The following is a 107,057-nucleotide window of genomic DNA, read 5'->3' as shown; positions in this document are numbered from 1 at the left end:
CTCGCCACGCGCGCGCCGAAGGCTCCCACTTCCCCATCGCCGCATCGAGCTGCGCCACCTCGTACGAGAAGCCGCGGCCGCTGCCGGCCTCGGCTTGCGCCAGCTGCAGCACCGTGTCGGCCTGCGCGGTATACCCATCCTCGATGAGCATCCGGGCGTACTCCTGGTACGGCGCCGGATCGTGCGGCGCATCGTGCCGCCACTGATCGAACGCGCGCTGCATCCCCGCGTGATCCCCCAGCGATCGATACGTACGCAGTTGCGCCGCGCGCAGCGCCGTGAGCCGCGGCGCGCGCGCAATCGCCGAATCGAGGATGGGGAGCAGCGAGTCCGATCGGCCGAGCTGCGCGTACACGCGCTCGAGTCCCAGCATCGCCGGCAAGGAATTCGGCGTCTGGGCGAGCGCCTGACGGTACGCCACTGCCGCCGAATCGTACTGATCGCGCGTCTCGAGGTCCTGTCCGCGGAGATACGCCGAGCCCACCGAATCCGGGTTCTGGGCGCGCACCCGGCCCGACGTTAGGCAAAGCGCGGCGAGGACCAGCGCTGCCGCGCTACGGCTGATCCGCATTGATCCGCTTGAAGTACTCGAGCACGGCGCGGCGTTCGTCCGGCGTCAGGCCACGGAGCTCGTTCCAGGTGGGCTCGCGGAATTTCTCCACCGTACGGCCGCTCGACACCGTGCCGGTCGTGATCGCGGTATCGACGCGCGCCGTCTCCGCCTGCCGCTTGCCCTGATCCTCGCGCTCGTTCTGCTCCAGCGTTAGGCCAGCGTCCAGCAGGCGGTGGAACAGCTGCTGCTGGCGTTGGAGCAGCGACGGATCCACGCGGCCGCGATCCAGCTGATCCGCGATCTGCCGCATCTCCTTGGCCAGCTCCGCTGCGCGCTGCTCGCCATTGCCGGCGTTGTCGACGCCGTTCGCAATCTCGCGCTGCCGCGCGGCCAACGCCCGCGCCTGCGCCATCATCTGCGCCGACGGCTCGGCGCCGGGCATGGGCATGAGCCCGGCCGACTGCGAGTTGAGCGCGCCCTGCTGTTTCGCCGCATTGCGCATCGCCTCGATCATCTCCGCAAACCCGGACGCCGATGATCCATTCGCCGCGCGTGCCCGGTCCTGCACCATGCTCGCCGCGGCGCGATTCAGCGCGTCCGCGGCGTCATCCATGTCCGACGCCATCTCCTGACCGGCACGCGCGCCGTCGGCCGAGCTGCGCGTTGCCGCTTGCACACGCTGGCTCGCGTCCGCCATCGCGCCCTGCGACTGCGCGGACACGTGCGCAGACTGTCGCGCGGCCTGGTCGAGCCGCTGCTGGATGCGTTGCACGCCCTGCTGCACCGCGCTCTGGTCCGCGCGCAATCCATCGGTCTGTCCACTGCGCGCGCGGTCGGCGAGCTGCTGTTGATCGCGCGCCAGTTGCATCGTTTCCTGGATCGAGCGATCGAGCTCGGACGTGACCTCATTCTTCCACTCCTGAATCTGCTGCTCGCGCGCATCCGCGAGCTGCTGCTGCACGGCGTCCATCTGTTGGGCCGCCTGACCGGCAGCGCTCGATCGTTGGGCGCGCGAGCCGCCGGATTGCTGGCCCTGCTGCGACTGCTGGCCTGGTTGCCCCTGCTGTCCTTGTTGGGCTTGCTGTCGTTGTTGCCCCTGTTGTCCTTGCTGCCCCTGCTGGCTCTGTTGTCCTTGCTGCTTCGCGCCCGGCCGTTGTTGGGCTTGATCGCTCTGCTGCGATTGCGACCCCGAGTCGCCGCGCTCGGGCGCGGCGCGCGCGACGGACGACGCAGACGAATCGGCGCGCTGCGGTGCGCCTTGCAACTTCTGCGGTCCCGACTGGGCCGAGTCCTGCCGCAAGCGCTTCTGTAAATCGCTGAGGTTCTGCGCCAGATCGCGCGAACGCTGGCTCAATTGCTGCGCCGTACGCGAGGCGGACGAGTCGCCGCGCGCGCCGCTCTGCTCGAGCGAATCGGCGAGCTGATGCTCGCCCTTCGCGATGTCGCGCGCCTCGTCGTGCAGCGTCTGCATCGAGCCTTCGAGCGCGGCGCGCTTGAGCATTTCCGCGCTTCGCTCGAGTTGTTCGCGCAGCTTCTGTTGGGCCTGGGCCAGGTTCTGCATGGCGCGCCGCGCCTGATCGGGCGACAGCTGCTGCGTCGCCTTGAGCACGTCGTCGAGCTGCTTCTGCAACTCGGGCGTGAGCGCGTCGCGCAGCATCTGTTGCGCGTCGTGCAGTTGCTGCGTGAGGGCGCTGTCCACCACGCCCGCGGCGCGGAGCTGCTGCTCGAGCTGTTGCGCGGTCTGTTGGGCCTGGCGGACGCGATCGGCGAGCTGCTGCTGCTCGCGGGCCAGCGCCTTCGCCTGCTCGGCGCTCTCGTACGACATGGCGCGCGGCGTCTGCGCGTCCCCGGCCGCGGAGGTTGCGTTAGGCTGTGACGACCCGGTGGATGGCGCCCGGTCGGCGCGCGACCGTGCCGCTTCGTCGGTCCGTTGGGCGAGGTCGCGCTCGTTGCGCGCGGCGGACGCCACTTCCGACGCGGTCGAATCCGCCAACGCGCGGGCGCGCTCCCGCTGCTCGGTGAGCGTCGGGACGCGCAGCACGATCTCGCGGCTGACGGTGGTCTGCCGCCACGGCGAGTTGTCGGTGGCGGCGGCGATGACGGACAGTGCGTCGCCGGGCCCGAGCTGCCGCGGCGCGAGATCGAGCGGCACGACGCCGGTCCACGCGGTCGCGTTAGGCGACGCGAGCTCCTGCGCCACCTGGGGCATCGACGTGCCGTCGGCCATGCGCCGCGTGGTGCGCAGCGTGATGTCGGCGAGCCCGTGGTCGTCCCCGGCCGTGAGCCGCAGCGCGACCTGCGCATCGGCGAGCACGATCGTGTCGCGCGCCGGCGCGACGATGTCGATGCGCGGCGCGGAATCGGCGACCACCTCGAGGTCCAGCGGCTGCGGCACGTCGGCGATGGCGCCGCGCTCGCCGGCGGCCGCCCAGGTCCAGTGGCCGCTCTCGTGCGCGACGAGGCGTCCGGCGAACGCGTGGCCATCCGGCCGCAGGCGCACCGTGTCCTTCTCGCGGGCGAGCGCGATCGCGTCGAGCATCGTGGATGCGCGTCCGCTGATCGCGAGCACGGTGCCGCGCGGCACACGGGCCGGCTCGCCGGTCGGGATGGTCTCGGTGGCGCGGCCGAGGTACGACGGGTAGATGGCGCGGATCGCGACGTCGCCGACGAATGGCCGGTCGGTGACGTGGACGACGAGCGTGTCGGTGCGGACGCGGCCGTCGGTGGCGACGATCGCGAGGTCGGCATCGAGCGGGCCTAACTCGGTGGCGGCCTCGCCGCCCGTGACGGGCAGGTCGAGCGTGCGCCAGGCGGAGCCGGTGGTGCGGACGTGGAGCTCGATGGCGACGCGGTCCTGCGCGCGGATGCGGAGCGGCATCTTGTCGCCGCGCATGATCTCGTGTGCGGCGTCCTCGATGACTAACGGAGGCAGGATGGTGCCGCGGAAGGCGCCGATGGGGTGGCGGATGGCGCGCCATCCGTCGGGCGCGGCGCCTCGCGCCGCGCCCAACACGGCCAGGCCGGCGACGGCGGCGAGGAGGGCGATCGCGCCACGGCGCAGCGCGGTGCGCTGCGCCGCGGGCGCGAGCGCCCCGCGGACACTGGCGAGGCGCGACCCCAGCGCCTCGGCCGCATGGCGGCCGAGGGCGCCGGCGTCGCGCACCTCGAGGGCCGCGCGCACCGACCCGCGCCGGAGCGAGCGCTCGCGCTCGATCGCCCGGGCGACGGCGTGCGACGACGCCGCGGCCCGCACCGCGCCGCGGGCCCACCAGCACGCGATGAGCGCCGCCACCACCGCCACGCCCCACGACGCCAGCGGCGCGCCCGGCCGCGTGATCCACCGCGCGCTGCCTAACGCAAGCGTGCTGGCCGCCAGCAGTACCGCCGCCGCCGCCACGCCAACGGCCACCCCCCGCGCCAGGATCGCGATGCCTAACCGCGACCGCTCGCGCCGCACCAGCCCCGTGACCGTCACGACACCGGCCGGCTGGTGACCGCGTACACGAACAGATTCACTCCCATGCGCAGCGCCGCTTCGTGCTTCGCCGGAGGATCGTGGTACACCGTCGTGTCCTCCCAGCCGTTCCCCAGATCGCACTGATAATCGTAGAACACCGCCAGCCGGTCGCCCAGGAAAATGCCCAACCCTTCCGCCGGCTTGCCGTCGTGCACGTGGATCTTGGGCAGCCCGCGCGGAAAATCGTACACGATGTGATAGATCGGATGCGACAACGGCACGTCGACCAGCGGCCGGTCGGGAAACACGCGCTTGATCTCCCGGCGGAAGCTCGCGTCCATGCCGTAGTTGTCGCTGAAGTGGATGAAGCCGCCGCGCTCCAGATACTCGCGCAGCCGCGCCACTTCGGCGTCGCTGAAATGAATGTTGCCGTGGCCGGTCACGTGGATGAACGGATAGTCCCACAACCGGTCATCCATCAGCGTGATGCGCGCTTCGGTGCGCTCGACCTTGAGCGACGTCCGCGTCCCGATCGCCTCGAGCAAGTTAGGCAGGCTCGACGGATTGGCGTACCAATCGCCGCCGCCGTCGTACTGCAGCCGCGCAATGGTCATGCGCAGGCCGTCCTCGGCGGCGGAAGACGCCGGCGCGGGGCGCGCCGCGCGCCCCGCGCCTAACGAGACGAGACCGGCACACAGGATGAAGGCAATGCGTCGCATCGGCATGCACCACTCACGGCAACTGGTCAGACGCGCGCGCTACTCCGGCTCGTGCGCCAGCCGGTACGCCGCGTTGCGGGCAAGCCCGTGCTCTTCCACCAAGGCACGCGCCACATCACGGGCGCTCGCCCCGCCCTCTCGCAACACGCGCGCCCGCTCGCGCGCCGCGCCCTCATCGGGTGACGACGGAGCACGCCCCGCGAGCACGATCACCACTTCGCCCCGGGGCGGCGCATCCGCGTAGTACCGCGCCAGCTCCGCTACCGTTCCCCGGCGCGTCTCCTCGAACTGCTTCGTCAGCTCCCGCGCCACCGCCGCCTCCCGCTCCCCCGCGCCATGACGCTCGAGCTCGGCCAATGTGTCGGCGACCCGCCCCGGCGCTTCGTACACCACGGCCGTGTGCGTCAACGAAGCAATGGCCTCGAGCGCGTCCGTGCGCTCATGCCCCTTTCGCGGAAGAAATCCAAAAAACGTGAAGCGATCGACACCCAATCCCGACGCGACCAGCGCCGCCAACAGCGCCGACGCGCCGGGCACCGGCACCACGTCGATGCCCGCGTCGATCGCCGCTCTCACCAACCGCGCACCCGGATCGGAAAGCAGCGGCGTACCAGCGTCGCTGATCAACGCGAACGACTCGCCGCCCGCGAGCCGGTCGAGAATGCGCGGCGTTTCTCGCGCCTCGTTGTGTTCGTGATACGACGCGAGCGATGTCTGGATCTCGTAGTGGTCCAGGAGGTGACGCGAGTGCCGGGTGTCCTCCGCCAGCACCGACGCGACCGATCGCAACACGTCCACCGCGCGCGCCGAAAAATCGCCGAGGTTCCCGATCGGCGTGCTCACCACGTACAGGCGTCCCGCAGACGACGTCACGACGATCGGGTGGCTGCTCGGAGAGTTGGTCCTGCGCCGGCCGCACGAACCAGCGCATGGTCATTTCAGTCTAAGCGCTGCGCAAACAAAAAGCCCGGTCCTGGAGGATTTCCAAGACCGGGCTCTCATGTCTGACTGCCGTTACGCGTTCAGCCCTGCTTCAGGGACGCGGTCTCCGACACGGCGTACTTCTGGAATTTCTCCGAGAGCCGCGCCTTCGGCACCGCACCGATGACGGTGTCCACCAACTTGCCGTTCTTGAAGAAGAGAATCGTCGGGATCGACCGGACGTTGAAGCGCATTGCCGTTTTCTGATTCGCGTCGACATCCAGCTTCGCGACCTTCGCCTTGCCCACGTACTCGACGGCTAGCTGATCGAGCATCGGAGCGATCGCGCGGCACGGGCCGCACCACGTCGCCCAGAAGTCGACGACCGCCAAGCCCTCGTGCTTCTCTATCTCGTCCTCGAACGTGGTATCCGTTACCGCCAATGCATTCGACATGCTGCCCTTGCCTCCGCCGTGTATTTTCGCCCGTCGCGAATCTACTGTGTAGTTTATCGTTGTGCACCCGCACCAACCACCGATGCCGTCTCCGACACCAGCTCACGCAGACCGAACGCGCATTGCTCACATTGGCATTGCCGTGAGCGCGCTCGATCAGATCCTTCCGTTCTATCGCGACATCCTCGGACTCGAGGAAGTCCCGCTCGATGACGCCGACGGCGCACGCATCGCCGGACTATCCGCCGGCGACTCTCTCGTCGAGCTGCTCGAAGCCGCCCGAAAAGATTCACCGATCGCCACGTTCGTGGCGCGCCGCGGACCCGGCATCCATCATATTTGCTTTGCCGTGCCGGACCTCGACGCTACGCTCGACCGCTGTCGAACGGCGGGGGTCCGGCTCATCGACGAAACGCCCCGCATCGGCGCCGAGGGGAAGAGAATTGCTTTCCTCCACCCCAGCGCGACTGGAGGCGTCCTTATCGAACTGACCGAATATTAAACGGGTGAACGGGCGGCAGCGTTCCCACCCGCAGCCATCACGAGGCGGCGCAGAGATCCTTGAGCGGCTGCAGCTCGACGTCCTGGATGAACCAGCGATCGCCACGTCCCTTCACGGCGGTGAACTTGGACTCGCGAGCCAGTCGGCCTTTCGTGAGCGTCACCGACAGCACGCGCGAGCCTTTCTCGCCGGAGACCTCGCTCATTACGGCGTACGAATCGTGTGTGACGTAGCACTCCATGATCAGCTCGCGCTTTTCGAGCTGTGAGTGATCCACGACGTCGCGCGCCGGTCCATCGTTGGTGCCCCAGATGAGCGCCATCGCCTTGAGATCCTGCGCGTGGGCGGCGGCAAGAAATTGCTGGACGGCCTGGCGGGGAGAATCCGCGCCGACGACGTTGGTCGAGACGCCGGTCGACGGCTGCTGTTGCGCGGCGCTGCTGCACGCCACGAGGAAAACGAGGACTGCTGCCAAGCGCTTCACGATGTGACTCCGAGTGAAAGTGGTGCGAACCAACGCCAACTAGTCAATGCGAGCGAATCATCAGCGGCTCTACATCAACGTCGACCACGTGGCGACGCTCCGGCAGGCACGCAAAACCGATGAACCGGATCCGATTGCGGCTGCCTTACTGTGCGAGGACGCGGGCGCAGAAGGAATCACGGCGCACCTTCGCGAGGACCGTCGCCACATCCATGACGACGACATCCGCGGTCTCGCCACAAACATCCGAACCGTCCTCAACCTCGAGATGGCACTCACCGACGAGATGCTCGGCGTCGCGACCGCGCTGCGGCCGTACCAGGTGACCCTCGTTCCCGAACGGCGACAGGAGGTGACCACCGAGGGCGGCCTCAATGTCGACCAGGATCCCAAGCGGCTGGCAGACGGCATTCTCAGACTGAAACGCGCCGGGCTGCGAACGAGTCTCTTCATCGATCCTGACCTGAACGCGGTAAAGCGCTCACACGAGTTGGGGGTGGACGCGATCGAGTTGCACACCGGCGCCTATGCGTTGGGCGGCGGCGAACAAGCGCTCGACGCCTTGAGACGTGCTTCGACCCGCGGCGCCGAGTTGGGTCTGGCCGTTCACGCCGGACATGGGTTGACGGTGCGGAATGTCGGTCCAGTCGCGGCGATCCCGGAGATAGAAGAACTGAACATCGGTCACTCGATCGTCAGTCGCGCGATCTTCGTCGGGATGGCGGAGTCGGTACGCGAGATGCGTTCGGCCATGCAAGCCGCGCGGTCGCGTTGACCTAAGTGCTCGATCGTCCCTAACTTGCTGCCCCCGGCATCTTCGCGATTGGAGCCTGCATGAGCTCGTCGGTTCGCGTCCTGGATTTCTTCGTCGTCGAAGCCACGGAGTACATCGATCAGATGGACGCGCTCGTCGGCGCTGCGCGCCCGGGGAGCGCGTCGCCGGATGTCGATGCGCTCGCGGCGGCGGCACATCGGCTTCGGGGCAGCGCGACCATGGCGCGCCAAACGGCGATCGCGGCGGTCGCGGCGGGGGTCGAACGGGTGGCGCGCGCACTGCGCGAGCGGCGGTTGGTCTGGGACGCGGCATCGAGCGCGGCGCTGGTGGCGGCGGTGGACGACCTGCGATTGCTGGTGCGGGGCGTGCGCAGCTGGAGCTCGCTCGAAGAGCAGCGGGCCCGCGCGCGCGGCGAGGAGCTGGCGCGGTTTGCGCCGCCGGGCGCAACGCCGCAGACGGCCGGCCGGACCGTTGCCTCGCGCAGCAACTTCCTCGGCGCCGAAACGCTCGAGTTGGCGCGTGCGCTCGATGCGCTCGGACCTGGGGCGAGTCCCGCGGTGATCGGGTCCGCAACGGAGCGAGTGCGTGCGCTGCGCGGCGTGGCCGACGTGCGGGACATGCCGCCATTGCCCGAAGTCATGGAGGCACTCGAGAACACGCTCAAGTCGATGGAGATTGCGGGCGCAGCGCGTTCATGCGGACCGAAAGAAGCCGCGTTGTTCGCCGCGGCGGCCGCCGTGCTGCGACGCGTGTCGCGCGATATCGCGGCGACCGGCCGGCCGGCGACGAGCATGGGTGAGATGGTGGCGTTCGAGTCGGCGCTGTCGGCGGTGGCGGACGAGAGCGGGCGCGCCGACCGGATCATCCCGATTGCCGAGCTCTTTCCCGGCGACGGCAGCTCGGGAGTGGTATCGGCGGCGACGCATCCGCCGACGACGCCGGCCGAGCGGTTCCGCCTCGAGGTGGTGAGTCTGGCCGAGCATCTGCGCGGGGTGGTGGCCGAGGCGCGCTCGCACGGCGGCGGCGACCAGCGGGACCGGCTGTCGCGCGATGTGCGCAACGCGGTTCGTGCGTTAGGCGCGACGGCGAACAGTTTTGGCGAAAAGCTGGTGGCCCGCTTCGCCGCCGAGTGGAGCACGCGGGCGTCGGCGCTGGAAGCGAGCGCGCTGGCGGCCGTGGACGCGGCGGCGGCGTTGTTCACCAACCCCGACCTGAGCGCGGCCGACATCGCCCGGGGGCTGGAGCGGTTAGGCAGCGGCGCCTCGCCGGTGCGGCCCACGCCCCTGGCATCGCCGGCGCAGCCGGCGCCGCCGCGGCCCCGACCGCCGGCCGCAGGCCCGGCGCCAGCCCCGGCTCCCGCCGCTCCGGCGCCCGCGGGCGCCATGCCTAACGCGGCGGCGCCGACGGCCGGTGCGGCGCGCGGCCGCGTCCGCACGCCGACGGGACCGGCGCTGCGCGCCCTGCTGCAGGACGGCCTGACGGGCCTGAGCACGCTCGAGACCACGCCGTTGAGCCAGCCCGCCGAGCTCCCCGACGCAGACGTGGTGCCGATCGAGTCCCTGCTCTACCGCGGACGCAGCGCGCTGGCGCGGGCGGCCGAGCTGCGGGAAGAGATTCGCAACCAGGGTGACGCGCCACCGCGCGACATCGTGCAGGAGTTGTTCGATCTGATCGACCTCGCGCTGGTCGAGTAGCAGGCGTGCTCGAGGATCACTGCCGGTGAAAATCGGATGGCGGAACGTGCTCGGCATCCTGCTGAGCATCGGCTTGCTCTATTGGGCGTTCCACGCGGTGGACTTCGGCCGCGTCGTGGAGCATCTGCGGAACGCGAATCTCTGGTATTTCGCGGGCGCGACGATCGCCGGGACGGCGATTTTCCCGCTGCGGGCGCGGCGGTGGCGGCCGATTCTGGCGAGCGTGGCGCCGGATCTTCCGTTAGGCATCCTGTGGCGCGCGACCGCCATCGGCATGATGGTGAACAACGTCGTGCCGGCCCGCGCCGGCGAGCTCGCCCGCGCCTACGCCCTCACGCAGGAGACCCCGCGGGTCGGGTTCTCGTCGTCGCTTGCATCGCTGGCGGTCGACCGCGTGTTCGACGCGTTCGTGGTCCTGATTCTGATGCTGGCGGCGATGCTCGACCCGGCCTTTCCGCGGCAGCACCTGGTCGCCGGCAAGCCGGTGGTGACGTGGATGGTGGGCGGCGGCGTCCTCGTCGCGATCGCCGTCTTCGTGCTGTACTTGGTGGTGTTTTTCCCCGATCGCGTGATTCGATTGTTCGAGCTGTTTTCTCGCCGGGTGGCGCCGCGGCTCGAACGGCGCGGCGTGGAGGCGCTCGCCTCGTTCGCCTCCGGGTTAGGCGTGTTGCGGCACCCGTGGCGCTTTCTGGAAGTGCTGTTCTGGGCGGTGCTGCACTGGCTGGTGAACGGCCTCGCGTTCTGGTTGGCGTTCCAAGCGGTGGGCATCGCGGCGCCGTTCAGCGCCGCGCTCCTGGTGCAGGGCTTGATCGCGATCGGCGTGTCGGTGCCGAGTGCGCCGGGATTCTTCGGCGTGTTCGAGTACGTTGGCCAGCAAGGCCTCGGCTTGTACGGCGTGGACGCCGCGCGGGCGACCAGTTGGGCGGTGGGATTTCACGTCCTGACGTACATCCCGATCACGCTCATCGGCATCTATTATTTCGCCCGGTTAGGCCTGCACTTCCGCGACCTGTCGCGCGCCAATGACGGCGACACGGCGGACGCGACGCGCGGCGAGGAAACGCCGGGGGCGGCGGCCGGCGAGCGCGCCGGATGAGCACGGCGGCACGGCTCGTCGCGCACGCGAAACTGAACCTGCTGCTCCACGTGTTCGACCGGCGGCCCGATGGCTACCACGAGATCGGCACGTGGTACGTGCGCCTTGCGTTAGGCGACGACGTCATGGTGCGCGTGGCGCCGGGCGGACGAACCATCGATTGCCGGGGCGCCGACGTCGGTCCGCCGGAGCGGAATCTCGCGCTGCGCGCCGCCGACGCGTACGCCGGGGCCGCGCGGTGGCCCAAAGGGTTCGCGATCGAGATCGAGAAGCGGATCCCGGTCGGCGGCGGGTTGGGCGGCGGAAGCGCCGATGCGGCCGCGGTGCTCCGGGCGCTGGACGCGCTCGCGCCGGCGCCGTTGGGCACCGCGCGGCTCGCGGCGATCGGCGCGCGGTTGGGCAGCGACATCCCGTACCTCGTGTCGACGCACCCGGTCGCCTTCGCCACCGGCCGCGGCGAGCTCCTTAAACCGATGCCGTCGTTAGGCGAAGCGCACGTCGCGCTCGTCTGTCCGCCGTTCGGCGTCGCCACCGCCCATGCGTACGCCTGGCTCGACGCCGATCGGGCGGCCGGCTGGCAGCCAACGCTGGCCGGCTACGGCAATTTCAGGGGATGGACGTCGTTTCCGCGCGATCCGAGCAACGACCTCGAGTCACCGGTGAGCCGTCGGCATCCCGAGATCGCGCGATACATCCAGGGATTGCGCGACGCGGGCGCGCAGAGCGCGGGCATGTCGGGTTCCGGTTCGACCGTGTTCGGTGTGTTCGACTCGGCGCCCGATGCCGCGTCGCTCGAGCGCAGCGTGAACGCGCCGGTCGTGCTCACGCAGACGCTCGCGCGCATCGATGCGGTGCATGTGATCGACTGATGCGCGGCTTGCGCGCTTGAGTCGATCACAGCAGTCGTGTAGGTTAGAACGGTTTGCTGCCCCCTCGTCCAATGGCAGGACATCGGACTTTGGATCCGAGAATGGTGGTTCGAATCCACCGGGGGCAATCCCTGCGCCGCCTTTCCCTTCCCGCCTAACTGTCGTGTTCTCAATGCGTTACCGCGCTGCGAGCGCGACGACGGCGCAGCGCGATCGGCGACTGGTGCGGAAACTGTACCGGAGGCCGCCGCAGACGCCGCCGCGACCTGCTCGGTATTGGCGCGCGCTGCGCGGCGGATCTCCGTGGCCTTCGGCCGATACTTCGCGTAGTCGCGGAACATGGTGCTCACGTCGGCGTGGCCCAGGTTCTCGGCGATGAGCGTCGGATCGTCGCCCGCCTGCAAATGCCGGATCGTGAAAGTGTGGCGACACTTGTGCGGCGCGTACCCCTCGGGGATCGGCACATTCTTCGCCCTGAGCGCCGCGCACGTCTCGCGGAAGAGCTCGCGTGTGTGGTACTCGCCGAGAGTGAACAGCAGGCCCAACGGGTGCACGTTGGCGGTGTTCACGTACGCCAGAACCACCGGCCAGAACTCCGGATCGATCACCGCCTGTCGATCGCGATACACGTTCTTCGAGCCGTGCGCGAATACGATGCGCTCGTCGGTGTTCAGGATGTCAATCGGCCGCATGGCGCGGATCGCCGGCAGCTCGAGGCCGCCACCTTCCGCGAGCGCCGCGAGTGCCTTCATGCGTGCGTCGGGCATCGCGTGCACGAGCCGCAGTACGTCCTCGATGCGCGCGATGTGGGGTTGCTCGCGCTTCACGCGCTTGGCCTTGCTCACGGTGTCCATGAGGCCCGCCGGCACGAGCCGCGCCTCGGCCAGATAGGCAAAAATAGCGGTGAATACTTCGTGATGGCGCCGGCGATTCGAGTTGCTCCCGGGCAGCGCCTCGAGCACGCCCTTGATGTGCACCGAGTCCGCGACGACCGACCGCATCGCCGGCCGGACACTGCCCTGCTCATCGAGCGGGAAGAGCGCTTCCGACCACCGCGGATACTTCCGCACCGACTCGCCACGGTGGCGCTGGGCGATCGTCTCGCGCCACTTGGTCACCGCCGGCGCCAGGTCCACGTCGTCGAGCCGCGCGCGGAGTTGGTCTAACGTGCCCGCGATGAAGTGGTCGTAGAGCGCCGCCGCGGTGCACCGGCCCGCGAGCACGCCGTCGATGAGATCCCAGCGCCGTTGCCCTTTGTCGCCGAGCACGGTGAACATGGACTCGATCGCCTCGGCCGTCCCGCGATCGCGCACGCGGGTCGAGACGTGCACGTATGCGCCGTCGCGCGTGCGAATCGTGAACCAGAACCGAGAGGACCCGCCCCTGAGATAGACCATGTGGGTCAGCCTGCTCGCTTGAGTCGCCCAACCTTGTGGTGATCGCGCCAAGCCGCGAGCTCGTCGGGGTCGAACGCGATGATCGGCTTCGTGCCCTTCGTCCCTTCCTCGACGCGGGCGGGCGGATACACAATGCACGGAACGACGCGCCGCGCAACCCACCGCTCGAGCGTGCGCGGCGAGACCCCGAAGAACGACGCGGCGCGCGGAAGGTCCCACGCGTCGGGGCCGTTAGACGCGGGCTCGTGAGCGGTGAGAGGCGGCGCGTCAGGCACGTGCCACCGCCTGCCCGAGCGAAAGCCCGCCGCGATGCACGCGCAGCGTGTACGGCAGCGCTTCGCGCTCGACGATGCGGCCGTTCTGCCAAGTTAAGTTGATGCGCTGGCCCTCACGGCCGCCGTACGACCGTGACTTCATGAGGCTCACGCCCATCGTGTTCGGCTCGAGCGCGGTGTGCGGTTCGCGATCGCCGCGACGTGCCGCCGCGATGAGATCCTTCCATGCGTCGAGATCGTCCGGGCCGGCACCCTCCGGCGGTCCTAACAGAGGCCGAAAGAGTCCGAGCATGCCACTTGCGACCTGGCGCTTGTGCCCGCCGTTGAGCACGTGATTGTCCCGCAGGGGCGCGTACTTCGAGAGCTGGTCATGCGTCGCGCGGAGCGCCTCCTGGTTCGCTTGGGACATGGCGATGATCAGCAGGTTGTGCTGTTGCGCGAGTTCGAGCGCGGCGCGGTTCACGGCGACGCTTTCTTCGTAAAACGATTTGCGTTGCCCCTGTGCCGTCCCCAGATGGTCGATGTGATCGATCACGAGCGCGTCCGCCCCGAAGTCCTTGGCGGCCCAAACTGCCTTGCGGAGGGAATCGACGGTCACGTCGCCCGCCGCCCCAATGAGCACACGAGAGCAGAACGGCTCTCGAATCTGAGCGTACACCTGTTCGGCGACACGTTCTCCGAGCTCCTTCCCATCCTCGCGCGCGTGGAAATCGCCACTGAGAATCATCCCGGGGTCGATGCCTAACGACAGGCAAGCCAAGTACGTGCGGAAGGTTTTTGGCTTCTGCTCGAGAGGCAGCACCGCGATCTTTCGACGAGCATCCGCCCAACGGAGGGTGCTCGACGCGATGAAGACGCTCTTGCCCATGCCGGAGAAGCCGACGACGTAGTGCAGTTGCCCGGGCGCCATGCCACCGTAGAGCGCATCGAGCGCCGCCCATGGCCACCGCAGGTACGACTCAGGGTGTCGCTCAAGATCGATCACCGCGTCCGCGATCTGTTCCGTGGCGTCCGCGGCGGGGTCCGGATGCACGCCACCCCAGTGGCACTCCTGCATCGGCACGCGGCACGCCGTGCACCAGTCTTGGAGCTCCGTGTTCGCGGTCATGCGCACACCTTGGCCGGGCCAGCGCGCGTCACCTGCTCGCCGAGTGGTGTCAGCTCCCCGTGACGCGCGAGCGGGCCGGCGTACTGCGCGTGGCGTTGCGCGAAATCGGTCAGTTTCGCGAAGCGCTCGCTGCCAGTCGCTCGCATGGCATCGAGATAATTCGCAAGCCGCACGCCGATCTCTTCACTCGTGATGCCGGCGCGCTTCAACGGTGCGAGGGCGTGCGCCGCTTCGCCGAACGGGAACGAACCGGGGCCGTTCCGTTTCTCCCATGCCACCGCCGCCGGGGTGAGCCATGTGTCATGCGTCGGGGCAGTAGCAGCGGCGCGCCGTTGGGGTCGCCGCTTTGGACTTCGGTGCGATGACGAACTCTCCACTCCTCCACTCCACACCACACCATGGGGGCCCTGTGTGGGGCCCTGTGTGGGGCCCTCCGATAGGCCCTCCGATAGGCCCTCAGATGGGCCCTCCGATGGCGGGTTAGGCGAAGTCACTTCGCGCGTCTCTTTGAGCGCGGCGCCGTCGTTGAACCACTCCGAGTAAGTGGCCCGGAATTCCGCAACCAGCGGCGAGCGTGGAAGCCCAGCGATCACTCGGTGTACGTGGGCACGGTGGGTTGTGTTCGTTGGCGCGAAGCTCGGCTCAAAGCGAAAGCCGTTCTTCAGCCACAACAGGCGGCCGTCGCGCTTGAGCCATCCGATCGCCGTGAGTTCAGTCAAGGCACGCTCGACCTCGTCGCGCGCCAACCCAGTCTCGACCTCGAGCTGCTCGCCGAACAGGACCCCGATGCCGAGCGCGCCCAGCGCGAGTTTCAACGTGACGAACATGAGCCGCGCTGAAGGCGTCAGGCTCTGATAGTCCTGGTCGTCAAGCAGGACCCTATGGAGCGGCCGGTACTCGCCGCGGTGATTGCTCATTCGACGAGCCCCTGCGCACCGTGCCGCTCCACGCCGCTCGACCGAGCTCCGATGACCTCACCGGCCCAGGCGAATGGATCGACCGCCGTGCCGTCCGTAGCATCGGCGGCGAGCCGCTTCACCGCGGCTAACGCGGCGTGATCTGCCTCCGCCTGCGACATCGCCAACAGCCACGCGAGCCTGCCGCTGCAGTCGCCTCTTGATTCCCGCCCATTGCGCTCGTACATTGTTCGTTACCAAGTGAAGTTTTTCTGCGGCCACCCGGGCTCGACCGGGTGGTCGTTTTGCATCATCGCCGCCTCCGTTGTGGATCGTCGTCGTCTCTGCGTGCTGCCGGCCACCGCCCGCGAGCGGGGCCGCACTTGCGTTAGGCTGCTTGGTTCGCCCTGAACTCGCTCGCCTTGTACTCGTCGATTGATGTGGCCAGTACGAACCACCGGCCGAAGCGCAGCTCCCCGACGATCTTGCCCGATTCGATCCGCCGCCGCAGTCGCTCGCGCGAAATTCCAAGGCGCCTGCAACCGTCAACGGCGGGGAGCCATGCAGGACACTCGGCAACTTGAGAACTCATTTTGATCCGCCCTGTGGATTGTTCTGAACTTTCGGCACGCTCGACGTGGGTATATGAACATGAATCCCGAGGTGCTTCGCAAGGCCGCCAGCGCACGAGTTCCACGAAGTTTGTTGACTGCTCGGTCAGTGTTGTCACACGGTTAGGCATATTTATGCCTAGCGAAACATTCTTGAGGGGACTCTGTAGAGCGCTGCCGCGAGGCACTATCAGTTTGCGGCGTCGGTTAGCTCGGCGAGCTCGATCTGCACCAAGTTGTCATCGAGCGACCGACTCTTGATTCTTGAGAAGGCGAGCGGGACGGCGTCCAACGTGCAACCGAATGTGATCTCGGTATGGGCGGAGTAGCCGTTCAGCATCTCACGAAGTTCGCCGACGGTGATTCGGCTTGCTTTCTCTCGGTCGGTTTGCTTGACGCTACCCACCAGCTTCTCGACGACAAAGGGCGCGAGCTGCTGTACTTCCAACAATTCGGCCAGCGCGGCCTCCGGCATCTCCGCCCACTCGTACGGCGCCTCGATGAGCGTCTCAACGCCGTTGCCGACGCCGTCGTCGTCGCGCGTGCAACGCAGCAGAGCGAAAGAAGGTCTGATCTCCTCGACAACCCACTCGCACCTGTCACGCCCGGTAATCCGCCGCGTATTTGACTCGGTCATTCGTTGCAGCCCTCGGGGCACTTCCACCATCCGCGCGGATACCGCCCGCCGTGCAGAACCGGTGGCTGCCACGCGTGACCGCAGGAAAGGCAGCGGTACCAGGCGCTGCTGTTCTCTACGTTGAGGGCTTCGATGCCGGATTTCGCAAGCGCGCCGGGCGTCATGGTCCCGACACGGGAGCGCCTCACTGGGAATGCGCCGGTAACGCTGCAACTTATTTCGTCGGGGTCAAGCATCGCGCTCTGCTTGCGGTCAAAGGGTCCGGAACAGCTAGCCAATCAGCGCGTTAAGGGATCTGTGGGTTGGGCCGATGGTAAGGCAGGCGAAAGGGCGCAATCTGATGTGTCGGGTCGGAGGACTTGCGGTGAAATCAGGTCGATGCCTATGTTGTTAGGCGCGCTGCATCCCATCGCACATCACACTGCAACCCGTGCCGAAGTAATGTGCGATCAATTGCTAACGGCCACAGTTAGAACTCAATAGTTGCTCTCTAACTGAAGCAACATGACATCTTCTCCGCTTATTCCGCGATTCCGACTAAGGGACACCTCATCATACTGACCTTCCGGTCTAGGAGGCGCGACTATGAGTCCATGCCGTCTGGTACTCGCTTGCACGGTTTTTCTGGGCTGCGGATTTGCTGAGCTAGGCTGCCACGGACTGGGTGGAAGCGGCGTTAACCAGGCTCCAGCGCCCGTTCAAGCTTCCGTTTCATCTCGCGGTCCAAATTGGGTCATCTCGCTAGGGGCGTGTCGCGGTGACCTCAGCTCTAAGGAGCCTTGCCTCGGCGCGATTACTCTGCTTGCCGAGCTAGATAGCACACTAAGGTCGCAGGAGTCGAAGGAACTGCCTTCTCCGGCTCCCTTCGCAGAAGATTCCACGCTCGAGGGCCCCGACGCACTGTTGCGTGGCTTGACGGTGTCGCTGCGCCAACAGGACACGAGCTCAAACAAGTAACACCGTTGCCTCGTGCAACCTTTCGATGTCCGTCGGGGCGGTCGGTCATGTCATTGGCACGAAGGATTTCCCGCCGGGAGTTCCGGCAGATGTGCGTTCAGACCCCAAGAAAGGAGGGAGCATGAAACGCCTTGCAATTAACACGTTGGCCATCCTAACCATTGCGGCTGGCGGATCACTCTTTGTGATGACGCCGGCAGCGTCGGCGCAGGCGGGCGGAACGTGTCTCCACGATTGCTATTGCTGTAGCGGGCCCACATGTCATTGCTGTGGAGTATCTGGCGCCCAGTGCACTGCACAGGGTTGCGCTTGCAAGTAGAAAGGAAGTCATGAGCGCAACGGCGACGGACGTTCTTTGACGAGCGGCGCCGTTGCGTTTGCCCAGTTAGGCTTTCCAAGAAGGAAAGAAGAGTCGCTCACAATACCAGGCACTTTGGCGCGTTAATACTCTTCGCTCGACCCGTTTGCTGTCGCCCGCCACTTGAGGCGCGGCGAACGATGCCTTCAGTGCAAACGCGTTCTTGGGCTACACGCTCGGAACTGCAAAGCAGCAAGGTCGCCCACCTATGAAGGAATCAGGCTTTCTGATGACTCCACGAGAGGACCGATGAAACCGAATTTCATTTCCAACTTGCTGACCGGTACTCTCACTGTTTGTGCACTCTTCGTTACTGTTGCGGTCGCTCGGCGAGAGTTCTTCGCGACGGACACTGCGCCTACCATGCAACCGAAGCGCATCGACCATTGAGAAGGCCTCGCTTCGACGGGGCACTTGCAAGGTGCAGCAACGGCGCCCATCAAGGTTGTCGAGTTCTCGGATTTTCAGTGCCCATACTGTCGCGAGATGCACGGCATACTCCAGCAATTGCTTCAATCGCATCCTGGTCAGGTTGCAGTAGTCTATCGTCACTATCCGCTTTCAATACATCCCTTCGCGCGCGCCGCCGCAGCTGCGGCCGAGTGTGCAGGCCGCCAGGGAAAGTTTCAAGAATACGCGGATCTCCTGTTCAAAGAGCAGGACTCTATCGGGGTGACGAGCTGGCAGACATTTGCGCAGCGAGTCGGTGTTCCCGACACCGTAATGTTTCACACGTGTCAGTCCGAAAAGGACGTTCAGGATATTATCGCAACTGACCTCGCCGCCGGAGATCGGATAGGCATTACTGGTACTCCGACCATTGTTATCCGTAATGAAAGAGTAAGCGTGGTACTGCCTCTTGATTCACTTGAGAAGTGGGTCAGACGAGTCCAGGCTTCGGGAAAGTAGGCGGCCGATCCGAGTGAGCGCCCTGGGGCGCACGCTCGCTCGAGAACCTAAAGCCGCGATGAGGGGACGTTGCCGCTGGTGTGATTGCGCTTGGCTGAGACGGGTACAGCGTTAGGACAGCTCACCGCATGCGAGATGACCAAACGCCTATGATGACCAGCAAACAGAAGTGCGATCTGGGAGTCCGACGATGATGGGCGGGCTCTGGCGTGACACTCGAGTTGCGATTCGGTCGCTCTTCCGCAATCGAGGGCTGACGACAGTTATTGTCTTGTGCTTAGGTATTGGCATTGGCGCAAGCACCGGGATCGTGGCCGTCGTCAGCGCGGTAATCCTGCGAGTTCCTCCGTTAGTACGCGACCCATCCGGGTTATTTCGCGTACATGTGACTCGGCGAGCGGGGAACCTTCAGACCGAGGCGAGCGCCAGCCTATCCTACCCTGACTTTATCGACCTAAGTGCTACCCGGCACATCTTTGCTGACCTTGCAGCATTCGCCACCGTGGATCTGGACTTCGCTCGCGGGGAAGACGCTCGGCGATTGCACGGCATCTTGGTCACCGCAAGATACTTTTCTCTTCTCGGTGTTCACCCGGCGGTTGGACGCTTTTTCAGCGCTGAGGAGACAACTTCACGTGCGCTATCCAGAGTCGTTGTGCTCAGCCATGCATTCTGGCTACGTCAATTTCTCGGGGACAGCGCCGTAATCGGTAAGACAGTCACTTGTGCTGGCCTAGACTTCGTTGTGATCGGTGTGGCACCAGGCGACTTCGCGGGTGTCGATCCAGGGGCAGTAGACATTTGGGTACCGATGGCCGCGGCAAACGACGTGATGCCCGGGTTTCCCTGGCTCGAAGCGCGATTCGCGAGCTGGCTCGGCATTGTTGGGAGACTTTTCCCCGGCGTCAGCAAGTCCGCAGCCACCTTGGCTGCGTCAAGCGCCTTGGCTCAAGCAGCGCAGTCGGTGGAGGGCCTCGATAAGCATCCGTCCGTTCTTTTCGGGCCGCTTAGCATGATGTTGGGACCGGGCCGCGGCGCGGCGTCTACGGCGGTTCTTTGGCTAACGATTGCTGCAGGATTAGTCCTGCTCATCGCTCTCGCGAACGTAGGCATCCTCCTACTCGCCAGGGCGATGCAGCGTCGTCGCGAGATAGCCATCCGTGTGTGTCTCGGCATAACAAAGTGGGCCCTGATACGCCAACTGGTTGTCGAGAGCGTCTTTCTGACGGTCTTTGGCGGAACGGTGGGTGTCGCGATAGCCTATCTCACGATCCGAGCGCCCCTTTTTCCGTCCGGTTTCCCACGAACCACAATTTCTCTCGATCAACGAGCACTTGGATTCGCAACCTTTGTTTCTGTTTTCACTGGAGTACTCTTTGGCCTGATCCCAGCAGTCATCTGGCTCCGAAAGGAAATCACGGCGGACCTAAAGATCGGTGGGAACCAGTCCGGCAGGAACTATTCGCGCCAGCAGGATCGGCTTGTTGCTTTCCAGGTCGCCCTGATGGTCATACTCCTAACGAATGCCGCTTTGTTGATGCGCTCGCTCCGCAACCTTCAGTCGGTTGATCCCGGCATTGAGATCAATCGCCTGTTACTTGCGTCGGTTGATCTTGAGCGCGCCGGGTATAGTGCCGCAGCGCAGGAAGCGTTCTATTCTCGCGCACTCGATCGACTCCGGCACCTGCCAGGAGTGCAAGCGGCAAGCGTCGCACTGAGCGTGCCGTTTCGCGACGTACAGGCGACCACCGTGCGGGCCGTCGGAAGCGACCAACCACGCCAGCCGCCGATCGGTCCGTATCTAAACTATGTCGGCGCAGATTACTTCACGACAGTCGGCACGAGAGTACTCAGTGGACGGTCGTTTACGGCGACAGACTTCCGCGACGACGGAAGCGCGGTCGTGATTAACAAAGCTATGGCAGACCTCTGGCCTAACCAATCCGCTGTAGGCAAGTGCATCAGCGTCGGACCGCAGCAGAAGGTAGGACAGTGTACCCGTGTTATAGCCGTCGTAGAGACTGGCAAGTACCTGCAGCTCCAGGAAGCGCCCATTCCCTTCATTTTTCTACCGTTGAAAGACGACAGCGTGCAGGGTATTCCGACTCTATTTGTGAGAGTCGTCGGTAACCCGAGCGCATCCGTGGAATATTTAAGACGGCAAGTCGCAGCGCTTGCGCCTAACCTGCCTTTCGTCGATGTCGAAACCGTTGAGTCTATCGTCGCCCCGCAACTGCGCGATAACCGGGCGGCTGCCACATTCTTGTCGTTGTTCGCCGGAATGGCGATCATCTTAGCTGCCGTCGGGCTGTACGGTACTGTCAGTTACCGGATGACAAAACGAAGGCGCGACATTGGGATTCGTCTCGCCGTCGGGGCTCAATCCTCGCGGATTGTCAAGCTGATTGTTTTCCATGAACTGCGGCTAGCCGCCGTGGGATTTCTGGTCGGCGTTTGTTGTGCACTCGCCACCAGTTGGTTCCTACGGAGTCTCTTATATGGCCTGACTCCGCTGGATTCTGGCACCTACGGCATAGTATCGGTTGTCGTGTTTGTTGTGGTCGTGACAGCCTGCTACGTGCCGGCGCGCCGCGTGGGATTGGTGAACCCAGCCACAGCTTTGCGTGCTGAATAGCACGCCATTATCGTGCGGCCGAGAGCGCGCCTCATCGGTGTGCGGATCGGGGTCCCGAAGGATCGAGGGAAGGCCCCGAACGATCGTCGCTGGCGCCGCCGACGTTGATGCAAGGCCTGGCGATGAGCGCGATCTCGGCCCATTCGATGTTTGTTTCGGCAGAGGCCAGCCCCTCGAGCGGCAACCAGTCGTTCCCGCCATTGGGCGCCTGGCGAACCTTGCTTCGGCGCCGACGATCGTTCGGGCTCGAACTCGCGACGCTGTCTTGTCGTTCGGTGTGTTCTTGTTCATCGCCGTGCTGCCGGTGACGGTTTCTCGGTCGTCTCGCGCGCGCGGACGAGCGCGACGGCGCGCTCAATGTCGGCCGCGTCCGGATTGAGCCACCTGCGGCCGAATTCGCTGTACGTCGAATAGCCGGACAGCACCGGCGTGGCCTCGCCGGTGATGATGCCCTCGCGCTCGCAGTCGCCACGATACAGGCGCCAAGATCCGACATCGCGGTCGATGCGCGCGAGGATGAGGTTGGCCGCTTTGACCACCTCGGAATGTTCGATCGGCCAGGCGACTCGGCTGGTATCGCGGACTTCGTAACTCATGGCTCACCTCGGTTTGGGTTAAGTGCCTACCGTCCGGACAACAGAACCACCCACTTGACCTGACCCGCTGCGGTCGCCGCTTCCAGCGCGCGGGCCACCTTCGCGCCGCTCGCCCACGTGATCGCCCGTCCGGTCCCATCACTTTGCAGCGTGGCACCCACCGAAAACGCAGCGCCCGCCTCGACCTGAACCGGGAGGCCCGGCACTGCGAGCAAGCCGACGCCCTGGGCTTGCGGTCCGGGATCGGGTGAGCCGCCGGGGTCGGCCAAGGCCAACGTCACCACTTCCGCGTCCGCACCGCTCGAGCAGAGCCCCGCGGTCGGCGGCGCCCCGCTCCATCGGGCGAACCGGCTTGACGTCACGCCAGACCCGAGGTCGATCACGGCCGGGTAGCCAAACAGTCCTGATTCCAAGTCATGCGCTATCTCCTGTATGCGCGCGAGCCGCGCGAGATGTCGGCGCCGCGACGAAACCGGTGCGCGGTGCGCGTGGCTGACGCGCAGCGAGGCGATCCGCGCTCAGCGCGGGGCAATCGTCCCGCTGCATCAATCGGTTTCCTCGACTGGTGCGGGAACTGGTGCGGGAGGGTGCGTATTTCGGTCCGGACCGATGGCGTCCGATGTACGCTTATGGTCAGATTGCGCGAGTTGAGGGCCTAACGCGGTGGGTGCTTGGTGGTTCGAATCCACCGGGGGCAATCTTGCGGCGCTCTCGCCGAAATTCCCGGCCTTGAACGACACACGCCGTCGCTATTCAGAAACGTGCAGGTCGGAGCGACGCCACCATATTTGAGCCACACAACTAGCGCCTGGAGCCCAGCTCAAGAGCAGCGGCGCCCGTACCGGATTCGGGCGGCGCATGCGCTGCCGGATGCGCTCCAGCGTTCATGGTTCTGATTTCCCTGAATCCTTCCTGATCAGGCGGCGCCCTCGGTCCGGACGTCCCTTGCCGTTGGCTGCCATGATGGAATCATACTGCGCTTGCGTTAGAACAACGGTTCGAAGCGGCGGGGGCGGCGCAACACCAGCACGAGGGGGACGTGGCGGCGGCGGGGCGCTATCGGATGTGTCGGCGTGGCTGGTGTGCGCCCGGCTACACGCGGTGAGCAGCAGCAGCAACGCGGCGGGCAATGTTCCGCTTTTCATTGGTGCACGGTTACCCGGGCATCTTGCGCGACCAACCCGGCCCGACGCCGAGCAGCGCGCAACCCATCTGTCATCGCAAAATTTGACGTAACAGGCGGAGCCATTGGGGAGTGGAGTCTGTCTCGGCGAGCCCGCGTCCAACTTTGTTCGCGAGCGCTCGCGCCGTCTCGGGTAAGATGAATGAGGCGAACAGAATGCTGCCGGACGCTTGGCGCAGCGTGAAGATGCGAGCTTCATCTCCGCCGATGCGCAGGACAGGCCGCGGGAGCGAGAGACTCCGGAGGTATTGTCCGGCGTCCATGCCGTACAGGTCGATGACGGTACCGGCGTCCGACAACACCGCGACGCCGCCGGGAAACATCGTGACGTCTTCAGCGAACACCGGCCTGACCGTGCGATGCGTAAGCCAGGCGAGGAGCCGCCGAGGCCGGCTTGGAGTGGCGGATGCCCAATGCAGCGGCCACTCCGAGTGAATCGTCGAATCGACGAGCGTTGCAACGCTGCGCCAGTTAGGCGCCCAGAGTACGCAACCCGAGCCCATCGCGCCGCCGAATCGAGTGGCGGTCCACACCGGGGGGGGAAGCGAATCTCGCGGCGCTGCCACCAGTGGAACCGCTGGCGGTGACAAAGCCGAGATTCGCCTAACGAATACGGTATCAGGATGGCGCGCCTCGACGAACGTGATCGTTCGTGCATCGATGGCGCAAGCGGATTGGACGACAGGCAGCGAGTCGAGCACTGCCACGAGGACGCGTTGGCCGGAGATCGTGCTCGTCTTGACGGTCGCCGTGCTCGCGTCCAGATAGAGCGGTATTCCATCCGGCGTGACACCGACCACGTCGGTGGGACTATCAATGGGCAGCAGCCCGGACGCCCCGGGCTTCGCCCAACTCGTGAGGCCACCGGTCACGATTCGAGGATCGGAGTACTCGAACTGATAGATGGCCCGCGGATTTCGCTGCACAACCGTCGTGATGTTGCCGCCTGAGCCAAAGCCGATGGCCTCGAGCCGCTGGCCGTGCGCGAGGTATCGGTTGAGTTGCCACTCGGGCACTTCCCCGTTCGAGTACTTCGCTCGAACCAACTCGAGCCGAGGTGCTAACGTCGGGCGAGCGGCCATGATGCCATGCTCGGATACGAATGTCGGCGCAGCCGCCTAACCGCAGCGATGATTACCTCTTGCCGTAAGCGGTTCAGAAATTACGTCAGGCGGCGACCGTTTTACGGTCAATACAAGCGCCCGTCAAGAATTGGTCAAACTTGGCCAGGCACCGGGCAGAGGAGGCGGACGCGATCATGTCCGGCGTCGCCGCCTAACGCGGAAACATGTGCGGGTGTCCCGTCGTCAGACTGACGCGTGCGCGCGAGTCTCACCCGAGCGCGTCGCCGTTGATGCCAGGTCGATTTCGCCGACCGCCACACGGAGGCCGCCGAGTGCCGGCAAGGAACGCGTCATGTCGCGGCCCGGCGAGAACAGGGGCCGCCTGTGACGGACATGACCGGCATGGTCCGGCGGGCGATCGGCGTGCAGCTTGCCGTGTCCCCGAAGCGGCCGCCGAATTGCGAGTATGGCGGCGCGCCGCGGTCCGGCACGGCGCGTGAACGATGTCCGGAACTCACTTCCCACTGCTGGAATGCAGAAAGAGACCGTTGAACATGCCCAAACGCCGACGCGCGCACGGGCATCACTGGAGACATTGTGGCGAGCCTTCGTAGAGTCGTAAGCGGGGTGTTTGGCAACTGGGCCGCCATGGCGACCAGCCTGCTCGTCGGGTTCTTCCTCGCGCCTTTCCTCGTATCTCGGCTCGGAAGCGAAGAGTACGGCGTCTGGGTCATTGTCGGCTCCCTCGCATCCTACATGGGATTGCTCGACTTCGGCCTGCGAAGCGCGGTCACCCGCTTCGTCGCTCGCGACTTCGTGCGCGGGGACCACGAGGACTCCGCTCGCGTGGTATCCACCGCGCTCGCCAGCCGAATGATTTTTGGGCTGCTCGCGCTGGTCATAGCCGGCAATGCGGCATGGCTGGCGCCGCGGCTCATGCACCTTCCGACGGCCACAGTGTCGGCCGCGCGCATCGCCATTGCACTCCTCGGAATCAATGTCGCAGTCAGCCTCTCGCTCGGCGTCTTCGGAGGAGTGCTGACTGCGCTCCATCGCTTTGACCTCGTCGCCGGCGTCACGATTGGTCAAAGCATTGTTCGGGCGGTATCCGCTGTCCTGGTTGTGCTGGGCGGATTTGGTATCGTCGGCCTTGCCACGACCGAACTCACGACGGGCGTTCTCGCTGGCTGTGCGCAGCTGCTCCTGTGCCGAAAGGAGTACCGGCACCTGCGCATTTCCTTTCGACTGGTGGATCGCGAAATCCTCCGACAGTTCTGGAACTACAGCTCGTGGATTGTGGTGATTCAGGTCGGGCAGCAAATGATCTACTTCACCGACAATCTGGTCGTGGGCGCAGTGCTGTCGGCGACAGCTGTCACCTTCTACGCGATCGGCGGAAGTCTGACCAACTATGTGCGCGGCATCGTCTCCGCGCTGACCAGCACATTCTCTCCGTTGGCAAGCAGTCTCGAGGCGGCGGGCGACAGGCACGGCCTCCGCCAGCTGCTGATCGAAGGGACTCGGATGACCTTCGTGATCGGGTTGCCGATCCAGATCGCGTTGTTTTTGCGCGGCCACACGTTCATCCGGGTATGGATGGGACCGCGCTATGCCTTGACCTCAGGTACTGTGGTCATGGTGCTGCTGACCGCGCTGTTCGCCCGCAATGCGAGTCATACGGCGGGCGGTGTGATGATCGGCATCGCCAAGCACAGGATCGGCGCGATCTGGACGATTGCGGAAGGCATCGCCAATTTCGCGCTTTCCGTGTTTCTTGCCCGGCGAATCGGCGTGGTGGGGGTAGCGTGGGGAACCGCGATTCCCAGCTTGTTTTTCTCCCTCTTCCTTCGCCCACAGTACGTCTGCCGGCTCGTGGACCTGCCGCTCAGAACGTTCGTGTGGCAGAGCTGTTTGCGACCGACGCTTGCTGCCCTGCCGTATGCGGCGGCCTGCTACGCTTGCGAACGATGGTGGACGGTGGAGCACATGAGCTCATTCCTGTTGCAAATCGCGGTCGCGTTGCCGATGTACGCGACCGGCGTGGCGCTGGTCTTCCGTCGCGAGATCCAGTCCACGGTGTTGCCGCGACTGCGCCGCCGATTCCTCGCCGCCTCCGCGGTCCAGAACTGACTTTGCGCTACGCCGGCGGCCGATCGGTGGGCCAGCCGGGTAAGAGTCTTCTCGAGTAGGCGAGACGGCCCGTCCACCCCGGCACGAGAAGGCTCAGCATGTGATGACGAAGTGCAAGCGCGCGCTGGCCGCGCGCCAAGTACACGTCGGCGAGTGCGTGATGCGCGTGGCCGATCTTGGCCGCGAGCGCAGCCTTCACATCCGACGGCAACTCCAGGTCTCTGATTTGCCGCAAGGCACCGACTTCCGCCTCAGAGTACCCGAGCGACCTGGAGAGCGACTGCGGCGACTCGTGAACGCGAAAGGTCGGTACATCGATGAACTCGATCCTCCGCGTCATCGCGAGCTTGAATGCGAGAAAGGTCCATTCGTAGTATCGCGTGACGCCGTCAAAGTAGGAAACGGGCACCCGGCTCGCGCGGAACAAGGCACCGCACGACGCCAGCCAGTTTTGAGCGAGGAGCGCGCGCAGCGGATCTTGCGCCGCGACGCCGAGATGTTTGACGCGCAGGCGATCGGTCCCCGCCCTGTGTTCGTAACCGTTCGTAACGACGACATCGACATCTGGTCGGCTTTCCATCGCCGCACAGCGCAACGCCAGCGCATCGGGGAGATATTCGTCGTCGTCGTCGAGGAAACCATAGTACTCGGTGGCCAGGCGCGAAACGCCGTGGCGCAACGCGTTAGGCAGACTGGCTTCCATCTGGTACTCGACGGTGACCCCGGGTATGGCAGCGATCTCGCGCATGAGCGCCGGGTTGGATCGGTTCCCATTGGCGACGATGAGAACGCGAGGCACGACACCCCGCTGCTCGAGCAAGCTCTCCATCGCGCGCCGCAACGTCGCCGCACGCATTTCTTCGCAAGTGCTTGGGATGATGATCGTGACGTTCATGCGTTCACGCTGCGCGCGGGCCTGCGCCGATGTGCGCTCACGACCATGGGACACCCTGAAGCCGGTGCATCGTCCGCTGCACCTTCCAGCTGCGCGCGATGCGTCCGATGAACGGGAGGCCGACAGCGGCGGTCCGTGCCCTCAGCGAATCTTTCGCCTTTGGCTCCCAGTCGAGCCAGCGCACACCTCGGGACCGAAGCGAGTATTCCCAGATACTGCGATTCTTGTGATAGCTCCCGCCGAGCAGCGTGGTCGGCTTACCGAGCACCGTGCCTGCCATCGAGCTGTGCGTGCGATTCGTGACGATGCTTCGCGCAAGAGCATGGATCCGTATCCAATGATCGAAGCTTCGGGCGTACATCGCCGGGTCGAGCCGGACGCCGCGGAACTGCCGCGGGTCGGCATTTGATGGGGCTTCGTCGTCTTCCCGCAGCGCGAAAAGTGTGTAGCGCGAACCCATCCGCTGCCCTGCCAAAGCCTCTTGCGGGGTCAAGTGCAGTGCCGTGTCGTGGTCGAGTCGCAGATGGATGCCCGACGGAAGCCTGCCCGCCAGGCTCCGGAGGCTGGTCCGCTCTCTCACGTAGACCACGATCTCGCACGCGCTTGCCCGTTCGAGCGCGGGCACGATAGCCTCGTCCACATATCCGTCCGTATCGTCCACCGTCATGGGGCCATTGATCACCGGGCCCCGATAGTGAGTCACGGCATGCGCGAGCGCGCGCAACGCTTTCCCGCTGCACCAGCGATTGAAGCCACCGCCGCCGTGGATGTAAATCGCCCTATCGGGATCGGCGGCAGTTGCAACGAATTGATCGACCGTAAGCGTGCGCCACGTGAGCCCGAGACGCTTCGCGAGCGCTTCGGCACCGCGATAGATCAAGTCGTCGCCCCAGTTGCCCGTAGGCTCGACAAACATGAATTCGCGGTCACCATAGCGGGTGAGGCCATCGCTCAGCGATTGCTCGTAGCCGCCGGGTGTGTTAGGAACGCCCAACGTTCCATTATCTGCCGTTGGCATCAATGCGTCCACAGTGACCCATTATTCTTGGCTCGCTCGGTGCGTCCGGGCGCATGAATGGTGGAGACCGGCCCCCTGATTCAAGCGCCACGGTCGGAATGAAATCTCCCCGTGGTCCTCAGGTACGACGATGCCCAACAACCCGTCCATGGTGACTTGAAGGTCTTACGCCATGTGGGGACGCTCAAAGGCGTCGATGCCGTTGGACGCGACTTCGCGAGTATCGTGCCGACGCAGAAGTCGTGTCGATCCGCGCGTCCACCATAGCACGTAGCGGCGCTCGGGTAAAGCGTCGCGGCAGGTCATTCCGACTAACAAAGGCGCGTACATCGCGGCGCGGCTGCTTTCGGTGTGCGCGCCGAGCCGGGATTCCGCCTCTTCCTCTTGCGCTTCTACAGGTCCAGCCCTATCCTGTCCTCTGGGCCCTGTAGAAGCGAATAGGGGGGAAACCGGCGAGAGACTTCCCCGGGAGGCACGATGCTGAGCGAATTCTGGAGCGACCTGCGCTACCGCGTCCGCGCGCTGGTCCGGCGCCGCGACGTCGAACGCGAGCTCGACGCGGAGCTCCGCTTCCACATCGCGCGCGAAACGGAGAAGTACGCGCAACGCGGCGTCTCCTTCGAGCACGCCGCCCGCCACGCGCTGATCGCGTTCGGCGGCCTCGAACGAACGAAAGAAGAAATCCGCGACCGCCGCGGCACCGCCTTCATCGAAAGCCTGGCGCACGACATCCGCTACGCGGCGCGCGGCATCCGCGCCAAACCCGCGTTCAGCGCCGGCATTGTGCTCGCCCTGGCGCTCGGCATCGGCGCCAACGCGGCGATGTTCGCCGTCGTCGACCGCTTGCTGCTCCGCCCGCCCGCCTACCTGCGCGATCCGTCGCGCGTGAACCGCGTCTACTTGTCCCAAACGGTCGCGCGGCAGGAGGTGACGAATGACTACACCTCCATCGCGCGTCTGGTGGATCTCACACACTTCACGCACAGCTTCGACGCGGTGGCGGGGTTCACGACGTTCACCATCGCGGTCGGTGACGGCGACGACGCGCGCGAAATTCCGGTGTCCGGCGTCAGCGCGAGCTACTTTCGCCTCTTCGACGCGCGGCCGGCGTTAGGCCGATACTTCCGCGCCGACGAAGACCGGCTGCCCACCGGCGCGCCGGTCGCGGTGCTCGGTTACGGCTACTGGCAGTCGCAGTTCGGCGGCCGCTCCAACGTGCTGGGCGCCAAGCTGCACGTCGGACGCACCTGGTTCACGGTCATCGGTGTCACGCCGCAGCGCTTCGACGGGTTTGATGGCGGCGACGTGACGCGCGTCCCAGCGATCTGGCTGCCGCTTGCGGCGTTCGCGTGGAACATGCGACCCGAGGACCACACCCGCGACTACCACTGGCAGTCCTTCCAGATGGCAGTCGAGCGCGCACCTGGTGTGAGCGTTGCGCAGGCGACCGCCGACATCTCCGATGCGCTCGTGCGGAGTCGCGTGAGCGAGTATCCCGACGATCCGGCCTGGGCCACGAAGGTGCGCGCCCTTCGCCCGCGCGCGACTCTGGGTCCGGTACAATCGGACCGCGGCCCGGATGCCGGGCCCGAAACGAAGATCGTACTGTGGGTCAGCGGCGTGGCGCTCATCGTGCTCGTCATCGCGTGCGCCAACGTCGCCAACCTGCACCTCGCGCGGGCGCTGGCGCGCCGTCGCGAGATCGCGCTGCGCCTCGCGTTGGGCGTGAGCCGCGCCCGCCTCGTCCGCCAGCTGCTCACCGAGAGCCTGCTGCTGGCTGCGTTAGGCGGCGCGGCCGGGCTCGCGGTGGCGCAATGGGGCGGCAGGGCCATCCGCGCGCTCTTCATCCACGATGGGGCCGGAACGGTGCTCTTCGCCGACCCGCGCACGATCGCCGTGACGATCATCGTCACCGTGGCGGCGGCGGTCGGCACCGGCCTCGCGCCGGCGATCTACGCGCTTCGCGGCGACATCGCCCAATTGTTAGGCGCCGGGGCGCGCGAGGCGGGCGCCCGCCGCTCCCGGCTCCGCCAATCGCTGCTGCTGGTGCAGGCCATGCTGTCGGTGGTGCTCTTGATCGGCGCCGGCCTCTTCGTGAAAAGCCTCGTGAACGTGCGGCATCTCCACCTGGGCTACGATGTCGGCCCCGTGTTGGTCGTCACCGAGAACATGCGCGGCACGAAGATGCCCACACCGGCGAGAAAGGCACTCGAGGAACGGCTCGCCACCACGGCCGCATCGATGCCGGGCGTCGTGGCGGCCACACCGGCGGCATCGGTTCCGTTCTGGGCCTTCGAAGGCCGCAGCCTCTTCGTCACGGGGATCGACAGCGTGTCGCTGCTCGGACGGTTCACGATGCAGGCCGGTGACACGGCCTACTTCCGTACGTTAGGCACGCGGATCCTGAACGGCCGCGGGTTCACCGCCGGCGACGGCGCAACGGCGCCGCCGGTCACCGTGGTGAGCGCCGGCATGGGGCGCGTCCTCTGGCCGGGACAGAACCCGCTCGGCAAGTGCATCCGCCTCGACGCCGACACGGCGCCCTGCATCACCGTCGTGGGCGTCGCCGAGGATCTGCATCTGCGCTCGTTCACGTCGGCGCGCGAGTTCACCTACTACTTGCCGATCGCGCAGGACACCGAATCGACGGGCATGCTGCTCGTGCGCGTGCGCGGACGTGCGGACGCGTCGGCCGAGCGCGTGCGCCGCGGGCTCCAGGCGCTCATGCCGGGCGCAGCGTACCTCACGGCGACTCCGTTAGGCACGATCATCGATCCGGCGATGGACAGTTGGCGGCTGGGCGCCACGATGTTCGTCGCCTTCGGCGCCCTGGCGCTCGTCCTCGCCGCCGTCGGGCTCTACAGCGTGATCGCCCACGGCGTGGCGCAGCGCCGGCAAGAGCTGGGGGTGCGCCTCGCCCTCGGCGCACCGCGGCCGCGCGTCGTGGCGATGGTGGTCGGAGACGGCCTGCGCACGGTGCTGGCGGGTGTCGTGTTAGGCAGCATGGTGGGACTGGCAACAGGGCGATGGAGCAGCGCACTGCTCTTCCACGAATCGCCGACCGATCCGATCGTGTACGTCGCGGTGGCTGCCGTGGTGGTGTCGGTTGCCCTGCTCGCGACCGCGGCGCCCGCCGTGGCCGCCGGGCGAGTGGACCCGACGGTGACGCTGCGCGGAGACTAACGCTCAGGCGCTCGCCGGCCGCGCGTGCCCGCAGCGCCCGAGCCGACAGCCGCGCTTCGGGGTCGAAGCTGACGGTCAATCCGCGGGATCGATCTCCTGCCGCACGTGCGTCACCGCGCGCTCGATGCGGCGGTCGGGGACCAGCCAGAGCATCACCACCACGGCGTAGAGCACGCCGGCGATCCACGGCCTAACGAACGCCAACGGAATCGCGGCGGCGTTCAGCACCAGCGACACCTTGGCTTTCCGCTCGCTGCCGATCGCCGCCGCCAGCGTCGAGCCGGCGCCCTCCTTCCGCAGAATCGCGGATTCGAGCACCCAGTACGCGAGTGCCGCGAGCAGCAACACGACGCCGTACAACATCGTCGGCACCGGCGCGAAATGGCTCTCCCCCATCCATCGTGTCACGAACGGCACCAACGACAGCCAGAACAGCAAGTGCAGATTGGCCCACATGATCGCGCCGCCAACGCGGTGCGTCACGTACAGCAGGTGATGATGGTTGCTCCAATAAATGCCGATGTACAAGAAGCTCAGCGCATAGCTCAGAAACACCGCCGTCAGCGGCCGTAAGGCGCCGAGCGATGCGTTAGGCGGTGTCTTCATCTCGAGCACCATGATGGTGATGATGATCGCCAACACGCCGTCGCTGAAGGCTTCGATCCGTCCCTTCCCCATCATGGTGCTCCGATCGTGAGCCCCCGCGCCGCTACGGGGTCTGGCTCGCTTTCACCGGCACCAGCGGCGGAGCGCCTCGTTTCTTCACGAGAATCGCCAGCAATTTGGCGGGCTGCGTGGTGCTCGCGTTCCGCCCCACGATGTGGATGTCCTCCGGACGTTCGTAAAAGGTCTGCCCGGCTGTCAACGTGTCCGGCTTCCCACCCTTCACCTGCTCGATGACCGACCCCTCGAGCACGTAGACCAGCGCGTCCGCATTGTGCCGGTGCGGCGAATCCGCCGCGCCCGGCGCGTACTCGACCGTCAGCACCAGCAGGTCCTTCCCTGGAATGTCCGCCAGCTGCTTCGTCAATACCGGCGTGACTTTGGGTTCCTGCGCGATCGCCGATGCACTGGCGACGCACACGAACATCGCTGCCAGCGCGGCGGCCGAAATCTTGAACGTCATTGCTTTGTCCTCCTCAATGGCACAAGCGTCCGATGGATGGCGCGCCGCTCCATGCGCGCGAGCGGCGCCCATCCATTCGATCGCGGTGAAACTGCCTGGTGTCCGTCGCGCGGTTAGGCGTGGGCGGGGACGGCGCTCGACTGCAGCCAATCCTGAAAGCGCGTTTCTCCGAGTCTGGCGCCGGCGCCGGGGACCAGGCTGTGATCGTCCAAGACCGCGCCGAAGTAGCGTGCCTCGGGATCGGCAACCACGACGCGATGGTCGTGATACGCCTCGAGCGCCTGCCTGATGAAGTCGTCGAAACGAAACTGCTGCGGTCCGCCGATCTCGACGATGCCGTTGAGCGGCGCCTCCTCGGCGACACGGCACAGCGCGGCGGCGACATCGGCCGCCGCCATCGGCTGATAGAGCACGTGCGGAATCCGCACCGTGTTGCCGGTCGTCGCTGCGTCCGCGGTCCGTTTGGCGAACTCGAAGAATTGCGTCGCGCGCACGATTGAGTACGCAATCGGCGAGCTTCTGATCAGTTTTTCCTGCGCGACCTTGGCGCGGAGATAGCCGCTCCCCGTCATCCGGTCGCAGCCGACGATCGAAAGCGCGACGTGATGCCGCACGCCCGCGGCAGATTCGGCTGCGATCTGATTCTTGGTCGACGTCTCGAAAAACTCGAGCGCCGGATCATCGTCGAACGAGGGCGAGTTCGACACGTCGACCACGACGGCGGCTCCCGCGAGGGCGTTAGACAACCCTTCGCCGGTAATCGTATTGACACCCGTGTCCAACGACGCCGGCACCGCCTGTTGGCCGTGCTCGCGAAGCAGGGCAACGAGCTTCGAGCCCACCAGCCCTGTCCCGCCGATAATCACGATTTTCATGAGTGATCCTCCGTCAACGCGCAGCGGTGGTCGCCATTTCGCGGTCGCGCGTGCGCGATGGCCGCGGAGCCTGCACGAACTTGAGCAGCTCGGCGTTCACCTGATCCTGGTGCGTGGCCGTCAGGCCATGCGGCGCACCCGGGTAGTAGACCTCCTTCGCGCCCTGGATCAGTCGCGCCATCTTCTTCGACGAGAGCTGCACCGGAACGATCTGGTCGTCTTCGCCGTGCAGCAGCAGCGTCGGGACGTCGATCTGTTTCAAGTCATTCGCGAAATCGGTTTCCGAGAACGCCTTGATGCACTCGTAGGAATTCAGCAGTCCCACCTGCATGCTCCACAGCCAGAATTGATCGAGGATCCCCTGTGAGACCTTGGCGCCCGATCGATTCGCGCCATAGAACGGAATCGCGAAGTCCTTGTAGAATTGCGACCGGTCGTTGAACAGTCCCTTACGCAAACCGTCGAAAAGATCGATCGGCAGGCCGTCGGGATTCGCGGGCGTCCGGAGCAAGAGCGGAGGCACCGCGCCGATCAACACGACTCTCGCGACTCGATCCGAGCCATGACGTCCGATGTACCGAACGACTTCGCCGCCGCCGGTCGAGTGACCGATCAGCGTGACATCGCGGAGATCGATCGTTTCCATCAACGCCGCGAGGTCATCGGCGTAGCCATTCATGTCGTTGCCGGATGATGGCTGGCTGGATCTGCCGTGACCGCGCCGGTCGTGCGCGATCGTCCGGCAACCGTTTTGCGTTAGGAACAGCATCTGCCCGTCCCAGGCATCGGCGTTCAATGGCCATCCATGGGAGAACAGGACGACGGGACCGCGGCCCCAATCCTTATAGTAGATCTGGGTGCCGTCTTTCGTGGTCATGGTGCTCATGTCGGTACTCCGTGCTGTGGACCCGGAGGACGATGGGCACCAGGGTGGCGGATCGCGTCCGTCAAATACCCTAGTCGCGGGTAACCCGGCTCTACCACGGCGACGCGGTTGGCGCCACACGCTGAATGGCATCGCGGAGATTCCTGCGCGAGTTGATCCCCAGCTTCGTGAACACCTTGCGCAGATGGTATTCGGCCGTGCGCGGACTGATGAACAACTGCGCGCCGATCTCGGGATTCGTACGGCCCTGAGCGGCCAGTCGAGCGACGAGCACTTCCTGCGCCGTCAGCGCATCGCGCGATTCGGCCATCCGTTTGCGCACCGTTTCGCCCGTCGCGGCAAGCTCAGCTCGCGCTCGTTCTGCAAACGCCTCGGCGCCCATGCGAGCGAGCATCTCGTATGCGATGCGCAATTCCTTTCGGGCATCCACGCGCCGGTTCTCCCGACGCAGCCATTCGCCGTACACGAGATGTGCGCGCGCGAGATGCACGACGATGCGACAGCGCTCGAGGTGCATCAGCGCTTCGCGGAACAGGGTATCGGCGGCGAGTCCGTGCTCGAGCAGTGCCCTCGACCGGGCGAGGACGCCGAGTGCCCAGTCGGTGCGAACCGCGTGCGCTCGTTCCTCGAGCTGGCGCAACGCGGTCGTCGCGACATGACTGGCTCCGGAGCGAGCGGCGGCTTCGATCAACTCGACTAGCGACCATCCGAAAAATCCGAGATCATCGTAGGCGCACGCCTGCTGTGCGCCGGCGAGGGCGGCTTCGTACCGGCAGAGCCCATTGTACAGCACCGCCGTCGCATACCCGGCGAGACCGAGCGCCCTGCCCTCGCCCCTGGCGGTCGCTTCCTTGACGCCATCGTCGATGCGCCTAACGGCGGCGATTTCTTCGCCCCGCCACGCGGCGAGCGCGAGCGACGTGTAGCGCAGCGGCGCGTTGCCGGTGGACTCGGTAATCGCATCCGCTTCGTCGATCAGCGCCGAAGCCGCAGCGAACTCACCGGCATGGACGTGAACGGCGGCGCGATAACTGAGTGCGATCGGAAGCGTGACAAGCGCGCCGGAGTCGCGCGCGAGTCGAACCGCGTGCGCGGCCAGGTCGAGCCACGACTCGTCGTCCCACAAGTCGGCGGCGAGCGGCTCGGGCGCAACGGGACACGCGGTCCAGAGCCAGCGAACGACGCCATTCGTGCTGCTCCCGGCCTCGTCGCGAAATCCTCGCAATGCCCGTCGCAGCGGCTCGACGGCCGCGGCATATCCATCGAGGAAACGGGTCGCGAGACCGTCGAGCAGGAGGTCGGTCGAGCGCTGCGGCTCGGGGGCCGGCGGCGCAGCGCGGGCGGCTTCGGCGACGCGAACCGCATCGCAAGCGCCGGCGCGGCCGACGAAAATCTCCGCGCCTAACGCTTCGACGTACGCGTCGCGCGCGAGCACCGGATGGAGATCCGTGAGACGCGTGGCCGCATCGAGCAGCAGCGCCGGCGCCTCGCGTCCGCGCCGGTGCGCGAACACCATGTGGCCGCGCAGCCGCGAGAGCTGCGCGCGCTGGAGGCCGTCCAAGGGACCGATCTCCGCCACGGCGAGCAGCTCGTGCGCCGACCTCGTGGCGCCCGCTTCGAACTTCGCATGCGCCGCGGCGAGTGCGCGCGCGGCGCGGCGAGCGGGGTCGGGGGTGAGGTCGGTCGCGCGCTCGAGAAACGCGGCTGCTGCGGCCATGCCGCCGCGCGCCTGCGCCCGATCGGCCGAGCGTTCCAGTGCGGTTGCGACTGTTTCATCCGGACCGACCGTCGCTTGCGCGAGGTGCCACGCCCGCCGATCTGGATCATCGGCGTCAGTCACCTCGGCCAGGGCGCGGTGTGCGTCGCGGCGATCGCGGATGGCGGCCGCCCGGTAGGCGGCCGAGCGTGCGAGCGGATGCCGGAATCGCACGCTGGCGCCGAGCTCGATCAAGGCACCGGCTTCCACCGTCACGGCAGCGTCGGCTCGCACGCCGACGAGCTGCGCGGCGCGCCAGAGCAACGCCGCATCGCCCACGGGCTCCGCGGCGGCGAGCAGCAACAGCCGCTGCGCGTCAGCGGACAGCGCCCGCACGCGGTTGAGGAAACTCTGCTCGAGGGCGTTCCACCCCGGGCCCGCGTCGACCTCCCGGAAGCCTCCCCCGAGCTCGGCTTCCGTTAGTCCGTTAGGCAGCTCGAGCAGCGCCAGCGGATTCCCGTGCGATTCGGCGATGACCCGGTCGAGCACCCGGTCGTCGAGCGGTCCGCGCGTGCGCGAGGCGATGAGCGCGCGGGCATCCGATTCGTCCAGGCCGTTCACCATCAACACCGGAAGGCTGCCGAGCTCGTGGCCGTCTCGAGCGTCGCGCACCGCAAACACCATTCCCACTGGCTCGGCCAGGAGCCGCCGCGCGACGAAGCCGAGGACTTGTGCGGATGCCTGGTCGAGCCACTGTGCGTCGTCGATGATGCAGAGGAGCGGCTGCTGCACCGATGCGTCGCACAGCAGGCTGAGCACCGCGAGTCCCACGAAGAAGCGATCGACCGCCGGTCCACCGGTCAGACCGAACGCGGTGTCGAGCGCCTCGCGCTGAGGGGGCGGCAAGCGGTCGCGGTGGTTCAGGAGCGGCGCGCACAGCTGGTGCAGCCCTGCGAACGCCAGCTCCATCTCGGACTCGATGCCTGCCACGCGCGCGATGCGACAGCCCGATGACGCGATGGCCACCAGGTACTCCAGGAGCGCGGTCTTACCGACGCCCGCCTCGCCCCGCAACACCTGCACGCGACTCCGCCCCGCCCGCACGTCGTCAAGCAGCTGATCGAGCGATTCGCACTCGGTACGCCGGCCCCGCAGTCCGGTTGCAGGATGCGGAATGGACATACCCTCCAGTCATTCAGCGCGATTGACGCGCGCAGCGCAAGGGTCGACGGCGCGCCGCGATGTCCCGCCCGTGAAGCGAACGCGCCACCACAATGCAACGCGAGCGAGCACCGACGTGTCAGAGAAGAATGCGTAGTTGGTTCCGCGCTCGTCGCTGTCGCTCGCTCCAGTACGGCCGCCCATGCTGAGATCGTGGATGCACGCCGCGCGCAGTCTCGCCCGCCGTCCCGGGTTCGCCGCCGCCGCCATCATCATTCTCGCCGCCGGCATCGCCGCGACCACCAGCGTCTTTTCAATCGTGGATGCCGCGGTGCTCCAGCCGCTGCCGTACCCGCATCCGGACCGGTTGGTCTACGTCCTCGAGGAAAACTCCGCCAAGAGCGAGGCCGCGGGTCTCGTTGCACCCGGCCGCCTCGAAGACTGGAACCGCCTCAATCACACGTTTGCTGCGCTCTCGGGCGATTACCAGGAGAGCGTCACCGAGACGAGCGGAGACACACCCGAACGGTTGGCGGGACGGCGTGTGACGCCGCGTTTCTTCAGCGTGTTCGGCGTCAACGCAGTCGTCGGTCGCACGTTCACGCCCGACGAGGAAGCGAGCGGCGGACCTGCCGCGGCCGTGATTAGCGATCGCTTCTGGACCCGGCGATTCCATCGGCGCGCCGACATCACGAGCCGGCACCTCGAGCTCGGGAACCAGAGCGTCCCGATCGTCGGCGTGATGCCGCCGGATTTCGGCGACAAGAACGTCGACGTCTGGCTTCCCGCGCAACTGCCGCGGCAACTCGTGCAGCAGCGCGACGCGCGATTCCTGACCGGCGTCGGTCGGATGAAGCCCGGCGTGACCATCGCCCAGGCGCAACGCGATCTCGCGCGCGTGCAGGCTGCGTTAGGCATCGAGTTTCCGGCGACCGACCGCGGGTGGTCCGATCGCCTGCGCGACCTCAAGAGCGCCGAGCTCGGCGACGCGAAGCAACCGCTCGTGTTCATCCTCGCGTCGGTGGCGCTGCTGCTGCTGATCGCACTCGCCAACACCGCGGGTCTCATGCTCACGCAGCTGCAACGCCGCGAGAGCGAGCTCGCCATTCGCGGCTTTCTGGGTGCGTCACGGATCCAGATCGTCATGGGCGTCGTGCGCGAAGTGCTCGTGCTCTGCGCCATCGCCGTCGGCGTCGCTGTTGCGGCCGACGTTGCGGTGCTGCGCGTGTCGGCCGCGCTCGTCGACACGCTGCCGCGTGTGACGCGGCTCGCCGTCGACTGGCAGGCGGTGGTCGTGGCGTCGGTGTGCGGCGTCGCGGCGGCCCTGGGATGCGGCGCCTTGCCCGCCTGGCGATCCACCCGCGCCGCCGCGGCAGCCGGGATCAGCAGAGCCGGCCGCGGCCAGTCGTCCGACAGCCGCTCGCAGCGTGCGTTAGTCGCGGCGCAGATCGCGATCGCCACGCTGCTCCTGTGCAGCACGTCGCTGCTGCTCCGGAGCTACTACAACATCGTCCACGTGGACCCGGGCGTCGATCCGTCGCACGCGATCACGTTTCACGTGGGCGCCGCGTGGAGCGAGAATCGCGACTCCATCCGACACATGCAGCTGGACCTGATCGCCGCGCTCGAAGCGCTGCCCGGCGTCAAATCGGTGGGATTCAGCAACTTTCTCCCGGCGTCGAATGCCACCCTGCGCTATCGACTGCACCTCCTGAATCAGACCCCAAGTGCCGAGGCCGCCGACCGCGACCAGCTCACGGTCGGAGAACGCAGCGTGACCGACGGCTACTTTGCTGCGTTAGGCGCACGCATCGTGGCCGGCACGACATGCCCGCCGCTCGCGCACGTCCGCGACGGCGGCCCCAAGGTCGTGGTCAACCGCCGGTTCGTGGATGCGTACGCCCGCGGGAAAAACGTGGTCGGCCAGTCGATGCGGTGGTCGGAGGACCGCCCCGATTGGCCGAATACGGAGATCGTGGGCATCGTCGACGACATTCGCGAAGACAACCTGCGCACCGCCGCGGTGCCCTACGTGTACCAGTGCCTGGGGCCGGGCGATTGGCCCGACCCCGAGTACGTCGTCCGCACCAGCGGCAGCGCGCGAGCGCTCATGGGCTCGATTCGTTCCGCGGTGCGCAGCGTGGCTCCGACGCGTGCGGTATTCGGTCTCAGGACGCTCGAGGACAACCTGGACGCGACGCTGGGCGAGACGCGACTGCAAACGGGCATCATCGCCGCCTTCGGCGTAGCCGCGGTGTCGCTCGCGATGATCGGGTTGTACGGCCTCGTGGCGCTGGCGGTCACGACGCGCCGGCGCGAGATTGGCATCCGGATCGCGCTCGGCGCCGAGCCGGGGCGCGTCGTGCGCGAGCTGGCGCTACGTGTGGGTACGCTCCTCGTCGTCGGCGCCGCGTGCGGCATGGTCATGACGGTGCTCGCCCAACGGGAGCTGCGCGCGATGGTGGTGGGCGTGGCGCCGCTCGACCCGCTCACGCTGGCGGCCGCCGTGGCTGCGTTAGGCGTGGCCGCCGTCGTCGCGGCGCTCGTGCCCGCGTCGCGCGCCGCCAGGATCGATCCGGTCGAAGCCATGCGCCAGGCCGAATGATGACGCGCGAGGAGCATGATCGTTCATCTCGTCGACGGAACGTACGAGCTGTTCCGCCATTTCTATGGACTGCGCCGCTTCAATAAGGGCGTCGACGCGCCCTACGGCGCGGTGATCGGCGTCCTCAACACCATCCTTGAAATGATCGAGGGCGGCGCCACGCACGTGGGCGTCGCCACCGACCACGTGATCGAATCGTTCCGCAACGCACTGTGGGACGACTACAAGACGGGCGAAGGGATCGAGCCCGCGCTCCTCGCCCAATTTCAACCGCTCGAAGACGCGCTCGTCGCCATGGGCGTCGTGACATGGGCCATGGTCGAGCTCGAAGCCGACGACGCCATCGCAGCCGCAGCGGCGAGCGCGGCGGCTGACGCCCGCGTCGAAAAGGTGTGCATCTGGACGCCGGACAAGGATCTCGCCCAATGCGTACGCGGCGATCGCGTGGTGCAGGTGGATCGCAAGAGCAAGTCGATTCGCAACGCGGCAGGCGTGCGCGAGAAATTCGGCGTCGATCCGGAGCACATCCCTGACTATCTGGCGCTGACCGGCGACTCGGCCGACGGATATCCGGGGCTCTCCGGCATCGGCGCCAAGACGGCGGCGCGTCTCATCAATCGCCACGGCGCGCTCGAATCCTTTCCTCTCGACGTGCTTGGCGCCGATCGAGAGCGAGCGCTGCTCTTCAAGCAACTGGCGACGCTGCGCAGCGATGCGCCGGTCCTTCGCGATGTGGATGATCTCGCATGGCGCGGTCCCACAGCGGCATTCGCGGAGTTCGTGGCGAGGTACAAGAACGCGCGATTGGGCGAGCGGGCCGAGCGCGCGGCGGGAGCAGCACGGTAGCGCCCCGGCTACGCGTTTCTAGAGCTCGACTAGATCGACCGGCTCTGCCCTGGCTTGAGGTTCGGTGCGTGAATGCCGACCTGTACGCACGTTACCCTCTTCCAAAGGTAGACCAACATGGGTCAGTCAAATGCGGATCCGAACGATGCACCCGCGCGCGCAACGACGGCCTCGCACTGCGCGATATGTGCACAGAAACGCCAAAAAGGCGATCACGTGTCGTCCTAACGCGGCGGTCGGCGGGCGACGCGCCAGCGACGAGCTCGAGTGGCGGGGCACAACGGATTGCGGTTCGAAAAGGCAGTGCGTCGGCGCTCGGGCAGAGAAAGCGCGGCCGGCATGACGGTGGCGCCTCACCTACGCCTCCCTATAGATTCAGCGGTTGAATAGCACTCGCGAGGACCAGGTCTCCTCGGCGAAGGGTCCGAAGGATAACAAACAGGATGCAGGTAATGGGGAGGATCGCTGCCACGCGTGATGAGGTGCGTTGTTCGCGCGCGTGGCCTACACCAAGTACGTGAACGATGATGTTTGGGCGTCGACGGATGCGATCTTCCCCATCCCTTACATCCTTTTCGTTATCCTTTGAACCCTTCGTCGTGGGGACGGCTACGCGCTCACTTTGAGCGGTCGACAAGACACAGTGCCCCTCAAGGCGGATACTCCGGCGGCGCGCTGCGACAATTGATCGCGCAGGACCAGCGCCCGAACGTGCTACATGCGCCTATGCCTCAATTGACCACCTTGCAAGGCTGCTTTATGTTACAAGGCTTCGCTCATGGATGAGCTGAGCGTTCCGCGGCGCGGGTTCAAGCTGCTCGCGGGGACGGCGAACAAGGGACTCGCCGAGGAGATCTCGCGGTGTTTGGGCGTCGATCTCACTCGGGTGACAATCTCGCGATTCGCCGACGGAGAAATTTTCGTTCGCATCGACGAGAACGTGCGCGGCGCGGACGTGTTCATCGTGCAGCCGACGAATCCGCCGGCGGATTCGATCATGGAGCTGCTGCTCCTGATCGATGCCGCGCGCCGGGCGTCGGCGGCACGCATTACGTGTGTGATGCCGTACTACGGCTACTCGCGGCAGGATCGCAAGGACCAGCCGCGGGTGGCGATCGGCGCGAAGCTGGTGGCGAATCTGATCACGACCGCGGGCGCGAACCGCGTGTTAGGCATCGATTTCCACCAGCACGCGTTGCAGGGGTTCTTCGACATTCCGGTCGATCACCTGTACGCCGCGCCGGTGTTCGTGTCGCACTATCGCAAGAAGCAGTTGCGCGACCTGGTCGTGGTGGCGCCGGATGTCGGATCGGCGAAAATGGCGCGGGGATTCGCGAAGCGGCTCAACGGGTCGTTCGCGATCATCGACAAGCGCCGCCCAACGGCCAACGTCGCCGAAGTCTTGAACGTGGTTGGCGAAGTGGAGGGTCGGGATTGTCTCATTCCCGACGACATGATCGACACGGCAGGAACGGTCACCGAGGCGGCGCGCGCGCTCAAGTCACTTGGCGCCAAGGACATTTACGTTTGCGCGACGCACGCGCTGCTCTCGGGACCGGCTGTCGAACGCCTAACGGCCGCGCCCATCGCCGAAGTGACGGTCACGGACACGATCGCCATCCCGCAATCGCGTCGCTTCGAGCAGCTCAAGGTGCTGTCGGTGGGAGAACTGTTGGCGAAGGCCATTCGGTACACGCATTCGGATGAATCGGTGAGCTCGCTGTTCGAGTGACACCCGCACCCAGTCACGAGTGATACGCATATGACGGCAATCCTCTCGGCTTCCAAGCGCACCGGCACCGGCAAGGGCGCGGCGCGGAAGCTTCGCGCGGCGCAGATGGTCCCCGGCGTCATCTATGGACACAGCCGCGAGCCCCTCGCGCTCGCGATGAGCAGCCGCGAGCTCGGCCGCCTGCTCGAGCGCATCGCGGCGGAAACCACCGTCGTCGAGCTCGACATCGACGGCACCGTGTCGCGCACGCTCATTCGCGAGATCCAGCGGCATCCGTACAAGCGCGAGGTGCTGCACGTCGATTTCCTCGAGCTGGTGGCCGGCGAGAAGGTCACGGTCGATCTTCCGATCGTGCTCGTTGGAACGCCGGAAGGCGTGCGCAGCTCGGGCGGCATTCTCGACCAGATCATGCGCGAAGTCAGCGTGGAAGTGGACCCGGTGAACATGCCGACCCACCTCGAGCTCGATGTCTCTGCGTTAGACATCAACGACTCGCTCCACGTGTCCGACCTCAAGGTCCCGGACGGCGTCGAAGTGCTGGAGGACGCCGAGGCCACCGTGTGCGTCGTGTCGCCGCCGCACGTCGAGGAAGAGCCGGCCGCGCCCGAAGCGGGCGCCGAGGGCGAGACCGCAACGGAGCCCGAGCTCATCCGCAAGCCGAAGGGTGAGGAGGAAGAGGGCGCCGAAGAGGAGAAGTGATCCTGGCCGGCGTGACCGTCGCCGGCTCCTGATCGAGATCGCGGCGCATGAAGCTGATCGTCGGCCTGGGCAATCCGGGGCGTGAATACGAGCGCACACGCCACAACGTCGGCTGGTGGGTGGTGGACCACCTGGCCGACGTTTGGCATCTCGGACCCTGGCGCGCGGACGGACAGGCGGCCGCCGCATCGGGCCGGTTAGGCGCGGCGCACGTGACGCTGCTCCAACCGCTCACGTACATGAATCTGAGCGGACACGCGCTGGTGCCGTACCTGCGCCGTCCGACCTTCGACCCGGCCGCCGACTTGCTCGTCGTGGTGGATGACGTCGCGCTTCCGGTTGGGCGCATTCGATTGCGGGCCAACGGCAGCGCCGGCGGACACAACGGGCTCAAGAGCATCGAGCACGAAATCGGTTCGCGCGACTACGGCCGGCTGCGCATCGGGGTGCGGCCGGTGGATCCCGAGCGCCGCATCGGCGAGCTGGCGAGCTTCGTGTTGTCGCCGTTCGGATCGGCGGACCGGGACGTCATCGTATCGCTCTATCCGCAGATCACGGGCGCCGTCGAGACCTGGGTCCGCGACGGGATCGCGGCCGCCCAGAACCGCTACAACGCGGACGCGACGGCCTGAGGTTGGTTCACCCTTCTTTCGTTCACGCTGCATGCTCTCGCTCGCCATTGTCGGGCTGCCTAACGTCGGCAAGTCCACGCTCTTCAATGCGCTCACGGCGGCCAAGGCCGACGCGGCGAACTATCCGTTCTGCACCGTCGAGCCCAACGTCGGCATCGTCGAAGTGCCGGACCCGCGCCTCGCCGTGCTGGCGGCGATCGTCCAGCCCAAGCGCATCGTCCCGGCGGTAGTCCAGTTCGTGGATGTCGCCGGGCTGGTGAAGGGCGCGTCGAGCGGCGAAGGGTTAGGCAACAAGTTTCTGGCCAACATTCGCGAGACCGACGCGATCGTGCACGTCGTGCGCTGCTTCGACGACCCCGACGTGCTGCACGTGATGGGGGCGGTGGACCCGGCGCGCGACCGGGAGGTGATCGAGCTCGAGCTGGCGCTGGCCGACCTGGCGACGGTGGAGCATCGGCTGGATCGCGTGCGCCGCGCGGCCAAAGCAGCGGACAAGGAGGCGCTGGCGGAGCTGCCGGTGCTCGAGGCGGCGTACGCCGCGTTAGGCGAAGGCACGGGCCTCTGGCAGCTGCGCCTGGACGCCGCATCGCGCGCGGTCCTCACGCCGCTGTCGCTGCTCACCATCAAACCCGTGCTCTACGCCGCGAACGTGGGCGACGCCGAGCTCACCGGCGCCGAAGGACCGTACCTGCGCGCGCTGCGCGAGGCCGTGCGCGCGAGCGGCGAACACGCCGAGATCGTCCCGTTCTCGGCCAAGATCGAAGCCGAGCTCGCCGACCTGCCCCCCGACGACCGCGCCGAGTTTCTGTCGTCGTTAGGCGTCGAGTCCGCCGGCCTCGCCCGCCTCATTCGCGCCGGCTACTCGCTCCTCGGCCTCGAGACGTACTTCACCGCCGGCGAACCCGAGGTCCGCGCCTGGACCATCCACACCGGAGACACCGCGCCCAAAGCGGCCGGCGTGATTCACTCCGACTTCGAGCGCGGATTCATCCGCGCCGAGACCGTGGGCTTCGACGAATTCGTCGCCAGCGGCGGATGGAAGGGCGCGCGCGAAAAAGGCGCCGTGCGCAGCGAAGGCAAGGAGTACGTCGTCCGCGATGGCGACGTGATGCTGTTCCGATTCAACGTCTAAAGGCGGACAACAGCGCGCACGGCACGGAGGACGGCACGGATCGCACGGCTGTGGGCGTGGGTCCCACCGATCGTGGACTGCCTCCGTTGCCTCGCCGTCTGCCAATCAATTATCTTGCATGCTCGCAGCTTTCACATAGCCCTCCCCCACACTGCTGTGGGGGCGCCAGACCACAGGGAGGTTTTACCGACATGCCTCGCCGCTACGAGGCGGTGTACATCTTCGACTCGACTCTCGAAGACGCCGCCATCCAAGAAAAACTCGGCCGTTTCCACGCCATGCTCGGCGCCGGCGACTCGCTCAACGTCGACCATTGGGGTCGCCGCCAGCTCGCGTACTCCATCGGGCCGCGAGACAACGGCTACTACGCCATCGCCCGGTTCGAAGCGGAGCCCAGCGTGCTCCCCGAATACGAGCGCGCGCTCAAGCTCGACGACGGCGTCGTCCGGTATCTCGTCGCGCTGCACGAGCACGAGGTGGGCGCACCGCCGATGAGCGAGGACGAGATCGCCGCGGGCCGCACGGCGCGGAACGCCGATGATGACGACGACGAGGACTGACCCATGCGACGCCCACAGAAAAGCTGCCCCTTCTGCGAGTCCCGCGTGCGCTTCATCGACTACAAGGATGATCGTACGTTAGGCCGCTTCCTCACCGACACCGGCAAGATCCTGCCGAGCCGCCTGAGCGGCGTGTGCGCGCGCCACCAGCGGCAGCTCGCGGTGTCCATCAAGCGCGCCCGCTACCTGGCCTTGATCCCCTACATTCGGGGACACCAGGCCTGACGGATGCCTAACGGCACCACGCCGGCGCCGCGCGAGCGGGGATGGATCCGCGTCATCCTCGCCCTCGCGGCGTTCCTCGTGATTCCGCACATCCCGGGTGGTCCGTCGACGTTGCCCGTCATCGACACACTCGTGCTGCTCGTCCCCGCCCTCGCCGCCTGTTGCGTGGTCGGGTGGTGGGCCGGCGGCTCGTTGTGGCTCGCACTCATCTGGTCGGCGCTCGCCGCCGCCATTCTCACGCTGCCGCCGCCGCCCAACGTCGACGCGGCCTACTACGCGCTGGCGCGCGGCTGGGGAGTGCTCGTCGCCGCGGCGTTCGGCGTCGTGTGCATCGTCGGCCGGCGGCAGCCCTTCATCGCGCGCGCGCTCCTCGGCCTCGGCCTCGCCATCGTGCTGTCGTTAGGCGTGATCGCCACCGGCCGCCTCGATCCCGCCGGCGCCGAGCAGGTCTTTGCCGCGCAATTCGCCGCCCGGAACTCGGCGGCCGTCGACGAGATGCAGAAGGACGCGTGGCAGGTGGCCGTGTCGTTCCCGAAACTCGCCGACATGGCAAACAAAGTTGCCGATCGGCAGGCCGAGGTGCAGGAGCGGATGTCTGAATACGCGGCGCCGCTCTATCCGGCATCACTCGCGCTCGAAGCACTGGCCGCGCTCGCGCTCGCCTGGGCGCTGTTCCATCGCCTGAGCCGGGTTCGCATCGGGGCGCCGCTCGCGCCGCTCCGGCAATTCACGTTCGGCGATCAGCTCGTCTGGGCGCTCATCGTCGGCACCATCCTCATTCTGATTCCGTCGCGCGACGCCATCGCCGCCGCCGGCAAGAGCGTCCTCATCTTTTTCGGGACGCTCTATGCGCTGCGCGGCTACGGGATCTATGCGTGGTGCATCTCGCGCCGCGTCGCCGTCACCAGCGTGGCGGTCGCGGTCGCCGCATTCCCGTTCTCGCTCGTCACGGTGCCGTGGGCGGTGGGCCTCGGCGTGAGCGACACGTGGATCGACTGGCGCCGCCGTCTCAAGCATTCGCTCATCGGCGGCCGCGACCGCTGACCTCTCGCCTTCGCCTAACGTATCCCCTTCGTCCGACTGGAGCACGACATGGAAGTCATTCTTCGCAACGCGATCGAAAACGTGGGCAAACCGGGCGACATCGTGAAGGTGTCCAACGGCTACGCGCGCAACTATCTCATTCCGCGCGGCCTCGCCTACGAAGCCACCGACGGCAATCGCAAACGCATCGCCGCCGAGCGCGCCCGTCTCGAAGCCGCGGAGAACGAGCGACGTGATGCGGCACAGACCGTCGCCGACCGCCTGGCGCAGGTCTCGCTCACCTTCTCGGCGCGCGTGGGCGACGAGGAGAAACTCTTCGGCTCGGTGACCGCCGCCGACATCGCCCAGCAGCTGCACTCGCAGGGCTTCCCCGAGATCGAAAAGCGCCAGATCGAGCTCCACGAGCCGATCAAGGCGTTGGGCGTCTACCGTGTGCCGATCCGCTTACACGCGGAAGTGAAGCCCGACATCAAGGTCTGGGTGATCAAGCAGTAGCCGGCGCACCGTACCGTTTTCTGACAGCCGCCTCGGGGACCTGGTCTCGAGGCGGCTGTCGTCGCTGGCGGCCCGACGTCGCCGAGACGCGCTGCCAACCGGAAAAAACTGAGCGAGTTCGCATCGAGCACGCTCGTTGCGTACCCGGCATCGTGGCGACCGCACGCTCGACCGATGACGGAGCAACGCATTGTTTCACGCTACCCGATCTCGCAGCACAGAGGCCTGGACCGACCGCGACATGCGCGACGTGGATTGCGCAGCGGCGAGCGGGTTATGCATTACGTTGGAACAGCCCGTCGCATTCGACCGCGACCACGTCACGCCACTCGCCATCCTGGTCCAGCACAGCATGTCCCAGCCGTTGCCCCAACCGGAATCCGATTCGCTCACGACCGCGCGCCGCGCCGCGCTCCTCTGCGCGGACCTCAAGGCCAATGACATCGTGGTCCTCGACCTGGCGCGCGTGTCGGACGCCACCGACTACTTCGTCATCGCCAGCGGCTCATCGGACACGCACGTCCGCGCGATCGCGGAGCACGTGCTCGAGGAACTGAGAAAAGAGGGTGTGAGAGCGCACCACGTCGAAGGCCTCACGCAGGGGCGGTGGGTGTTGCTCGACTACATCGATTTCGTGGTCCACGTGTTCCATCCCACGCTTCGGTCATTTTATCAGTTGGAGCGGCTGTGGGGTGACGCGGCGACAATCCCGATCGAGGGATTGCGGGCGGGGATGTGATGCTCGCCCGGGCACGTCGCGCGCTCTGTGTCGCGGCGCTGATCGCGATCAGCCCGGCCGCGCTCCATGCCCAGGACTACTTCGGACAGAATCAGGTGCAGTATCGGAATTTCGACTGGCAGGTCATCGAAACCGATCACTTCCTGATTCACTACTATCCCGACGAGCGCGAGGCGGCGATGGATGCCGCGCGGTTGGCAGAGCGCGCGTATGCGCGTCTGTCGCACGTGCTGTCGCACGAGTTCCGAGAGAAGAAACCGATCATGGTGTTCGCATCGCGATCGGATTTCGGCCAGAACAACGTGACCGGCGATTTAGGCGAAGGCACGGGCGGCGTGACGGAGCCGCTGCGCGACCGGATGCTGCTGCCGTTCACGGGCGACTACCGCTCGTTCGAGCACGTGTTGACGCACGAGATGGTGCATGAATTCCAATTCGATATCTTCCAGCACGGGCGCGGCGCAGGCTCGGCGATCCCGTCGCTGTCGGCGGTGGATCCGCCGCTGTGGTTCATGGAAGGCATGGCCGAGTACTTGTCGATCGGACCGGACGATCCGCACACGGCGACGGTGATCCGCGACGCCGCGCTCAACGACAACCTGCCGTCCATGCAGCTGATGACGGAACGGCCCGACCTGTACTTTCCGTACCGGTACGGCGAGTCGTTCTGGGCCTACGTGGGCCAGCGGTGGGGCGACGACGTGATCGGCGCGATTCTGAGCGACGCCGCGTCGTTAGGCGTGCCGGCCGCGTTCTCGCGCGAGACCGGCATGTCGCTCGAGGACCTGGGCAACGCGTGGCGGTATGCCATGCGCGCGCGGTACCTGCCGCCGGTGGCGCACCTCGAGCGGCCGCGCACGTTCTCGCAGCCGCTGCTCACCGAGCGGCGGAGCGGCGGACAGATCTTCCTCGCGCCGGCGCTCTCGCCGAACGGGCAGTACATCGCGTTCCTGTCCAACGGCAGCTTCGTGCGCGGCCAGGTGTTCATCGACCTGTGGCTGGCCGACGCGCGCACCGGCAAGCGCATCGCGCGCCTCGTCAAGAGCACGTTCGACCCGAGCTACGAGGAGCTGCAGATCCTCTATTCGCAGAGCGCGTTCTCGCCCGACAGCAAGCGGCTCGCGTTCACTGCGTTAGGCGAAGGCAAGGAAGTGCTCTACATCCTGGATGTCGCGACCCACCGGCGCATCGCGCGCATCGCGCTGCCGCTGGACGGCATCACGAGTCCGAGCTGGTCGCCGGACGCCAGGCAGATCGTGTTCTCGGGCGATCACGGCGGCATCACCGACCTCTACGTGATCAACGCCGACGGCTCGGGGCTGCGCCAGCTGACCAACGACAAGTACGGCGACCTGCAGCCCCAGTGGTCGCCCGATGGATCCACCATCGCGTTCGCGACCGATCGCGGCGACGGCGCCGACCTCGCCCAACTGCACTTCCCGAAGATGCGCATCGCGCTCTATCACCTGCGCGATGGATCGATCGATGTGCTGCCCGGACAGAGCGGCCTCAACATCAATCCGATGTGGGCGCCGGACGGCAAGTCGATCGCGTTCGTGAGCAACCGGACGGGCATCGAGAACCTCTTCCTCGCCGACCTGACGACCGGCGAGGAGCACCAACTGACCCACGTCGTCGGCGGCGTATCGGCGATCACCGAGGTGAGTCCCGCCATCTCGTGGGCGCAGGGGACCGACCGCCTCGTCTACACGTACTACTCGGACGGCAACTATTCGATCTGGGCGGTGGACCATCCGCGCGCCCTCGTCGCTCGGCCTAACGGAGCGCCGGAACAAACGGTGGCGCTGCACGGCGGCAGCGGCGGCGGCGGCGGGGCGAGCGCCGGCATCGCCCGCGTCGCACCGACACCCGGCGATCTCGTGCCTAACGGAATCGATGCCGCACCCTCGGAGGCGTCGCGCGCCGAGTCGGCGCCGGCCGACGACCTGCCCGCGGACACCGTGGCCCATGCGCGCGCGCCGGTGACCGTCGAAGCCCTGCTCGACAGCGCCGACCTCACGCTTCCCGACACCACCACCTTCAAGCGCTATCGCTACCGCGTGCGCTTCGCGCCGGACTACGTGGCCCGTCCCTCGGTCGGCTACGCCACCGATGATTTCGGGAGCGGCGTCTACGGCGGCACGGCCATCGTTCTCAGCGACATGACCGGCAACAACCAGCTCGCGTTCGCCGGCGCGGTCAACGGCCGCATCGCCGACGCCCAGATGTTCGCCGGCTACACGAACCTGGGCCGCCGCTTCCAGTACTCCACCGGCATCTACCAACAGCCGTACTACTTCGCCAACGGGTACGGTCTCGCCGGCGACGCGCAGGGATTCTTCGAGACGCAGATCATCACGCGCTACATGGTCCGGCAGGCGTACGGCGTCGGGATTTACCCGCTCGACCGCTTCACGCGCATCGAGTTGGGCATGCGCCTAACGAACCTCGAGCGCAACGACCTCGTGTTCACGCGCCAGCTCGACTCGTCGTACACGCAGATCGACGGCTTCAACGAAGCCGACCAGAACGGCCGCACCGTCAATTACGTGCAGCCGCTCCTGGCCTACGTGTCGGACAACGTGCTCTGGGGCTACACCGCGCCGATCTACGGACGGCGCTACCGCTTCCAGGCGCAACCGGCGCTGGGCAGCCTCAAGTGGACCGAATATCTGGCCGACTATCGGCGGTACGATCCGATCCTGTTCAGCTATCTCACCGTCGCCACGCGCGTCATGGCGAACGTGTCCACCGGCCGCGACGCCGACTCGCTCCGCAAATACATCGCGTACTCGGACGAGATGCGCGGCTATGACGGCGCGACATTCTCGTCCGCGCAGGGCACCTGCCCCACGACCACGACATCGGCGCTCTATCGCTGCTCTCCCCTTCTGGGCAGCAGCCTCGCCATGGCGAGCGCAGAGCTGCGGTTCCCGATCTACCGCGGCGGCATGATTGCCGGTGTGATCCCGCTCCCGCCCATCGAAGGTGCCTTCTTCTACGACGTCGGCACCGCCTGGTTCAGCGGCCAGGACGTGGTGCTCCATCGCGTGCGCGTCGATGACCCCACCAACGTGCGCGGCCTCCTCACCAGTCACGGCGTGAGCATTCGGATCAACATGTTCAACTACGTGATCCTCGGGTGGAGCTACGCGATCCCGACGGAAGCGACGGGTCACCGGGGCGTCTGGCAGTTCTCGATCTACCCACCGTTCTAGACAAGCGCGCTTTGGCGCGCTTCCCTTTCCCAAGTTTTCCCGCTGCCTTAGCTTGCAGGCGTGCGTAGAGCGTTTTTCGCGATTGCGCTCGTGCTGGCGGCGTGCGGTCGGAACGAGCGCGCCCGCACTCCCGCCGCGCCCGCCGATCATCCTGCTCCCCAGCAGTCCGCTGGTCCCGATGCGCTCGTGCTTTGGTTTCCACGAGCCGGGGGACACGTTCGCGCATTTGCATACCCGTCGCTCGACTCCGCACTCTGGACGTCGGCCGAGAAAGCGCCGGCGCTCGAGCGTGTGCTCGGATTCGACGACGAAGCGGGATCCGTCACCGGCGTCGACCAGAAGGGCGCCGTGGTGCGCGTCGACCTGCGACTCGGCGCGGTCTCGCGCGACGCGAAACCCAAGCTCACGCGGCTCGCGTCGAGCGACGGGTCGAGCGTGTACGGCATCGCCAAGGATGGGAGCGTCGTTCGGCTGACGCCCGCCGGCCAGTGGACGTTCAAGGCGCCCGAAGCGCCGCACGACGTGATCCCCGAGCCGGACGGATCGCTGCTGCTCGTGGCGGATCGCGGCGACAAGACCACCGTCTGGCAGATGCATCCGCCCGATCGCCAGCTCACCGACACGGCGCACCTGCCCGTCGTTGGGCGCGCGCTGCGCACGATGGTCGGCGACCGGGTGTATTTCACTGTCGACTCGGGACTGATCGGCCTGCGCAACCGCGGTCTGGAACCGGTGCCGAGCGTGCACCTCGACCATCACGTGCGCGCCCTGGCCACGACGCCCAGCGGCGATCGCATCTACGTCGCCGAGGACTCGGCGGACGCGATCGTGGTGATCGACCGCTACACGCACAAGATCGACACGCGCGTTCCGTTAGGCGGGCAGGCCATCGACCTGCGCATGGATCCCACCGGCCGCTACGTCCTCGCGCGGCCGGCCGCCGGCGACTCGGCGTGGGTGATCAACGTCGGCACCGACCGGCTCGTGGGTGCCGTGTCGACGGAATGGCGCGCCGACCTGCCCGCCGTCGCGCCTAACGGATGGCTTGCGCTGCTCTCCGGCCACGACGTCGCGCTCGTCGACGGCGAGTCGCTGCGCGTCGAGAAAACCGTGAAGGACGGCGCCGGCGACACGTGGCTGTTCATCACCTGGAACGGGTTCCGCCGCCCCGACAGGCCGTCCGACCAGGCCCTCACCCTCGCCGACAGCTCGGCGCGCGACACGTCAGCCGGTGAGCCGGCTCACGATACAGGCAACGTGTTCGCGACGGCGCCCGATACCACCGGCGCCACCGGCGCACGGCCGGCCATGGCGCCGCCTCCACCTGGCACCGCCGGCGACAGCGTGAAAGGCGCCGCGCAAGGCGTCGGCCTCGGCGGCTTCACGGTGCAGTTTGCCGCGCTGCGCTCACAAAAGTTGGCCGACTCGCTGGCCCGCACCATCGCCGTGGACGGCGCGCATCCCCGCGTCGTCGAAGCACCGCACAACGGCGACATGATCTATCGCGTGGTGCTGGGGCCGTACGCCACGAAAGACGACGCGCTGCGGGTGGCCAAGGCGTCTGGTGCATCGTACTGGATCTATCCCGGAGTACCGTGACCGTGAGCTCTCCGCTCGACCACACGATCACTTCCGCGTGGGAACAAGAAGGACAACGCATCGCGTCGGCGCTCGATTTTCGCGCGTCGGCGCTCGTCATCGGATCCGATCCCGTTGCCGCGGCCGAGGTTGCGCTGGGCATGGCGCGCGCGCAGGCGCGCCGCCGCCGTGTATGCGTGGCCGACGTGGTGGGTGAGCTCAAGCCGATCGAAGATCTCGTGCCGTACGACTTCGAGTACGGGCTCATGGACGCGTTCTTCCAGGGCGTCTCGCTCAACAAGGTCGCGTATCCGGTCGACCCGGCGCGCAACTTGTTGCTGCTGCCGAGCGGACCGAAGCCCATCGACCACGACGCCATACTCGGCAGTGCGCGGTGGGCGTCGCTCGCCGCAGGGTTCCGCGATGCCGGCGCGCTGCTCCTGGTGATCGCGCCGGACGACACCGCGGGCACCGGGCCGGCCGCGCTGGCGATGGACGGCGTGGTGCTGGTCGGAGACGCGCATGCGCCACCCGGCGCGCCGGTGCTCGCGCACGCACGCGCCGAGACGATGGAGCCGGCCGACGCGGCCGAACCGGTCATGTCGGACGCGCAATTCGAGGAGCAACTCGTGGCCGCGACGCCCGATGGGCTGCCGGCGGGGCGCGCGACGCCGGCGCAGCTCGCCACGGTGGCTCCGTTAGGCGCGCGCCCCGTGCCCTTCTGGATCGGCATCGCCGTGGCGGCGGTGGTGGCGATCGCCCTGGCCACGTATGCGGCCGACAAGTTCATTCCGCGCCCCACGCCGAACGCCGATGCGTCGATCGCCCAGCCACCGGCGGCCGAGAGCGCCGCGGGCCAGGCCGCGCTGCCGGCTGGAGGTTCTCCCGATTCCGGAAGCGAGAGCCCGCATGACGACGGAGCGCGAGCCGATGTCGCTGCCGGCACGCTGGTGGCCAACCCCACCGACTCGGCCCGCGCGTCGGCGTTCGCCGTGGCCGTGGCAGAAGTGGCGAGTGAGACGAGCGCGAACGTCACCATCGATGATGAGTCACGCAAAGGACTGCCGGCCCTGACGGTGTCGCCGGAAGAAGGCAAGCCACCCAGTGGGCCCTTCCTCGTGGTGAGCGGCGCGTTCAACACGCGCTTCTCGGCCGACTCGATGCTGCGGGCGCTCAGGCGTCGGGGTGCGTTGCGGCCGGCGCAGGGCCACATTACCGAGCTGCCGCTGTCCATTCTCGTGCAGACGGGCGTGGCCGCAAACCAAGCGGCGTTTTTCACTCACGGCTATCGACTCAAAGGGCTGCCGGTGTACGCGCTCATGCAGGCGGACGGCAGCGTCAACTTGTACGCCGGCGCGTTCAATTCCATCGACGCCGCCCAACCGCTCTTGTACCGCTTCCGCGCCAACGGCGACCAGCCGCGCGTGGCCTACCGCATCGGGAGAGTCTTCTAGTGCGCCTGACCAGACTCGAGCTCCACGGGTTCAAGTCGTTCGCGGATCACGTCCACCTGGTGTTCGAGCCCGGGGTAACGGCGATCGTCGGGCCTAACGGATGCGGCAAGTCCAACGTGTCGGACGCGGTGCGCTGGGTGTTGGGCGAGCAGCGTGCGCGGGCGCTGCGCGGCGCGAAGATGGAAGAGGTCATCTTCCAGGGGTCATCGGCCCGTCGTGCGGTGAACATCGCCGACGTGTCGCTGCACTTCGAGAACGACGACGGGGCGCTGGCCGTGCCGTTTCGCGAAGTCGTGATCACCCGCCGGCTTTCGCGGTCCGGCGACAGCGAGTATCTGCTGAACGGCGCACCGTGCCGGTTGCGCGACATTCAGGACATGGTGCGCGGCACGGGGTTGGGCGCGGATTCCGGAGTAGTGATCGAGCAGCGCATGATCGACGCGCTGTTGTCCGATCGGCCTGATGACCGGCGCGAATTGTTCGAGGAGGCGGCGGGAGTCGGGTTGTATCGGGACCGGCGCCGCAGCACGGAGCGGCGACTGGAGGAGACGACGGTCGATCTGTCGCGACTCGACGACCTGATTTCCGAGGTGCAGAGCCAGGTGCGGTCATTGGCGCGCCAGCGCCGGCGGGCGGAGCGGCACACGGAGCTCATGGCGAAGCGGTACGCGGCGGAGATCACGCTGGCATCGCGCGACATGGCGGCGTGGCACGAGGAGCTGCAGCAGCTCGAGGGTCGCCTAACGGAACTGCGGGCGGCGCTGCCGGCGAGCGACGAGGACGTGCGCGCCGCGGACGACCGCCGCGCGCGCGCGCACAGCGCGCGTGCGGCGGCCGAAGCGCGGCGCGCCGAGCTGGGCCGCCTCGTGGCGGCCCAGCAGCAGGACACGCTCCAACTCGAGGGCGAAGTGCGCGTTGGCGAGGAGCGCCAGCGCAACGCGCTGGCGCGCCGCCAACGCGCCGAGGAGGAGCGTCGGTTAGGCGAGGAAACCGGCAGCCGGCTGCGGCGGGAGCGCGAGGCGGCCCGCGCCGAGCGCGTGGCGCTCGAGGGCGAGCTCGACGCCGCGCGCTCGGCGCGCGAACAGCGTGAGGCGGCGGAGAACGACGCGCGCGGCGCCGTCGGCGCGGCGCGCGCGGCGTTCGACGCCGCCGACCGGGAGCTGCGCCGCCTCCGCGATGAGCTGCGCGGCCTCGAGCTCGACGCGGACGGCGCGGAACGCGAGCTCGCAGAGCTCGCGGAACGCACCGACGCGCTGAGCGCCGAACGCGAGCACGTCGAGTCGGTCCTCGCCGATGCATCGAGCACCCTCGCCATCGCACGCATCGCCGCCGAGGAAAGCTCGGCCGCGGCTGCCGCCGCCGCCGAACGTTTGTCCGCGGCGCAAGCGGCCGCCGAGGATGCACGGGCCACCGAGGGCGACGCGCGTGCCGCGCTCGTGCGCCTCGATGACCAGCGCACCTCGCTCGAGGGTCGGGTCCACGCGCTCGAAGGACTCGAGCGCGAGCGGGTGGGTCTCGCGCCGGCCGCCGCGCGTCTGCTCCGCGACCGCGAGCGTTTCGGCGACGGCGCGGTGTTGGGACCGCTCTCCGACTTCTTGAGCGCGGGCGCGGCCGACGCAGCCACAGTCGAACGCTACCTGGGCGCGAGCGTGCACGCAGTGCTCGTGCGGGATACGGCGGCGGCCGACGCGATTCGCGCCTGGCACGCCGAAACGAACCCAGGGCCCCTGCTTCTCTTGCCGCTCGATGCGGCGCAGGACGAGGGGCACGCCGACGATGCGCTGGCGCGGCTGGTGCGTGCGTCCGATCCGGCGCAGGCGTGGGTGCGCGCATTGTTAGGCCGCGTGCGGTCCATTGCGGGCGGCGCGGCGTTCGTGGATGCGCGCGGCGCCGTGTGGCTCCCCGGATCGGCGGCGGGCCCCGGGCCGCTGCGCCGGCGCGCGGAGCTCACCGAGCTCCGCGAGGAGCTCGAGCGTACGGAGCGCGCGCGCGCCGCGGCGGCCGCGGCCGCCGAGGCGGCGCGGGCGCGGTTAGGCGAAGCGTCGGCGGCCGCGACCGCGGCCGCCGACGCGTTCGGCCGGGCGCAGCACGCCGAGCGCCAGGCCGCCGGCGTCCACGAAGAAGCGGAACGCCGCGAACAGCGCGCGGCCCGCGAGCTGGCCGGCGTCATCGCGCTCGTCGACAAAGTCGCCTCGCGCCGCGGCGAGCTGGGCCAACGGTTAGGCGACCTCGCGCGACGCAGCGTCGAAGGGAGCCAGGCCGTCACCGCGCGCGAAGCCGAGTGCGCGACGGCCGCCGAGCATCTGGCGGAGCGCGAGCGGGCGCAGGACGCAGCCCGAGAGGAACGCGCACGCTGGCAGGTGATCGAAGCGCAGCTGCAAGCCCGGCTGCGCGTCGCCGCCGATCGCGACCGCCAACTCGAGACCGATGCGGCGACCGCCACCGCGCGGCTCGAGGCGCTCATGTCCGAGCTCGGCGACATCGCGCTCGCCGACCGCGAGCTCGCGGCGCACATCGCGGCATGGCGCCTCGACCTCGAGTCCCGCCGCGCTTCGTTAGGCGACGCCGAAGGCCATCTGCGCGAGGCCGAAGCCGACGTGCAGCGCGCCGATGCGGAGCTCGAGCATCAGGAGCACGCGCTCGCCGACGCGCACCGCCGCGCCAGCCAGGTGAGCGACGACCTCCATCAGGCGGAGCTCCGATTCACGGAGCTGTCGGGACGCCGCGCGATGATCCGCGAACGTCTCGAAACCGAATGGCGCCGTCCGTTGGACGAGATGCTCGCCACCGTCGTCCCCGCCGACATCGATGAGGACATCCTCCGCGCCGAGCTCGATGGCCTGCGGGCCGAGCTCGAGTCGATCGGCCCCGTCAATCCGTTGGCCGTCGAGGAGCACGACGAAGAAGTGAAGCGCCTCGACTTCCTCAGCGCCCAACGCACGGATCTGCAGAACGCCAAGGCGTCGCTGCAGCAGGCGATCCGCGAAATCGACGTCACGGCGCGCGAGATGTTCCTCACGACGTTCACGCAGATCCGCGAGAACTTCCACCACATCTTCATGACCCTGTTCGGCGGCGGCGAGTGCGAGCTCAGCCTCGAGAACCCCGACGCCCCCCTCGACTGCGACATCGAGATTCATGCGTCGCCCCGCGGCAAGCGCACGCAGCGCATCCATCTCCTGTCCACGGGCGAGCGCGCGCTGGTCGCACTGTCGCTCCTGTTCGGCATCTTCCTCACCAAGCCGAGCCCGTTCTGTCTCCTGGACGAAGTCGATGGTCCGCTGGACGATCAGAACGTCGGCCGCTTCGTGCGCATGCTGAACCAGTTCAAGGAGCGCACTCAGTTCATCGTCATCACGCACAATCCGCGCACCACCACCGAGGCGGCGGACGCGGTGTACGGCGTGACGATGCAGGAACCGGGTGTGTCGTCGTTCGTGAGCGTGCGCCTGCGCGGCGGCCAGTTGGAGACGGCCGAGGAAGCCGCGGTCGGCGCCTGAGCTGCGTTAGGCACCGGCCGCGCACACGTCCGTGCGTCTCACCACCGTCGGCACCGGCACCGCGGCGCCGTCGCCCGCACGCGTGAATGCCGGCCACCTGGTGGACGCGGGCAGCATCCACCTGCTCATGGACTGCGGCAGCGGCGTCGCCCACCGCCTCGCGGCCATCGGCGCCGACTGGATGCGCATCACGCACCTCGCGCTCACACACTTTCACGCCGACCACGTACTCGATCTGCCGTCGCTGCTGATTGCGTGGCGCTGGGGTGCGCTGCCGCCGCGCACCGCGCCGCTCGAGATCATCGGCCCGGCGGGCACGGCGCGCCTGGTCGAAAGCTTTGCAACGATCTTCGGCGATCTGGTTGGGCATCCCGATTTCCCCGTCAGCGTGCGTGAAATGGCGCCCTCCGATGCGATCGAGCTCGGGAACGGCGTGCAATTGGAGTCGCGACCGGTTCCCCATACCACTGAAAGCATCGCATATTGTGTGAGGGGCGGCGGCAGGCGTCTCGTCTACACCGGCGACACCGGCTACGACGAGGGTCTGGCCGGCTGGGAGTCGGCTCGCGGTTGCGACCTGCTGTTGGCCGAATGTTCGCTGCCCGACGACATGGCGATCGCGACGCACCTATCTCCGTCCCGGTGCGCGGCGCTCGCGGCGGCCTTGGAGCCCGCACGGCTGGTACTCACACACTTCTATCCACCCGTCGAAGCCGTGGACGTGCGCGGCACGATCCAGACGCGCTACGCCGGCCCCGTGGTGCTGGCGTCCGACGGTTGGGCAATCGATATCGAGGACATCTGAATGTTGGTCGTGATGAAGCACGGCGCGTCGCAATCCGAGATCGACGCGGTGGTGGCGGCGATCGAGGAGATGGGATACGAAGCGCGTCCCATGCCCGGTTCGCAGCGTACGGCGGTTGGTCTCGTCGGCAACGACGGCCGCGTCGATGCATCGCGCATCGAAGCATTGTCCGGCGTGGCGCAGGTGATTCACGTCACGCAGCCGTACAAGCAGGTCTCGCGGGAATGGCGGCCGGAAAACACCATCGTAAAGATCGCGCCAGGAGTTTCGGTAGGCGGCAACGACGTGGTGGTGATCGCGGGTCCGTGCTCGGTGGAATCGGAAGATCAGATTGTCACGGCGGCGCGACTGGTGCGCGACGCCGGCGCCACGTGTCTGCGCGGGGGCGCGTTCAAACCGCGCAGCTCGCCCTACTCGTTCCAGGGACTCGGCCGGCGCGGACTGGAGCTCCTTGCGTTAGCCCGTCAGGAGACGGGGCTCGCCGTGGTGACCGAGGCGATGGATGAGGAAGGCGCGGAGCTCGTCGCCGAGTACGGCGATGTGATCCAGATCGGCGCGCGGAACATGCAGAATTACTCGCTGCTCAGATTCGTCGGGAAGTTGGACAAGCCCGTGCTGCTCAAACGCGGCCTCGCGGCGACGATCGGCGAGCTGCTGCTGAGCGCGGAATACGTGCTCGCCGCGGGCAACCCGAACGTGATCCTGTGCGAGCGCGGCGTGCGCACGTTCGACACGGTGACGCGCAACATGCTCGACCTCACCGCCATTCCGATCGTGCAAGGTTTGTCGCATCTGCCGATCATCGCCGATCCGAGTCACGGGACGGGTGTGCGGGACAAGGTCATTCCGATGGCCCGCGCCGCGGTGGCAGCGGGCGCGCACGGGATTCTCGTGGAAGTGCATCCGAATCCCGAGCGCGCGCTGTCGGACGGTGCGCAGTCGCTGTATCCGGAGCAGTTCGCCCAGCTGGTGCGCGAGTTGCGCTCGATCGCCGGCGCGATCGGGCGACGCGTTGCGCCGGCGCCCGACGGGAGCACTGCGGCAGTCCGCGTGTAGTAAGAGAGGAGCGGGCGGTTGCCCTTCACACGCCACGAGACACAGGAATGCGCGTCGTTTCGATCATCGTTAGTCTTGCCGCCATGGCGTCGCCGCTCGGCGCGCAGCAGTCCGTCGTCTCGCGCGCCGAGCACGTGTACGCGAACATCAAGACGCTGCGCGCCTCGTTCACGCAGACGGTGACCAACCCGCTCACGCACTCGGACGTGACATCGCACGGCGAGCTGCAGCAGCGCATTCCGGGCGACGTCTCGGTGCGGTTCACCGATCCGGCCGGCGACCGGATCGTGGCGAACGGGAAGGTCGTCTGGGTGTATCTGCCGAGCACCAATCCGGGGCAGGTGATCCGCACGAATCTCGACAGCAGCGGCGTGCAGGTGCCCGACGTGGCGACATGGTTCCTCGACTCGCCGGACACGCGCTACACGATCAGCAGCGCAGGCACGGCGGCGATCGACGGCCACGCGACGACGGCGGTGACGCTCGTGCCGAAGGACAAGTCGCTGCCGTTCACGAAGGCGACGATCTGGGTGGACGACGACGACTCGTTGATCCGCCAGGTGGAAACGATCGACGCGCAGGGGCTGAAGCGGCGGATCGAGCTCACCCGGCTTGCGCCTAACGCGACGCTGGACAGGGATGCGTTCCAGTTCAAGGTGCCGAAGGGCGTGAAGGTGTTCGGCCAGGGCTGACTGAGCCGGACGAACGGCGCGGCGGCGAGGGCGCTGCCTAACGCGTCGCCGCGACGTTTCTTACCGCCGCGGTCATCACCCGATAGACCTCCTGCGCCATCGGATCGCCCGCCAGTGCGTCCATGTTGGCGCGCACGGTCTGCTCGTCGCCGCGGATGGCAGGTCCGGTGAGCGAGGCCGGCGCCGGCGCCAGCCGGGCATTCTCGGCGGCCGCGGTCCAGAGCGGCAGCAGCGCCTGCCGGGCGACCGCCGGGTCGACGCCCGACTCGGCCATCGCGCGTTCGCCTAACGCAAGAAGGACCGGCGGGAAGTTCGACACCAGCACCGCCGCGGCGTGGTAGAGCGGTTTGCGGCCGGCCGGGATCTCGAGCGTCTGGGCGCCTAACGCCGCCGCCAGCGCGCGGCCCGCCGCCCGCGCGCCCTCGTCGCCGTCGACGCCGATCCACGCGCCGCGCAAGAGCGCCGGCGCGCGCGACGGGTCGGCCAGCGGGACCAGCGGATGAAAGGTGCCGGCGGCGTGGCCCCGGGCGCGCAGCCTGGACAGTCCCGGCGGATCGGCGCTGCCGCTCGCGTGCAGGACCACCGCATCGGCACGCAGCGGCGACGCGGCCAGCTCGTCGAGCGCGGCGTCGAGCTGCCCGTCGCGCACCGTCACCAACACGATGGTCGCATCGGCGATCGCACCGGGAAGCGCGCCGACCGTCACGCGATCCACGGCGTCGCCGGCGTGCCGGCCGTGCACGCCGACCACGTCCACGCCGCCCGCGCGGAGCGCCCGCGCCAGGCCGCGCCCCGCCCGGCCGGCGCCGAACACGAACACATGCGCCGTCACGGACGCGACGGGGCGACGTGCGTCGTTGTGCGCGCGGCCTCCATGAGCAGGTCGTGCTCCGAGCGGGCGTGCGACGCGAGGTCCAGCGCCGTCGCAATCACGGTGTCGCGCGCCACCGACCGGCGGAACGCCGCATCCGCGCCGAACGCGAAGCGGGCGATCTCGCCGCCTAACAAACGGTCGACCAGCGGCGCCGCCGCCGCAAACTGCGCGCTGGTCAGCGCCACGTGCTTCGCCTGCAGACGCCGCCAGAGCGCGTCGCGCATGGCGGCGGTGACCGTGAACTCCGGCGACGCCACGCCGTGCGCGCTCCTCACTGCCAGCGCCGTCTCCGTGAGCGCGTCGCGGAACTTCTGGATGTCGGCGCCAAGCTCCTCCTGGAACGCGAGCACCGAGTCGGCTGTGTCCGCCCGGACGAGGACATCGGGCGCGATGCCGCCGCCGCCATACATCGCGCGCCCGTCGTCGGTGTGGTACACGGCGTGGGTGGTATCGGGATGCGCGATCGCGCTGTCGCCCGTGTCCGAGGTCGTGTCCTCGTGCAGCTTCTGGATGCTGCGTCCCGACGGCGTGAACCAGCGCGCCGTGGTCAGCTTGAGCGCGGCGTCGCCGTCGCCTAACGGAAACACGGACTGCGCCACCCCTTTGCCGTAGGTCGGCGCGCCGACGATCACCGCGCGGTCATGGTCCTGCAACGCGCCGGCGACGATCTCGGCCGCACTCGCGGTGTGCCCGTCCACCAGTACGATCACCGACAGATCGGGCCACAGCTGCGACGTCGAGTTGCGGATGTCGTGCGTGGCGGCTTTTGTGCGGCCGCGCATGTCCACGATCACCCGGCCGCGGTTCAGGAACATTTCGGACACGCCGACGCCCTGCTCGAGCAGACCACCCGGGTTTCCGCGCAGATCGAGTACGAGCGTCTGCATCCCGCGACGCCTGAGCGCGCCGATGGCGTTCCGCAGCTCGTCGGCCGCCGAGTCGCTGAAGATCGTCAGGGCGGCATAGCCGACGCGGTCGGTGAGCATCATTGGATGGCGCACCGAGGCGACGTGGATGTCCTGTCTCACGATGTGGAACGGCAGGCGGTCAGCCACACCGGGCCGCGCAATCTCGAGCGTCACGGTGGTTCCCGGGCGTCCGCGCAGCGCGCGGCTCGCCTGCTCGAGGTTCCAGCCGTTAGTCGACTGCCCATCGACGGACACGACGCGGTCGCCCGCCTGGATGCCGGCGCGGTCGGCGGGCGAGCCCGGCACCGGCGCCATGATGGTGAGCCACCCGTCGCGCAGATCCACCTGCACGCCTAACCCGACGTACGAGCCGGACGTGGTCTCGTTGAGCGAGCTGAGCTGGTCCGGCGGCAGGAACGCCGAATAGGGATCGCCGAGCCGGTCCACCAGGCCGGCGGCCGCCTTGAGGTAGAGCGATTTGGCCGGAATGGAATCGACGTAACTCTGGGCGACGCGCTCGAAGACGTGGTCGAAGAGCGCGGAGCTGGCGCCCGGCGCCAGATCGCTGGCAAAGCCGCGCTGCAGAAACCAGCCGCCGGTGACGAGGGCGGCGGTGAGCACGGCGAGGGCGGCGACGGCGCGCGAGCGGTGCATTCAGCGCCCCTGCGCCGGCGCCGGCGCGGCCGCGTCGAACAGGTCGGGCCACCGTTCGCCTAACGCAGCCCGCACGCGCGTGAAGACCGCTGCCGCATCGCCGTCGCCGTTCACGTCGACCACCGGCCCCGCCTCCGGGTGCCCGGCCTGCCAGTTCGGCGAAAGGAACATCGCGAACGCCCGCTCGACGCGCGCGTGGAAGGCGTCGCCTGCCCGCTCGATGCGATCCGGCGCGCCGCGCGCCGCCGCCCGGGCGGCCCGCACCGCTGCCGGCACCGAAAACAGCAGCGTCAGGTCGGGCGACACGCCGTTGGTCGCCAGGGCATCCGCCGCGCGAATCTCCGCCTCGGGCAATCCGCGGCCGGCCACCTGGTAGGCATACGTCGAGAGAAAATAGCGGTCGGCGAGCACCAGCGTGCCGCGCGCCATCGCCGGCACGATCACCTCGGCCACGAGCGCCGCGCGCGACGCCATGAACAGCAGCGCTTCGGCGCGGGCGTCGAGTCCGCCCGGCGTGTCGAGCAGGAGGCGCCGCGTTTCGTCGCCTAACGGAGTGCCGCCCGGCTCCCGCACGCGCAGATGATCGACGCCGCGCGCCGCCAGCCACCCCGAGAGGAGCCCGACCTGCGTCGTCTTCCCCGCCCCTTCGGGCCCCTCGAACACGATCAGGCGGCCGCGCGTCACCGTCACCCCAGCGTGATGATCGGGCTCGCCGCCCCTTTCTGGATCCCGTCCAGGATCCACTCGTTCACCCGCATCATCGTCTTGTCGAAGTTCTCCTGCGCCGCCACCATGCGCTGGTAGATCGGATTCACCTGCACCTGCTCCAACAGCTTGTCGAGCTGCGTCTCCATTTCCGGCGTCGGACTCGCGCCGCGCTCGATCATCCGTTGGGCATCCGACCGCAGCTGCTCCATCTTGCGCAGCAGAGCCACCGCCTCGCGGTCTTCGCCCAGCGCGTCATTCGCGCGGCGCACCGCTTGATATTCGGGCGTCTGGCCAATGAGGCGCCCCAACTCTCTCGCTTTGTCTTCGAGCACGTCACCCATCCTGTCGTGTCGCCGTGAGCACGCGATCGCGACCCGTGAGGTCGGGTCGCACGCGGACGTCGTGGTAGCACCCCTGGGCGCGCAGCAGCTCGGCGCATGCCGCCCCACGACGGCAATCTATCTCGATCGCGAGAAGGCCGCCGGGCTCGAGCACATCCGCCGCCTCCCGGGCCAGTGCGGCCGTCACAGCCATGCCGCCATCGCCCGCATAGAGCGCGATCGGCGGCTCCCAATCCCGCACGCTCGGCGGCAGCTCCTGCATCTCGCCGTACGCGATGTACGGCGGGTTGGACACCACCACGCGTGCGGTCTCGCCGCGCACCGGTCCAAGCAGCGTTCCCTGTCGGAATTCGACAGGTGCACGCAATGCGCCGGCCAGACGCTCGGCGTTGGCGCGCGCCACTTGGACGGCGCTCGTCGACACATCGGTCGCGATCACGCGATCGAACGCGCCTTCGTTGGACAGCGCGAGCGCAATCGCGCCCGACCCGGTGCCGACGTCGATCGCCAGTCCGCCGGCGCCGCGCGCCGCGGACCACTTGAGCACCGCGTCGACCAGGACTTCGGTTTCCTGACGCGGGATCAGCACGCGATGATCCACGTGCAGCGTGAGATGCCGGAACGCCGCGCGACCCACGGCGTACGCGAACGGCGCTCCTCGAAGCCGCTCGCGGACCGCCTGGCACACGCGCGTCACGACGTCCGCATCCAACCAGGCTTCGGGATGCGCCGATGGCCACAGGCGCGGCCGCCCCGCCACGGCGGCGATGAGGTCGCGCGCTTCCACGTCGTGCTCGTCCAGCCGCCCTCGCAGCATCACGCCTAACGAGTAGCGCAGATCGGCGACGGACATGCCGTCGTCGGCGCTCGGCATGCCCTCGGCTCCGATCGTCCCAACGACGCGGCCGTCAGGCACTCAGCTGCTCCTCGACGTCGGCCAACATCAGCCTGTCGATCAACTCGTCCAGATCGCCGTCCAGCGTGCGATCCAGTTCGTGCAGCGTGAACCCGATGCGATGGTCCGTCACCCGGTTCTGCGGATAGTTGTACGTCCGAATCTTGGCCGAGCGGTCGCCGGTACCCACCTGTGTACGGCGCATCCGCGCGCGCTCCGCCTCCTGTTCGGCGAGCCGCTGGTCGAGCAGCCGCGCGCGCAGCACCTCGAGCGCTTTGAGCTTGTTCTGCAATTGCGACTTCTGGTCCTGCTGGCTCACGACGATGCCCGTCGGAATGTGCGTGATGCGGACGGCGGAGTCGGTGGTGTTCACGCTCTGCCCGCCCGGACCCGATGACCGGAACACGTCGATGCGAATGTCCTTGTCCTCGATCGACACGTCGACGTCTTCCGCTTCCGGAAGCACCGCGACGGTGGCGGCCGACGTGTGGATGCGACCCGAGCTCTCGGTGACGGGCACGCGCTGCACGCGGTGCACGCCCGATTCCCAGCGCAACCGGCCGTAGGCGCCCTCGCCCTGCACCTTGAAGACGACTTCCTTGATCCCGCCTAACGATCCCTCGGACAGCGCGATCGGCTCCACGCGCCACCCCTGGCGCTCGCAGTAGCGGGTGTACATGCGATACAGATCGGCCGCGAAGAGCGCCGCTTCGTCGCCGCCGGTCCCGGCGCGGATCTCGACGATCGCCGGCCGGTCGTGCAGCGGATCGCGCGGCAGGAGCGCGGGCTTGAGCGCTTCCTCGAGCGCCGCGATCTCGGCGCGTGCGCGCTGCTCTTCGGCGCGGGCCTCGGCGGCGAGCTCGGGGTCGTCGGTATCGACCAGCTCCTGGGCCTGCGCGAGGTCATCCTCGTTCTTCTCGAGACGCGCCGCCAACTCGACCACCGGGGCGAGCCGGCGATGCTCACGGCCGAGGTCGGCTAGCCGTTTCGGGTCGCGAACGGTTGCGGGACTGGCGAGCTCGCGCTCGACCTCGTGAGCGCGAGTGATGGCGTCCTGGAGACGATCGCGGAGGCTCAGTGCGTCCTGCCGTGCTTCTGCTCGACTCGCCCGAAGTGGGCGTCGAGCACGGGTTTAGTGAAAGGCTGGACTTCGATCAACCGTGAAACATATCGTTGGCCAATCCGATAGGACAGGCGGACAGAGCGCGGACACGGCCGGACAAGACCGGCTCGCACTGCGTCGGGTGAAAGATCATCGGGTCGCGTCCGGCCGTGTCTGTGTTGTCCGCCTTTCCGCCTTCACTGGAGCGATGTCCGTGGCTCTCACGATCACTGATCTCTCGAAGACCTACCCGAACGGCGTGCGCGCCCTCAAGAACGTCTCGCTCACCGTGGGCGGCGGCATGTTCGGCCTGCTCGGGCCTAACGGAGCCGGCAAGAGCTCGCTCATGCGCACCATCGCCACGCTCCAGGACGCCGACGCGGGCGCGATCCAGCTCGACGGCATCGACGTCCTCAAGGACAAGGACGAAGTGCGCAAAGTACTCGGCTACCTGCCGCAGGAATTCGGCGTGTATCCGAAGATGTCCGCCATCGACATGCTCACGCACCTCGCCGTGCTCAAGGGCATCACCGGCGCGGGGGAGCGCAAGGCGATGGTCGAGGCGCTGCTCCAGCAAACCAACCTCTGGGACGTGCGCAAGAAGGCGCTGTCGACCTATTCGGGCGGCATGAAGCAGCGGTTCGGCATCGCGCAGGCGCTGCTCGCGAACCCGCGCCTGATCATCGTCGACGAGCCTACCGCGGGTCTCGATCCGGCCGAGCGCAACCGGTTCTTGAATTTGTTGTCGTCGATCGGGCGGGACGTGACGGTGATTCTCTCGACGCACATCGTGGACGACGTGCTCGAGCTGTGTCCGCGCATGGCGATCATCGCGCAGGGTGAAGTGCTCCTCGAGGGCTCGCCTAACGACTGCCTGACCACGCTCCAGGGACAGATCTGGTCGCACGTGGTGCGCGGCGACGAGGAACTGCGAACGATCGAAGCGGAGCTCAAGGTGGTGAGCAGCCACCTGGTGGCCGGACAGCACGAGGTGCGCGTGTTCTCGCCGACGAATCCCGGCGCCGGCTTCCACTCCGTGCCCACCGAGCTCGAGGACGTGTACTTCCTCACTGTCGCCCGCCACGCCGTCAACTGACCCCCGCCCGAGCGACAACCGACATGAACATGTTCCTCGAGTTTTTCTCGTTCGAGCTCAAGTACCGCGTCAAGAGCATCTCCACCTACGTGTATTTCGTCGGGTGGTTGGCCTTCGGATTTTTCTGCACGGGGTCGCAGAGCTTCGGACCGGTCGGCTTCCAGAACGGCAAAGTGCTGCTCAACGGACCGTACGCACTCGCCTACAATCAGCTCGCGGCAGCGCTGTTCGGCGTGATCATCATTTCGGCCATCTTTGGGCCATCGATTCTGCGCGACTTCCAGCGCGAGACGTACCAGATGCTGTTCACGAAGCCGATCTCGAAGTTCGCGTACCTGGGCGGCCGGTGGGCGGCCTCGTTCGTGACCTGCGTGTTCGTGTTCTCCGGAGTGTCGGTGGGCATGTGGTTAGGCACGTACGCGCCGTGGACGGACGTGGCGCGCATCGGACCGAACCATCTGTGGTGGTACGTCCAGCCGCTGCTGTCGATCACCGTCATCCAGATCTTCGTGCTCGGCTCGCTGTTCTTCGCGGTGGCGGCGCTCACGCGGAAGCTGGTGGTGGTGTACCTCGAGGGCGTGGCGCTCTTCATGATCTACATCATCGGCATCACGGTGTACGGTACGACGCGGTCCCTCGAGCATTTCTGGTCGGGCATTTTGGACCCAATCGGGTTCGTGCTGTTCGACAACATCACGCGCTACTGGACGGTGCTCGAGAAGAACACGCTCCTCGTGCCCTGGGGGTTCAGCGGCTACTCGCCGGGCGTGTTCCTGTACAACCGCATCCTGTGGAGCGCCGTCGGGCTGCTGTCGTTAGGCGTCGTGTGGCGCTTCTTCCCGATGTCGGTGGAGGCGCTCACCGCGCGATCGCAGACCAGGCGCGCGGCGAAGGCCCGGCTCATGGACGCCGAGGACGCGCGGCCGATCCGCACGCGCGTTGCGGCGGCATTGCCCAGAGTGAAGCAGGTCTTCGGCCGGAGCACCACGGTCGCGCAGTATCTGACCCTCACCCGGTTGCGCGTCCGCATGATCATGCGCGAGGTCCCGTTCTGGGGCATCGTCGCGCTACTCATCGTATTCGCCATCAACAACGGCAACTTCGCCGGCAACGTCGGGGATCAGAACGTCTGGCCGGTGACGTATCTCATGCTGCAAGCGGTCGAGGGCTCGGCCGAGCTCTTTTTCTATATCGTGGCCACGCTCTATGCCGGTGAGCTCATCTGGCGCGAGCGCGACAACCACTTCGACGGGATTCATGACGCGCTCCCGATGCACGCGACAACCGATTGGATCTCGAAGCTGACGACGATCGCGGTGATCGAGTTGATCCTGCTCACGGTGACGGGCCTCGTGGGCATTTTCATGCAAACCCTCGCCGGCTACCACCACTACGAGCTGCTGCAGTACGCGAAGGAGCTCTACATCGTCACGTTTCCGCAGGTGATGGGCTGGGCGCTGTTGTCGATGTTCGTACAGACCGTGGTCTCGAACAAGTTTCTGGGCCACGGCATCGTGATCGCGATCTTCGTGATGGCGCCGATCCTGTACAACTTCGGCTGGCAGAACACGCTGTACCTGCCGGGGCAGTTCACCAGCTACACGTACTCGGACATGAACGGGTACGGCTACTTCGTGCAGACGGTGTTCTGGGCGGTCACGTACTGGCTGGCGATCTTCGCGTTCCTGGGCGTGGTGTCCATCGCGTTCACGCAGCGCGGATCGGAGGAGTCGGCGCGGGCGCGCGTGCGGCAGGCGATCGCGCGGGCGCCGCGCCTGGTGCCGGCGGCGATCGTGTTCCTGGTCGTTGCGTTAGGCTCGGGCGGATGGTTCTACTACAACGCGCACGTCCTCAACGACTATCGCACGCCCGAGGACAACCGCCGCATCAACGCCGGCTACGAGCGAAGCTTCAAGCAGTACGAGCTGCTGCCGCAGCCCAAGACGACCGCGGTGGATGCCACGATCAACATCTATCCGGACCGCCGGTCGTTCGACGGCAGCGGCCGCTTCACGCTGCAGAACAAGTCGGACGTCCCGATTTCGCAGGTCCACCTGACGGACGCACAGCAAACAGTGTCGGACGTCTCGTTCAGCCGGCCGTTTCACCTCGTGAGCCGCGCGCCGCGCGACCTGTACTCGATCTACGCGCTCGAGCAGCCGCTCCAGCCCGGCGACACCATGACGATGACGTTCCACGTCGGCTGGACGACGCGCGGGTTCCGGGATGGCAACGAGTTGGCGCAGTACGCGCCTAACGGAACCTTCTTCGATGTCGGCGTCTTCCCGACCATCGGCTACGACCGGAATCTGGAAGTCGCCGACCCGCGCTGGCGGCGCGAGCAGCACCTCGGTCCGTTGGTCGAGCTGCCGCCGCGCACCGATTCGGTGTACGCTAAACGCAACCTCTTCACGCCGACCTCCGACTGGATCACGTATCACACCGTGGTCAGTACGTCGAGCGACCAGATCGCGATCGCGCCGGGCTATCTCCGGCGCCAATGGACCAGCAACGGGCGCCGCTACTTCGAGTACAGCATGGGCGCCCAGCACATCCTGAACTTCTACGCCTATCTCTCCGGCAAGTACGCCGTGCGCCGAGAAGTGTACCGAGACTCGAGCGGAGCCGATCCGGTGAACCTCGAGGTCTACTACGATCCGGCGCACACGTACGACATCGACGACATGCTCGCGAGCGCGCGGGCCGGCCTCGACTACTACCAGTCGCACTTCAGCCCGTATCAGTTCACGCAATTCCGCATCATGGAGTTCCCGCGCTATCGCACGTTCGCGCAGTCGTTCGCCAACACGGTGCCGTTCTCCGAGGGCATTGGCTTCATCACGCGGATGAAAAAGCCGACCGACGTCGACCTCACCTACTTCGTGACCGCGCACGAGCTCGGGCACCAGTGGTGGGGGCACCAGTTGATCGGCGGCGAGGTTCGTGGCTCGAACATGATGTCGGAGACGCTCGCGCAGTACTCCGCGTACATGGTGATGGAGCACAAGTACGGCAAAGACTACATGCACCGCGTGCTCAAGCACTTCCTCGATCAGTATCTGCGCGGCCGCACCGGCGAAGTTCGGCAGGAGCCGCCGTTAGCCGAGGTGCAGAACGAGCCGTACGTGTGGTACCAGAAGGGCGGGCAGATCATGTACACCCTGGCCGATTACATCGGCGAGGACAAAGTGGATCTGGCGCTCCACAATTTTCTCATGGCGTATCGGTACGCCAACGCGCACAACCAGGTGGACGCCGCCGACTCCACGCACGGCGCGCAGTCGTCGGACACGCGGTATCCGGACACGCGGCTGCTGGTGGACGCGCTGCGCGCACAAACGCCACCCGAGCTCCAGTACCTGATCGACGACGGATTCAATCGCGTCGTCCTCTACGACAACAAGACCAACGCAGCAACGTGGAAGCGGCTGCCTAACGGCAAGTACGAGGTCACGCTCGACGTGCAGGCGCGCAAGGTCCAGGTGGACAGCAGCGGCGTCGAAACGCAGATGCCGCTCGCCGACTACATCGACATCGGCGTGTTCACGGGCAAGGCAGGAGAGGAGAAGCCGTTATACATGGAAAAGCAGAAGTTCACGCAGGAGCAGTCGAAGGTCACGGTGGTGGTGGATGAGCAGCCGACGCGGGCGGGGATCGATCCGTACAACAAGCTCATCGACCGGAACTCCGACGACAACATGGTGGACGTGACGTCGCGCTGAGGCGCGGATTGATTCCCGGATGCAAAACCGCCCCCGCGATGTCGCGAGGGCGGTGTTTCGTTCGGAGGTCAGTTGCTGCTGGTCGCCTTGTCCTTGCTGTACCGCTGGCGGAAGCGCTCGACGCGTCCTGCGGTGTCGACGAGCTTCTGCTTGCCGGTGAAAAACGGGTGACAGTTGGAGCAGATATCGGTATGGATCTCGTCGCGCGTTGAGCGGGTGGTGAAGGTGTTGCCGCAGGCACACTTCACGGTCGCGGTCGCGTAGACGGGGTGGATGTCTTTCTTCATCAGGTCCTCATACGCTCAAGGGTAGCTTTGTAAGCTAGTCGACGCAGGAGCCAGGAACAAGGCGCAGCTCCGTCGGGTACCGGTTCACTTTGGGGCGCCGTTCCCTCATGGCTTGCATCTACGGTCATGAAGACGCGGACACGCAGGACACAACGGACAAAGCACTGACAAAAAATCACCGCTTGGTGTTGCTCGTGTCGTGTCCGATTCCTTGAGGTGCGCCGCCGCATGATCCATGTTCCGGAGAGAGTCGGCACACCGGGCTGCATCTCACGCTCCTGCGAGACCTTCGAGCCATGGACATGAAATCCGGCGCCCGCGAGCGCTTCTCGCGCGCCCAACGCGACATCCTCGAGCTCAGCCACCGCATCCACGCGCAGCCCGAGCTCGGCTTCGAGGAAGAGCACGCCTGCGCCTGGCTCGAGCATCTTCTGACCGACAACGGCTTTTCGGTGGAACACGCCGCCTGCGATTTGCCCACCGCCTTCGTCGCCCGCGCCGGCTCCGGTCCGCTCCAGGTCGGCATCTGCGCCGAGTACGACGCGCTGCCCGGCATCGGCCACGCGTGCGGCCATAATATGATCGCCGCCATGGCCGCCGGCGCGGCCATCGCCGCCGCGGCCGCGGCCGACGACGCCGGCCTCACCATCACCGTGTTAGGCACCCCGGCCGAAGAAGTCGGCGACGCGAGCGGCAAGATCCTGATGCTCGAGCGCGGCGCCTTCGACCATCTCCACGCCGCCATGATGGTCCACCCGGCGCCGGTCGAGATGCTCGAGATGCACATCATCGCGGCGTCGATGTTCGAGGTGCACTACACGGGCAAGCCCGCGCACGCCTCCGCGTTTCCGGAGTTGGGCATCAATGCCGCCGACGCGCTCACGATCGCGCAGACCTCCATCGGACTGCTCCGCCAGCACCTCAAGCAGACCGACCGCGTGCACGGGATCACGACGCACGGCGGGGATGCGCCTAACGTCATCCCGGCGCACACGTCGGCCCGCTATATCGTGCGCGCCGAAAACCTCGACGAGCTGCGCCATGTGCGGACCAAAGTGGTCCGCTGCTTTGAGGCCGGCGCGCTCGCAACCGGCGCCACGCTCGAAATCAGAGGGGGCACCAAGCCGTACGCGGACCTCAAGCCCGATCGCGCGATCAGCGCGGCCTACAAGCGCAACGCCGAATCCCTCGGCCGGACGTTCCCCGACCTCGGCGTGCTCGGCGAGCGCCTGGCCGCGTCCACCGACATGGGCAATGTGTCGTACGCGCTGCCCACGATTCATCCCATGATCGGCATCGACTCCATGCCTGCAGTCAATCACCAACCCGAATTCGCCGCGCACTGCGTCACCGACATCGCCGACAAAGCCGTCGTCGAGGGTTCGCTCGCCATGGCGTGGACGGCAATCGATCTGGCGACGGATGACGCCACGCGCGATCGCTTGATGATGCGGCGCTAATGCGCGCCATCGAGCGGCGCACGTCTTTGACATGATCTGCGGTGGTCAATAACTTGGCCACATCGCAGCGCCGTCTTCGCTCGTCCCCAACCGCTCCATGCGCCTTCCACGCTCTGCACTTCTCTGCGCCGCGCTGTGTGCATGCGCCGGCGGCCCGCCGCTCTCGCGACTGGCGCCGGCCGGTGCACACCGCGACGTCGAAGCGGCGCGCCAGGCATACACCGCACTGCCCTCGCCCGATGCACAGCTCCGGTTGGGCGAAGCCGAGTACCGCGCGGGCGAGGACTCCGCGGCGCGGGCGACACTGCGCTCGCTCCTCGCCACACCGGGCGACGTCGGCGACCGCGCGAATCTCTATGACGCGGCGGCGGCCGATCACGTGGGAGATCTCGACGCCGCGCATCACGGGTACGCGAAATGGCTCGCCGCACACGATGACGGGGCGGTCCGCGCGCGCCTGTCCGACGTGGATCGCCGCGAGGCCGATGCAGCCGCGCGCGCCGCGATCGCATCCGAGCGGTCGCTCGACGCGGCCAGCCTGCCGGAACACAGCGTGGGCGTGACACCGCTGCAGGTGACCGGCGGCGACTCCACCATTTCGTCGTTAGGCTACGGGCTCGCCGACCTCCTGATCACCGACCTGTCGCGCAGCGCGCAAATTCAGGTGGTGGATCGGGTGCGCACGAGCGCCGTGCTCACCGAGCTGCGGCTGGCCGGTTCCGGGCGCGTCGACAGCGCATCGGCGCCGCGGGTGGGCCGGCTCATCGGCGCGCGCCGCATCGTGAACGGCGTGGTGGATGCGACGGCCGGTGGACGCCTCACGCTGAGCACGCGGGTCGCGGATGCGGCGCGCGGCACGCTCGTCGGGCAGCCGGTGACCGAGCAGACCTCGCTCGGCGACATTCTCGACTCGGAGAAGGCGCTGGCCTTCTCGCTGTTCACCGAGTTAGGCGTGACGCTCACGCCTGCCGAGCGCGCGGCGGTGGAACAGCGGCCCACGCGGTACCTCGCGGCCTTTCTCGCGTACTGCCGGGGGTCGCGCGCCGAGGCGTACGGCGACTATCGCACGGCGCACGCGTATTTCGCGCAGGCCGTGCTGATCGATCCCGGGTTCAGGGCGGCGGCGGCGCGGATGCAGGCCACGGCCGTGGCGAGCCCGTCGTCGCCTAACGGAGCGTCCGTGGCGGCCGCGCCGGTGACGCCCGGCGCGGTGGTCGACGCGCTCAACCCGAGCCCCGCCGGCTCGTTGGGCTCCTTCCGCGACCGCGGCGACGCGACGCTGCGCGCCACCACGGAGAGCAAGGTGCCCGGCTCGATCACCATCCCGGTAGCGGTGCCGTGACGCGCGCGCTCTTGCGTCGCGCGCCCCTGCTCGTGGCCGTGTCCGCCGTGGCGCTCGCCGCGCCGGCGGCGGCCCAGGCGCCGTTAGGCGGCGCCTGGGGCGCCCAGACGGGCGTCACGTTCGAGCAGTGGCATTTCCCGTGCTGCACCGACGCGACCAACGCCGCCACGAGCGTCGCCCACGCGAGCGAATGGACCGTGCCCGTCGCGGCGTACTTGCCGCTGGGTCCCGTCGCGCTCGACGTCTATACCGCCTGGATGCACGGCGAGGTGACGCTGCGCGGCGCCGGCGCTCCGACGCAAACGCTCGATGGCCTCACCGACACCTACGTGCGCGGCGCGGTCCGCCTGGCCGGCGATGCCCTGCTCGCCACCGTGGGCGTGAACGTGCCCACCGGCGCCACCGCCCTCGATCGCGAACAGTTAGGCGTGCTCGAGGTGCTGGGCACGCCGGCGTTGCGCTACCAGACGCCGGTGCTCGGCACCGGCTGGGGCGGCACCACGGGACTCGTGTACACGCTCCGCGCCGGCACGTGGTCGTGGGGCTTCGGGGCCTCCTATGAGTACCGGGGACAGTACTCGCCCGCCCAGGCGCAGGCGTTAGGCCTGGGCGCTGGAGACTTCACCCTCCGCCCCGGCCAGGCAATTCGCCTCTCCGTCGGCAGCGATGGGCTGGTCGGCCAGAGCGCGATGAGCATGAGCCTCGCGTCCACGCTGTACACGCAGGACCGCGTGGGGCTCACCGCCGGTGGGACGCCGCCGCAGCCGATCACGTTGGGCCCGATGTTCACCGGCGAGTGGCAGCTGCGCGCCGCGGCCGGCGCGTTCCGCGAGCTCACCGTGTTCGCGTTCGACCGCTACCGCATGCAGTTCACGCGCGGCGGTGCGCGCGTGCCGGGCACCGATGGCAACGAGCTCGAGACCGGCGCCACCGGCACCATCCCGTTAGGCACGACCACCGCGTTCGTCGCCGGGGTCCGCGGCCGCTGGCACACCGGTCTCTCGGTGGACGCCTCGCTCCCCACCGCCGGCATCGTGAGCGGCGGCGCCGACATCGGCGTCACCTGGCAAACCGGACCGCTCGAGCTGCATCCGTCCATCGGCGGCGAGCTGGGCCGCCTCGACACCGGGCCGAGCACCATTTCCGTCAACAAGCTCGAGGCCTCATTCACCATCAGCGCGCGCTGAGCCACCCACTCCTCCCCGTGGACATCGCCGGCTTTCTCGCTTCCGTCCCGCTCCTCAGCGGCCTCGATCCCGCCGAGCTCGCCCGCTTCGCCGACATGACGCGCGAGCGCGCGTACCCCAAAGGCAGCGTCATCCTCTTCGAGGACGATCCGGGCGATTCGCTCTTCCTCGTCAAGAACGGCCGCGTCAAAGTCGTCCTCATCGGCGAAGACGGCCGCGAAGTCATCCTCGGCATCCTCACCGTCGGCGATCACTTCGGCGAGCTCTCGCTCATCGATGGCAATCCGCGCTCCGCGCACGTGATCGCCATGGACGATGCCCAACTCATCGTGCTTCGCCGCGAAGACTTCCGCCGCCGCGTGGTCGAGTCGCCGCAGGTGGCCTGGGCGCTTCTGGTCGAAATCTCGAGACGCCTGCGCCGCGCCGATGAGCAGATCGGAAGCCTCGTCCTGCTCGATGTCGATGGCCGGATCGCGCGCCTGCTCCTCGATGCCGCCGCGGAGAGCGGCAATCCGACGATCCAGAAGCGTCTCACGCACCAGACGATCGCGCAGATGATCGGCGCGAGCCGCGAAACCGTGTCGCGGGCCATGCGCCAGTTCCAGGACAGCGGCCTGATCACGGTGCAACGTCGCCAGATCACGATTGCCAATCGCGCCGGCCTGGAACGACTGGCGCAGCTCCGGGTGTGACACACATCACGCAGCACGCGTGACGGCCATCCTTCGCCGGCAGCGGCGTGCCGCGCGACCTTGTCGCATCGTCTAACGCAACACATGAGTCTCACGCTTCGGTTCTGGGGCACGCGCGGGTCCATTCCGACGCCGGGCCCGGCCACGGTGCGCTACGGCGGCAACACGCCGTGCGTCGAAGTGCGCACCGCCGCCGGCGCGCTCGTGATCCTCGATGCGGGGACCGGCATCCGGCCGTTAGGCAACTGCCTCGTCGAGCAGGCGCGGGGCGCGCGCATCACCGGCGACATCTTCCTGAGCCACGCCCACTGGGACCACATCCAGGGCCTCCCGTTCTTCACGCCGATTTTCCGCCCGGGGAATCACTTCCGCATCTGGAGCGCGGCGTCCGAGGCCGAGCACGTCGCGCGCGCGGTGCGCGAGCAGATGTCGCCGACCGTGTTCCCGGTGACGTTCGACGAGCTCGGGGCGACGGTGGAGTTCCGCGCGCTCGCCGGCGGCCACGCCGACGCGGACTACTCGCTGGACGTGTATTCAGTACGGCACCCGGGCGGCGCGCTCGCCTACCGCATGCGCACGGGAAACTCGCGCCGGACCGGGCTCGTCTACATCTCGGACAACGAGCTGGGCGACGCCACCGGCTACGATTCGCCAATCGATTGGCGCGCGCGGCTCGTGTCGTTTACGCGCGGCGCCTCGATTCTCGTGCACGATGCGATGTACACACGCGAGGAATACGAGCAGCACCGCGGCTGGGGCCACTCGCATTATCACGACGTCGTGCAGTTGGCGCTCGATGCCGGCGTGAGCCGCGTGGTGCTGTATCACCACAATCCTGAGCGCTCGGACGCAGAAATCGACGATCGCGTTGCGGAGTGCCGCGCGCTCGTTGCCCAACGGGGCGCCGCGCTCGAGGTGATCGCGGCGGCGGAAGGACTCACGTTGACGACTTAGGTTCCCGGGAGGGACGATGACGCAGCCCACAGGCCTGATCGCCGTACTGGCCGCGCTGGCCGTGGCGGGGCAGGCCCCGCTCCACGCGCAGGATTCGACGGACACGCGCCCGACCGTCGCCGTGATGTACTTCACCGATGGCGCCATCGGTAAGGATCACGATGCCCTCGCGCCGCTGTCGGCCGGCATCTCCGACATGCTCATCACCGATTTGTCGGTGAACGACAAGATTCGGGTGATCGAACGCGACAACCTGAAGAAGCTGATGGACGAGCAGAACCTGAGCACCACCGGCCGCGTGGACCAGGAGACGGCGGTGAAGGTGGGCAAGTTGTTAGGCGCGCACCACATGATCTTCGGCGGTTTCGTCACCGACGGCCGCGGCAACGTCCGGCTGGATGCGCGCGCCGTGAACGTGGAGACGTCCGAAATCGAGCACGTGGAAACCGTGCAGGGCAAGGAGGACAACTTCATCGCGCTGATCGACCAGCTCGCGACGAAGATGAACAGCGGGATGCACCTGCCCGAGCTGCCCAAGGCGGTGCGCGAAGCGAGCGAAGCGGAGGCGAAGCGGGTGCCGTTCGAGACGGCGCTGCTCTATTCGCGCGCGTTGGCGGCGAAGGATGCGGGCAAGACCGATCAGGCGGTGGAGCTGTTGCAGCGGTCGCTCAAGTCGTTCCCGGAGTACGCGCCGGCGCAGCGCGAGCTGGCGAAGCTGAACGGCGGGCGGTAGGTGTGTTCCGTTAGGCGGCGCCCCAGGCGCCGCCGCCGGGCGTCTCGATCTCGACCACATCGCCGGGCGCGAGCTCCACGCGACATTTCGCGGGGAGCTCGCGCCCGTTGAGCGTGTTGCGGCCCGCCGCGCCCGCGGCTCCGCCGCGGGCGCCCGGCGGGCCGCGGCGTCGGCGCTCGGTGAGCAGCGTCAACGTACACGGCTCGAGCACCCGGTACCGGCGCACCACGCCATCGCCGCCCCGGTGCTCGCCTGCCCCGCCGCTCCCGCGCCGCACGCGATAGTCATCGATCCGTATCGGATACGCCCACTCGAGCGACTCGATCGGCGTGTTGCGCGTGTTGCTCATCCCCACGTGCACCGCATCCGGCCCCGGCCCGCGGCGCGACGCGCCCTGGCCGCCGCCTAACGTCTCGTAGAACGTCCAGCCGGGGCCGCCGAACGTGATGTTGTTCATCGTCCCCTGTCCGCAGGCGGGAACATCGACGCCCGCGTCGCCCAACGCGGCAAACATCGTATCCACGATGCGCTGCGACATCTCCACGTTGCCGGCGGCGACGGCCGCCGGCCACTGCGCATGCACGGCGCTGCCCGGCGCCGCCACGAGCTCGATGGCACGGGCGATGCCGTCGTTGGTCGGCACGTCGTCGTCGAGCAGCGTGCGCAGCACGAAGACGGCCGCGGCCCGCGTCACCGCGAGCGGGCAGTTCACGTTGCCGCGCACCTGCGGCGAGGTGCCCGTGAAATCGAAGCGCAGCTTCCCGTCGTGCACATCGACGGCGATCACCACCGCCACGTCATCGGTCGACACGCCGTCGCCCTCGAGCGCATCGCGCGCGCGGCCGCGGCGCGTGCCTAACGTAAGCGCCGCGGCCCGCGCCCGGGCGGCGGTGTAGTCCAGGAGCGCGTCCGCCGCGGCGGCGAGGCGCTCGGCGCCATGCCGCGCAACCAGGGCGCGCCAGCCGGCGGCCCCAGCCGCGCACGCCGCCCGCTGCGCGCGCAGATCGCCGCGCCGCTCCTCCGGCGTCCGCACGTTGGCCAGCACCAGCTCCAGCATCTCGTCGTCCAACACCCCGGCGCGCGCCAGACGAACCGGCGGCAGCACCAGGCCTTCCTGCACCAGCTCCGTCGCTCCCTGCGGCATGCTGCCCGGGCTCATGCCGCCCACGTCGGCATGGTGCGCGCGCACGGCGGCGTAGCCGGCGATGGCGCCATGGAGACCGATCGCCTCGACCAACGTCAGGTCCGGCAGGTGCGAGCCGCCACGATACGGGTCGTTGAGCAAAAAGACGTCGCCGGCGGCGGGCGTCCGCTCGCGCACGGCGCGCACGCTTTCCGGCATCGCGCCCAGATGCACGGGGATGTGCGCCGCCTGGGCGATCATGCGGCCCTGCGCATCGAAGAGCGCCGCCGACGAATCGCGTCGCTCGCGAATGTTGGGCGAGAGCGCGCCGCGAACGAGCACCGCGCCCATCTCCTCGGCCACCGCGGCGAAGGCGTGCGCCATCACCTCGAGCTCGAGCGGATCGAACGTGCTCACGCGTCGCGCTCCAGCATCCAGCCGCCGATCGGCAGCGGGATGGCCCGCCAGCCGTCGCGCACCAGCAGGGTCGCGTGCGGCAGCGCGAGCACGGCCGGTCCGGTGAGCGCCGCGTGCGCCGCGTCGTGTCCATCGGCGAGGCGGGCGTCGCGCGCTTCGCCTAACACAGTGTGGCGCGCCGCCACGACTTCCACCGCGCGGTCGAGCACGAAGCCGTAGCGCGCGTCGTGCGCCGCCGCGAACCGCGTGGCGAGCGCCGCACCCGGCTCGCCCGGCGCGAACGGCACCTCAAGCTCGTGGCCCTGCCCGTGGTAGCGGGCGCGCGCCCACCAGTGACGGCCGGATACGCCGGCACCGGCGACGCTCCGCGCCAGCCGGTCGGCGAGCGCGCGGGTGTCGGATTCCGACAGGTCATCGGTGCGCCGCATCACGCTGGCGAGCACGTCGCGCCGCTCGGCGGCCACGGCCAGGCCTAACGCAGACAGGACCCCGGCAAACGGCGGCACGAGGACGCGCCGCATGGCCAGGTGCTCGGCCAGCGCGCACGCGTGCAGCGGCCCGCCGCCGCCGAACGCGACCAGCGTGCAGCGGCGGGGATCGATCCCGCGCTCGACGCTCACGCGGCGCAGCGCGCGGGCCATGGCCGCATCGGCGGCGGCGACCATGGCCGCGGCCACGCGCGCACGTTGCGCGCCGACACGCCCCGCCAGCCGCTCGACGGCCGCTCGCGCCAGATCGGCGCGGAGCGCGACGCCGCCGCTCAACGACGTCTCGCGCAGGTTGCCTAACACGATCTGCGCATCGGTGACCGTCGCCTCCGCGCCGCCGCGGCCGAACGCTGCAGGCCCGGGCTGCACGCCGGCGCTCCGCGGACCGACGCGCAGTGCGGCGCCATCATCCACCCAGCCGATGCTGCCGCCGCCCGCGGACACGGTGTCCACGAGGACGCGCGGCAGCGCGATCGGCACCCCGGCGACATCACCGCCGGCATCCACCATGGCCTGGCCGTCGATGATGACGCCGGCGTCGGCGCTCGTGCCGCCGATGTCGATCGTCAGCGCATCCTGCACGCCTGCGAGCCGCGCGACGAAGGCCGCCCCAACCACTCCGCCCGCGGGACCGGAGAGCGCGAGCGACGCGGCGCCGCGCGCGGTGTCGGCGGCGGGGCGCATGCCGCCCGCCGAGGTCATCACCGCGAGCGCCGGGTAGCCGCGTTCGCCTAACGCATCGGCCAGACGCTGCACGTAGCCCGAGACCGCCGGGCGCAGGTACGCCTCGGCCACCGTCGTCGCCGTGCGCTCGTACTCGCGGATCTCCGGCAGCACGTCGGTGGAGCACACGACGTCGAGCGCCGGCGCGAGGCGCGACAGCGCCGCGGCCATCGCGCGTTCGTGCGCCGGGTCGCCGTAGGCGTGGAGCAGCGACACCGCGACGATGGCCGGCGACGTGTCGATCGCCGCCCGTGCCGCGCCGTTCGCGCCGTCGTCGTCCAACGCGCGAACCACGCCCTGCGGCTCGATCCGCTCGGGCACGGCCACGCATCGCTCGGCCGGGACCAGCGGCTCGGGGTGCTGCCGCGCGAGATCGTAGAGCGACGCGCGCTCCTGGCGTCTCAGAGCCAGGATGTCGGTGGCCCCGCGGGTGGCGCAGAGCGTCACGCGGGCGCCGGTGCGCTCGAGCAGCGTGTTGGTCGCCACCGTGGTGCCGTGCACGAGGCGCGAGACAGCGAACGGCGTCTCGCCTAACGCATCGAGCGCGTCCAGCACGCCGCGGCTCTGGTCGGCCGGCGTGCTCGGGACCTTGCGCGCAGTCACCAGTCCGTCGTGGTCGATCGCCACCAGGTCGGTGAAGGTGCCGCCGACGTCGATCCCGACGGACGCGCCCCGCATCAGGCGCGCGGCTTAGCGGCGCTCGCGAGCACGAGGGCCAGCGTCGCCACCACGCTCAGCATCCCGACCCAGTCGCCGAGGTGATCGTAGAGGGTGATCACATCGGTGGTCTGGGCCTGGTAGGTGCGCACCGCCGGCACGAACAGCGCCGTGGCGCCGTGCGATCTGCCTAACGGATCGACGTATTCGGAGATCCCGGTGTTCGCGTCGCGCACGATGCCGACGCGGTTCTCGATCGCCCGCAGGGCGAGGTGCGCTTCGTGCTGGTACACGGCGATGCTCCGGCCGAACCACGCATCGTTGGTGATGTTCACGAGCAGCGACGCGCCCTCCCGCCGGTAGAGCCGGGAACGCTGCAGAAAGATCGACTCGTAGCAGATCAGCACGCCCACCTTGCCGAACGAGAAGGCGAAGGGCTGCGGCGTGCCGCCCCGGCCCATGCCGCCGAAGAACTTGAGGCTGGCGAACCAGTCGGGATTCACGAACGGCACGCGTTCGACGATGGGTACCAGGTACGTCTTGTGGTACGTGGGCTGGAGGCCCACCCTGCCTAACGAATCGGCCACCATCGCCGCGTTGAAGTAGTCGTAGGCCGTGGGCGTGCGCCACACCACGTCGATCGTCCCGAATACGATCGGCGTGTGCGTGGTGGCCGCCAGCACGCGCATCGTGTCCGCCCAGTCGCGGTGCGCGTAGAAGTTGTCGGGCAGCGCCGCTTCGGGCCACAACATGAGCTGCGGGTCGTCGTGCGCCAGGCCCTCGCGCGCCAGCGACGACAAGATCCCGACGATGCGTCCCTGGTACTGCTCCTGCCACTTCTCGTTCTGCGGAATGTTGGGCTGCACCGCGGCCACGGAGGCCAGAGGCCGCAGCGGCGTCGTGGCGATGCGCCACCACCCGTAGGCGGCCACGCCCAACGCCAGCACGATCGCGCCCGCCACCCGCGCCAGCACGCGCCGCTGCTCCGCCCGCGCGAGCCAGGCGTCCACGAGCAATCCGTTGGTGGCCGCGATCCAGAACGAGAGACCGCGCACCCCGCTCAGGTCCGCCGCTTGCGCGAACACCGGATGCTTGGCCACGGCGAGGCCCAACGGAAGCCAGGGAAATCCGATTTGCGGCAGGTACAGCAGGAACATCTCACTCGCCGCCCACACGACCGGCAGCAGGATCGCCATCGGCCATTTCGTTAGGCGGCGGGCCGCGTAGACGGCGGCCATCGTGAACCCGACGATCGGCCCCAACCCCAGCAGCGCGCCGGCAAACGCGAGGAACGCGAGATTCGTGTACAGGCGCAGCGCAATCGCGATCCAGTAGAGGCTGATGCCGTAGCCGAAAAAGCCGAACACCGTGCCCGCGCGCATGGCCACGCGCCAGCCGCTGCGCCGGTCCGCCGCGTCCGCCACGACGATCCCGACCGGCACCAGACACACGAACGCCGGCACCACGAGCGGCACCGGCGGAAACGCAAGCGCGAATAACAGAGCGCTCGCCAGCCCCATCTTCACCTCGAACCGCGTTGGGCGCCAGCGAACGTCGGTCACAGCCGCACCTCCTTCTGCTCGTCGGCCGAGCGGAACACGGCTTCGGCCAATCGATGCAGGACGAGCTGATCCGCAGGCGCTTCGTACGGCGTCTCGCCGTGCACCATCGCGGCGAAGTGCGCGAGCTCGGCGCGATACGACTGCACGAACGTGCTGTCGCGTGTGGCCGCGCCGCGCGGCGTCACGTCGGTGGGTGTGCCGTTCAAATCCTTGATGACGTGGAGCGGCGCCAGGCGCGCGCTGCCGCGCGTCGCCAGCGCGTCGAACCACCACCGCGCCTCGAGACCGACGTACGACCAGGAGACATCGATCGTGATCGTCATGCCCGATGCGCACTCGATCAACGCGACCATCGCTTCATCGACGGCGGCCGCGCCCTGGCCGCGCTCCATGTGCGCGCTCACGCGAACCGGCTCCGGATAATCGGCCAGCCAGAGCGCGAGATCGAGCAGGGGCAGTCCGAGGTCCGTGAACGCGCCGCCGCCGGCTTCCGCCCGCCGATAGCGCCATCCCTCGCGCGTCTGCCGCAGCTCGTGATGCCCGGCAGCGATGCCGTTGAGCTTGCCTAACTCTCCGCCGCGCAGAAACGTATGCACCGCCTGCACGTCCGAGCGGAAGCGGTGGTTGTTGGCGACGGCCACCTTGCAGCCCGTGCGAGACGCCGCCGCGAGGATGCGTTCGACGCCGCGGCTCGACATGGCGAGCGGGCGTTCGCACAGCACGTGGACGCCCGCCGCCAGCGCACTCAGCGCGTGCGGCTCGTGCAGATGGTTGGGCGTGGTGAGCACCACCGCGTCCAGCTCGGCGCTCTCGAGGAGATCCTCGATGTCGGTATAGACGTCGTGGACGCCGAAGCGTTCGCCCAACGCTCTGGCCTTGGGCCCGTCGTTGTCGCAGAGGGCGACGAGCTCCGCCACGCGCGACCGCGCCAGCGCGGGCAAGTGCGCCACCTGGGCGATCGCGCCCGCTCCCACCACACCGACACGCACCGGCGCCATCATTGCGCGTGCTCCGCGTTAGGCTTAAGCCGAGCCGACCACGGCCACCGTGGTTCCCGGATAGTAGGCACGAAGTATCGTCCGATAATCCTGTCCGGCCCGGGCACGCCCGATCGCTCCCCACTGGCACATACCCACGCCGTGCCCATATCCATTCCCGCGCACGATCACGCGGGACAACTCGCCGTTCGCATCGCGCTCGTTCTCGACTGTGAACGCCGTGCTGTTCAGGATCTCGCCGTCCGATGATCGCAGCACGAAGCGGATGTTGTCCATGCGCACCGTATAATGTCCGCGGTCGGTCACGATCTCGAGGGCGCGCACGCGACCGGACGGCGTCCGGCTCTCGACCGCCAGCGAACGCGGCGCGCCCGGGCCGCGCGACGACACCGTCGTATACTCCTTGAGATACCGATCCAGCAGCGCGCGCAGCGCCGCGCGGGTAAAGGTTCGCTCCCAACGGAAGCGCGGCGCGATGTCGCAGTAGAACCGATCGGTGCCCGGAATCCGGTCGCTGACCGAGACCAGGTACGGCTCGTCGGGACTGCGCCAGATCTCGCTCGCTGCCGCCGTCCGGCCGCCGCACGCCGAATGATACGGCGCGTTCACCACCACGCCATGGTAGGTGAGCACCAGCCCGCGCGTCTCGAGCACCGCCGTGTCGCCTAACGGAGTTTCGGCGTCCGCACCGCCATACACCTGGTCGACGACGGTGTTCCGCATGTCGTAGGGCCGAGCATCGGAGGCGATGTGCGTGTACGCATAGCTCCGCGCGGCGATGGCCTGCGCGGCGACGGCTTCGCGCTCGGCGGCAGTGCGATGGCCGATTTCCATCGGCACGACGCCGCGCAGATAATCCTCGAGGTAGAGGCGGTTGACGACCATCACGTCGTCGCCGTTCGCGGCCGGCATGACCCACACTTCGCCCCGATAGCGGGCACCGTTCACGGTGAGCACCGCGCCGCGCGATGCCGCGCGCGCGACGAACGGCGCCGGCCGCTCTGGCGTCACCGTCCCGTCATCGTTCACCGCGCGGAGCAGTCCGTTCCGGCTCTCGACCGTCCACAGCTCGCCGCCCGCCGCGCGCACGAGCGTGCTCGCGCCGCCGGTGTCGAACAAGCGCCAGGCGCCCGTCCCCGAAATCGTGACCTTGCCGGCGGAGGTGGCCAGCGCGATGCGCACCACCCGCCCCTGCCCGCCTAACGGCTGTTCGTTCGGCGCCGCGATGGCGGGCAGCTGTTCGGGCGTCGTCGTGTCCGCGGCCGGCGGCCGCAACGCCGTCGTGTCGAGCACCACGGGCGGCAGCTGCCCCGCCGGTGGACGCGACGGATGCGAGCACGCGGCGAGGCACGCGACCGCCGCGCATCCAGCGGCGACGGATGCCTTACGAGACAACCGCGCCCAACGCATCGTCCAGCCGGTCGAGCGTCGCATCGATCTCCGCGTCGCCATGCGCGGCCGACATGAACGCGGCCTCGAACGGCGATGGCGCGAGATACACGCCGCGCGCAAGCGCCTCGTGAAAGAATCGGCGAAACAGCGATACGTCTGACGCCCGCGCGTCGGTGAAATTGCGCACCGGTTCCGCGCGGAAAAAGAATCCCCACATGCTGCCGGCGCTCTCGGCCGAGAACGGCACGCCGCGCCGCGCCGCAGCGGCGCGCAGGCCCGTCACGAGGCGCGTCGTGCGCCCCGCAATCCGCGCGTGCAGTTCGGGCGTCAGTGCGCGCAGCGTCGCGAGGCCCGCCGCCATCGCCAGCGGATTGCCGGACAGCGTGCCCGCCTGATACACGGCGCCGGTCGGCGCCATCATCTCCATGAGGTCCCGCCGTCCGCCGAAGGCCGCGGCCGGGAGGCCGCCGCCGATCACCTTGCCTAACGTCGTCAGATCGGCCGTGACGCCGAATCGCTCGCGCGCGCCGCCCGGCGCGATGCGAAAGCCGGTCATCACTTCGTCGAAGATGAGCAGCGCGCCTGCATCATCGGCGATCTGTCGCAGCGCCGGCAAGAATGCGGGATCGGGCGGGATGAACCCGGCGTTGCCCACGACCGGCTCGACGATGATTGCCGCCAGACCGCCCGCCGCCGATCGGGCCATCCGACAGACCGCATCGGCGTCGTTGAACGGCGCGACGAGCGTCAGACACGCCACCTGGTCCGGCACGCCGGGCGAATTCGGCAAGCCGAGCGTCGCCACGCCCGACCCGGCCCGCACGAGGAACGAATCGGCGTGGCCGTGATAGCAGCCGTCGAACTTGAGGATCGCGTCGCGACCCGTGGCCGCCCGGGCCAACCGGATCGCGCTCATCGTGGCCTCCGTGCCGCTCGAGACGAACCGCAGCATCTCGATGTGCGGCATCCGCCTAACGATCAACTCCGCCAGCTCGGTCTCGGATTCGCACGGGATGCCGAAGCTCGTCCCGCGCGCCATGGCGGCCGACACCGCGTCGAGCACCGCCGGCGCCGCGTGGCCTAACGCAAGCGGGCCCCACGAGAGCACGTAGTCGACGTACTCGCGGCCGTCGACGTCCCAGATGCGCGCGCCTTCGCCGCGCTCCACCACGAACGGATCGCCGCCCACGCCGCCGAACGCGCGAACCGGCGAGCTCACGCCGCCCGGCGTCACGGCGCGCGCGCGCCGCATGATGTCCGCCGACCGCGTGCTCACCGGCCGTAGCTGCCCTGCGCGATGCCCGACAGCACGGGCAGCGCGCGCGGACGCGACGCGCTCGCCGATCCCGCCGGCGCCGTCACGCGCGCCACCCGTGCGGCGAAATCATCGTCGGTCTCGACCGACTCGACGACGCATTCGATGATCGAGCCCGGCGCGGCGTCGCCCTCGAGATACGTGACGCCGTCGATGTCGTCGGCCTGCCACCAGAGCCGCCCCTCGGCGCGCTCGCCCGAAGCCGCGGCGCGATCCACGATGGCCGGCACCGTCCGCCCAACATAGCGCTCGGCGCGCTCGGCCCCGATGGCGCGCTGGATGTCCGTTAGGCGGTCGAGCCGCTCCAGCTTGAGCGATGCCGGGACGTCGTCGGCCAGGGCCGCGGCTCGCGTCCCCTCCTGGGCGGAATACGTGAACGCGCCCACGCGATCGAAGCGGACCTCCTCGAGCAGGTCGCACAACTGCTGGAAATCATCGTCCGTCTCGCCGGGGAAGCCCACGATGCACGTCGTGCGCACCGCGACCTCCGGCACCGCATCGCGCAGCCGGGCCACGCACGCGCGAATCGTGTCCGCCCGCTCCGGACGACGCATGCGCGCAAGCACCGCGTCCGACCCGTGCTGAATCGGGATGTCGAGATACGGCACGATGCGGCGCTCGCGCGCCATCAAGTCGAGCAGCTTCGTCGTGATGCCCGCCGAATACACGTACAGCATGCGGATCCACGGGATGGACGTCGCGTCGACCAGCGCCTCGAGCAGCTCGGGCAGCCCGGTTCCGTCGCGCCGGTCGCGACCGAAATGCGCGAGGTCCTGCGCCACGAGATTGATCTCGCGTGCGCCCTGCAGCTCGAGCACCTGCGCCTCACGGACGACTTCGTCGAGCGCGAACGACCGATGCTTGCCGCGCATGAGCGGGATCGCGCAGAACGCGCACCCGTGGTCGCAGCCCTCGCTGATCTTGAGATACCGCACGTGCGGCAGCTCTCCCGTGTACAGCCTAACGCCCGGATGATTCGTCTCGCGCCACAGCGGCTCCTGAAGCACGCCGCACGCTTGCAGGGCCGGCACCAACCGATCCATTTCCGACGCGCCGAGGAACACGTCGACCTCGGGTAGCTCGGCCGCGAGCTCGGCCTTGTGCCGCTCGACCATGCATCCCACGGCGACGAGCGCGCGGCAGTTGCCTAACCGCTTGAGCCGCCCGGCCTCGACGATCGCGTCGATCGACTCCTGCTTCGCCGCGTCGATGAACCCGCAGGTGTTGATCACGATGACGTCGGCACGCTCGAGCTCGGTCGTGTGCCGCGCGCCGTGATCCGCCAACTGCGCGAGATAGCGCTCGCTGTCGACGGTATTTTTGTCGCAGCCGAGCGTGATGAAGCCGATGTTCACGGGGTGGGAGCCAAGACCGGGACTGGCATGCCGAAAGGTAAAGGCGGACAAGGCGTTGAGCTACAGGCGGAGAATGGCGGACAAAAGCCGGAAGGCGGACAGGACGCGGACAAGACCGCACAACGCCGATTTCTCGATCAAAGGCGGACGCCATCAAATGCGACCGGGTGGGTGATCGGTTGGCGAGTCTTCGGGATTTGGTAGTGATGAGTGGACACGGTTCCGCTCCGTGGGATAGGCGGAAGGCTGCCGGCAGGGATCCTCAGGTAGAAATCGCCCCTGGGCCGGCGCTGGACGCCGCGACTCTCGCGAAGGCCTAACGGCTCGTTGCTCTCACGGCGGCAACAGGCGGCCCTTTTCGGTGCGCGCCCCAGTTCGCGATGGCAGCGGGTCGAGAAGGCACGTATGACTTTCAAGCGATCTTTGCCCACTCCTCCCGGTGAAAGCGGACAAGGTACGACAGGGCCGAACACGTCCGGAGAAACCTGTGCTGAGTTGTCCGGTCTTGTCCGGCATGTCCGGTCTTGTCCGCCTTACCGGTAGTTCCCGAACTTGAGCTCCACCCCGAAATCCTTGCCGCGAAGCAGCGCGATCGCGCCCTGCAGATCGTCCTTGGACGGCGACGACACGCGCACCTGCTCGCCCTGAATCGCCGCCTGCACCTTCTTGAGCTTTGCCTCCTTGAGGACCGCGACGATCTTCTTCGCCGTATCGCTGTCGAGCGCCATCTTGAGCTTCACCTCGCGACGCACCGTGTCGCCGCCGGCGGGCGTGACCGCGCCGATGTCGAGATTTTTCACCGGCACGCCGCGCTTGATCAGCTTCCCCTGCAGCACGTCGAACAGCGCGCGCATTTTGAAGTCGTCATCGGCCAGGAGGACGAGCATGTTCTCGCCGCGGCGAAAATCGATCGATGCCTTGGAGCCCTTGAAGTCGTACCGTTGGGCAATCTCCTTCTGCGCCTGATTCACCGCGTTGTCGACCTCTTGCAGGTCGACTCCGGTCGTCACGTCGAATGAAGACTGTTGCGTCATACGGAAGCCTCCTATTTCGACAAGAGGGCCGTCTTCCCCGCCACGGCGGTGTTGAACGCCGGGACGTCCTGCGTCATCACGACGTGGACCTGATCGAGCACCGTGCGCAAGCGGGACGAGAGCTCGTCGTGCACCGCGATGTCCGATGCGGTGGGCGCGAAGTCGGGATCGCCCGCCACGTCGCCCGCGCCCGAGCCCACCGAGCCCTCGAGGTACAGCAGCCGCAAGTACAATCGCATGGGAGCCCGATACGTTTTCTGGTCGTTCTCCTGCAGCACCGGCTGCAGGAGCTCGTTCTCCACGCCGTCGAGTTTGTCCGAGAGCGTCTTGGCGTCGTCGAACACCGACTTGAACGATGAGTCGTGTCCGTACATCTCGCGCAGGTCCTCGACCTGCTTGCGCACCTTCTCGATGGCGTTGATCGCGTCGACCGTCGAATCGATCTCCTGATAGACGCTGTACGCGAGCGCGCTCTGCGCCTGCGCGTCGGCGAGCGTCCCGCCCGAATGCGGATCCTTGAGCACGGTCAGCGGCTGCGACACGCGCTGTCCGGCTGCCTCGAGCTCCACCGTGTACGTGCCCGGCGCCACGAGCGGGCCTAACACCGGGTCTTCGATCCCGTAGTGGTAGATGCGGCGCGTGAGCTTGCCGATGAACCGCTTGTCGCTCCAGATCTGCGGATAGCCCTTGGGCGTCGTGCGAAGCGCGACCGTCCGCGTGCGGTCGTAGCGAAGATCCCACCAGGTGCGATTCATACCGGCCTTGGCCGGCGCCGCGAGCTTCCGGACCACCGCGTTGTGCGCGTCGCGGATCGTGACGTGCACCGAGTCCTTGCTGCTGTCCTTGAGGAAATAATTGATCACCGCGCCGTAGGGCGGATTCCGGCCTGCCGAGATGTCATCGGGATCGCCCTTGATGCGATTCGATCCGCGGAACCGGTACGCCTCGCGCGGCGCGAACAGGTCCACCGGCTTCGACGCAAGCGTGGCGTCGATCGCCCGCAGCGGCGAGAGGTCGTCGAGAATCCAGAACCCTCGGCCCTTGGTCGAGATCACGAGATCATCGAAGTGTTCCTGCACGACGATCCACGTGACCGGCGCGTGCGGCAGATTCGATTGGAGCGGGAACCAGTGCGCGCCGTCATCGAGCGTCACGTAGAGGCCGTTCTCGGTACCGGCATACAGCATGCCTTTGCGCTTGGGGTCTTCGCGCACGATGCCGACGTAGCTGAACACGCTCTTCGGGATGCCGGCGCTGATCATGCGCCACGAGTGGCCATAATCGGTGGTCTCGTAGATGAACGGATCGCGGTTGTTCTCCTGGTGTCCGTCCACCGAGATGTACGCGCGGCCGGCATCGTATCGCGACGGCTCGATGTTGCTGATCGTGCCGCCCTTGGGGAATCCCGGCGCGGCCGGCGTGACGTCGGCCCAGTGCGCGCCGTCGTCGCGCGTGACGTGCACCTTGCCGTCGTTCGACCCGGCCCAGATGAGCCCGCGCGTGAGCGGCGATTCGGCGATCGCGAAGAGCGTGCAGCAGTACTCGACGCCCAGGTTGTCGTCCGTTAGGCCGCCCGAGCTGTGCATGTGGGCCGTGTCATCGGTCGTCAGGTCGGGACTGATGATCGTCCACGTCTTGCCGCCGTCGGTCGTGCGGTGCACGTACTGGCTGCCCACGTACACCGTGTTGTGGTCGAACGGCGAGAGCGCCAGCGGCTGCGTCCAGTTCCAGCGATACTTGGCGCTGTCGGCCGGCGAATCCAGGGAACGGTCCGGCCACGGATCCACCGAGAAGGACTGCTTGGAGCGCAGGTCGAACTTCTCGAGACCGCCCTCGTAGCATCCGCCCCAGACGATGGTCGTGTCGACCGGATCGGGATACGAGAACCCCGACTCGCATCCCGCCGTCGTTTGCCACAGGGCCGAGGGGATGCTGAAGCCCTGACTGTTGCTCGGGCCGCGCACGGCGGTGTAGTCCTGCTCGTTGCCATAGACGTTGTACGGAATCTGGTTGTCGACGGCAACGTGATAGATCTGCGCGATGGGCAGCACCACGCGGTGCCACTGGCGTCCGTGCGTGGTGGTGATCTGGACGCCGCCGTCATCGCCGATCATCATGCGGTCGGCGTTGGTCGGATCGGCCCACATGTCGTGCGTGTCGCCGCCCCACGGCATCACCACGGCCGTCTCGCCGCCGTCGAGGGAGCGCATGAGGAAGTTGGACGGGAAGTACAGTTCGTTAGGCGTCGCCGGCGACACCATGATCCGCGTGTAGTAGTGCGGACGCTCGGCCAGGAGGTGGCTATAGGAGACGACGTGCCAGTGGTCGCCGCCATCGTCGGAGCGCCACAGGGCGCCCTTCCCTTCCCAGCCGGTTTCGATGAGCGCGTACCAGCGGCTCGGGTCGTTGGGCGCGATGGCCACGGCCACTTTGCCTAACGGACCTTTGGGCAGGCCCTGCGTGGCGCGCTTCCACGTGGTGCCGCCGTCGTGCGAGATGTACACGCCGCTGCCCGACCCGCCGCTGAACTTGCCCCACGTGTGGATGACGAACGACCACATGCCCGCCACGAGAATGCGCGGGTTCACGGGGTCCATGGCGAGATCGGACGCGCCCGTCGAGTCGTTGACGAACAGCACCTTGTCCCATGTCTTGCCGCCGTCGGTGCTCCGATACACGCCGCGATCCGCCTGCGCGCCGTATCCCTGCCCCTCGACCGCCACGAAGACGGTGTTCGCATTCTGCGGATCGATCACGATGCGCGAGATGCGTCCCGAGGTCTCGAGCCCCATGTGCGTCCACGTCGCGCCGCCATCGGTGGACTTGTAGACGCCGTCGCCGATCGAGACGTTGCTGCGAATGAAGCTCTCGCCGGTCCCCGCCCACACGATCTGGTGGTCGGATGGTGCGATCGCGATCGCGCCGATCGATTGCGCGGGCATCGAATCGAACACGGGGCGCCAGTGAATGCCGGCATCCACCGACTTCCAGATGCCACCCGATGCCGCGCCCGCGTAGTAGACGTTGAGGTTGCCCGGCTCTCCGACCACCGACGCCACGCGATTTCCCTGCGGCCCGATGTAGCGAAACTTGAGCGCGTCGATGTCGATCCCCTGGACCGCCGCGGCGTGCGAGCGCGCTTCGGGCGATTCGTCTTCGTCCTGCGCCGCGGCGCGCGAGGCAAGGAGCGCGAGCGTGACCCCGGCGGTCGCGAGAGCGAACACGCGGTTCGAGAATCGGTGCATGGGTGGCTTAGGGCGGTTGGAGTATGCGACGTCCGCGGATCGCTGGATACGTTATCCGCGGGACAACGAGACGCAACTCCGTCTAGCGCGGCGTGATCACCGGCACGACGTGCCGGCGATTGCGGCGGTATCGCTTGAAGTCGCGATCCAGCGTGAGCACCACGCTCTGCAATTCGAGCTCGCTCATCCGGACGAGACAGGCATCGGCGAGCGACATGGGCACGTTCGCGTACCGGTCGACGAGACGCCGGACCGGAGCGATCTCGGCGCCGATCTGGAACTCGACGCGGATGATGTCCGCGGCAACGAGGGCGAGGATTGCGTCGGCGCCGTCGTCCACGCGCGACATGAGAAAGCAGGCTTCGGACAGCACCGCCTCGCACGTGAACACCGGCGGGGTCACCGTATCGAGCACCGACCGCGCCCACGAGTGATAGCGATCGCGCCGATTGAGCAGCGCGACGAGGGGACCCGTGTCGAGGAGAACGCGGGTCACTTCACTTCCCGTAGCGCGCCATGTGCTTGGGATTGGACGACAGGTCGCGCGGCCCGTTCACGCCGGACGTGACCGCATCGACGGCCGCCGTGACCGAGGCGCGCCCAGCCACCGTGTACGCTGCGAGCGCCTCGCGGACCAGCGACGACCGGCTGGTGTTCCGTGCCCGCGCGAGCTTGGTGAGCGCGTCGTCTACCTCCGCGGTCACTTTGAAAGATACGGTCTTCATGCGAGCGACTCGTGGTATTACGCCGTTGACAGAATCGTAATATCAGGCCGATGCGGCCGCAAGAACGCCGGCCGGGTGTCCTCGCCCAACGCTCGAGCCTGATCGCCCACTCGCCTAACGGGCCGTGTGTCGGTTTTTACATGAGCGCAGAGGCTCGACTCCACGCGTTGACCGAGACACGTCCCGTCGCGTGCGGGGCTCGGCCGCTAGCCCAGGAACGACTCCAGCGCCCGCGCGCGCGACACGTGTCGCAGACGGGACAGGGCCTTCTCCTTGATCTGCCGCACCCGCTCGCGCGTGATGCCTAACAGAGAGCCGATCTGCTCCAGCGTCATCGGCTCCTCGCCGTCCAGCCCGAAGTACAACCGGAGGATCTTCGCCTCGCGCTCCTTGAGCGACGACAGCGATTCCTCGATCGCCTCCGTGAGCGCCTTCTCGAAGGTCTGCTCGTCGGGCGTCGGATTCAGATTGTCGGGGAGATAGTCGAGGAGCTTGTTGTCTTCGCCCGGCGTGAGCGGCGCATCGAGCGAGAGGTGGGTCTGCGAGATCGAGATCGTCTTCGCGACCTCTTCCTCGCTGATGTCCATTTCCTCCGCGATCTCCTCGTGCGTCGGCTCGCGGCCTAACTCTTGGAGCAGCGCGTTCGCGCGCTTGCCAATGCGGTGCAGCGTTCCCGCGCGGTTCAAGGGCACGCGCACGATGCGCGACTGTTCCGCCAGCGCCTGTAGAATCGCTTGCCGAATCCACCACACCGCGTACGAGATGAACTTGATACCCTTCGTCTCGTCGAACTTGTGCGCCGCTCGGATGAGCCCGAGGTTCCCCTCGTTGATCAGGTCGGCCAGCGCCACGCCCTGATTCTGATACTTTTTTGCGACCGAGACGACGAACCGGAGATTGGATCGCACCAGCTTGTCCAGCGCATCGCCGTCGCCGACGCGAATCCGCTGCGCCAATCGCACTTCCTCTTCGCGATCGATGAGCGGATACGCGCTGATATCGCGGAGGTACTGGTCGAGCGACCCTTCGTCGAACGACGCCTTCTTGTTGCCGGTTACGGCCATACGCACGACAGCTCCTGCGGGCGAACACCGCCGCGCGCGGCGGCTCGGTCGGGGACGTGAATCCCGATGGGCCGGGGGTGCCTCAGTGGATTATCGTTCCGAGCCGGTGCCACCGAATGTCGGTGAGCCACGGATATGAGTGCTTGTCGTCGTGTGCGTAACTGTAGTACACGAACATCGGCCGGCCAATCAAGAGCGACTTGGGCACGAAGCCCCAGTAGCGGCTGTCCGACGAGATGTCGCGATTGTCGCCAAGGACGAAGTAGCTGTCCCGGGGGACGATCAGCGGACCCCACGTGTTACGAGAGGGATGATAGCCCGCGCTTGCTTCCGCGCGTTTGACCAAAAAATTGCGCTGCCAATCAAAATCTGCGAAGGACTGATCGGAGTCCGGCTGCACGTGCTCGACGTACGGCTCGCGCATCGAGGCACCGTTCACGAACACTGTATCATTGCGCATTTCCACCGTGTCGCCCGGCAATCCGATGAGACGCTTCACGTACGGCGTGACACGATCCTTCGGAAAATGAAAGACGATCACCTCGCCGCGCCGCGGCTGCCGAAACGCGGGCATCCGCAGATGCGTGAACGGGATCTCCGCCCCGTACACTGCTTTGTTGACCAGCAGAAAGTCCCCGACGAGCAACGTGTTCTCCATGCTCGCCGATGGAATCTTGAACGCTTCCATGATGAACGTGCGCGCGAGCATGAACAGCGCGATCGCGATGATGACGGTCCGGGCGTAATCGGCAAACGCGCTCCAGCGCCACGTGGTCCGGTTCATCGCACGCAGCACCTCCGCGCGGTGCTCGTCGGTGACGGACCTCAGTGTGGGAATGGCGGCGGGTGCGCGGTCGGTCATCTGCTGCGACGCAAAGGAAGGCTGCGTCAATGATAGACAGCCGCAAGGAAGAGCGGCAAGGGGCGATTACGCATTGGCGGTATCGATCTGCGCGCGTTGCAGTTTGCCCGAAAAATCGACGTACCCCACCTTGGTCTCCGAGTAGAACTCGTAGACTTCCCAACCCCCCTCGCGGTGACCGTTGCCGGTTTGCTTCACACCGCCGAAGGGGAGGTGTGCTTCGGCGCCAATGGTTGGAGCATTGATGTACGTGATACCGTTGTCCAGCTCGTTCAGCCCGCGGAAGGCGAGCGTCACGTTGCTCGTATAGAGCGACGACGAGAGACCGTACCTCACGTCGTTGTTCACGGCGAAGGCTTCATCGGGAGTGCGGACCCGGATCACCGAGAGGAGCGGCCCGAAAATTTCCTCCTGCTCGAGGCGCGACCCCGCTTTCACGCCGGTGAAAATCGTCGGCTCGAAGAAGTGCCCGCGTTCGAGACCATTGGCCGCGGCGCGCTTCCCGCCGCAGCGCAGTTCCGCTCCCTCGGTACGGCCGACGTCGACGTAGCGCTCCACCTTCTCCACGGCGCTCCGGTTGATCAGCGGTCCCACGTCTGTCCCATCGGCGCGGCCGTCGCCCAACCGAAGCGCCCGAACGCGCTTTTCCAGCATCGCGACGAACGTGTCGTGAATGCCGTCTTCCAGAATGAGACGGCTCGTGGCAGTGCATCGTTGACCGGTGGTGCCGAACGCGCCCCACAGCACTCCCTCCAGCGCCAGATCGAGGTCCGCATCGTTGAGAACGATCATCGCATTCTTGCCGCCCATCTCGAGCGAGAGCCGCTTGTGCATGCGCCCGCAGATTTCGCCCACGATGCGGCCCGTTTCGGTAGAGCCGGTGAACGAGATGATCGGGACGTCGGGGTGTTGGACCAACGCCGCCCCCGCGTCCTCGCCGCGGCCGTGGACTAACTGAATCACCTCGGGCGGAAGTCCTGCCTCGAGCAACAGCTCCACGAGCACCGTCACCGTATGCGGGACGTCTTCGGCCGGCTTGATGATGACGGCGTTCCCGCACAGGAGCGCCGGAAACATTTTCCAGGTGGGAATCGCCATCGGAAAATTGAACGGCGTCACGAGACCGGCGATCCCGATCGGCCGCCTAAAACTCATCGCCCACTTGTTGCGCAGTTCGCTGGGCACCGTGTGGCCGAAGAGGCGGCGGCCTTCGGACGCCGCGTAGTACGCGGTATCGATGCCTTCCTGCACATCGCCGCGCGTTTCGCTCAAGGGTTTGCCCATCTCGCGCGTCATGAGGGATGCGATGTCGTCCTTGCGCGCGGTGAGCAGGTCGCCGACCCGACGCAGCACATCACCGCGACCCGGCGCCGGCGTGCGGCGCCAGATGTCGAATCCTTTGCGCGCCGATGCCACCGCGCGATTCACGTCGTCGGGACTGGACAGCGGGAAGGTGCCGATCACGTCCTTCGTGTCGGCCGGATTGATGTTCTCGAAGGTGGCGCTCGTGCAGGCGTCGACCCAGCGTCCACCGATGAAGTTCTGAAAGGTCATCATGATACGACGTGTAGGTTGCGGTTCATGACTCACCCGCACATCCAGATCGCCGGATGCGCGAGATCGGGTTTGGCGTAGCCGATGCGCGGCAGCACCTGTTGGGCGGCCAGGAGCGCGCCCCACAGAATGAGGAGGAGCGACAGCACATGGCCGCTGGCCGACCGGTGGCGCCACGTCCAGATGGCGCTCCATCCCCCGGCGACGATCACGACGACCGAAGCCGCAAGATACCCGAACAAGCCCATGCCGCATTTGGTGGAGTACGGCCAGAACATGATCCCGACGCCTAACGCGATGGCGAGCAGCAGCCGCGCCATGACGCCGAGGGTCGAGGTCGTGCGCGCCGGCGCGGCGAGCGCGTTAGGCGCGGGCGCCGCCTTGCCCGGCTTGGCCGGCTTGCCGCCGCCCTTCGCTTGCTGCTGCGGCAGCAACGCGTCGTCGGACAGCGACTCGAGCTGCTGGTCGATCTTGCGCAGCTCCTTGTCCCAATCGGTGCTCATCGCACCCTCCGCGTCCGAAGATCCTTACGCATGCTCGCGCGTGAGCCCGTAGCGCTCGATCTTCTTGTACAGGTTGGAGCGCGGCATGTCCAGCAAGCGCGCGGTTTCCGATACGTTCCAATCGTGCTCTCGCAATTTCGCCAGCAGGAATGCGCGTTCCGCCGCATCCTTGAATTCCTCGAACGTGCGGCTCTCGAGCAGCGAGCCGAACGTGCTGCCTTCCGCTGCCCGCTGCCCGACGAGACGCTCGACGTCGGCGGCCGGAACGCGCGGCCCCGACGCGAGAATCAGAATGCGCTCGACGGTGTTGCGCAGCTCGCGAACGTTGCCCGGCCAATCGTACGTGGCCAGCCGTTCGATCGCGTCGGACGTGAACGTGCGCGGCGCCATGCCCTGCTGCTTGGACAGGAGCGCCGTGAAATGCGCGACCAGGAGCGGGATGTCCTCGCGGCGCTCGCGCAGCGGCGGGACCGTCATGGGCACGACGTTGAGCCGGTAGTACAGGTCCTCGCGAAACCGGTTCTCGTGAATCTCGGTTTCGAGATTCTTGTTCGTGGCCGAGATCACGCGGACATCGACGGCGGCTGGCTTGGAGCCGCCGATGCGCGTCACGACGCCGTCCTCCAGTACGCGCAGCACCTTGGCTTGCGCAGACAGGCTCATGTCGCCGACTTCGTCGAGGAACAACGTCCCGCTATTCGCCTGCTCGAACTTTCCCGCGCGATCGGCGATCGCACCGGTGAACGAGCCCTTCATGTGGCCGAACAACTCGCTCTCGATCAATTCGCTCGGAATCGCCGCACAGTTGACCTCGACGAACGGATTCGCGCTCCGCGCCGAGAGCCGGTGCAGGGCGCGCGCCACGAGCTCCTTGCCCGTCCCGTTTTCGCCGCTGATGAGGACGCGCGCCGGTGTGGGCGCCACGCGCTCGATCTTCTCGATCAGCGAGCGAATCGCGAACGATCTGCCGACGATCTCGTAGCGGGACTCGATCGTTTCCCGCAGACGGCTGTTCTCTTCCTGCAGATTTCCGTGCTGCAGCGCGTTGCGCAGCGTGACGAGGATCCGGTCGGTGTCGAGCGGCTTCTCGAGGAAGTCGTACGCACCGAGCTGCGTCGCTTCGACCGCCGTCTGGATGGTGCCGTGCCCGCTGATCATGACGACGATCGCCGCGGGATCGAGTTGGCGGATTTTCTTGAGCGCTTCCAAGCCGTCGATGCCGCCCATCTTCACGTCGAGGAACGACAGGTGCGGCCGCCACTTCTCGAATTCGGCGATCGCATCCACGGCCGTCCCGACGGCGCGGACCTCGTAGCCCTCATATTCGAGCAATTGGCCTAACGCAGCACGGATGCCCTTCTCGTCGTCGGCGACCAGGATGCGTCGGGTCATGGCAGCGTCTTGTACAGGGTGATCTTCCCGTCGTGCACCCGCACGTCGGCGATGTAGCGCGGCACGGCGAACGGCAGCCCGTTAGGCGAGGCGCCGGGCGGCCGCGCCTCGCGTCCCATGTGCTGCACCAGGTTCGGAATCATCGCCGATGGCACCACCAGATTCTTGATCCGTATGCTGGTCACCCGGAACTCGGCGAGCCCGGGTTCCGTGATAGCCAGCACGCCCGTGAACTCCACCGGCTCGCGGTCGCTCAACACCCCGGCCACCGGACCGAACGCTGCCGGACCGCCGAAGTCGGACAGGCGCACCTCGGCGCGCATGGCCAGCTGCTCGCCGATCGCCGCCGCCTCGACGTCGGACGCCGACGATGGCAGCTCGCGCGTGAGCGCATCGAAGACGTAACTCGCGAAATCACCCGGCGCCACGTTGGCGAACACCGGTCCGCTGCGCGCGCCGAGCCGGTCGATCGCATCGCGGGCGCGCGAGCTGCCCAGTGCGCTGATCGGTTCCCAGTGCGCCGCCGCCTGCTCGGCCGGGGCCGATCCGCCGGCGAACCGCTTGACCGCCGGCTCCCACTGCCCGCGGAACAGCCAGGCCACCGCGCCAAGAAAGACGATTAGCACGAGACAGCCGAGCGACCGGAGGCAGCTGCCCATTAGTTCGCTCGCCCGAGTGTGATCGCGGCGAGCACGGTATGCCGCGCCCCGCTCGCTCCGAGCTCGCTCTGCATGACGTCGACGCTCTGCGCGGGCGCCGACGTTCGGAATCGCACGGCGCGAGCCGCCGTCGCGATTGCACGCGCGTCAGCGCTCGACACGCGGTCGCGCGTGCGACCGAGCGTGATGTGCGGACGAAACGGGCGCGCGTCCAACGGATAGCCCAACGACGCACACGCGCGTTCGACGTCGTGCTGCAGCAGTTCGAGTTTCGGCTCTGGTGTCACACCCATCCATACGACGCGCGGCGCGCGAAGGTTTGGGAACGCGCCGAGGCCGCCCAGGCCGAGGATGAACGCGCTGTGCGGAGCGAGCGCGGCGCCGAGTGCGTCGCGCAACGGGCCTGGGGAGGCGTCGGGCTGCTCGCCCAGGAACTTGAGGGTGATGTGAAGATGGTCGTCGTCGAGCCATTTCACGGCGTGGCGGTCCGGCGTCGCGTCACGCATCGGGGCCGTAGCCGCGCGGATGTCGCGGCGAACGGATGCGGGCAGATTAATGGCCAGAAAGAGCCGCACGTTCGTCCGTCGCGCTCGCCATCTCGAGAGCGACTGTCTTGAAGCCGTGCTGGGCGGCGAGGTCGACCACGGTACGTCGCAGCGCGGCATCGCGCAGGCGCTCCGCGACTTCGTTAGGCACGGTGATCACCGCCAGCGCATCGCGTGCTTCCACGCAGGCGTCCACACCGTGCGCCGCGAGCGCCTGGGCGAGCGACGGTGCGCTCACGCGCCGGCGGGGGCAATGACGTTGAGCGACCCCGACCGGAATCCGCGAAGGTCTACCGACACGCGCGCAAAGCCGGCCTCGCGCACCGCGGCCGTGATGGCGCGTACGTTAGGCGCAGCCAGCCACGCGTCGAGGCGGTCGGCTGAGATTTCAACGCGCGCCAGATCGCCGTGGTGTCGCACCCGCAAATCGCCTTCAATGCCCAGCGCGCGCAGCGCGGCTTCCGCGCGCTCCACCTGCCGGAGCCGCTCGATGGTGACCACGCTTCCGTAAGGCAGCCGCGACGACAGGCATGGCGACGACGGCTGCGACCACGTCGGGAGTCCGCGCGCTTTCGAGAGCGCGCGGATCTCATCCTTGGTGAAGCCGAGCTCCGCCAGCGGCGACGAGACGGCGTGCTCGTCCGCGGCTCGCCGTCCCGGGCGCCAATCGTTGGTGTCGTCGGCGTTGGTCCCATCGATGATCGTCTGGAAGCCGCGCTCATCGGCCACCGCGCGCAACACCGACCACAACTCGGTTTTGCAGAAGTAGCAGCGATTGCTCGGATTCGCGACGTAGCGCGGGTCGGCCATCTCGTGCGTGCGAACCTCGAGCACCGGGATGTCGAATTTCGCGGCCAGCGCACGAGCACCATCCCATTGCGCGTCAGGATACGACGGCGATCTGCCGATCACCGCCAGAAACCTCGACGGCCCGATGGCTTCGAGCGCGACGCACGCCAGGTACGCCGAGTCGACCCCGCCGCTGAAACCAAGCATGACGGACGATCGAGCCGCGAGCCAGGCGATGAGACGCTGTTCTTTCTCGCGTGCGGTTGCGGGAGCGGTAGGAGTGGCGAAGTCTGCCGCCGATGGCGAATCGTCGGTCGCTGCCGCTTCCGCCCTCGCTGCCTCGGTCAGGACTGGCTCCATGACGGAAACGTAGTCCTGGCCGGCGCGGGCGGAAGTGCGCGAACGATCAGTGCATGACCACGGTGATGGGGTGAAGCACGCTGCCGTCGGGACCGCGCGCGGCGGCGTCGATCGAATCGACATCCCACACGACGAGGATCGCCGGGTCGTCACCCGTGGCGAAGGTGGCCAGATCCTGTCGCGACAATCCTGCTTCCTTGAGCGCGTGCCCATCGGGTGCGGCGCGGTACGGATGCGTGTGCCAGGCGCCGACAAAGTCTTTGATGCTGTCGCAGGTTCCGGTCACCGCGAACTGAAGCTGCCGCATGTCGTGCGACGGAACGCTCCCGGTGACGAACAACGTGTCGTGTGAGATGGAGCCCTGCATGCATCCCATGTATTCGCGCTGGGTCGGCTTACCGCTGCCGATCATCTGCGTAAGCGTATTTTCACCTGCGAGCTCGTTCCAGTGCGCGTTGCTGCGGGTCCAGATGGCATTCATGCTGTCGCGCACGGACCCGTTGACGACGATGGTGCCGAGTTGAGGTGGAAACGTGAGGTGGCGCGCGGCGATGAGCATTGGCGCAACGAGCACCAGCCAAGCGGCGCGCCGCCAGACATTCGGCGAGGGACGGGGCGACCCTGAGTGAGGCATCGGCACTGCACTCCTTTTGTTGTGCGCTGAACGAGGGCGGTGATCTCGATCCATCGGGCCGCGCAGCGCGCAATTTCTTCGCGGCGAGACCCCAGCATTTCAGGACGCGTGCCACATTTGGAAGAAGAACACGCGCAGCGATTGAATTCCCACTATTGCGACGCGGCTTCGCGTTCTGCGTCACAGCGAGCCGAACGGGGCACGCGGCCGTGTGGCGGCCTCGGCCGCTCCACCGGGCCAGTACAGCAACGACCGGCCTTCCGTTAGGAGCATTTGAACTAGTCACCGGCGGACGGATCGGCCGGACGAAAGCGCAGCGCCTCCGCGAGGTGCGGGAGCGCGATGGCGGATTCTCCATCGAGGTCGGCAATGGTGCGCGCCACTTTGATCACCCGATGATACCCGCGAGCCGTGAGCGTGACGCGGCGGGCGGCACGGTCGAGGAGCGCGCGGGCTTCGGGCGAGAGCTCAGCGAGTGCGGCGAGGCGGCTGGGCGGCGCCTGTGCGTTGCAGGAGCAGTCGGGCGTCGATCGATAGCGGGCGCGCTGGCACAGCCTGGCCGCATCGACGCGTTGGCGAATGGCGGCCGATGATTCGGCGGTGCGCGGCGCCATCAGCGTCCGAAGACTCACCGCGCCGACGTGGACGTGGAGATCGATGCGATCGGTCATGGGCCCGCTCAAGCGGGCGCGGTATCGGGCGATGTCGCCGGCGGCGCAGGAACATTGTCGAGCGGGGTCGCCAGCGTTGCCGCATGGGCACGGGTTCATGGCCCCGATGAGGGTGAACCGCGCCGGGAACGACACGGTGTGAGCGGCGCGCGCGATGATGACCTTGCCGTCTTCCATCGGTTGGCGGAGGGATTCCATCACGTGACGACGGAATTCGAGCAGCTCGTCGAGGAAGAGCACGCCGAAATGGGCGAGACTGACTTCGCCCGGCCGCGGCGGGTTTCCGCCGCCGATGAGGCCTGCGTCCGAGATGGTGTGATGCGGCGCGCGGAACGGGCGGACGGACGTGCGCGGCAGATTCGAGTCGATGAGGCCGGCGACGGACTGGATGGCGGTGACTTCGAGCGCTTCGGATTCTTCGAGTGGCGGGAGGATGCCGGGGAGGCGGCGGGCGAGCATCGTTTTCCCGGCGCCGGGTGGACCGACCATGAGGACGTTGTGGCCGCCGGCGGCGGCGATCTCGAGGGCGCGTTTGGCGGTGTCCTGCCCTGCGACGTCGGCGAAGTCGGGGCCGGGGTCGTCGCCGGCGGGCGGCGGCAGGGTGCACGCCACGGGCGTTAGGCGGCGTGCGGCGAGGGCGGCGGTGAGCGTGGCCAGGGTGGGTGGAGCGCAGAGCGGGACGGCGCTCACGAGGCGCGCTTCGGCGACGTTGTCGGGTGGGAGGACGAGGGTGGTGTTGGTGCGTTGGGCGGCGCGGCGGGCGATGGGCAGCGCGCCGCGGACGGGCCGGAGCGAGCCATCGAGGCCCAGCTCGCCGATGGCGATGATGCCGGCCAGCGCATCGGGCGCGAGCTGTCCGGTGGCGACGAGGATGCCTAACGCGATCGGGAGGTCGAAGGCGGTCCCGTCTTTTTTCCGATCGGCCGGGGCGAGCTTGACAACAGCAAAGAGCCACCGACCGCCGGAACGCGTCGAATCGTGAGGACCACCTGCCGTTTCTCCTTGTCAACCACCGCGTTAGCCAGCCATGGCCGGATGAGTTCGCGCTGAGCGGCCGGTGAGAGGGCCCGCACCGTGGCACCGAAGTCCTGTGCGACTTTCAACAATCGGTCGCGCTCAGACGCGAGCGTCGTCTGCGCGCGTTGCGAAAACATAGTTTGCTCGAGCGCCGTCGAGGCGGCGTCGATGCGGGCACGGAGATCGGTGAGCGTCGCCCTGGCCTCCACATCCGTGAGCACGCCGCGGGCGACCGCACGGACGACCGCCTCGCGTTCGGCAACGAGCTTGTCCCGCTCACGTGCAAGACGCGCGCGCTCAGACGCCTTCGTGTCGGCCATCGACTCGAGTGCGCGGTCTAATTCCTCTGCGATCGCCGACGCCACGGCCGGCTTCTGCACTTCCTGGGCGATGACATCGATCACCGCCGGCTCGATGAATCGCCGCTGCAATGTGCCTAACCGACCGGCACAGAGACTCCGATCGTTCATGCCGCCACTGTCCTTGTAGAAGCGGTAGCGATCCGGGTCGGTGGGATCCTTCTTGTTCTTTGGACCACCGCCGCCGACGTAGGGCGACCCACATTGCGCACAGGTCAGCAACCCGGTAAGCGCGTAGGCACCATCCGGTCGCCGAACCTGCTTCGCGTTCGCGCTCAACCGCCTTGCCACCGTGTTGAATAACTCGCGCGAGATGAGAGGAGGATGCGCGTCGGGTGCGATCACCCACTGGTCCCGGTCCCGGACGCGCGTCTCCATGCGCTCGATCTTGTCGTGCGGCCGCCGGCACCAGATGACGTCGCCCACATAGGTCCGATTGACGAGGATCGCGCGCAGCGTCCCGTTCGACCAGTGGCGCCGGATCGACGCGTACGGGTTGCTCGGATCGCGCATGAAGCGCTTGAGGCGGCCTAACGTCCACTCGCCACTCGCGTACGACGTGTAGAGAAACCGCACCAACTCCTGCTCGATCGCCGGCCCCGGTGTCAGCCGCACCTTCTGATCATCGGCCTTCCGCTGCCCTGGATCAAGCACGACGGGATCTTTGCCGTTTCTTGTTGCGAGTCTCCGGTATCCGAGCGGCGCTTCGTTGAGCCAATAGCCTTGCTGCGCCGCGCCGCGCGCGCCGCGCTTCGCGTTGCGCGAGATGTTCGCGCGGTACTCCGATGCCTGCGCGGCACCGACTGCGCGGAGAACGCTGCGGCCAATCGGGTCGGCGGTGTCATCGGACTCCGCGAACCGGACGATCCAACCGTGCTGTTTGAGGCGGTAACGCCAAGCGGCTGCCTCGTCGGGATCGCGGAAGCGACCAAAGCGCGAATCGTTGAGGACGAGAACGAAGCCAGGTGCCCGCATCGCGCGCCGGTGCGTTTCGCAGTACGACACGAGGCGCATGAAGGCCGGACGCCCCTCAGCATCGGCGCCGGATGCGCCAGCATCGACAAAGAGCGCGGCGTCCTCGAGAGTCACGCCCAAGCGAGCCGCAAGCGCGTCGATGGCACGCCGTTGATCGGCGAGTGATGTCCGATCGTCGCGCGCTTGCGATTCCGTCGAGACGCGACAGTAGCCGATCGCGCCGAACGCCTGGCTCGCGGCCAGCGTGACAGCGGGCTTCATAGCGGATGCTCTCGGAAAACGGGCACAGAAGTGACGGCGAGGACGTGGCGCACATATTGGGCGGCCCACACGCGCACGTCCAGATCGTCGGCGCCGTACTGCACGGTGAGCGTGGGCTCGCCTCGCGTTGCACGCGTTCCGCCGACGGCGGCGGCATCGGCGATCCTAGGCATGCCGGCGCTCTCCACCGCCGACAACGCGGAGCGAGTATGGTAGTGTACTGCGGTCGACGATGCGGCCATTGTCCCACGTCAGGGCAATGCGCTTGCCCTCGCGCTCGCCGTGGGTTCGCGATTTCATGATGTTGATGCCCATCGTGCGCGGCTCGAGTACTGTGTGCGGTTCTCGAGCGCCCGCGCGTGCGAGGCGGATCGATTCCCTGAACGCCTCGACGTCGGCCTGGCTGCCGTTGTCCGGCTCGGCGATGAGCGGCCGGTATAGCCCGATCATGCCGGTCGCATTCTGCCGCTTGTGACCACCGTTCAGCACGTGATTATCGCGCAGGGGCGCGTACTTCGCGAGGTGGTCGTGCGATCCCGACAGCGCCGCCTGGTTCGCTTGACTCATGCAAATCAGCACGAGGCCTGTGTCCTGTGCGATTCGGAGTGCCTCGCGATTCACTTGGACACTAGCCCCGTACTGCGATTGCCACCGATCGGCGTCGCCTTCCACGTGGTCGATGTGGTCGACGACCAGCACTTCGGCGCCCCGCTCTCGCGCGATCTGCGCCGCGCGCCGTAACCCGGCCGCCGAGATGTCCGCCGCGCCGTGCACTTGCACGCGAGAAAAGAACGGCTCTTTGATCTGTGATCGAACGGCATCGCTCACGCGTTCGCGCAGTTCGATCGCATCTTTGCGGCGCCAGAAATCGCCCGAGAGCATGAGACCGGGGTCGATGCCCAACGACTGGCAGGCCAGATAGGTGCGGAACGTGTTGGCGCGAACCTCGAGCGGCATCACATCAACGCGGGTACCGACCGCCGCCCAACGCAAGGTCGCGGATCCGATGAAGGTCGATTTCCCCATGCCGGAGAACGCGACAACGTAGTGCACTGTCCCCGGTGCCATGCCACCGTACAGGTCATCGAGCGCGGCCCACGGCCAGCGCACGTAGCAGTCGGCGTGCAGCTCGAGCGACAGGAGCGCGTCCGCGATTTGGTCCGACGTGACCGCGCTTGCGCTTGGCGGATGGTTCCCGCCCCACTGGCACTCGTGCAGCGTTAGGCGGCACTGTTCGCAGATTGCCGTCATGTCTGAACCCTCGCCGGCCGCGTCTCGCGATCGCCGAGCTCAGTGAGCACACCGTCAGCATCGACAAGCGGGCCGCTCGGAACGGCGTAGTCGCCGTGCCGTTGCGCGAAATCCTCGATCTTGCAGTAATTCGAGCTCTTCTTCCGTGTGCAGTAACGAGCGAGCCGCCGGCCGATTTCGCTCGGATCGATGCCGGCGCGGTAGATCGGACTGAGGCACTTGGCAGCGCGTCTGGCGTCGAAGGACCCAGCCCCGAAATGCACTTCCCATGCATCGTGAGCCGGTGTCAACCACGTCTCGGGAGGTCCGCCGTTCGACCCCGCGCGGTGTTTGCGCGGAAGAGGTTTTTGTAGTTGAAGTGAAGATGCAGATGCAACTGCAACTGCAGGGGACCCCCCGAAGGACGGCGGCGAGGATACCTCCGAAGGATGGTTGGAAGGATGTCCTTCCACCTGTCCTTGTTGTCGCTTCGGTCGCGGCACATTGGGATTCTTCAGGCTATCCTTCCCGCCGGCAGCGCGGACTGTTCTGACGCGCTCGTCGCGCACCATGCGCCGGCTGTAGATCACGCCGGCCTCGGTGCGGCTGAACACGTGCCGCTCCTCGAGCTCGGCGAGCCAGCGGCGCGCCTTCTGTCGAGACACGCCGACCATATGCGCAAGCCGTTCGGTGGTGATGGGGACCCCACCAGCCGTCAGGTGTCCGCGTGGCGTCCCGTCATGCATGAGGTCAAGCATCTCGCGCCAGAGGGCGCGCGCCTCAAATGAGCACGCCATCAACGCCGTGTCCCGTCGGAAGTCACCTGGATACCACTGGAAAGCAGGCGGCTTCGTCATGCCTGAGTATCCTCGGCGAGGCCGGGCGCGTGATCCTCGCGCACGAGTTCCAGCAATGGCTCCAAGCGACCGGCGACGCTCGCCAAGCGCCAGCGAATGCGCTGCACCGAGATGCCGGTGGAGCGTTGGCGCAGTGCCCTGAGCAACCGCGGCTCCATGCGCGAGAGCTCCTGCAACCACGCGTCGGTAGCCACGTCAACGAAGAGCGTGCCGTCACGCGTCACCATCCGCGCGGCGGTGACCGCGGCGATCTGCGCGCCTACTACAGGCGCCCACTCGTCGGAGAGCGTCATCAGCCGGCGCTTCTGCGGCACGGCTGCTGCGCGCGTTGAAGAAGCGCTTCAAAGACGTCCGCAATGCGGTTCGCCTGCGCGCGACGGAGCTGCAGACCGCGCGCGCTGCGCAGGAGCGGAAACACCGCGTTGGCGACTTCCTCGAGCGTGCCTTCGCGAATGACGAACTCGGTGCCCCTCGCCGTGACGTAGCGCACTCCCACGACCAGGTCGAAAGGCGAGTGCTGGTGGAAGGCGATGAGGCGGCGCGCCCAATTCGGCGCCAGGCGCGCCGCGGCCTGGAGGCGAGGTTCAAGATCTCCGATCTCGCCTCCGTCGAGGGCCAGCACCTCATCCGCGCCGACGATAATCTGAAGCGGCCCCACACGGTCGACCAGTTCGACGCAGAGCGTTTCATCGGATGCGATCATGCGGCAGACTCCGTGTCCTCGCGTGCGCCCAGGCTGGGCACGAGAATGGCACGCAGCGCACTCGCCAGTCGCAGCGAGATGCGAATCGATGGTTCGCCACGCTCGCGGGCGAGACGCTCGCGACGCAGGAACCACTTTCGAGCCAGATAGCGATCGTCGAGTGTGACCGTGGTCGCACGGTTGCACAGGTGGTTGCTGCCCGAGGCGCTCTTGCGCGGGCGCTGGTCGCTGGTGCAGAATTGACGCGTCATCATGAGGGAGCCTCCTCGTGGTGGTTTGGGAATGGCCGAGCTGGTCACTCGACCGTACTTCCTGAAGCGCTCTTCGTGGCAGCCGTCGCCGCGAGGAGCGTTTCGTCGTTAGGCCGCCGGCACTGCACTTTCACGTGCTGCGCGATCGGTGACATAGCGATCGGCGGACTCTGGGTCGATCTGGAAGCGTCCATCGTCGCCGCGGCGCCCCGTCAACTTTCCGCGAAGGAGATCGTCTCGCACGCGCCA

92 protein-coding genes and 1 tRNA gene are annotated in these 107,057 nt (G+C 67.4%); 36 read left to right on the top strand and 57 right to left on the bottom strand.

Annotated features, from left to right (window positions below):
• From VFW04_02665 to trxA, 5 genes are all read right to left on the bottom strand, one after another.
• Positions 1-571 (bottom strand): hypothetical protein (locus VFW04_02665; GenBank protein ID HEX5178209.1); only part of this gene is annotated, 571 nt, incomplete at its 3' end.
• On the bottom strand, positions 555-4,028 hold the full coding sequence (locus VFW04_02660) for a hypothetical protein (protein ID HEX5178208.1): 3,474 nt from the start codon (positions 4,026-4,028) through the stop codon (positions 555-557). The genes VFW04_02660 and VFW04_02665, both read right to left, overlap by 17 nt.
• A complete protein-coding gene (locus VFW04_02655) occupies positions 4,025-4,729 on the bottom strand; it encodes a DUF4159 domain-containing protein (protein ID HEX5178207.1) in 705 nt (234 codons plus the stop codon). The genes VFW04_02660 and VFW04_02655 overlap by 4 nt, the downstream gene beginning before the upstream one ends.
• Positions 4,730-4,768: 39 nt before the next feature.
• The gene (rsmI, locus tag VFW04_02650; GenBank protein ID HEX5178206.1) at positions 4,769-5,602 is read right to left on the bottom strand and encodes a 16S rRNA (cytidine(1402)-2'-O)-methyltransferase; all 834 of its coding nucleotides are present in this window, start codon (positions 5,600-5,602) and stop codon (positions 4,769-4,771) included.
• Positions 5,603-5,751: 149 nt separating this feature from the next.
• Positions 5,752-6,105, bottom strand: coding sequence for a thioredoxin (gene trxA / locus VFW04_02645; GenBank protein ID HEX5178205.1), 354 nt, complete (start codon positions 6,103-6,105; stop codon positions 5,752-5,754).
• An 82-nt stretch (positions 6,106-6,187) separates the two neighbouring features.
• Between trxA and mce the strand changes: the two genes are divergently transcribed.
• A complete protein-coding gene (gene mce, locus VFW04_02640; GenBank protein HEX5178204.1) occupies positions 6,188-6,607 on the top strand; it encodes a methylmalonyl-CoA epimerase in 420 nt (139 codons plus the stop codon).
• Positions 6,608-6,644: 37 nt separating this feature from the next.
• Here the strand turns inward: mce and VFW04_02635 are convergent, their stop codons facing one another.
• On the bottom strand, positions 6,645-7,091 hold the full coding sequence (locus VFW04_02635) for a hypothetical protein (protein ID HEX5178203.1): 447 nt from the start codon (positions 7,089-7,091) through the stop codon (positions 6,645-6,647).
• A gap of 46 nt (positions 7,092-7,137) precedes the next feature.
• On the opposite strand from VFW04_02635, the gene VFW04_02630 reads away from it, so the two are divergent.
• The 6 genes from VFW04_02630 (at position 7,138) to VFW04_02605 (ending at position 12,691) form a co-directional block, all read left to right on the top strand.
• The gene (locus VFW04_02630; protein ID HEX5178202.1) at positions 7,138-7,866 is read left to right on the top strand and encodes a pyridoxine 5'-phosphate synthase; all 729 of its coding nucleotides are present in this window, start codon (positions 7,138-7,140) and stop codon (positions 7,864-7,866) included.
• 59 nt (positions 7,867-7,925) lie between these two features.
• A complete protein-coding gene (locus VFW04_02625) occupies positions 7,926-9,560 on the top strand; it encodes an Hpt domain-containing protein (GenBank protein HEX5178201.1) in 1,635 nt (544 codons plus the stop codon).
• Positions 9,561-9,585: 25 nt separating this feature from the next.
• On the top strand, positions 9,586-10,656 hold the full coding sequence (locus tag VFW04_02620; GenBank protein HEX5178200.1) for a lysylphosphatidylglycerol synthase transmembrane domain-containing protein: 1,071 nt from the start codon (positions 9,586-9,588) through the stop codon (positions 10,654-10,656).
• Entirely contained in the window at positions 10,653-11,525 is an 873-nt protein-coding gene (gene ispE, locus VFW04_02615) for a 4-(cytidine 5'-diphospho)-2-C-methyl-D-erythritol kinase (GenBank protein HEX5178199.1), read from the top strand. Before VFW04_02620 ends, ispE begins: the two co-directional genes overlap by 4 nt.
• Before the next feature lie 57 nt (positions 11,526-11,582).
• A tRNA-Gln gene (locus VFW04_02610) sits at positions 11,583-11,653 on the top strand.
• A 228-nt stretch (positions 11,654-11,881) separates the two neighbouring features.
• Entirely contained in the window at positions 11,882-12,691 is an 810-nt protein-coding gene (locus VFW04_02605) for a hypothetical protein (protein HEX5178198.1), read from the top strand.
• A 236-nt stretch (positions 12,692-12,927) separates the two neighbouring features.
• Here VFW04_02605 and VFW04_02600 read toward each other — a convergent pair whose 3' ends face one another.
• The 5 genes from VFW04_02600 to VFW04_02580 all read right to left on the bottom strand — a co-directional run bounded on the left by VFW04_02600 (position 12,928) and on the right by VFW04_02580 (position 16,521).
• Positions 12,928-13,197 (bottom strand): hypothetical protein, encoded by a 270-nt coding sequence (locus VFW04_02600; protein ID HEX5178197.1) that lies wholly within the window; start codon positions 13,195-13,197, stop codon positions 12,928-12,930.
• Positions 13,190-14,305, bottom strand: a complete 1,116-nt coding sequence (locus VFW04_02595) for a DnaB-like helicase C-terminal domain-containing protein (GenBank protein HEX5178196.1) — start codon at positions 14,303-14,305, stop codon at positions 13,190-13,192. Before VFW04_02595 ends, VFW04_02600 begins: the two co-directional genes overlap by 8 nt.
• Positions 14,302-15,222: a hypothetical protein gene (locus VFW04_02590; protein ID HEX5178195.1), complete on the bottom strand. Its 921-nt coding sequence runs from the start codon at positions 15,220-15,222 to the stop codon at positions 14,302-14,304. The genes VFW04_02595 and VFW04_02590 overlap by 4 nt, the downstream gene beginning before the upstream one ends.
• Positions 15,219-15,449, bottom strand: coding sequence for a hypothetical protein (locus VFW04_02585; protein HEX5178194.1), 231 nt, complete (start codon positions 15,447-15,449; stop codon positions 15,219-15,221). Before VFW04_02585 ends, VFW04_02590 begins: the two co-directional genes overlap by 4 nt.
• 553 nt (positions 15,450-16,002) lie before the next feature.
• Positions 16,003-16,521: a hypothetical protein gene (locus tag VFW04_02580; GenBank protein HEX5178193.1), complete on the bottom strand. Its 519-nt coding sequence runs from the start codon at positions 16,519-16,521 to the stop codon at positions 16,003-16,005.
• Between the two features lie 2,342 nt (positions 16,522-18,863).
• On the opposite strand from VFW04_02580, the gene VFW04_02575 reads away from it, so the two are divergent.
• Complete coding sequence (locus VFW04_02575; GenBank protein HEX5178192.1) at positions 18,864-21,308, top strand: ABC transporter permease; 2,445 nt, start codon at positions 18,864-18,866, stop codon at positions 21,306-21,308.
• A 287-nt stretch (positions 21,309-21,595) separates the two neighbouring features.
• On the opposite strand, the gene VFW04_02570 is transcribed toward VFW04_02575, so the two are convergent.
• The 3 genes from VFW04_02570 to VFW04_02560 form a co-directional block, all read right to left on the bottom strand.
• Complete coding sequence (locus VFW04_02570; GenBank protein ID HEX5178191.1) at positions 21,596-21,904, bottom strand: hypothetical protein; 309 nt, start codon at positions 21,902-21,904, stop codon at positions 21,596-21,598.
• A 26-nt stretch (positions 21,905-21,930) separates the two neighbouring features.
• Positions 21,931-22,266, bottom strand: coding sequence for a capsid cement protein (locus VFW04_02565; protein HEX5178190.1), 336 nt, complete (start codon positions 22,264-22,266; stop codon positions 21,931-21,933).
• A gap of 853 nt (positions 22,267-23,119) precedes the next feature.
• Complete coding sequence (locus VFW04_02560; GenBank protein ID HEX5178189.1) at positions 23,120-24,169, bottom strand: hypothetical protein; 1,050 nt, start codon at positions 24,167-24,169, stop codon at positions 23,120-23,122.
• Between the two features lie 630 nt (positions 24,170-24,799).
• On the opposite strand from VFW04_02560, the gene VFW04_02555 reads away from it, so the two are divergent.
• On the top strand, positions 24,800-26,281 hold the full coding sequence (locus VFW04_02555; GenBank protein HEX5178188.1) for an oligosaccharide flippase family protein: 1,482 nt from the start codon (positions 24,800-24,802) through the stop codon (positions 26,279-26,281).
• Positions 26,282-26,288: 7 nt separating this feature from the next.
• Here VFW04_02555 and VFW04_02550 read toward each other — a convergent pair whose 3' ends face one another.
• Both VFW04_02550 and VFW04_02545 read right to left on the bottom strand, forming a co-directional pair.
• Positions 26,289-27,176 (bottom strand): glycosyltransferase family A protein, encoded by an 888-nt coding sequence (locus VFW04_02550; protein ID HEX5178187.1) that lies wholly within the window; start codon positions 27,174-27,176, stop codon positions 26,289-26,291.
• A gap of 37 nt (positions 27,177-27,213) precedes the next feature.
• Entirely contained in the window at positions 27,214-28,194 is a 981-nt protein-coding gene (locus VFW04_02545) for a hypothetical protein (GenBank protein HEX5178186.1), read from the bottom strand.
• Positions 28,195-28,671: 477 nt separating this feature from the next.
• Between VFW04_02545 and VFW04_02540 the strand changes: the two genes are divergently transcribed.
• Complete coding sequence (locus tag VFW04_02540) at positions 28,672-31,377, top strand: ADOP family duplicated permease (GenBank protein ID HEX5178185.1); 2,706 nt, start codon at positions 28,672-28,674, stop codon at positions 31,375-31,377.
• 75 nt (positions 31,378-31,452) lie between these two features.
• Here the strand turns inward: VFW04_02540 and VFW04_02535 are convergent, their stop codons facing one another.
• The 5 genes from VFW04_02535 to VFW04_02515 all read right to left on the bottom strand — a co-directional run bounded on the left by VFW04_02535 (position 31,453) and on the right by VFW04_02515 (position 37,142).
• Entirely contained in the window at positions 31,453-32,058 is a 606-nt protein-coding gene (locus VFW04_02535) for a TMEM175 family protein (protein HEX5178184.1), read from the bottom strand.
• 28 nt (positions 32,059-32,086) lie between these two features.
• The gene (locus tag VFW04_02530) at positions 32,087-32,503 is read right to left on the bottom strand and encodes a cupin domain-containing protein (protein ID HEX5178183.1); all 417 of its coding nucleotides are present in this window, start codon (positions 32,501-32,503) and stop codon (positions 32,087-32,089) included.
• Between the two features lie 113 nt (positions 32,504-32,616).
• The gene (locus VFW04_02525; GenBank protein ID HEX5178182.1) at positions 32,617-33,378 is read right to left on the bottom strand and encodes an SDR family oxidoreductase; all 762 of its coding nucleotides are present in this window, start codon (positions 33,376-33,378) and stop codon (positions 32,617-32,619) included.
• Positions 33,379-33,391: 13 nt separating this feature from the next.
• Positions 33,392-34,264: an alpha/beta hydrolase gene (locus VFW04_02520; protein ID HEX5178181.1), complete on the bottom strand. Its 873-nt coding sequence runs from the start codon at positions 34,262-34,264 to the stop codon at positions 33,392-33,394.
• A gap of 91 nt (positions 34,265-34,355) precedes the next feature.
• On the bottom strand, positions 34,356-37,142 hold the full coding sequence (locus VFW04_02515) for a LuxR family transcriptional regulator (GenBank protein ID HEX5178180.1): 2,787 nt from the start codon (positions 37,140-37,142) through the stop codon (positions 34,356-34,358).
• 181 nt (positions 37,143-37,323) lie between these two features.
• Here VFW04_02515 and VFW04_02510 point away from each other — a divergent pair, with 181 nt between their 5' ends.
• The 18 genes from VFW04_02510 to VFW04_02425 all read left to right on the top strand — a co-directional run bounded on the left by VFW04_02510 (position 37,324) and on the right by VFW04_02425 (position 60,133).
• A complete protein-coding gene (locus VFW04_02510; protein ID HEX5178179.1) occupies positions 37,324-39,726 on the top strand; it encodes an ADOP family duplicated permease in 2,403 nt (800 codons plus the stop codon).
• A gap of 15 nt (positions 39,727-39,741) precedes the next feature.
• Entirely contained in the window at positions 39,742-40,572 is an 831-nt protein-coding gene (locus VFW04_02505; GenBank protein HEX5178178.1) for a 5'-3' exonuclease H3TH domain-containing protein, read from the top strand.
• A gap of 778 nt (positions 40,573-41,350) precedes the next feature.
• Positions 41,351-42,304 carry a ribose-phosphate pyrophosphokinase gene (locus VFW04_02500; GenBank protein HEX5178177.1) on the top strand — a complete coding sequence of 318 codons (954 nt, stop codon included), beginning with the start codon at positions 41,351-41,353 and terminating at the stop codon, positions 42,302-42,304.
• 30 nt (positions 42,305-42,334) lie between these two features.
• Positions 42,335-43,003 (top strand): 50S ribosomal protein L25, encoded by a 669-nt coding sequence (locus VFW04_02495; protein ID HEX5178176.1) that lies wholly within the window; start codon positions 42,335-42,337, stop codon positions 43,001-43,003.
• Between the two features lie 47 nt (positions 43,004-43,050).
• Positions 43,051-43,635 (top strand): aminoacyl-tRNA hydrolase, encoded by a 585-nt coding sequence (gene pth / locus VFW04_02490; GenBank protein ID HEX5178175.1) that lies wholly within the window; start codon positions 43,051-43,053, stop codon positions 43,633-43,635.
• A 31-nt stretch (positions 43,636-43,666) separates the two neighbouring features.
• The gene (gene ychF, locus VFW04_02485) at positions 43,667-44,767 is read left to right on the top strand and encodes a redox-regulated ATPase YchF (GenBank protein ID HEX5178174.1); all 1,101 of its coding nucleotides are present in this window, start codon (positions 43,667-43,669) and stop codon (positions 44,765-44,767) included.
• Between the two features lie 191 nt (positions 44,768-44,958).
• Entirely contained in the window at positions 44,959-45,327 is a 369-nt protein-coding gene (gene rpsF, locus VFW04_02480; protein ID HEX5178173.1) for a 30S ribosomal protein S6, read from the top strand.
• A 3-nt stretch (positions 45,328-45,330) separates the two neighbouring features.
• Entirely contained in the window at positions 45,331-45,552 is a 222-nt protein-coding gene (gene rpsR / locus VFW04_02475) for a 30S ribosomal protein S18 (protein HEX5178172.1), read from the top strand.
• Between the two features lie 3 nt (positions 45,553-45,555).
• Positions 45,556-46,596 carry a DUF2232 domain-containing protein gene (locus VFW04_02470; protein ID HEX5178171.1) on the top strand — a complete coding sequence of 347 codons (1,041 nt, stop codon included), beginning with the start codon at positions 45,556-45,558 and terminating at the stop codon, positions 46,594-46,596.
• Between the two features lie 48 nt (positions 46,597-46,644).
• A complete protein-coding gene (gene rplI / locus VFW04_02465) occupies positions 46,645-47,091 on the top strand; it encodes a 50S ribosomal protein L9 (GenBank protein HEX5178170.1) in 447 nt (148 codons plus the stop codon).
• A gap of 241 nt (positions 47,092-47,332) precedes the next feature.
• Positions 47,333-47,830, top strand: coding sequence for a ribosome silencing factor (rsfS, locus tag VFW04_02460; protein HEX5178169.1), 498 nt, complete (start codon positions 47,333-47,335; stop codon positions 47,828-47,830).
• A complete protein-coding gene (locus tag VFW04_02455) occupies positions 47,830-51,048 on the top strand; it encodes a BamA/TamA family outer membrane protein (protein HEX5178168.1) in 3,219 nt (1,072 codons plus the stop codon). The genes rsfS and VFW04_02455 overlap by 1 nt, the downstream gene beginning before the upstream one ends.
• 60 nt (positions 51,049-51,108) lie before the next feature.
• Positions 51,109-52,647 (top strand): SPOR domain-containing protein, encoded by a 1,539-nt coding sequence (locus tag VFW04_02450; protein HEX5178167.1) that lies wholly within the window; start codon positions 51,109-51,111, stop codon positions 52,645-52,647.
• A 2-nt stretch (positions 52,648-52,649) separates the two neighbouring features.
• Positions 52,650-54,080 (top strand): hypothetical protein, encoded by a 1,431-nt coding sequence (locus VFW04_02445; GenBank protein HEX5178166.1) that lies wholly within the window; start codon positions 52,650-52,652, stop codon positions 54,078-54,080.
• Positions 54,080-57,580, top strand: coding sequence for a chromosome segregation protein SMC (gene smc / locus VFW04_02440; protein ID HEX5178165.1), 3,501 nt, complete (start codon positions 54,080-54,082; stop codon positions 57,578-57,580). The genes VFW04_02445 and smc overlap by 1 nt, the downstream gene beginning before the upstream one ends.
• A 31-nt stretch (positions 57,581-57,611) precedes the next feature.
• A complete protein-coding gene (locus VFW04_02435) occupies positions 57,612-58,385 on the top strand; it encodes a ribonuclease Z (protein ID HEX5178164.1) in 774 nt (257 codons plus the stop codon).
• Positions 58,386-59,441 carry a 3-deoxy-7-phosphoheptulonate synthase gene (gene aroF, locus VFW04_02430; GenBank protein ID HEX5178163.1) on the top strand — a complete coding sequence of 352 codons (1,056 nt, stop codon included), beginning with the start codon at positions 58,386-58,388 and terminating at the stop codon, positions 59,439-59,441.
• A gap of 47 nt (positions 59,442-59,488) precedes the next feature.
• On the top strand, positions 59,489-60,133 hold the full coding sequence (locus tag VFW04_02425; protein ID HEX5178162.1) for an outer membrane lipoprotein carrier protein LolA: 645 nt from the start codon (positions 59,489-59,491) through the stop codon (positions 60,131-60,133).
• A 37-nt stretch (positions 60,134-60,170) separates the two neighbouring features.
• On the opposite strand, the gene VFW04_02420 is transcribed toward VFW04_02425, so the two are convergent.
• Genes VFW04_02420 through prfA form a run of 6 tightly spaced genes read right to left on the bottom strand, consistent with a single transcriptional unit; the run spans position 60,171 to position 65,591 of the window.
• Positions 60,171-60,965: a DUF2520 domain-containing protein gene (locus VFW04_02420; GenBank protein HEX5178161.1), complete on the bottom strand. Its 795-nt coding sequence runs from the start codon at positions 60,963-60,965 to the stop codon at positions 60,171-60,173.
• A complete protein-coding gene (locus VFW04_02415; GenBank protein HEX5178160.1) occupies positions 60,962-62,569 on the bottom strand; it encodes a S41 family peptidase in 1,608 nt (535 codons plus the stop codon). Before VFW04_02415 ends, VFW04_02420 begins: the two co-directional genes overlap by 4 nt.
• Positions 62,570-63,253 (bottom strand): dTMP kinase, encoded by a 684-nt coding sequence (gene tmk / locus VFW04_02410; protein HEX5178159.1) that lies wholly within the window; start codon positions 63,251-63,253, stop codon positions 62,570-62,572.
• A 2-nt stretch (positions 63,254-63,255) separates the two neighbouring features.
• On the bottom strand, positions 63,256-63,618 hold the full coding sequence (locus VFW04_02405; protein HEX5178158.1) for a YlbF family regulator: 363 nt from the start codon (positions 63,616-63,618) through the stop codon (positions 63,256-63,258).
• Positions 63,611-64,534, bottom strand: coding sequence for a peptide chain release factor N(5)-glutamine methyltransferase (prmC, locus tag VFW04_02400; GenBank protein ID HEX5178157.1), 924 nt, complete (start codon positions 64,532-64,534; stop codon positions 63,611-63,613). The genes VFW04_02405 and prmC overlap by 8 nt, the downstream gene beginning before the upstream one ends.
• Positions 64,527-65,591, bottom strand: coding sequence for a peptide chain release factor 1 (prfA, locus tag VFW04_02395; GenBank protein HEX5178156.1), 1,065 nt, complete (start codon positions 65,589-65,591; stop codon positions 64,527-64,529). The genes prmC and prfA overlap by 8 nt, the downstream gene beginning before the upstream one ends.
• Positions 65,592-65,829: 238 nt before the next feature.
• Here prfA and VFW04_02390 point away from each other — a divergent pair, with 238 nt between their 5' ends.
• Positions 65,830-66,711, top strand: a complete 882-nt coding sequence (locus tag VFW04_02390; GenBank protein HEX5178155.1) for an ABC transporter ATP-binding protein — start codon at positions 65,830-65,832, stop codon at positions 66,709-66,711.
• A gap of 23 nt (positions 66,712-66,734) precedes the next feature.
• Positions 66,735-70,433, top strand: coding sequence for a M1 family aminopeptidase (locus VFW04_02385; protein HEX5178154.1), 3,699 nt, complete (start codon positions 66,735-66,737; stop codon positions 70,431-70,433).
• 68 nt (positions 70,434-70,501) lie between these two features.
• On the opposite strand, the gene rpmE is transcribed toward VFW04_02385, so the two are convergent.
• Positions 70,502-70,720, bottom strand: coding sequence for a 50S ribosomal protein L31 (gene rpmE, locus VFW04_02380; GenBank protein ID HEX5178153.1), 219 nt, complete (start codon positions 70,718-70,720; stop codon positions 70,502-70,504).
• A gap of 302 nt (positions 70,721-71,022) precedes the next feature.
• Between rpmE and VFW04_02375 the strand changes: the two genes are divergently transcribed.
• The 6 genes from VFW04_02375 (at position 71,023) to VFW04_02350 (ending at position 77,088) form a co-directional block, all read left to right on the top strand.
• A complete protein-coding gene (locus VFW04_02375; protein HEX5178152.1) occupies positions 71,023-72,180 on the top strand; it encodes a M20 family metallopeptidase in 1,158 nt (385 codons plus the stop codon).
• A gap of 97 nt (positions 72,181-72,277) precedes the next feature.
• Positions 72,278-73,522: a CsgG/HfaB family protein gene (locus VFW04_02370; GenBank protein ID HEX5178151.1), complete on the top strand. Its 1,245-nt coding sequence runs from the start codon at positions 72,278-72,280 to the stop codon at positions 73,520-73,522.
• Complete coding sequence (locus tag VFW04_02365; protein HEX5178150.1) at positions 73,519-74,709, top strand: hypothetical protein; 1,191 nt, start codon at positions 73,519-73,521, stop codon at positions 74,707-74,709. Before VFW04_02370 ends, VFW04_02365 begins: the two co-directional genes overlap by 4 nt.
• A gap of 17 nt (positions 74,710-74,726) precedes the next feature.
• Positions 74,727-75,401: a Crp/Fnr family transcriptional regulator gene (locus VFW04_02360; GenBank protein ID HEX5178149.1), complete on the top strand. Its 675-nt coding sequence runs from the start codon at positions 74,727-74,729 to the stop codon at positions 75,399-75,401.
• Between the two features lie 84 nt (positions 75,402-75,485).
• The gene (locus tag VFW04_02355) at positions 75,486-76,355 is read left to right on the top strand and encodes an MBL fold metallo-hydrolase (protein HEX5178148.1); all 870 of its coding nucleotides are present in this window, start codon (positions 75,486-75,488) and stop codon (positions 76,353-76,355) included.
• 16 nt (positions 76,356-76,371) lie between these two features.
• Positions 76,372-77,088 carry a CsgG/HfaB family protein gene (locus VFW04_02350; protein ID HEX5178147.1) on the top strand — a complete coding sequence of 239 codons (717 nt, stop codon included), beginning with the start codon at positions 76,372-76,374 and terminating at the stop codon, positions 77,086-77,088.
• 10 nt (positions 77,089-77,098) lie between these two features.
• Here the strand turns inward: VFW04_02350 and VFW04_02345 are convergent, their stop codons facing one another.
• The 29 genes from VFW04_02345 to VFW04_02205 all read right to left on the bottom strand — a co-directional run bounded on the left by VFW04_02345 (position 77,099) and on the right by VFW04_02205 (position 106,811).
• On the bottom strand, positions 77,099-78,628 hold the full coding sequence (locus tag VFW04_02345) for a hydantoinase B/oxoprolinase family protein (protein HEX5178146.1): 1,530 nt from the start codon (positions 78,626-78,628) through the stop codon (positions 77,099-77,101).
• Positions 78,625-80,517: a hydantoinase/oxoprolinase family protein gene (locus VFW04_02340; GenBank protein ID HEX5178145.1), complete on the bottom strand. Its 1,893-nt coding sequence runs from the start codon at positions 80,515-80,517 to the stop codon at positions 78,625-78,627. The genes VFW04_02345 and VFW04_02340 overlap by 4 nt, the downstream gene beginning before the upstream one ends.
• The gene (gene lnt, locus VFW04_02335) at positions 80,517-82,058 is read right to left on the bottom strand and encodes an apolipoprotein N-acyltransferase (protein HEX5178144.1); all 1,542 of its coding nucleotides are present in this window, start codon (positions 82,056-82,058) and stop codon (positions 80,517-80,519) included. Before lnt ends, VFW04_02340 begins: the two co-directional genes overlap by 1 nt.
• On the bottom strand, positions 82,055-83,059 hold the full coding sequence (locus tag VFW04_02330; protein ID HEX5178143.1) for a Gfo/Idh/MocA family oxidoreductase: 1,005 nt from the start codon (positions 83,057-83,059) through the stop codon (positions 82,055-82,057). Before VFW04_02330 ends, lnt begins: the two co-directional genes overlap by 4 nt.
• A gap of 21 nt (positions 83,060-83,080) precedes the next feature.
• Positions 83,081-84,490, bottom strand: a complete 1,410-nt coding sequence (locus VFW04_02325; GenBank protein HEX5178142.1) for a SpoIID/LytB domain-containing protein — start codon at positions 84,488-84,490, stop codon at positions 83,081-83,083.
• Entirely contained in the window at positions 84,441-85,724 is a 1,284-nt protein-coding gene (gene hemL, locus VFW04_02320; GenBank protein ID HEX5178141.1) for a glutamate-1-semialdehyde 2,1-aminomutase, read from the bottom strand. Before hemL ends, VFW04_02325 begins: the two co-directional genes overlap by 50 nt.
• The gene (gene rimO, locus VFW04_02315; protein HEX5178140.1) at positions 85,721-87,118 is read right to left on the bottom strand and encodes a 30S ribosomal protein S12 methylthiotransferase RimO; all 1,398 of its coding nucleotides are present in this window, start codon (positions 87,116-87,118) and stop codon (positions 85,721-85,723) included. Before rimO ends, hemL begins: the two co-directional genes overlap by 4 nt.
• Positions 87,119-87,651: 533 nt before the next feature.
• On the bottom strand, positions 87,652-88,152 hold the full coding sequence (locus VFW04_02310) for a YajQ family cyclic di-GMP-binding protein (GenBank protein ID HEX5178139.1): 501 nt from the start codon (positions 88,150-88,152) through the stop codon (positions 87,652-87,654).
• An 11-nt stretch (positions 88,153-88,163) separates the two neighbouring features.
• A complete protein-coding gene (locus VFW04_02305) occupies positions 88,164-91,376 on the bottom strand; it encodes a hypothetical protein (protein HEX5178138.1) in 3,213 nt (1,070 codons plus the stop codon).
• 103 nt (positions 91,377-91,479) lie between these two features.
• Positions 91,480-91,893 (bottom strand): PIN domain-containing protein, encoded by a 414-nt coding sequence (locus VFW04_02300; GenBank protein ID HEX5178137.1) that lies wholly within the window; start codon positions 91,891-91,893, stop codon positions 91,480-91,482.
• Between the two features lies 1 nt (position 91,894).
• Positions 91,895-92,122, bottom strand: coding sequence for a CopG family transcriptional regulator (locus tag VFW04_02295; protein ID HEX5178136.1), 228 nt, complete (start codon positions 92,120-92,122; stop codon positions 91,895-91,897).
• Positions 92,123-92,328: 206 nt separating this feature from the next.
• A complete protein-coding gene (locus VFW04_02290; protein HEX5178135.1) occupies positions 92,329-93,186 on the bottom strand; it encodes an RNA polymerase sigma factor RpoD/SigA in 858 nt (285 codons plus the stop codon).
• An 82-nt stretch (positions 93,187-93,268) separates the two neighbouring features.
• Positions 93,269-94,048 (bottom strand): signal peptidase I, encoded by a 780-nt coding sequence (gene lepB, locus VFW04_02285; protein HEX5178134.1) that lies wholly within the window; start codon positions 94,046-94,048, stop codon positions 93,269-93,271.
• Between the two features lie 66 nt (positions 94,049-94,114).
• Positions 94,115-95,605: an aldehyde dehydrogenase family protein gene (locus VFW04_02280; GenBank protein ID HEX5178133.1), complete on the bottom strand. Its 1,491-nt coding sequence runs from the start codon at positions 95,603-95,605 to the stop codon at positions 94,115-94,117.
• 29 nt (positions 95,606-95,634) lie between these two features.
• Positions 95,635-96,105 (bottom strand): hypothetical protein, encoded by a 471-nt coding sequence (locus VFW04_02275; protein HEX5178132.1) that lies wholly within the window; start codon positions 96,103-96,105, stop codon positions 95,635-95,637.
• Positions 96,106-96,129: 24 nt separating this feature from the next.
• The gene (locus VFW04_02270) at positions 96,130-97,497 is read right to left on the bottom strand and encodes a sigma-54 dependent transcriptional regulator (protein ID HEX5178131.1); all 1,368 of its coding nucleotides are present in this window, start codon (positions 97,495-97,497) and stop codon (positions 96,130-96,132) included.
• Positions 97,494-98,156: a hypothetical protein gene (locus tag VFW04_02265; protein HEX5178130.1), complete on the bottom strand. Its 663-nt coding sequence runs from the start codon at positions 98,154-98,156 to the stop codon at positions 97,494-97,496. The genes VFW04_02270 and VFW04_02265 overlap by 4 nt, the downstream gene beginning before the upstream one ends.
• Positions 98,156-98,821, bottom strand: a complete 666-nt coding sequence (gene thpR, locus VFW04_02260; protein ID HEX5178129.1) for an RNA 2',3'-cyclic phosphodiesterase — start codon at positions 98,819-98,821, stop codon at positions 98,156-98,158. The genes VFW04_02265 and thpR overlap by 1 nt, the downstream gene beginning before the upstream one ends.
• Positions 98,709-98,939 carry a hypothetical protein gene (locus tag VFW04_02255; protein HEX5178128.1) on the bottom strand — a complete coding sequence of 77 codons (231 nt, stop codon included), beginning with the start codon at positions 98,937-98,939 and terminating at the stop codon, positions 98,709-98,711. Before VFW04_02255 ends, thpR begins: the two co-directional genes overlap by 113 nt.
• Entirely contained in the window at positions 98,936-99,850 is a 915-nt protein-coding gene (gene larE / locus VFW04_02250) for an ATP-dependent sacrificial sulfur transferase LarE (protein HEX5178127.1), read from the bottom strand. Before larE ends, VFW04_02255 begins: the two co-directional genes overlap by 4 nt.
• Before the next feature lie 46 nt (positions 99,851-99,896).
• Positions 99,897-100,424: a hypothetical protein gene (locus VFW04_02245; protein HEX5178126.1), complete on the bottom strand. Its 528-nt coding sequence runs from the start codon at positions 100,422-100,424 to the stop codon at positions 99,897-99,899.
• Between the two features lie 338 nt (positions 100,425-100,762).
• Positions 100,763-102,040 carry a YifB family Mg chelatase-like AAA ATPase gene (locus VFW04_02240; GenBank protein HEX5178125.1) on the bottom strand — a complete coding sequence of 426 codons (1,278 nt, stop codon included), beginning with the start codon at positions 102,038-102,040 and terminating at the stop codon, positions 100,763-100,765.
• Positions 102,031-103,767, bottom strand: a complete 1,737-nt coding sequence (locus VFW04_02235) for a recombinase family protein (protein HEX5178124.1) — start codon at positions 103,765-103,767, stop codon at positions 102,031-102,033. Before VFW04_02235 ends, VFW04_02240 begins: the two co-directional genes overlap by 10 nt.
• A complete protein-coding gene (locus VFW04_02230) occupies positions 103,764-103,940 on the bottom strand; it encodes a hypothetical protein (protein HEX5178123.1) in 177 nt (58 codons plus the stop codon). The genes VFW04_02235 and VFW04_02230 overlap by 4 nt, the downstream gene beginning before the upstream one ends.
• Entirely contained in the window at positions 103,933-105,018 is a 1,086-nt protein-coding gene (locus VFW04_02225) for a DnaB-like helicase C-terminal domain-containing protein (GenBank protein HEX5178122.1), read from the bottom strand. The genes VFW04_02230 and VFW04_02225 overlap by 8 nt, the downstream gene beginning before the upstream one ends.
• A complete protein-coding gene (locus VFW04_02220; protein HEX5178121.1) occupies positions 105,015-105,854 on the bottom strand; it encodes a hypothetical protein in 840 nt (279 codons plus the stop codon). Before VFW04_02220 ends, VFW04_02225 begins: the two co-directional genes overlap by 4 nt.
• Positions 105,851-106,168: a DUF721 domain-containing protein gene (locus VFW04_02215; protein HEX5178120.1), complete on the bottom strand. Its 318-nt coding sequence runs from the start codon at positions 106,166-106,168 to the stop codon at positions 105,851-105,853. Before VFW04_02215 ends, VFW04_02220 begins: the two co-directional genes overlap by 4 nt.
• Positions 106,147-106,557 carry a hypothetical protein gene (locus VFW04_02210; protein HEX5178119.1) on the bottom strand — a complete coding sequence of 137 codons (411 nt, stop codon included), beginning with the start codon at positions 106,555-106,557 and terminating at the stop codon, positions 106,147-106,149. Before VFW04_02210 ends, VFW04_02215 begins: the two co-directional genes overlap by 22 nt.
• Positions 106,554-106,811: a hypothetical protein gene (locus tag VFW04_02205; protein HEX5178118.1), complete on the bottom strand. Its 258-nt coding sequence runs from the start codon at positions 106,809-106,811 to the stop codon at positions 106,554-106,556. Before VFW04_02205 ends, VFW04_02210 begins: the two co-directional genes overlap by 4 nt.
• Positions 106,812-107,057 lie beyond the last annotated feature (246 nt).

The organism is Gemmatimonadaceae bacterium, from assembly GCA_036273715.1.
In the GTDB taxonomy this organism is placed as follows: domain Bacteria; phylum Gemmatimonadota; class Gemmatimonadetes; order Gemmatimonadales; family Gemmatimonadaceae; genus JADGGM01.
This window is presented reverse-complemented; position numbering and strand designations above follow the sequence as displayed.

Coding starts and splice junctions, on each gene's coding strand:
- ychF (HEX5178174.1), top strand. CDS start 43,667: ATGCTCTCGCTCGCCATTGTCGGGCTGCCTAACGTCGGCAAGTCCACG.
- VFW04_02550 (HEX5178187.1), bottom strand. CDS start 27,176: ATGAACGTCACGATCATCATCCCAAGCACTTGCGAAGAAATGCGTGCG.
- VFW04_02555 (HEX5178188.1), top strand. CDS start 24,800: ATGGCGACCAGCCTGCTCGTCGGGTTCTTCCTCGCGCCTTTCCTCGTA.
- VFW04_02270 (HEX5178131.1), bottom strand. CDS start 97,497: ATGACCCGACGCATCCTGGTCGCCGACGACGAGAAGGGCATCCGTGCT.
- VFW04_02235 (HEX5178124.1), bottom strand. CDS start 103,767: ATGAAGCCCGCTGTCACGCTGGCCGCGAGCCAGGCGTTCGGCGCGATC.
- VFW04_02330 (HEX5178143.1), bottom strand. CDS start 83,059: ATGATGGCGCCGGTGCGTGTCGGTGTGGTGGGAGCGGGCGCGATCGCC.
- VFW04_02230 (HEX5178123.1), bottom strand. CDS start 103,940: ATGCCTAGGATCGCCGATGCCGCCGCCGTCGGCGGAACGCGTGCAACG.
- rsfS (HEX5178169.1), top strand. CDS start 47,333: ATGCGCGACGTGGATTGCGCAGCGGCGAGCGGGTTATGCATTACGTTG.
- VFW04_02510 (HEX5178179.1), top strand. CDS start 37,324: ATGCTGAGATCGTGGATGCACGCCGCGCGCAGTCTCGCCCGCCGTCCC.
- VFW04_02350 (HEX5178147.1), top strand. CDS start 76,372: ATGACGCAGCCCACAGGCCTGATCGCCGTACTGGCCGCGCTGGCCGTG.
- VFW04_02265 (HEX5178130.1), bottom strand. CDS start 98,156: ATGGGCAGCTGCCTCCGGTCGCTCGGCTGTCTCGTGCTAATCGTCTTT.
- VFW04_02545 (HEX5178186.1), bottom strand. CDS start 28,194: ATGCCAACGGCAGATAATGGAACGTTGGGCGTTCCTAACACACCCGGC.
- VFW04_02205 (HEX5178118.1), bottom strand. CDS start 106,811: ATGATGACGCGTCAATTCTGCACCAGCGACCAGCGCCCGCGCAAGAGC.
- VFW04_02455 (HEX5178168.1), top strand. CDS start 47,830: ATGCTCGCCCGGGCACGTCGCGCGCTCTGTGTCGCGGCGCTGATCGCG.
- VFW04_02385 (HEX5178154.1), top strand. CDS start 66,735: ATGAACATGTTCCTCGAGTTTTTCTCGTTCGAGCTCAAGTACCGCGTC.
- VFW04_02625 (HEX5178201.1), top strand. CDS start 7,926: ATGAGCTCGTCGGTTCGCGTCCTGGATTTCTTCGTCGTCGAAGCCACG.
- aroF (HEX5178163.1), top strand. CDS start 58,386: ATGTTGGTCGTGATGAAGCACGGCGCGTCGCAATCCGAGATCGACGCG.
- VFW04_02560 (HEX5178189.1), bottom strand. CDS start 24,169: ATGGCCGCTCGCCCGACGTTAGCACCTCGGCTCGAGTTGGTTCGAGCG.
- VFW04_02280 (HEX5178133.1), bottom strand. CDS start 95,605: ATGATGACCTTTCAGAACTTCATCGGTGGACGCTGGGTCGACGCCTGC.
- rpsF (HEX5178173.1), top strand. CDS start 44,959: ATGCCTCGCCGCTACGAGGCGGTGTACATCTTCGACTCGACTCTCGAA.
- pth (HEX5178175.1), top strand. CDS start 43,051: ATGAAGCTGATCGTCGGCCTGGGCAATCCGGGGCGTGAATACGAGCGC.
- VFW04_02340 (HEX5178145.1), bottom strand. CDS start 80,517: ATGCGGGGCGCGTCCGTCGGGATCGACGTCGGCGGCACCTTCACCGAC.
- VFW04_02630 (HEX5178202.1), top strand. CDS start 7,138: ATGCGAGCGAATCATCAGCGGCTCTACATCAACGTCGACCACGTGGCG.
- trxA (HEX5178205.1), bottom strand. CDS start 6,105: ATGTCGAATGCATTGGCGGTAACGGATACCACGTTCGAGGACGAGATA.
- rplI (HEX5178170.1), top strand. CDS start 46,645: ATGGAAGTCATTCTTCGCAACGCGATCGAAAACGTGGGCAAACCGGGC.
- VFW04_02370 (HEX5178151.1), top strand. CDS start 72,278: ATGCGCCTTCCACGCTCTGCACTTCTCTGCGCCGCGCTGTGTGCATGC.
- thpR (HEX5178129.1), bottom strand. CDS start 98,821: ATGCCGCGCTGCGACGTACCGTGGTCGACCTCGCCGCCCAGCACGGCT.
- VFW04_02575 (HEX5178192.1), top strand. CDS start 18,864: ATGATGGGCGGGCTCTGGCGTGACACTCGAGTTGCGATTCGGTCGCTC.
- ispE (HEX5178199.1), top strand. CDS start 10,653: ATGAGCACGGCGGCACGGCTCGTCGCGCACGCGAAACTGAACCTGCTG.
- VFW04_02570 (HEX5178191.1), bottom strand. CDS start 21,904: ATGAGTTACGAAGTCCGCGATACCAGCCGAGTCGCCTGGCCGATCGAA.
- mce (HEX5178204.1), top strand. CDS start 6,188: ATGCCGTCTCCGACACCAGCTCACGCAGACCGAACGCGCATTGCTCAC.
- VFW04_02405 (HEX5178158.1), bottom strand. CDS start 63,618: ATGGGTGACGTGCTCGAAGACAAAGCGAGAGAGTTGGGGCGCCTCATT.
- VFW04_02525 (HEX5178182.1), bottom strand. CDS start 33,378: ATGAAAATCGTGATTATCGGCGGGACAGGGCTGGTGGGCTCGAAGCTC.
- VFW04_02495 (HEX5178176.1), top strand. CDS start 42,335: ATGACGGCAATCCTCTCGGCTTCCAAGCGCACCGGCACCGGCAAGGGC.
- lepB (HEX5178134.1), bottom strand. CDS start 94,048: ATGACCGACCGCGCACCCGCCGCCATTCCCACACTGAGGTCCGTCACC.
- VFW04_02595 (HEX5178196.1), bottom strand. CDS start 14,305: ATGACCGCGAACACGGAGCTCCAAGACTGGTGCACGGCGTGCCGCGTG.
- VFW04_02520 (HEX5178181.1), bottom strand. CDS start 34,264: ATGAGCACCATGACCACGAAAGACGGCACCCAGATCTACTATAAGGAT.
- VFW04_02220 (HEX5178121.1), bottom strand. CDS start 105,854: ATGACGAAGCCGCCTGCTTTCCAGTGGTATCCAGGTGACTTCCGACGG.
- VFW04_02470 (HEX5178171.1), top strand. CDS start 45,556: ATGCCTAACGGCACCACGCCGGCGCCGCGCGAGCGGGGATGGATCCGC.
- VFW04_02290 (HEX5178135.1), bottom strand. CDS start 93,186: ATGGCCGTAACCGGCAACAAGAAGGCGTCGTTCGACGAAGGGTCGCTC.
- VFW04_02505 (HEX5178178.1), top strand. CDS start 39,742: ATGATCGTTCATCTCGTCGACGGAACGTACGAGCTGTTCCGCCATTTC.
- VFW04_02210 (HEX5178119.1), bottom strand. CDS start 106,557: ATGATCGCATCCGATGAAACGCTCTGCGTCGAACTGGTCGACCGTGTG.
- VFW04_02590 (HEX5178195.1), bottom strand. CDS start 15,222: ATGAGCAATCACCGCGGCGAGTACCGGCCGCTCCATAGGGTCCTGCTT.
- VFW04_02655 (HEX5178207.1), bottom strand. CDS start 4,729: ATGCGACGCATTGCCTTCATCCTGTGTGCCGGTCTCGTCTCGTTAGGC.
- VFW04_02415 (HEX5178160.1), bottom strand. CDS start 62,569: ATGCACCGCTCGCGCGCCGTCGCCGCCCTCGCCGTGCTCACCGCCGCC.
- VFW04_02540 (HEX5178185.1), top strand. CDS start 28,672: ATGCTGAGCGAATTCTGGAGCGACCTGCGCTACCGCGTCCGCGCGCTG.
- rpmE (HEX5178153.1), bottom strand. CDS start 70,720: ATGAAGAAAGACATCCACCCCGTCTACGCGACCGCGACCGTGAAGTGT.
- VFW04_02325 (HEX5178142.1), bottom strand. CDS start 84,490: ATGCGACGCTCGACCGGCTGGACGATGCGTTGGGCGCGGTTGTCTCGT.
- VFW04_02225 (HEX5178122.1), bottom strand. CDS start 105,018: ATGACGGCAATCTGCGAACAGTGCCGCCTAACGCTGCACGAGTGCCAG.
- VFW04_02425 (HEX5178162.1), top strand. CDS start 59,489: ATGCGCGTCGTTTCGATCATCGTTAGTCTTGCCGCCATGGCGTCGCCG.
- VFW04_02355 (HEX5178148.1), top strand. CDS start 75,486: ATGAGTCTCACGCTTCGGTTCTGGGGCACGCGCGGGTCCATTCCGACG.
- VFW04_02585 (HEX5178194.1), bottom strand. CDS start 15,449: ATGTACGAGCGCAATGGGCGGGAATCAAGAGGCGACTGCAGCGGCAGG.
- rpsR (HEX5178172.1), top strand. CDS start 45,331: ATGCGACGCCCACAGAAAAGCTGCCCCTTCTGCGAGTCCCGCGTGCGC.
- VFW04_02295 (HEX5178136.1), bottom strand. CDS start 92,122: ATGAAGACCGTATCTTTCAAAGTGACCGCGGAGGTAGACGACGCGCTC.
- VFW04_02535 (HEX5178184.1), bottom strand. CDS start 32,058: ATGATGGGGAAGGGACGGATCGAAGCCTTCAGCGACGGCGTGTTGGCG.
- VFW04_02530 (HEX5178183.1), bottom strand. CDS start 32,503: ATGACGTTCAAGATTTCGGCCGCCGCGCTGGCAGCGATGTTCGTGTGC.
- VFW04_02375 (HEX5178152.1), top strand. CDS start 71,023: ATGAAATCCGGCGCCCGCGAGCGCTTCTCGCGCGCCCAACGCGACATC.
- VFW04_02500 (HEX5178177.1), top strand. CDS start 41,351: ATGGATGAGCTGAGCGTTCCGCGGCGCGGGTTCAAGCTGCTCGCGGGG.
- larE (HEX5178127.1), bottom strand. CDS start 99,850: ATGGAGCCAGTCCTGACCGAGGCAGCGAGGGCGGAAGCGGCAGCGACC.
- VFW04_02515 (HEX5178180.1), bottom strand. CDS start 37,142: ATGTCCATTCCGCATCCTGCAACCGGACTGCGGGGCCGGCGTACCGAG.
- VFW04_02275 (HEX5178132.1), bottom strand. CDS start 96,105: ATGAGCACCGATTGGGACAAGGAGCTGCGCAAGATCGACCAGCAGCTC.
- VFW04_02310 (HEX5178139.1), bottom strand. CDS start 88,152: ATGACGCAACAGTCTTCATTCGACGTGACGACCGGAGTCGACCTGCAA.